The organism is Burkholderia sp. AU33803 (assembly GCF_002223095.1).
Classification (GTDB): Bacteria; Pseudomonadota; Gammaproteobacteria; order Burkholderiales; family Burkholderiaceae; genus Burkholderia.
Genome location: NZ_NKFJ01000009.1, coordinates 113115 through 228457, shown reverse-complemented (window position 1 = coordinate 228457; position 115343 = coordinate 113115). Strand labels below are relative to the sequence as shown.

General features: G+C 67.5%; 100 protein-coding genes (1 of these 100 only partly in view). 29 read left to right on the top strand and 71 right to left on the bottom strand.

The window, feature by feature from the left end:
* Positions 1-57: 57 nt before the first annotated feature.
* The 13 genes from CFB41_RS35630 to CFB41_RS35570 form a co-directional block, all read right to left on the bottom strand.
* Positions 58-1245 (bottom strand): M20 aminoacylase family protein, encoded by a 1188-nt coding sequence (locus CFB41_RS35630; protein WP_089460135.1) that lies wholly within the window; start codon positions 1243-1245, stop codon positions 58-60.
* Between the two features lie 75 nt (positions 1246-1320).
* The gene (locus tag CFB41_RS35625; RefSeq protein ID WP_089459926.1) at positions 1321-2778 is read right to left on the bottom strand and encodes an aldehyde dehydrogenase family protein; all 1458 of its coding nucleotides are present in this window, start codon (positions 2776-2778) and stop codon (positions 1321-1323) included.
* Entirely contained in the window at positions 2775-4052 is a 1278-nt protein-coding gene (locus CFB41_RS35620) for an FAD-binding oxidoreductase (protein WP_089459925.1), read from the bottom strand. Before CFB41_RS35620 ends, CFB41_RS35625 begins: the two co-directional genes overlap by 4 nt.
* 133 nt (positions 4053-4185) lie before the next feature.
* Positions 4186-5511 (bottom strand): FAD-binding oxidoreductase, encoded by a 1326-nt coding sequence (locus CFB41_RS35615; protein ID WP_089459924.1) that lies wholly within the window; start codon positions 5509-5511, stop codon positions 4186-4188.
* A gap of 2 nt (positions 5512-5513) precedes the next feature.
* Positions 5514-6248: a cupin domain-containing protein gene (locus CFB41_RS35610; RefSeq protein ID WP_089459923.1), complete on the bottom strand. Its 735-nt coding sequence runs from the start codon at positions 6246-6248 to the stop codon at positions 5514-5516.
* Between the two features lie 120 nt (positions 6249-6368).
* On the bottom strand, positions 6369-6809 hold the full coding sequence (locus tag CFB41_RS35605; protein ID WP_089459922.1) for a helix-turn-helix domain-containing protein: 441 nt from the start codon (positions 6807-6809) through the stop codon (positions 6369-6371).
* Positions 6810-6833: 24 nt separating this feature from the next.
* On the bottom strand, positions 6834-8111 hold the full coding sequence (locus tag CFB41_RS35600) for an FAD-binding oxidoreductase (RefSeq protein ID WP_089459921.1): 1278 nt from the start codon (positions 8109-8111) through the stop codon (positions 6834-6836).
* A gap of 199 nt (positions 8112-8310) precedes the next feature.
* On the bottom strand, positions 8311-10197 hold the full coding sequence (locus CFB41_RS35595) for an ABC transporter ATP-binding protein (RefSeq protein ID WP_089459920.1): 1887 nt from the start codon (positions 10195-10197) through the stop codon (positions 8311-8313).
* Positions 10197-11156, bottom strand: a complete 960-nt coding sequence (locus tag CFB41_RS35590; RefSeq protein ID WP_089459919.1) for an ABC transporter permease — start codon at positions 11154-11156, stop codon at positions 10197-10199. Before CFB41_RS35590 ends, CFB41_RS35595 begins: the two co-directional genes overlap by 1 nt.
* A 30-nt stretch (positions 11157-11186) precedes the next feature.
* Positions 11187-12140, bottom strand: coding sequence for an ABC transporter permease (locus CFB41_RS35585; RefSeq protein ID WP_089459918.1), 954 nt, complete (start codon positions 12138-12140; stop codon positions 11187-11189).
* 79 nt (positions 12141-12219) lie between these two features.
* Positions 12220-13803 (bottom strand): ABC transporter substrate-binding protein, encoded by a 1584-nt coding sequence (locus CFB41_RS35580; protein WP_089459917.1) that lies wholly within the window; start codon positions 13801-13803, stop codon positions 12220-12222.
* Positions 13804-14666: 863 nt separating this feature from the next.
* A complete protein-coding gene (locus CFB41_RS35575; RefSeq protein WP_089459916.1) occupies positions 14667-16205 on the bottom strand; it encodes a methyl-accepting chemotaxis protein in 1539 nt (512 codons plus the stop codon).
* Between the two features lie 197 nt (positions 16206-16402).
* Positions 16403-17071 carry a haloacid dehalogenase type II gene (locus CFB41_RS35570; RefSeq protein WP_089459915.1) on the bottom strand — a complete coding sequence of 223 codons (669 nt, stop codon included), beginning with the start codon at positions 17069-17071 and terminating at the stop codon, positions 16403-16405.
* A 467-nt stretch (positions 17072-17538) separates the two neighbouring features.
* Between CFB41_RS35570 and CFB41_RS35565 the strand changes: the two genes are divergently transcribed.
* From CFB41_RS35565 to CFB41_RS35530, 8 genes are all read left to right on the top strand, one after another.
* Positions 17539-18399: a GNAT family N-acetyltransferase gene (locus tag CFB41_RS35565; RefSeq protein ID WP_089459914.1), complete on the top strand. Its 861-nt coding sequence runs from the start codon at positions 17539-17541 to the stop codon at positions 18397-18399.
* Positions 18400-18411: 12 nt separating this feature from the next.
* Positions 18412-19338 carry a glyoxylate/hydroxypyruvate reductase A gene (locus CFB41_RS35560; RefSeq protein ID WP_089459913.1) on the top strand — a complete coding sequence of 309 codons (927 nt, stop codon included), beginning with the start codon at positions 18412-18414 and terminating at the stop codon, positions 19336-19338.
* Between the two features lie 160 nt (positions 19339-19498).
* Positions 19499-20899, top strand: a complete 1401-nt coding sequence (locus tag CFB41_RS35555; RefSeq protein ID WP_089459912.1) for an aspartate aminotransferase family protein — start codon at positions 19499-19501, stop codon at positions 20897-20899.
* 91 nt (positions 20900-20990) lie between these two features.
* Positions 20991-21482 carry an Lrp/AsnC family transcriptional regulator gene (locus CFB41_RS35550; RefSeq protein ID WP_006749694.1) on the top strand — a complete coding sequence of 164 codons (492 nt, stop codon included), beginning with the start codon at positions 20991-20993 and terminating at the stop codon, positions 21480-21482.
* Between the two features lie 109 nt (positions 21483-21591).
* Entirely contained in the window at positions 21592-23064 is a 1473-nt protein-coding gene (locus CFB41_RS35545) for an NAD-dependent succinate-semialdehyde dehydrogenase (protein ID WP_089443901.1), read from the top strand.
* A gap of 132 nt (positions 23065-23196) precedes the next feature.
* A complete protein-coding gene (locus tag CFB41_RS35540; RefSeq protein WP_089459911.1) occupies positions 23197-23793 on the top strand; it encodes a TetR/AcrR family transcriptional regulator in 597 nt (198 codons plus the stop codon).
* A 50-nt stretch (positions 23794-23843) separates the two neighbouring features.
* Positions 23844-25325 (top strand): MFS transporter, encoded by a 1482-nt coding sequence (locus CFB41_RS35535; RefSeq protein WP_089459910.1) that lies wholly within the window; start codon positions 23844-23846, stop codon positions 25323-25325.
* 60 nt (positions 25326-25385) lie between these two features.
* Positions 25386-25694 (top strand): EthD family reductase, encoded by a 309-nt coding sequence (locus CFB41_RS35530; RefSeq protein WP_089459909.1) that lies wholly within the window; start codon positions 25386-25388, stop codon positions 25692-25694.
* A 231-nt stretch (positions 25695-25925) separates the two neighbouring features.
* Here CFB41_RS35530 and CFB41_RS35525 read toward each other — a convergent pair whose 3' ends face one another.
* Positions 25926-27401, bottom strand: coding sequence for an HD domain-containing phosphohydrolase (locus tag CFB41_RS35525; RefSeq protein ID WP_089460134.1), 1476 nt, complete (start codon positions 27399-27401; stop codon positions 25926-25928).
* Positions 27402-27689: 288 nt separating this feature from the next.
* Between CFB41_RS35525 and CFB41_RS35520 the strand changes: the two genes are divergently transcribed.
* Positions 27690-28265: a DUF308 domain-containing protein gene (locus CFB41_RS35520; protein WP_089460133.1), complete on the top strand. Its 576-nt coding sequence runs from the start codon at positions 27690-27692 to the stop codon at positions 28263-28265.
* Between the two features lie 249 nt (positions 28266-28514).
* Here CFB41_RS35520 and CFB41_RS35515 read toward each other — a convergent pair whose 3' ends face one another.
* The 7 genes from CFB41_RS35515 to CFB41_RS35495 all read right to left on the bottom strand — a co-directional run bounded on the left by CFB41_RS35515 (position 28515) and on the right by CFB41_RS35495 (position 34406).
* Positions 28515-28865 (bottom strand): VOC family protein, encoded by a 351-nt coding sequence (locus CFB41_RS35515; RefSeq protein WP_089443899.1) that lies wholly within the window; start codon positions 28863-28865, stop codon positions 28515-28517.
* A gap of 406 nt (positions 28866-29271) precedes the next feature.
* Positions 29272-29565, bottom strand: a complete 294-nt coding sequence (locus CFB41_RS35510; protein WP_089460132.1) for a toxin-antitoxin system YwqK family antitoxin — start codon at positions 29563-29565, stop codon at positions 29272-29274.
* A 768-nt stretch (positions 29566-30333) separates the two neighbouring features.
* Positions 30334-30930 carry a hypothetical protein gene (locus CFB41_RS37980; RefSeq protein WP_144030000.1) on the bottom strand — a complete coding sequence of 199 codons (597 nt, stop codon included), beginning with the start codon at positions 30928-30930 and terminating at the stop codon, positions 30334-30336.
* 229 nt (positions 30931-31159) lie between these two features.
* Positions 31160-31576 carry a hypothetical protein gene (locus CFB41_RS37975; RefSeq protein ID WP_144029999.1) on the bottom strand — a complete coding sequence of 139 codons (417 nt, stop codon included), beginning with the start codon at positions 31574-31576 and terminating at the stop codon, positions 31160-31162.
* Positions 31577-31724: 148 nt separating this feature from the next.
* Entirely contained in the window at positions 31725-32234 is a 510-nt protein-coding gene (locus tag CFB41_RS35505; RefSeq protein ID WP_081058712.1) for a DUF2199 domain-containing protein, read from the bottom strand.
* 222 nt (positions 32235-32456) lie between these two features.
* Positions 32457-33260: a hypothetical protein gene (locus CFB41_RS35500; protein WP_089459908.1), complete on the bottom strand. Its 804-nt coding sequence runs from the start codon at positions 33258-33260 to the stop codon at positions 32457-32459.
* A gap of 174 nt (positions 33261-33434) precedes the next feature.
* Positions 33435-34406 carry a LysR family transcriptional regulator gene (locus CFB41_RS35495; RefSeq protein WP_089459907.1) on the bottom strand — a complete coding sequence of 324 codons (972 nt, stop codon included), beginning with the start codon at positions 34404-34406 and terminating at the stop codon, positions 33435-33437.
* 483 nt (positions 34407-34889) lie between these two features.
* On the opposite strand from CFB41_RS35495, the gene CFB41_RS37970 reads away from it, so the two are divergent.
* Positions 34890-35180: a hypothetical protein gene (locus CFB41_RS37970; RefSeq protein WP_144029998.1), complete on the top strand. Its 291-nt coding sequence runs from the start codon at positions 34890-34892 to the stop codon at positions 35178-35180.
* Positions 35181-35368: 188 nt separating this feature from the next.
* Here CFB41_RS37970 and CFB41_RS35490 read toward each other — a convergent pair whose 3' ends face one another.
* From CFB41_RS35490 to CFB41_RS35480, 3 genes are all read right to left on the bottom strand, one after another.
* The gene (locus CFB41_RS35490; RefSeq protein ID WP_256941413.1) at positions 35369-36469 is read right to left on the bottom strand and encodes a pilus assembly protein TadG-related protein; all 1101 of its coding nucleotides are present in this window, start codon (positions 36467-36469) and stop codon (positions 35369-35371) included.
* 118 nt (positions 36470-36587) lie between these two features.
* A complete protein-coding gene (locus CFB41_RS35485) occupies positions 36588-37010 on the bottom strand; it encodes a TadE/TadG family type IV pilus assembly protein (RefSeq protein ID WP_089459905.1) in 423 nt (140 codons plus the stop codon).
* A 493-nt stretch (positions 37011-37503) separates the two neighbouring features.
* Positions 37504-38154, bottom strand: a complete 651-nt coding sequence (locus CFB41_RS35480) for a GntR family transcriptional regulator (RefSeq protein ID WP_256941384.1) — start codon at positions 38152-38154, stop codon at positions 37504-37506.
* 53 nt (positions 38155-38207) lie between these two features.
* Here CFB41_RS35480 and CFB41_RS35475 point away from each other — a divergent pair, with 53 nt between their 5' ends.
* On the top strand, positions 38208-39374 hold the full coding sequence (locus CFB41_RS35475) for a pyridoxal phosphate-dependent aminotransferase (protein WP_089459903.1): 1167 nt from the start codon (positions 38208-38210) through the stop codon (positions 39372-39374).
* A 189-nt stretch (positions 39375-39563) separates the two neighbouring features.
* On the opposite strand, the gene CFB41_RS35470 is transcribed toward CFB41_RS35475, so the two are convergent.
* Positions 39564-40910 (bottom strand): MFS transporter, encoded by a 1347-nt coding sequence (locus CFB41_RS35470; protein WP_089459902.1) that lies wholly within the window; start codon positions 40908-40910, stop codon positions 39564-39566.
* A gap of 297 nt (positions 40911-41207) precedes the next feature.
* On the opposite strand from CFB41_RS35470, the gene CFB41_RS35465 reads away from it, so the two are divergent.
* The 5 genes from CFB41_RS35465 (at position 41208) to dctA (ending at position 48056) form a co-directional block, all read left to right on the top strand.
* A complete protein-coding gene (locus tag CFB41_RS35465; protein WP_179250312.1) occupies positions 41208-42245 on the top strand; it encodes a LacI family DNA-binding transcriptional regulator in 1038 nt (345 codons plus the stop codon).
* A gap of 344 nt (positions 42246-42589) precedes the next feature.
* Entirely contained in the window at positions 42590-44371 is a 1782-nt protein-coding gene (locus CFB41_RS35460) for an IlvD/Edd family dehydratase (protein WP_089459900.1), read from the top strand.
* A gap of 32 nt (positions 44372-44403) precedes the next feature.
* Complete coding sequence (locus CFB41_RS35455) at positions 44404-45585, top strand: fumarylacetoacetate hydrolase family protein (RefSeq protein WP_089459899.1); 1182 nt, start codon at positions 44404-44406, stop codon at positions 45583-45585.
* A 172-nt stretch (positions 45586-45757) separates the two neighbouring features.
* Entirely contained in the window at positions 45758-46681 is a 924-nt protein-coding gene (locus tag CFB41_RS35450; RefSeq protein WP_089443889.1) for a LysR family transcriptional regulator, read from the top strand.
* A gap of 34 nt (positions 46682-46715) precedes the next feature.
* Complete coding sequence (gene dctA, locus CFB41_RS35445) at positions 46716-48056, top strand: C4-dicarboxylate transporter DctA (protein WP_089460131.1); 1341 nt, start codon at positions 46716-46718, stop codon at positions 48054-48056.
* Positions 48057-48080: 24 nt separating this feature from the next.
* On the opposite strand, the gene CFB41_RS35440 is transcribed toward dctA, so the two are convergent.
* Both CFB41_RS35440 and CFB41_RS35435 read right to left on the bottom strand, forming a co-directional pair.
* The gene (locus CFB41_RS35440; protein WP_089460130.1) at positions 48081-48863 is read right to left on the bottom strand and encodes a substrate-binding domain-containing protein; all 783 of its coding nucleotides are present in this window, start codon (positions 48861-48863) and stop codon (positions 48081-48083) included.
* Positions 48864-48930: 67 nt separating this feature from the next.
* Positions 48931-50226, bottom strand: coding sequence for an MFS transporter (locus CFB41_RS35435; protein ID WP_089443888.1), 1296 nt, complete (start codon positions 50224-50226; stop codon positions 48931-48933).
* A gap of 359 nt (positions 50227-50585) precedes the next feature.
* Between CFB41_RS35435 and CFB41_RS35430 the strand changes: the two genes are divergently transcribed.
* From CFB41_RS35430 to CFB41_RS35420, 3 genes are all read left to right on the top strand, one after another.
* A complete protein-coding gene (locus CFB41_RS35430) occupies positions 50586-52106 on the top strand; it encodes a diguanylate cyclase (RefSeq protein ID WP_089459898.1) in 1521 nt (506 codons plus the stop codon).
* A gap of 147 nt (positions 52107-52253) precedes the next feature.
* Positions 52254-53840, top strand: coding sequence for a methyl-accepting chemotaxis protein (locus tag CFB41_RS35425; protein ID WP_089459897.1), 1587 nt, complete (start codon positions 52254-52256; stop codon positions 53838-53840).
* A gap of 185 nt (positions 53841-54025) precedes the next feature.
* Positions 54026-55987, top strand: coding sequence for a phosphatase PAP2 family protein (locus CFB41_RS35420; RefSeq protein ID WP_089459896.1), 1962 nt, complete (start codon positions 54026-54028; stop codon positions 55985-55987).
* A gap of 208 nt (positions 55988-56195) precedes the next feature.
* On the opposite strand, the gene CFB41_RS35415 is transcribed toward CFB41_RS35420, so the two are convergent.
* From CFB41_RS35415 to CFB41_RS35375, 9 genes are read right to left on the bottom strand one after another with little or no spacing between them, the layout of a single operon-like run.
* Entirely contained in the window at positions 56196-56477 is a 282-nt protein-coding gene (locus CFB41_RS35415; RefSeq protein WP_089459895.1) for a hypothetical protein, read from the bottom strand.
* Positions 56478-56532: 55 nt separating this feature from the next.
* Positions 56533-58056 carry a UxaA family hydrolase gene (locus CFB41_RS35410; protein WP_089459894.1) on the bottom strand — a complete coding sequence of 508 codons (1524 nt, stop codon included), beginning with the start codon at positions 58054-58056 and terminating at the stop codon, positions 56533-56535.
* On the bottom strand, positions 58053-59234 hold the full coding sequence (locus tag CFB41_RS35405; RefSeq protein ID WP_089460129.1) for a D-mannonate oxidoreductase: 1182 nt from the start codon (positions 59232-59234) through the stop codon (positions 58053-58055). Before CFB41_RS35405 ends, CFB41_RS35410 begins: the two co-directional genes overlap by 4 nt.
* Positions 59235-59268: 34 nt before the next feature.
* Positions 59269-60279, bottom strand: a complete 1011-nt coding sequence (locus tag CFB41_RS35400) for a zinc-binding alcohol dehydrogenase family protein (protein ID WP_089459893.1) — start codon at positions 60277-60279, stop codon at positions 59269-59271.
* Between the two features lie 22 nt (positions 60280-60301).
* Positions 60302-61177 (bottom strand): amidohydrolase, encoded by an 876-nt coding sequence (locus CFB41_RS35395; RefSeq protein WP_089459892.1) that lies wholly within the window; start codon positions 61175-61177, stop codon positions 60302-60304.
* Positions 61174-62190: an aldo/keto reductase gene (locus CFB41_RS35390; RefSeq protein ID WP_089459891.1), complete on the bottom strand. Its 1017-nt coding sequence runs from the start codon at positions 62188-62190 to the stop codon at positions 61174-61176. The genes CFB41_RS35395 and CFB41_RS35390 overlap by 4 nt, the downstream gene beginning before the upstream one ends.
* 36 nt (positions 62191-62226) lie before the next feature.
* Complete coding sequence (locus tag CFB41_RS35385; RefSeq protein WP_089459890.1) at positions 62227-63174, bottom strand: ABC transporter substrate-binding protein; 948 nt, start codon at positions 63172-63174, stop codon at positions 62227-62229.
* 42 nt (positions 63175-63216) lie between these two features.
* Entirely contained in the window at positions 63217-64248 is a 1032-nt protein-coding gene (locus CFB41_RS35380; protein ID WP_011549867.1) for an ABC transporter permease, read from the bottom strand.
* Positions 64241-65785 carry a sugar ABC transporter ATP-binding protein gene (locus tag CFB41_RS35375; protein WP_089459889.1) on the bottom strand — a complete coding sequence of 515 codons (1545 nt, stop codon included), beginning with the start codon at positions 65783-65785 and terminating at the stop codon, positions 64241-64243. Before CFB41_RS35375 ends, CFB41_RS35380 begins: the two co-directional genes overlap by 8 nt.
* A 233-nt stretch (positions 65786-66018) precedes the next feature.
* Between CFB41_RS35375 and CFB41_RS35370 the strand changes: the two genes are divergently transcribed.
* A complete protein-coding gene (locus tag CFB41_RS35370; RefSeq protein WP_089443879.1) occupies positions 66019-66720 on the top strand; it encodes a FadR/GntR family transcriptional regulator in 702 nt (233 codons plus the stop codon).
* A gap of 436 nt (positions 66721-67156) precedes the next feature.
* Positions 67157-69262 (top strand): TonB-dependent siderophore receptor, encoded by a 2106-nt coding sequence (locus tag CFB41_RS35365; RefSeq protein ID WP_089459888.1) that lies wholly within the window; start codon positions 67157-67159, stop codon positions 69260-69262.
* 36 nt (positions 69263-69298) lie between these two features.
* Here the strand turns inward: CFB41_RS35365 and CFB41_RS35360 are convergent, their stop codons facing one another.
* The 6 genes from CFB41_RS35360 to CFB41_RS35335 form a co-directional block, all read right to left on the bottom strand.
* Positions 69299-70552: an arsenic transporter gene (locus CFB41_RS35360; RefSeq protein WP_089459887.1), complete on the bottom strand. Its 1254-nt coding sequence runs from the start codon at positions 70550-70552 to the stop codon at positions 69299-69301.
* Between the two features lie 37 nt (positions 70553-70589).
* The gene (locus tag CFB41_RS35355; RefSeq protein ID WP_089459886.1) at positions 70590-71867 is read right to left on the bottom strand and encodes an MFS transporter; all 1278 of its coding nucleotides are present in this window, start codon (positions 71865-71867) and stop codon (positions 70590-70592) included.
* Positions 71868-71888: 21 nt separating this feature from the next.
* On the bottom strand, positions 71889-72437 hold the full coding sequence (locus tag CFB41_RS35350) for a hypothetical protein (protein ID WP_089459885.1): 549 nt from the start codon (positions 72435-72437) through the stop codon (positions 71889-71891).
* A 40-nt stretch (positions 72438-72477) separates the two neighbouring features.
* Positions 72478-73050 carry a hypothetical protein gene (locus tag CFB41_RS35345; RefSeq protein ID WP_256941381.1) on the bottom strand — a complete coding sequence of 191 codons (573 nt, stop codon included), beginning with the start codon at positions 73048-73050 and terminating at the stop codon, positions 72478-72480.
* 665 nt (positions 73051-73715) lie between these two features.
* Entirely contained in the window at positions 73716-75092 is a 1377-nt protein-coding gene (locus CFB41_RS35340; RefSeq protein WP_089459884.1) for a sigma-54 dependent transcriptional regulator, read from the bottom strand.
* Complete coding sequence (locus CFB41_RS35335; protein ID WP_089459883.1) at positions 75074-76564, bottom strand: PAS domain-containing sensor histidine kinase; 1491 nt, start codon at positions 76562-76564, stop codon at positions 75074-75076. Before CFB41_RS35335 ends, CFB41_RS35340 begins: the two co-directional genes overlap by 19 nt.
* Positions 76565-76755: 191 nt before the next feature.
* On the opposite strand from CFB41_RS35335, the gene CFB41_RS38855 reads away from it, so the two are divergent.
* Positions 76756-77064, top strand: coding sequence for an alginate lyase family protein (locus CFB41_RS38855; RefSeq protein ID WP_256941380.1), 309 nt, complete (start codon positions 76756-76758; stop codon positions 77062-77064).
* Here CFB41_RS38855 and CFB41_RS35325 read toward each other — a convergent pair.
* The 15 genes from CFB41_RS35325 to xylA form a co-directional block, all read right to left on the bottom strand.
* On the bottom strand, positions 77052-78173 hold the full coding sequence (locus CFB41_RS35325) for a porin (RefSeq protein WP_089459882.1): 1122 nt from the start codon (positions 78171-78173) through the stop codon (positions 77052-77054). The two genes, CFB41_RS38855 and CFB41_RS35325, sit on opposite strands and share 13 nt — an antisense overlap.
* A 124-nt stretch (positions 78174-78297) precedes the next feature.
* Positions 78298-79272 (bottom strand): agmatinase, encoded by a 975-nt coding sequence (gene speB, locus CFB41_RS35320; protein ID WP_089459881.1) that lies wholly within the window; start codon positions 79270-79272, stop codon positions 78298-78300.
* 45 nt (positions 79273-79317) lie between these two features.
* The gene (locus tag CFB41_RS35315) at positions 79318-80907 is read right to left on the bottom strand and encodes a gamma-glutamyltransferase family protein (protein ID WP_089460127.1); all 1590 of its coding nucleotides are present in this window, start codon (positions 80905-80907) and stop codon (positions 79318-79320) included.
* A gap of 14 nt (positions 80908-80921) precedes the next feature.
* The gene (locus tag CFB41_RS35310) at positions 80922-82292 is read right to left on the bottom strand and encodes an aspartate aminotransferase family protein (RefSeq protein WP_039371201.1); all 1371 of its coding nucleotides are present in this window, start codon (positions 82290-82292) and stop codon (positions 80922-80924) included.
* A 79-nt stretch (positions 82293-82371) separates the two neighbouring features.
* The gene (locus tag CFB41_RS35305; RefSeq protein WP_089459880.1) at positions 82372-83136 is read right to left on the bottom strand and encodes an ABC transporter ATP-binding protein; all 765 of its coding nucleotides are present in this window, start codon (positions 83134-83136) and stop codon (positions 82372-82374) included.
* Positions 83133-83873 (bottom strand): ABC transporter permease, encoded by a 741-nt coding sequence (locus tag CFB41_RS35300; RefSeq protein WP_089459879.1) that lies wholly within the window; start codon positions 83871-83873, stop codon positions 83133-83135. Before CFB41_RS35300 ends, CFB41_RS35305 begins: the two co-directional genes overlap by 4 nt.
* Positions 83870-84568, bottom strand: a complete 699-nt coding sequence (locus CFB41_RS35295; protein ID WP_089459878.1) for an ABC transporter permease — start codon at positions 84566-84568, stop codon at positions 83870-83872. Before CFB41_RS35295 ends, CFB41_RS35300 begins: the two co-directional genes overlap by 4 nt.
* Positions 84569-84653: 85 nt before the next feature.
* The gene (locus CFB41_RS35290) at positions 84654-85439 is read right to left on the bottom strand and encodes an ABC transporter substrate-binding protein (RefSeq protein WP_046546481.1); all 786 of its coding nucleotides are present in this window, start codon (positions 85437-85439) and stop codon (positions 84654-84656) included.
* Positions 85440-85580: 141 nt separating this feature from the next.
* Entirely contained in the window at positions 85581-86258 is a 678-nt protein-coding gene (locus CFB41_RS35285) for a GntR family transcriptional regulator (protein WP_089459877.1), read from the bottom strand.
* A 352-nt stretch (positions 86259-86610) separates the two neighbouring features.
* Entirely contained in the window at positions 86611-86928 is a 318-nt protein-coding gene (locus tag CFB41_RS35280) for a hypothetical protein (RefSeq protein ID WP_089459876.1), read from the bottom strand.
* A gap of 37 nt (positions 86929-86965) precedes the next feature.
* A complete protein-coding gene (locus CFB41_RS35275) occupies positions 86966-88177 on the bottom strand; it encodes a sugar ABC transporter permease (RefSeq protein ID WP_089459875.1) in 1212 nt (403 codons plus the stop codon).
* Positions 88174-89733 carry a D-xylose ABC transporter ATP-binding protein gene (gene xylG, locus CFB41_RS35270; protein WP_089459874.1) on the bottom strand — a complete coding sequence of 520 codons (1560 nt, stop codon included), beginning with the start codon at positions 89731-89733 and terminating at the stop codon, positions 88174-88176. The genes CFB41_RS35275 and xylG overlap by 4 nt, the downstream gene beginning before the upstream one ends.
* A gap of 61 nt (positions 89734-89794) precedes the next feature.
* Complete coding sequence (gene xylF, locus CFB41_RS35265; RefSeq protein ID WP_089443869.1) at positions 89795-90823, bottom strand: D-xylose ABC transporter substrate-binding protein; 1029 nt, start codon at positions 90821-90823, stop codon at positions 89795-89797.
* Between the two features lie 125 nt (positions 90824-90948).
* Complete coding sequence (gene xylB, locus CFB41_RS35260) at positions 90949-92427, bottom strand: xylulokinase (RefSeq protein WP_089459873.1); 1479 nt, start codon at positions 92425-92427, stop codon at positions 90949-90951.
* Positions 92428-92431: 4 nt separating this feature from the next.
* The gene (xylA, locus tag CFB41_RS35255; RefSeq protein ID WP_089459872.1) at positions 92432-93754 is read right to left on the bottom strand and encodes a xylose isomerase; all 1323 of its coding nucleotides are present in this window, start codon (positions 93752-93754) and stop codon (positions 92432-92434) included.
* A gap of 266 nt (positions 93755-94020) precedes the next feature.
* On the opposite strand from xylA, the gene CFB41_RS35245 reads away from it, so the two are divergent.
* From CFB41_RS35245 to CFB41_RS35235, 3 genes are all read left to right on the top strand, one after another.
* On the top strand, positions 94021-95220 hold the full coding sequence (locus CFB41_RS35245) for a DNA-binding transcriptional regulator (RefSeq protein WP_089459871.1): 1200 nt from the start codon (positions 94021-94023) through the stop codon (positions 95218-95220).
* 28 nt (positions 95221-95248) lie between these two features.
* Positions 95249-96337 carry an aldose epimerase family protein gene (locus tag CFB41_RS35240; RefSeq protein ID WP_089459870.1) on the top strand — a complete coding sequence of 363 codons (1089 nt, stop codon included), beginning with the start codon at positions 95249-95251 and terminating at the stop codon, positions 96335-96337.
* Positions 96338-96549: 212 nt separating this feature from the next.
* Positions 96550-98565 carry a glycoside hydrolase family 3 N-terminal domain-containing protein gene (locus CFB41_RS35235; protein WP_089459869.1) on the top strand — a complete coding sequence of 672 codons (2016 nt, stop codon included), beginning with the start codon at positions 96550-96552 and terminating at the stop codon, positions 98563-98565.
* A gap of 137 nt (positions 98566-98702) precedes the next feature.
* Here the strand turns inward: CFB41_RS35235 and CFB41_RS35230 are convergent, their stop codons facing one another.
* The 3 genes from CFB41_RS35230 to CFB41_RS35220 form a co-directional block, all read right to left on the bottom strand.
* On the bottom strand, positions 98703-99305 hold the full coding sequence (locus CFB41_RS35230) for a TetR/AcrR family transcriptional regulator (protein ID WP_089459868.1): 603 nt from the start codon (positions 99303-99305) through the stop codon (positions 98703-98705).
* A 224-nt stretch (positions 99306-99529) separates the two neighbouring features.
* Positions 99530-100390: a hypothetical protein gene (locus CFB41_RS35225; RefSeq protein WP_089460126.1), complete on the bottom strand. Its 861-nt coding sequence runs from the start codon at positions 100388-100390 to the stop codon at positions 99530-99532.
* Positions 100391-100476: 86 nt separating this feature from the next.
* Complete coding sequence (locus CFB41_RS35220; RefSeq protein WP_144029997.1) at positions 100477-100848, bottom strand: hypothetical protein; 372 nt, start codon at positions 100846-100848, stop codon at positions 100477-100479.
* Between the two features lie 286 nt (positions 100849-101134).
* On the opposite strand from CFB41_RS35220, the gene CFB41_RS35215 reads away from it, so the two are divergent.
* The 3 genes from CFB41_RS35215 to CFB41_RS35205 all read left to right on the top strand — a co-directional run bounded on the left by CFB41_RS35215 (position 101135) and on the right by CFB41_RS35205 (position 103722).
* Positions 101135-101884, top strand: coding sequence for a hypothetical protein (locus CFB41_RS35215; protein WP_089459866.1), 750 nt, complete (start codon positions 101135-101137; stop codon positions 101882-101884).
* A 97-nt stretch (positions 101885-101981) separates the two neighbouring features.
* Positions 101982-102887, top strand: a complete 906-nt coding sequence (locus CFB41_RS35210) for a lysozyme inhibitor LprI family protein (protein ID WP_089459865.1) — start codon at positions 101982-101984, stop codon at positions 102885-102887.
* Between the two features lie 178 nt (positions 102888-103065).
* Positions 103066-103722 (top strand): hypothetical protein, encoded by a 657-nt coding sequence (locus CFB41_RS35205; protein WP_089459864.1) that lies wholly within the window; start codon positions 103066-103068, stop codon positions 103720-103722.
* Positions 103723-103879: 157 nt separating this feature from the next.
* On the opposite strand, the gene CFB41_RS35200 is transcribed toward CFB41_RS35205, so the two are convergent.
* Positions 103880-104455 carry a YbhB/YbcL family Raf kinase inhibitor-like protein gene (locus tag CFB41_RS35200; protein WP_089459863.1) on the bottom strand — a complete coding sequence of 192 codons (576 nt, stop codon included), beginning with the start codon at positions 104453-104455 and terminating at the stop codon, positions 103880-103882.
* Between the two features lie 378 nt (positions 104456-104833).
* Between CFB41_RS35200 and CFB41_RS35195 the strand changes: the two genes are divergently transcribed.
* Positions 104834-106084, top strand: coding sequence for a phosphatidylserine decarboxylase family protein (locus CFB41_RS35195; RefSeq protein ID WP_089459862.1), 1251 nt, complete (start codon positions 104834-104836; stop codon positions 106082-106084).
* A 135-nt stretch (positions 106085-106219) separates the two neighbouring features.
* Here CFB41_RS35195 and CFB41_RS35190 read toward each other — a convergent pair whose 3' ends face one another.
* From CFB41_RS35190 to CFB41_RS35145, 10 genes are all read right to left on the bottom strand, one after another.
* Positions 106220-106768, bottom strand: coding sequence for a type 1 glutamine amidotransferase domain-containing protein (locus tag CFB41_RS35190; RefSeq protein ID WP_089444024.1), 549 nt, complete (start codon positions 106766-106768; stop codon positions 106220-106222).
* A 115-nt stretch (positions 106769-106883) separates the two neighbouring features.
* Entirely contained in the window at positions 106884-109658 is a 2775-nt protein-coding gene (gene ligD / locus CFB41_RS35185) for a DNA ligase D (protein WP_089459861.1), read from the bottom strand.
* Positions 109659-109682: 24 nt separating this feature from the next.
* Positions 109683-110696, bottom strand: a complete 1014-nt coding sequence (locus tag CFB41_RS35180) for a Ku protein (RefSeq protein ID WP_089459860.1) — start codon at positions 110694-110696, stop codon at positions 109683-109685.
* Between the two features lie 39 nt (positions 110697-110735).
* Positions 110736-111239 (bottom strand): DUF421 domain-containing protein, encoded by a 504-nt coding sequence (locus CFB41_RS35175; RefSeq protein ID WP_089459859.1) that lies wholly within the window; start codon positions 111237-111239, stop codon positions 110736-110738.
* 12 nt (positions 111240-111251) lie between these two features.
* Positions 111252-113357 (bottom strand): catalase HPII, encoded by a 2106-nt coding sequence (gene katE, locus CFB41_RS35170; RefSeq protein ID WP_089459858.1) that lies wholly within the window; start codon positions 113355-113357, stop codon positions 111252-111254.
* Positions 113358-113490: 133 nt separating this feature from the next.
* Positions 113491-113877 (bottom strand): DUF3022 domain-containing protein, encoded by a 387-nt coding sequence (locus CFB41_RS35165; protein ID WP_089459857.1) that lies wholly within the window; start codon positions 113875-113877, stop codon positions 113491-113493.
* A complete protein-coding gene (locus tag CFB41_RS35160) occupies positions 113874-114035 on the bottom strand; it encodes a DUF1328 family protein (RefSeq protein WP_006767422.1) in 162 nt (53 codons plus the stop codon). The genes CFB41_RS35165 and CFB41_RS35160 overlap by 4 nt, the downstream gene beginning before the upstream one ends.
* Positions 114036-114081: 46 nt before the next feature.
* Complete coding sequence (locus CFB41_RS35155; RefSeq protein WP_089460125.1) at positions 114082-114270, bottom strand: DUF3008 family protein; 189 nt, start codon at positions 114268-114270, stop codon at positions 114082-114084.
* 405 nt (positions 114271-114675) lie between these two features.
* A complete protein-coding gene (locus CFB41_RS35150) occupies positions 114676-115185 on the bottom strand; it encodes a DUF892 family protein (RefSeq protein ID WP_089460124.1) in 510 nt (169 codons plus the stop codon).
* A 112-nt stretch (positions 115186-115297) separates the two neighbouring features.
* Positions 115298-115343, bottom strand: the end of a protein-coding gene (locus CFB41_RS35145; protein ID WP_089443851.1) for a hypothetical protein. Its footprint extends 212 nt past the window's final position; 46 of the gene's 258 nt are visible here — the last part of the coding sequence; its start codon lies beyond the right edge, outside the window; the stop codon is at positions 115298-115300.

Genomic DNA, 115343 nt, shown 5'->3' with positions numbered 1-115343 from the left:
GTCTTTATAAAAGTGTCGTCGCGCACGGCGGCCCGACTTCAATGCCGGCTGCGCGCATCATCGCGATCGCGCGAAGTAGTGCTGCGCCAACGCGATCCAATAGCGGACGCCAGCCGGAATGATCTCGTCGTTGAAGTCGTATTTCGGGTGGTGCAGCGCCGGTGCGCTCGCGCCGTCCTGCGCATTGCCGATCAGCACGTAAGCGCCCGGCCGCTCCTCCAGCATGAAACCGAAATCCTCGGACGTCATGTTCGGCGGCACGTCGCGGGCCAAGCGCGCGTCGCCGAACGTGTCGCGAATCACCGCTTCGCACAGCGCCGTCTCGGCCGGCGTGTTGACCGTCGCCGGGTAGTACTGGAAAAACTCCACGTCGACCTGCGCGCCATAGGCACTCGCCAGCGCCTCGCACGCGAGCCGCACGTCGTGCTGCAGCTTCTGCTGCAAGGCCGACGACAGCGTGCGGATCGTGCCGCGCAGCTCGGCGGTGTCGGGAATCACGTTGTCCGTCGTGCCCGCATGGAACATGCAGACGGAGATGACCGCGGGATCCACCGGATCCTTGTGCCGCGCGGCGATGGTCTGACATTGCAGCACCATCGAGCAGGCGAGCGGCACCGGATCGATGCCCAGGTGCGGCTGCGCCGCGTGCGCGCCCTTGCCCGTCACCGTGATCCTGAAGCGCGAGCCGGCGGCCATGATCGGGCCCGTGCGCAACCCGAAATGCCCGGCCGGCAACCCGGGCCAGTTGTGCATGCCGAATACCGCCTCCGTCGGGAACTGCTCGAACAGCCCGTCGTCGATCATCCTGCGTGCGCCCGCGCCGCCCTCTTCGCCCGGCTGGAACACGAAATGGACGGTGCCGGGCAACTGCGGCAGCTCCTTCAGCACGCGTGCGGCGCCGAGCAGCATCACGGTATGGCCGTCATGGCCGCACGCATGCATGATCCCGTGCGTACACGACGCATGCGCAAAATCATTGGCTTCGTGGATCGGCAGTGCGTCCAGATCGGCGCGCAGCACGATCCCGCGCGCCGGATCGGCGCCTGGCAGGCTCGCGACGACGCCCGTGCCGCCCAGCCCGCGCGACACCGCATAGCCGAGCGCTTCGAGCTCGCTCGCGACGACGTCGGCCGTCCGGTGTTCTTCGAATCGCAATTCGGGATGCGCATGCAGGTCGCGGCGCAGCTTCGCCCAGTGCGCGTGATGCGCTTGCAGCAACGGGTCGGGAATGACGGGGTGATCCAGTTCCAATTTCGGCACCTTCGGAAAGTAGCGGGCTTCCAACTGTACCGCCGGCGCGAACCGCGCGCGGCGGCCGGGTCAGTCGTAAAAGCCGACGATCGACTTGATCTCCATATACTCCTCCATCCCTTCGATCCCGTACTCGCGGCCGTTGCCCGACTGCTTGTAGCCGCCGAACGGCGCCTGAGGGTCCCATGCCGGGTAGTTCAGATGCACCTGCCCCGCCCGGATACGCGCGGCCACTGCGCGGGCCTGCGCCTTGTCGGTGCCCTGCACGTGCGCACCGAGCCCGTAGACCGTGTCGTTCGCGATCGCGACCGCTTCGTCGACGGTGTCGTACGGAAGGATCGCGAGCACCGGGCCGAAGATCTCCTGCTGCGCGATCGTCATGTCGGTGCGCACGTCGGAGAAAATCGTCGGCCGCGCATAAAAGCCGCGCTCGAGCCCCGCGGGCCGGCCGGGGCCGCCGGCGATCAGCTTCGCGCGTTCGTCGATGCCCGCGTCGATCATCTGCGCGACCCGCCCGAACTGCGCGCGGTTGGCGAGCGGCCCGTGCGTCGTGGCCTCGGCGAACGGATCGCCGACGACCAGCGTGCGCGCCGCCGCAGCAGCCAGCTCCTCGACCGCGCCGAGCAAGGCGCGCGGCACGATCATGCGGGTCGGCGCACTGCACGACTGCCCCATGTTGCGGAACGCGGCGGCCACGCCCGGCGCGATCGCGCGCGACAGGTCCGCATCCGGCAACACGATATTCGGCGATTTGCCGCCCAGTTCCTGCGCGACCCGCTTGACGGTCGGCGCCGCCGCCTGCGCGACCAGCACGCCGGCGCGCGTCGATCCGGTGATCGACACCATGTCGACGTCTGGGTGCGACGACAGCGCGGCGCCCACCGTCTCGCCGCTGCCGCTCACGAGGTTGAATACGCCGGCGGGCACGCCCGCATCGGCGATCACTTCAGCGAACAGCAGCGCGCTGAGCGGCGACAGCTCGCTCGGCTTCAGCACGACCGTGCAGCCGGCCGCGAGCGCGGGCCCGACCTTCGCGGTGATCTGGTAGATCGGCCAGTTCCACGGCGTGATCAGCGCGCAGACGCCGATCGGCTCGCGCACGACCGCGGTCGTGCCGCGTTGCCTGACGAACGCGTAGTTCGCCAGGTTGTCGCGTGCGACGCGGATATGTTCGGCCGCGAGCGGCACGTGCGCACCGCGGGCATAGCCGATCGGCGCGCCCATTTCCATCGCGAGCGCCGTGGCGAACAGTTCGGCACGCTCCAGCATCAGCGCATGCACGCGGTCGAGCAACGCGGCGCGTTCCTGCGGTGAAGTCGCGGACCAGCGCTCGAACGCGCGGCGCGCGGCCTGCACCGCGCGGTCGGCGTCGCGCGCGCTGCCGAGCGGGATCTCGCCCAGCGTGTCTTCGGTGGACGGGCTGACGACCGCGAACCGGTCACTGCCGTCGGGCAACACCCAGTCGCCGTCGATGAAGAAGCGATCGAGCCTGCCGGCTTGCATCAGGTGAACAACAGGGGAATTCATTGCAGAGTGTCCTTCAGTCGATACCAGGCGCCGACGAACGGCAGGAACCACGGTTTGCCGAAATGCCCGGGAATGGCCGGCCAGTCGAAGCCTCGCCACGGGTTGAGCTCCGCGCGCCCGTCCATGATCTCGGCCATCAGCGTGCCCATCAGCGTGGCCATGTGCGTACCGTGGCCGCTATAGCCCATCGAGTAGTAAACGCCGTCGCGCTCGCCCGCGCGCGGCAGCCGGTTGGCCGTCATGTCGACCATCCCGCCCCAGCAATAGTCGATCCGCACGCTGGCCAGCTCGGGAAACACGGCGGCCAGTTGATGCCGCAGGATCGCGCCGCTCTTTTCGTCCGAACGCGGGTTCGACGTGGCGAACCGCGCGCGCCCGCCGAACAGCAGCCGATTATCGGGCGTCGTGCGGAAGAAGTTGACGAAGTTCTTCGTGTCGGTGGCCATCCGGCGCGTCGGCAGCAAGCGGTCGAGCCACTCGCGCGGCAACGGCTCGGTGACGATGATGAATGCACCCACCGGCACGACCCTGCGGCGAATCCAGCCGAACGGCCCGACGTGCGAAATGCCGCTCGCGAGCAGCACCTGGCGCGCACGGATCTCGCCGCGCGGTGTTTGCACCGCGTACGTGCCGCCCGCTTGCCGCTTCAGTCCGAGCACCGGCGCCTGCTCGACGATGTGCGCGCCGCGCGCCTGGGCCGCGCGCGCCAGGCCGCGCACATATCGGCCGACATGCATCCCCGCGCTCTTGCCGAACAGCAACCCGCCGTGATAACGATCCGAGCCGATCTCGTCGCGCAGCTCGGCCTTCGTCACGAGGCGCGTGTCGGGGTCCACGCTCGCCGCGAGCAATGCGTGACTGCGCGCGAGCTTGTCGTAGTGCTCGGGTTTCGCCGCGAGCTTCAGCTTGCCGGTGCGGGCGAAATTGCAATCGATCGACTCTTCGTTGACGAGCCGCTCGACCGTGTCGACGCCCGCGTCGAACGCGAGATACAGGCGGTTCGCCAGTTCCGTGCCGAGACGTTGCGACAGCGACGCATAATCCTGCGCGAAGCCGTTGTTGCACATGCCACCGTTGCGCCCCGACGCCGCCTGGCCGACGGTGCCCGCCTCGCAGACGACCACGCGCGCACCTTTCTTGGCCAGCGCCAGCGCGGCGGCCGAACCGGTGATCCCGCCGCCCACCACCACCACGTCGCAACTGCCGTCGGGCAACTCCGGCGAGTGGCTCACGAATGGCTCCGACGTATCGAGCCAGTACGAACTGAAACGCATCAGGCACTCCCAAGCTGTCGCATCGCACTGCCGGGCCGGCGAACGTTCACCGCACCGATCCGGCCGCTCGCGGGCGGCCCGGCGCGATGTGCGTCGGATACGGGCGGACTCTCATCCATGTGACGGCGTTGCATCAGAAATCGGCGACCTTGCCCCACGCGGACTCGCTGAACCGGCCGGGCCGGTACGGCGCCGGGTCCACGAACGGTTGCGCACCGGACGCGAGATCGGCGATCAGGTGCCCGGCGCCCGGGCCGATGCCGAAGCCATGCCCCGAAAACCCCGCCGCGAGGATCAGCCCCGGCACGCCCGGCACTTCGCCGATGCCCGGCACGCCGTCCGGCGTGCTGTCGACGAACCCGGCCCACGCGTGCGTGATCTTCGCGTCGCGCAGTTCGGGCAACAGTTCGGCCGCGCGGCGATACGTTTCGGTGACGGTCGGCATGTCGGGCTTCGGATCGAGAATGCGCACGGCCTCCATCGGCGTCGGCGCGTCGAGGCGCCAGTGCTTCAGCGTTTCATGGCCGCCGCGCACGCCTTCGAGGCCGCCCGGCAGCAGGTTGCGCCAGCGCTTCGCGAACATCGGCACGAATTGCGGCGCGAAGCGCAGGAACTGCGGCGTCAGGTCCACGCGCGCGCGGCCGCTGATCGCGAGTGCATAGCGGCCATCGCTGCGGCGCGTGATGGACACGCCGGACGTGTACATCGCATCGGGCAGCGGCGTGTCGACGGGCGACACGCTCAGGATCGACTGACGGATCGACGCCTGCGGAAACCGGATGCCGAGCTGGCGGCAGAATGACGACGCCCAGGCGCCGCCGGCCATCACGACCGTTCGGGTCTTGATGACGCCGGCCTCGGTGACGACGCCCGCGACGCGGCCGCCTTCGAGTTCGATGCCGCGCGCCGCGCAGTGCTGGTGGACGCTGCCGCCCAGCTTCATCAGTGCGGCGGCCACGGCCGGCGCGGCCTTGCCCGGATCGGCCGTGCCGTCGGTCGGCGAGAATACGCCGCCCTTCCACTGCCGCCCGGTTGCCCGTCCGCGCTCGGCGGCCTGCTTGCTGTCGAGCATGTAGGTGGTCACGCCTGCCGTCTTCGCGAATTCGCCCCAGCTCGCCCAGCGGGACAATTCGGCTTCGTCATTGCTGAGATACAGCAGCCCGCAGCGATGAAAGCCGGTGTCTTCGCCGGATTCGGCCGCGAATCGTTCCCACAGATCGATGCTCTTGCTCGCCATCGGTAACTCGCGCGCATCGCGGTTCTGCTGGCGGCACCAGCCCCAGTTGCGGCTCGACTGTTCGGCGCCGATGCGCCCCTTCTCGACGAGCGCGACCGATAGGCCGCGGCGGGCCAGGTAGTAGGCGGTGAAGACGCCGATGATGCCGCCGCCGATCACGACGACGTCGGCCGCGGCCGGCGGCGTGGACAAGGTTTCGATATGGCGCAGCGGAGGGGACATGCTCAGTCTCGTTCGGTGGAAGGTTTGACGTTCTGCATCACGTAGAACTTCGCCACGCGCTCGCTGCTTTCCCACCCGATCGACGCGCCGCGCGGCACGAACAGCGCATCGCCGGTGCCGAGCGACTGCACGCTGCCGTCGGGCGCCGCGAACCGCACGCCGCCGTCCAGCAGGAACATGAACTCGTTCGCGCGATGCGGCCGGACGATCCGGTGATACGGCGTCGAATCCCACGTGCCCGCGCAGTAGCCGGCGCCGTCGTCGGTGAACACGTTGTCGCTGCGGCATTGCGGCGCGGGGCCGAGCAGCGCCTCGGCCGGCAGCGTGGCGGACGGCTTGAAGTCGGCGTCGGCGCGCAGCGCGAAGACGCCGCGTTTCGTCGGTTGCGCGCACGCTGCCGCGCAGAACGTCAGGAGTACCGGCGATTGCGCGGCGATGCGCAGTTCGGTGCCGCCGCCGATGACGGCGCCTTGTCCCGGGCCGACCACCAGCGGCGCGGCCCCGACCGCTTCGAGCGTCAGCTCGCCCTGGATGACGGCCAGGGTTTCGATGTGCGGAAAGCTCGCCACGTCCAGTTCGCCGTCGAAAACGATCCGCCCAGCGGCCATCGCGTCGGGGCCTTCCCACGCAATCTCGCGATGCGACGCGAACGGATCGCTCGCGCCGAACGCCTGCTTGCGGAATGCGGTGGAAGACGGTGCGCCGTCGGCCCGGTGCAACACGAAAACTGCGGTCATTTCTGCTCCTGTGCAGTGCGTGACGGATTCGTTCGAAAGCGGTCACGCGATATCGGAAATCGTCGTTTGCCGGCGCTTTAGCCGGACATCCTCAGCGGGGCGTGTCGTCCATGCGTGCGCCTACGCCGCGTGACACGACGCTTCGCGGTGTGCGGCGCGCGGGCGCGTCGATGGCGTTCGCACCGGCGCGCCGCCCGTGCGGGCGACCACGTAATCGCGCGGCGTGATTCCGAGTACGCGCCGGAAATGCCGGCACAGATGGCTCTGGTCGAAAAAGCCGACGTCGGTCGCGACTACCGACGGCGCGAGACCGGCGCGCAACAGGTCCTGCGCCCGCCGTATCCGCACGAGACACAGATAGCGGTGCGGCGACAGGCCGGTTTCGCTGCGAAAACGCGCGGTGAAACGCGACACGCTCAGCCCGGCCACCGCCGCGAGCGTGTCCAGGTTCAGCGGCTGCGCGAACGATGCATCGATCGTGCGCAGCACGTCGCCGATCGCGGGTGACACGGGCTGCGCGCCACGCGGCGAGCCCACCGAGCCAATGAATTGCACTGTCATATCGAATTCTCCCGGGCGCTCGCTTCAGTGCAGGAAATCCTGCATCCGGTAATACGCGCCGACGACCGGCAGGAACCACGCGTGCCCGAAATGGCCCGGGATCGCCGGCCAGTCGAGCTCGCGCCACGGGTTGGACGCGGCCGCGCCATACAGCACGTCGGCCATCACGCGGCCCATGTGTACCGACATCTGCACGCCGTGGCCGCTGTAGCCCATCGAGTAATAGAGCCCGTCATGCTGGCCCGCGCGCGGCAGCCGGTCGGCGGTGATGTCGACCAGCCCGCCCCAGCAGTAGTCGAGCCGCACGTTCGCCAGTTCCGGGAAATAGCCGGCCATGCCCGCACGCAGGACGTCGCCGCTTTTTGCATCGGAGCGCGGGCTCGACATCGCGAAGCGCGCGCGGCCGCCGAACAGCAACCGGTTGTCGGGCGTCACGCGAAAGTAGTTGCCGATCTGGCGCGACGTCACGTATGCGCGGCGATGCGGGAACAGCCGGTTCAACTGCGCATCCGGCAGCGGCTCGGTCACGACGATGAAGCTCCCGACCGGCGCGATGCGCCGCCGGAACCACGCGAACGGCCCGTGCTGCGAGGCGCCGGTCGCGACCAGCACGCGATCGGCGACGATCGTCCCGCGGGCGGAGGTGATCCGGTGCCGCTCGCCGTCCAGCCGGTCGAGCTGCGTGACGGCCGCGTGCTCGTACACGCGTGCGCCCGCACGCACGGCCGCCTGCGCGAGCCCGACGCCGAACTTGCCCATGTGCATCTGTGCGCCGTTGCGCTGCAGGAGTCCGCCGTAAAAGCCGTCGGACGCGATTTCATCGCGGATGCGCGACGGCTCGATCAGTTCGATGTCCGGATCGACGTCGCGCCGCAACGCGTTGAAGGTCTTTTCGAGCCCCGCGAAATGCTGCGGCTTCGCGGCGAGCTTGAGCTTGCCCGCGCGCCGGAAATCGCAGTCGATCGCCTGTTCGGTGACGATCGTCTCGACGCTCTTCACCGCGCTTGCATAAGCGCGATAGAACGCTTTCGCCTGCTCGACGCCGATGCGCGCGGCCAGCGACGCATAGTCCTGCGCGACACCGGTATTGCACTGGCCGCCGTTGCGGCCCGATGCTTCGCCGGCGACCTGCGCGGCTTCGAGCACGACCACCGACACGCCGCGCTGCGCGAGCGCGAGTGCCGCCGACAAGCCGGTGAAACCGCCGCCGATCACGACCACGTCCGCACGCCCTTCGACCGGCCCTTCGCTGCCGGCGCGAAACGCGGGACGGGTATCCAGCCAGTACGATTCCAGTTTCATCGAATTTTCTCGAGCATTCCGGCGACGACGATCGGCGACCGTCCAATGAGAATCATTTAATCACCATCAAAAAGCGCAGTTGCCGCGTATTCGCGCGCGCCACACGCGTCATTTGCCGTTTTGCGCGCCTGCCGCAGCACACTATGCGCAACGTCGATCGCCGGCGCGGGCAGGCACGATGCACGAACGATGGCGCGCATCACAGCCGTACCGGCTGCACCGTCGCGCCGCCGGCCGGCACCGGCTCCGCCTGGAACCGCGCGAGATCTTCCTCGCTGCGATGGCACAGCACCTGCGCGCCGTTCCCGAGCGTGCGCAGCGACGGAGCCGTGCGGTTGCACACGCCGTCCACGCGCATCGCGCAGCGCGACAGGAACGGACACAGCTCGGCCTCGTGCTCGCGCGCGCCGATCGGCACCAGCGGCCGGTGGCAACGCTCGGCCGCATCGTCGAGCCAGCCCGCACGCAGCTCCGGCGCGGACGACACCAGCAGATGCGAATACGGGTGATAAGGCGGCGCGCACAGCGCGTCGCGGCTGCCGGTTTCGACGCGACGGCCCGCGTACAGCACGACGATGTCGTCGCTGATCGCGCGCACCTTCGCGATGTCGTGCGTGATGAACACGTACGACACGCCGAGCTTCGCCTGCAGGTCGCGCAGCAGGTCCATGATCGCCGCGCCCACCACCGTATCGAGCGCCGACGTGACTTCGTCGCACAGGATCAGGTCGGGCTCGGCCGCGAGCGCGCGCGCGAGGTTCACGCGCTGCTTCTGCCCGCCGGACAATTCTCCGGTGCGCCGCCCGGCCACCGCTTGCGGCAGCCGCACGAGTTCGAGCAGCTCCGCGACGCGCTGCCGCGCCCGCGCACCGCGGATCCCGTGATAGAACGCGAGCGGCCGCGCCAGCGTGCGCTCGACGGTATGCACGGGGTTGAGCGCGGTATCGGCGTTCTGGAACACGATCTGCACGCGGCGGTGCTGCTCCTTCGAGCGCTTGCCGATATCGAGCGCGAGCGGCTCGCCGTCGAGCAGGATCTGCCCGGCCGTCGCCGGCACGAGGCCCGCGATCACTTTCGCGAGCGTGGTCTTGCCCGAACCCGACTCACCGATCACGCCGACCGTCTGCCCGCGCCCGATGCGCAGGTCGACTTCGTGCAGGATCAGCTTCGCGGGCCAGCCCTTCGCGGTCCGGCCGCCGTAGCCGGCGACCGCGCCGCGCACCTCGAGCAGCGGCGCCGGCGCGACGCTCGCCGCTTTCGCGTCGCGTTCGGCATCGTTCGGCGTGACCGCCGCGATCAGGCTCTGCGTGTACGGGTGCGCCGGCGCATGCAGGATCTGTTCGGTCGCACCGGTTTCGCGGATCACGCCGTCGCTCAGCACGACGATGCGATCGGCCATCTGTGCGACCACGGCCAGATCGTGCGACACGTACACCGCGCTCATCCCGCAGCGCCGGATCACGCTCTTGAACGCCTGCAGCACGTCGATCTGCGTGGTCACGTCGAGCGCGGTAGTCGGCTCGTCGAGGATCACCAGTTCCGGATCGGTGATCAGCGCCATCGCGGCCATCAGCCGCTGCAACTGCCCGCCCGACACCTGGTGCGGATAGCGCTTGCCGATCGTCTCCGGCTCGGGCAGCGCGAGCGCGCGGAACAGCTCGACCGCCTTCGCCTGCGCATCGCGCCTGGTCATCGTCTTGTGGATCAGCGCGCTCTCGATCACCTGGTCGAGAATCGTGCGCGACGGATTGAACGCGGCGGCCGCGCTCTGCGCGATGTACGCGACCTTGCGGCCGCGCAGCGCGGTCAGCGCCTGCGCGCTCAGCGTGCACACGTCCGTGCCGCCGAGCTTCACCGAGCCGCCGGCGATCCGGCAGCCGGCGCGCGCGTGGCCCATCAGCGACAGCGCGATCGTCGTCTTGCCGGAGCCCGATTCGCCGATCAGCGCGAGCACCTCGCCGCGCCCGATGTCGAAGTCGACGTCGTGGACGATCGTCGTTTCCGCGCCGCCCGGACGGCCGCCGACCACGCGCAGCCCGCGCACCTCGACGAGCGGCGTCGATTCCGGAGTCGATTCATCCCGCATCAGTGTTCTCCCGCGGCGGCAGCCGCGCCCTTGCGGCGGCCGCGATGCGGCAAACCGTCGATCATCAGGTTGACGCCCACCGTCAGGATCGCGATCGCGACCGCGGGCATGATCGCGACGGCCGAGCCGTCGCCGAGGCTCGCGATGTTCTCGCGCACGAGCGAGCCGAGATCCGCATACGGCGGCTGCACGCCGAGCCCGAGAAAGCTCAGGCCGCTCAGCAGCAGCACGACGAACGTGAAGCGCAGCCCGGTGTCCGCCAGCATCGGATGGATCATGTTGGGCAGCATCTCGACGCACGCGATGTACAGCGCGCTTTCCCCGCGCGCCTTCGCCACCTGCACGAATTCGAGCGTGCTGATGTTGATGGCCAGCGCACGCGCGATCCGGTACGAGCCCGGCATGTAGCTGACCGCGGCGGTGAGCACCAGCAGCGGCAGCGACGAGCCGAACGCGGCGACGAACATCAGCGCGAACATCTTCGACGGAATCGACGTGAGCGCGTCGAGCAGCCGGCTCATCGTCTCGTCCACCGCGCGGCCGGACACGGTCGCGAGCAGCCCGAGCGTCGTGCCGGTCACCGCGGCGAGCAGCACCGCGGCGAGCGCGAGCAGCACCGTCAACCGCGTGCCGTACAGGATCCGGCTCAACATGTCGCGGCCGAGGAAGTCGGAGCCGAACGGCAGCTTCGCGCTGAACGACGCGAACACGTCCGGCGTGACGATCGTGCCGACGTCGTGCGGCGCGAGCAGCGGCGCGAACACGGCGATGAACAGCATCAGCGCAACCATCGCGAAGCCGACGCGGCCGCCGGTCGTCAGTGGCACGCGGGCGCGGCGGCGCTTGCGCGGATGCTCGGGAGCGGGCGCGGCGGGCGGCGTCGGCGCGCCCCACGGCGGATGCGGATCGCCGGGCGGCGGCAGCGCGCTGCTGCGTTGAACGGGTTCGGTCGGGTGCATGGGCGGCATCTCGGAAGGTGGACGGAGCGCTCAGGTGCGCAGTCGCGGGTTCGACACGATCGAGCAGAGGTCGGCGAACAGCACGAGCGTCAGGTACGCAACGCAGAAGATCAGCGTGCACGCCTGGACCAGCGGGAAATCGCGGTTGCTGACGGCGTCGACCATCAGGCTCGCCAGGCCCGGATAGTTGAAGATCGTCTCGACGACGATCACGCCGCCGAGCAGGTACGACAGGCTCAGCGCGATCGCATTGGCGATCGGGCCGATCGCGTTCGGCAGCGCGTGGCGCAGTACGACGCGAGCGGGGCTCGCGCCCTTGAGCACGGCCATCTCGACATACGACGCGCTCAGTTGCTCGATCACCGCGGCGCGCGTCATGCGCGCCATCTGCGCGATCACGACCGCGCACAGCGTCAGCACCGGCATCGCATACGCGCGCAGGAAGTCGTGCAGGCTTTCGATCGGGCCGCTGTACGACAACGCGGAAAGCCAGCGCAGCTTCACCGCGAACACGAGCACGGCGACCGTCGCGATCAGGAACTCCGGCGTCGCGACGAGCGACAGCGTGCCGAGGCTGATCACGCGGTCGACCACCGACTCGCGCTTGACCGCCGCGAGGATGCCGAGCAGCAGCGCGATCGGCACCGACACGGCGGTCGTGATCGCCGCGAGCGCGAGCGACTTCGGCAGGCGCCCGCCGATCAGCTCCGACACCGGCATGTCGCCGGACAGCGACCGGCCGAAATCGCCGTGCAACAGGCCGGTGAGCCAGTGCACGTAACGCACGTGCGCCGGCATGTCGAGCCCGAACTGCTGGCGCAGTGCGGCGACCGTCTCCGGCGTCGCCGACTGGCCGAGCGCGGCCTGCGCGGCGTCGCCCGGCAGCAGGTTCGTGATCGTGAAGATGATCGCGGACACGATCAGCAGCGTCAGCGCGGTGACCGCGATGCGCCGGCCGATCAGCCCGATGAGAATTCGGTTCATGGTGCGGCACTCCAGAAAAAACCGCGCGTGGCCGGCACGGTGGCCCGCACCGGCCGCGCGACGGCGGCCAGCCACAACGTCATGCGTTCCACCACACGTTCTCGGCGAACGTGAAGCCCATCATCGGCCCGGTGGGGATCGAGCCGAGGCCCGCGAGCCGCTTGTCGTAGCCGTCGAGGAAGCTGATGAACGCCGGAATGCCGACCCGCCCCTGCTGCGCGACGATCACCTGCATGTCGCCGTACATCTGCTTGCGCTTCGCGTCGTCGGTTTCCGAGCGCGCGGCGAGCAGCAGCTGGTCGAACTTCGCGTTCTTCCAGCCCGACTCGTTCCACGGCGCATCCGACTTGAAGAACTGCGTGAACAGCACGTCGGCGCTCGAGCGCGGGTTGATGTTGCCGAAGGTGAGCGGGTGCTTCATCCAGTGGTTCGACCAGTAGCCGTCGGGCGACGCGCGGTTGACCTGCAGGTTCAGCCCGATCTTCTGGCCGGCCTGCTGCAGCAGCACCGCCATTTCGATCGACCCGTTCGCGTCGGACGTCGCATAGATCGGCGGCAGCACGGCGCCGAGCGCACCGGCCTTCTGCAGCAGGAACTTCGCCTTGTCCGGATCGTGCGCCCGCTGCGGCAGCGACGCGTTGAAGTAGCGGTGCCCCGGCGGAATCGGCTGGTCGTTGCCGATCACCGAGTAGCCGCGGAACACCGCGGTGCGGAGCTGCTCGCGATCGAACAGGTACTTCATCCCTTCGACGAAATCGGGACTCGAGACGATCGGGTTGTCGCTGCGCATGATCAGGTCGGTATAGAGGCCCGACTTGGTTTCCTTCAGCGCGTAGCCGGCCGTCGACGAGACCCGCTGCGTCGAGCGCGGATCGATCGCGTTGATCAGGTGCACGTCGCCCGACAGCAGCGCGTTCAGGCGCGCGGCGCTGTCGCTGATGCCGATCAACTCGATCTCGTCGAGATACGGCTTGCCCGGCTTGAAGTAGCTGTCGTTGCGCACGCCAATGGTCGACACGCCCGGCTTGAACGACTTCAGCTTGTACGGGCCGCAGCCGATGCCGGTCGAGAAGTCGGTCGTGCCGTCCTTGACGATCACGAGCTGCGGCGTCGCGAGGATCACCGGCAGATCGGCGTTCGCGCTGGCGAGCGTCAACGTGACTTCGTCGGGGCCGCTCGCCTTCGCATCCGTGAACTGTTCGGCAAGCGTCTTGACCTTCGACGCGGTGGCCGGGTTCTTGTGGCGCATCAGCGAGAACACCACGTCGGCCGGGCCGACCGGCTTGCCGTCGTGGAACGTGACGCCCTTGCGCAGCTTGATGATCCAGGTCTTCGCATCGGTGGTCTGCAGCGATTCGGCGAGGTTCATCTGCGGCGTGAGGCTCGCGTCGAGCTGCGTGAGGCCGCTGTAGAACATGAAGAAGCGTGTGTAGTCCGCGCCCGTCGAGCCCTTGGCCGGGTCGAGCGTATCGGCCGTCGAGCCGGCTTCGTTCGCGACCCGGATCTTGCCGCCGCGCTTCGGCGCGGGCGCGGCGAACGCAGCGCCGGGGGTCATCAGCAGTCCGCCGGCGCCGGCGGCCATCATGCCGCCCGCCGCCATGACCTTCATCATGTCGCGGCGCGTGAAGCCGCCCTTGCCGCCATTGTCGATATCGTCGCTCATCCGAACTGCTCCTGACTGTGGAAAGTGGGGTCTTGGGTCCAGCGTGTTCTCGAATCCCGCCGCGCCCGCGTGCTGGTGGCGGTCGCAACGTCGTCATGCAATTCATTTAAGCATCGCCAAAATGCGGTTTGTCGCGATTCGGGCGGCCCGCACGATACGAATCGACCGTTTTGGGTGGCCTGCGCAGCATGATTTGCTGCGTGCGCATCCGCGTGGCCGTGTGCCCGGCGGCGTGTCGCGGCGGCTGCCCAACCCGTGTCGATGCAGGAAATCGTAAGGCCGCAGCCGCCGCAGATTGCGCCGACAAAATTGCCCGTTCGGCATCCGGCGCGCGTTTGGCTCACGCAAACCGCATGTTTGTATCGAACGCGTGCGCGCCTGGCGACGACGGCTGAAACGAGCGGTACGTCACGGCGAATCGCCGCACGCACGGGCGTCGGTAGCGCGGATCGCGACGGTACGTCGCGCAGGAAAGTTCAGAAGAATGCCGCTCGATCGGAACGGCTTTGGGGGAGGACGGAGGGTGACGGGACTGCCCGGAAACCGGGGCCGTGCAGCCGTCAGGAACCGCGCCGCCAGGCGGCGACGCGTCCATCACCGGCATGTCGGCGCGCACGCCGGGCGTGTGCCGGCGCGGCGCACCGCAGGCAGTCAGACGGTCAGGCAGTCAGGCAGTCAGGCGGTCAGGCAGCCAGGCAGCCAGGCGGTCAGACGGTCAGACGGTCAGACGGTCAGACGGTCAGGCAGTCAGGCGGTCAGGCGGTCAGGCAGCCAGCGGTCAGGCGGTCAGGCGGTCAGGCAGCCAGGCGGTCAGGCGGTCAGACAGGACGATGCGCCGGCCGCGGGTGGACGGCGCGCAGCCGTCACGCAGCGAGCCGGAATACCGATACGGCGGCCCGCAGGCGCGCCGCCTGCTCGTCCAGCGACGACGCGGCCGCAGCCGCCTGCTCGACGAGCGCGGCGTTCTGCTGCGTGACTTCGTCCATTTGCGCGACCGCCAGCCCGATCTGTTCGATGCCGGTGCTCTGCTCGGCCGATGCCGCCGAAATCTCGCCCATGATGTCGGCCACCCGGTCGATCGACCGGACGATCTCCGTCATGCGCTCGCCCGCCGTCTCGACGAGCCGGCTGCCGCTGCCGGCCCGCTCGACCGACGCGTCGATCAATCCCTTGATGTCCTTCGCGGCCGCGGCGCTGCGTTGCGCGAGCGAGCGCACTTCCGACGCGACGACGGCGAACCCGCGCCCCTCCTCGCCGGCCCGTGCGGCTTCCACCGCGGCATTGAGCGCGAGAATGTTGGTCTGGAACGCGATGCTTTCGATGACGACGGTGATGTCGGCGATCCGCACCGATCCGTCCGAAATCTGCCGCATCGTCTCGACGACCGCCTGCACGGCGGCGCCGCCGAGTTCGGTCGCCTCCTTCGCCTGGCCCACGAGCGCATTCGCCTGGCGTGCGTTGTCCGCGTTCTGTTTGACCGTGGACGTCATCTGCTCCATGCTCGCGGCCGTTTCCTGCAGCGACGCGGCCTGCTGCTCCGTGCGCTGCGACAGGTCGAGGTTGCCTTGCGCGATCTCGCCGGTGCCGGTGGCAATCGAGTGCGTCGTGGTCTGGATTTCGGCGATGGTGTCGGTCAGCCGCGCCTTCATGTCGCCGAGCGCGACGAGCAGGCTGCCGGGCGCGGCGTGCGCCGTATCGAACTGCACGTCCAGTTCGCCGGCGGCGATGCGGGCGGCGATCTGCGTCGCATGCGCGGGCTCGCCGCCCAGCGTGCGCCTGACGCTGCGCAGCACGCCCCATGCGATGGCCGCGAGCGCCGCGGCGATGACGAGCGTGATCGCGCCCAGCACCGTCGCGAGCCGGGCAAACGCCGCGTTGATGTCGTCGTAGAAAAATCCCGTGCCGATCCACCAGTCCCAGTCGGGAATCGCGACCACGCCCTGCAGCTTCGGCTCCAGGTCCGCGTCGGGGCTGCGCTTGATCAGCACGTCGACGAGCGCGAAATGCGACTGCGCCATGCCCGCGCGGTACGCCTCGCTGTCGGTGAGGCCGCTGGTCGTGCGGTTGCCTTTCGCGCGCGTGCCGATGAACTTCGCGTTCGGGTGGACGAGGTTGACGCCGTCGGACGTCGTGACCCAGAAGTAGCTCTTCGAATTCGCGTTGAGCGCCGCCAGCGCGGCCTTGGCCTGCTGCTGCGCCTGCTCCTGCGTGAGCGTGCCGCTCGTCTGCATCGCGCGATACGAATCGACCAGATGCTCGGCCTTGGTCAGCAGCATGACGATCTCTTCGCGGCGGCTGTCGATCAGCGCGTCGCGCAGCGTGTGCAGCGACAACGCGGCGAGCAGGACGACGCCGAGCAACGCCGCGGCGACGAGCATCAGCAGTTTGGTGGACAACTTCATGCGGGGCCTCGAAAAATTAACCGTTCGGTACATATATCGGCCCGGGCGGCCCCGCCTTGAACGACTCGATATCGGTAATTACCCTCGTTTCGTGCGCTGATCGAACGCGCGACGGGTGGCGATGGACGCCGGCGGCATCACGGCCGTGTTCCGTCCCACCCCGTCGCGGCGATCGGCAATCCGCCGGCGCAGGCGCCTTACAAACCGAGCTGCGTCGCGAGCTGGCCGATGTCCGACACTTCGTAATAGTTGTAGAACGGCGTGCCCGGCTCGTGGCCGCGGTTCACGAACGCCTTGTGCCTGATCCCGAGATCCTCGGCCGTCATCAGGTCGTAGCGCAGGCTCGACGACACGTGAAGCACGTCCTCCGGCTTGCAGCCGAGCTTGTCGAACATGTATTCGAAGCCCTGCATGCGCGGCTTGTACGACTGCGCCTGCTGCGCGGTGAACACCGCATGGAACGGCGCGCCGAGCTTGTCGACGTTGCTCATGATCTGCTCGTCCATCGCATTCGACAGGATCACCAGCTTGTACTTCGACGCCAGCCGCGACAGCCCGGCCGGCACGTCCGGGTGCGGGCCCCAGGTCGGCACCGCGTGATAGAACAGCTCGGCCTCGGCTTCGTCGAACGTCACGCCGAGCCGCGCGCAGGTACGACGGACCGAGTTGACGACCACGTCGCGATACGGCTTCCATGCGCCCAGCACCTCGTCGAGCCGATAGGCGGCGAATGCGCGCACGAAGGCCTCCATCGTCGCCGGCGACAGCCGGTCCGCGTAGATTTCGCGCGCCGTCTCGGCCATCCGGAAATGGGTCAGCGTGCCGTAGCAGTCGAAGGTGATGTACTTCGGTTCAAACTGGATCATGGTCGGGTCCTGTCGGTGTGAAGCCCCGGCACGGCCGGGGATGGGCTGGGTTCAACGAAATTGAATCAGGGCAAAAAGTCGTTCGCGCATCGTTCGGCGCCGCTCAAAACGCACAATCGCCGCAAGTTGCCCGGCGCATGCAGCACGATCTGCGGTGCGATCGGGCGCGGCGCGGCAGGGCCGGCCGGTGGGCGCCGCGCTGCCGCAGCGGGCTCGCCTGTCAGCGCGGCCCGCCGGCAGGCGGCAGCGCCGCCGTGCATTCATCGTAGTGCTGTTCGCACAGCACGAGTGGCGGGATTGACCGGCCGCGCCGGCACGATCCGCGCGTTCGTCCGCGTCGATCGAACGGGTTTGCGTCGATCTCGCGGGCGGGCCCGTCCCCGCCCGAAAACAGGCGAATCGTCCTATCCGCGCCGCACCCGCGCTGGCAGAGTGAATGTGTCATTTCCACCCATCCGGAGTCCGGCGTGTCCGACCTCAACCCTTCCCGCACGCTCACCTATCGCCCGTTCGCCGACACCGACCTGCCCGCCGCCCATCGGCTGTCGGAGGCGGTCAAGTGGCCGCACCGGCTCGACGACTGGCGCTTCGTGCTCCAGCTCGGCGGCGGCATCGTGGCCGAAGACGAGACCGGCGTCGTGGGGACCGCGCTGGGCTGGCGCCTCGGCGAATCGCACGCGGCGCTCGGCATGCTGATCGTGTCACCCGAGCGCGCGGGCGGCGGCATCGAGCGCGAGCTCCTCGCCCGCGCGCTCGACGACTTCGGCACCCGCACCGTCTTTCTGCATGCGATGCCGGGACGCGAGCCGCTGTACGCGGCGTTCGGCTTCGAGGCGATCGATACGATCAACCAGCATCAGGGCGCGGCGTTCCGGCCGCCGCTGATCTCGCTGCCGCCCGGCGAGCGCCTGCGCCCGCTCGGCACCAACGACGGGCCGCGCCTCGCCGCGCTCGCGTCGCGCGCGGCCGGCTACGAACGCGGCGCGGTGATCGACGCACTGCTCGACGTCGCGAACGGCATCGCGCTCGATCGCGACGGCGAGCTGCTCGGCTTCGCGCTGTTCCGCCGCTTCGGCCCGGGCCACGTGATCGGGCCGGTGATCGCGCCGGATGCGCTGCGCGCGCAGGCGCTGATCAGCCACTGGCTCGCGCTGAACGAAGGGATGTTCGTGCGGGTCGACCTGCCGAGCGACAGCGGGCTGTCCGACTGGCTGGACGGGCTCGGGCTGCCGCGCGTCGATACCGTCGTCACGATGGCGCGCGGCACGACGCCCGCGCGCGACCCGGGGCTGCGCGCGTTCGCGATCGTGAGCCAGGCGCTTGGCTGAACGGGACACACGATGAGCTTTCTCTACAAGGCCGACCCGGTGCGCGGTGCGCAATGGGCGGCACGCTTCGCGCAACAGGCGCCCGATCTGCCGTTCCGGATCTGGCCGGACCTCGGCGACGCCGCGGCCGTCCGCTATCTCGCCGCGTGGCTGCCGCCGGACGATCCGGTCGCGCTGTTGCCGAATCTCGAAGTCGTGTTCTCGGTCGGCGCCGGCATCGACCAGTTCGACCTGTCGCGCGTGCCGTCGCACATCCCCGTCGTGCGGATGATCGAGCCGGGCATCGTCGAAGGGATGGTCGAATACGTGACGCAGGCCGTGCTGACGATCCATCGCGACCTGTTCGACTACGCGGCGCAGCAGCGCCAGCAGGTGTGGCACGAGAAACCGGTGCGCGCGGCGGCATCGCGGCGCATCGGCGTGCTCGGCCTCGGCACGCTCGGCCAGGCCGTGCTCGACACGCTGCGGCGCTTCGGTTTCCCGTGCGCCGGCTGGAGCCGCACGCCGCGCTCGCTCGACGGCATCGAGTGCTACGCGGGCGACGCGGCGCTCGACGCGTTCCTGGCGCGCACCGACATCCTGATCTGCCTGCTGCCGCTGACCGACAGCACGCGCGGGCTGCTCGGCGCACGCGTGTTCGATGCGCTGCCCGCCGGCGCTTCGCTCGTGCAGGTCGGGCGCGGCCCGCAGCTCGATGAAGCCGCGCTGCTCGCGGCGCTCGCGAGCGGCCGCGTCGACAGCGCGATCCTCGACGTGACGGACCCCGAACCATTGCCGGCCGGCCATCCGTTCTGGGCCCATCCGCGCATCCGCATCACGCCGCACATCGCGAGCGCGACCCGGCCCGACACCGCGGTCGATGCGGTGCTCGCGAACCTCGCGCGCCATCGCGCGGGCCAGCCGATGATCGGCGTCGTCGATCGGGCGCGCGGCTACTGACGTCGATGTCCGGCCGCATGGGGCGCGCAGCAGAAAATGCCGAAGCGCGCCGTGCAAACGCCGCGCGCATACGTTTCGGGTAGCAAATTGAAGACGCATCCGGATTTCTCGCCCGTTAGCATGAACTCACCGCTGACACCTGACGAGAGTCCCGCCTGCCATGAACCAAGCCGCGCTGATCGAAGCTGATCGTCAACACCTGATCCACCCCGTCGTCAACTACCGTGCGCACGAAGCGCGCGGCGTCACCGTGCTCGAATCCGCGGACGGCGTATTCCTGCGCGATGCCGCCGGCCATACGCTGCTCGACGCGTTCTCGGGCCTGTGGTGCGTGAACGTCGGCTACGGCCGCGACAGCATCGTGAAAGCTGCCGCCGACCAGCTGGCGAAGCTGCCGTACGCAACCGGCTATTTCCATTTCGGCTCGCAGCCGGCGATCGAACTCGCCGAACGCCTCGCCGCGCTCGCGCCGCCGTCGCTGAATCGTGTGTACTTCACGCTCGGTGGCTCGGACGCGGTCGATTCCGCGATCCGCTTCATCACGCACTATTTCAACGCGACCGGCCGCCCGTCGAAAAAGCACATGATCGCGCTGGAGCGCGGCTATCACGGTTCGTCGTCGATCGGCGCCGGCCTCACCGCGCTGCCGGCGTTCCATCGCCATTTCGACCTGCCGCGTGCCGATCAGCACCACATTCCGTCGCCCTACCCGTATCGCCATCCGCTCGGCAGCGATCCGCAGGCGCTGATCGCCGCGTCGGTCGCCGCGCTCGAAGCGAAGGTCGCCGAACTCGGCGCGGACAACGTCGCCGCGTTCTTCTGCGAGCCGGTGCAAGGCTCGGGCGGCGTGATCGTGCCGCCGGCCGGCTGGCTGAAGGCGATGCGCGACGCGTGCCGGCGCCTGGGCATCCTGTTCGTCGCCGACGAGGTGATCACCGGCTTCGGCCGCACGGGCCCGCTGTTCGCATGCGAGGCCGAACAGGTCGATCCTGACCTGATGACCGTCGCGAAGGGGCTGACCGCCGGCTATGCGCCGATGGGCGCGGTACTGATGTCCGACGAGATCTACGAAGGGATCGCGGGCAGCCGCGCCGATTCGCCGGTGGTCGGCCACGGCCATACGTATTCCGCGCATCCGGTGAGCGCGGCGATCGGCCTCGAGGTGCTGAAGCTTTATCACGAAGGCGGGCTGCTCGCGAACGGCCAGGCGATGGCGCCCCGCTTTGCCGCGGGCCTCGACGCGCTGCGCGCGCATCCGCTCGTCGGCGACGCACGCTCGGTCGGCCTGCTCGGCGCGCTCGAACTGGTGACCGACAAGGCGCACAAGACGCGCTTCGATCCGGCACTGAACGTGCCCGACAAGATCGCGGCGGCCGCCTATGCGAACGGCATCGTCTTCCGCGCGTTCGGCGACGGCGTGCTCGGCTTCGCGCCGGCGCTGAGCTTCACCGCGGGCGAATTCGACCTGCTGTTCGAGCGCGTGCGCAAGACGCTCGACGACGTGCTGGCCGATGCGGGCGTGCAGCGCGCGCTCGATGCCGCGCACGCGCAGCCGGCCTGACGGGCCAAGGGAAAGCCGGGCTTGTGGCGGATATCTTTCGACTCTAAAGTAACCGGACATTCCATTTTTCCGACTCCCGACTCACGTGAACATGACGGACAGCAAGCTGGATCGCATCGACCTGCGCATCCTCTCCCAGTTGCAGAAGCGCGGCCGCATGACCAACGTCGAACTGGCCGATGCGGTCGGGCTGTCGCCCAGTCCCTGCCTGATCCGCGTGAAGCGGCTCGAGAAGGCCGGCTACATCGGCGGGTACGGCGCGCATATCCAGCTCGAGAAGCTCGGCGACGTGCAGGTCGTGTTCACCGAAGTCACGCTGGCCGACCATCGACGCGAGGATTTCGACCGCTTCGTCGCGGCGATCCGCAACGTCGACGAGATCGTCGAATGCCACCTCGCGAGCGGCGGCTACGACTATCTGCTGAAGTTCATCACGCGCAGCGTGAGCCATTACCAGACGATCGTCGAAGGGCTGCTCGAGCAGAACATCGGCATCGAGAAGTATTTCAGTTACGTGATCATCAAATCGCCGTTCGTCAAACGGCACTACCCGCTCGAATCGCTGTTCGGCGAACGTCACTGACGCACCGCGCGCGGCCCCCGCGAATACGGCAGCGTCGCTGTCCGTACGGGACAGTCGCGCGCGTGCCGCGCCGCCGTCGTCGCCGAACCGCTTCATCCAAGGACCTGCCATGCCGCTTTCGCTGACCCGCACCGAACTCCTGCGCTCCGCCAACCTGATCGACGGCACGTGGCGCGACGCGCTCGACGGCAGCCGCTTCCCCGTGACCGATCCGGCACGGCTCGACACCGTTGCCCATGCACCCGACAGCGGCGCCGCCGACGCACGTGCGGCCACCGATGCGGCGGTACGCGCCCTGCCCGCCTGGCGCGCGACGCCCGCGCGCGACCGCGCGGCGACACTGCGAGCCTGGCACGCGGCGATCGTCGCGAACACCGACGATCTCGCGAAGCTGATGTCGCGCGAACAGGGCAAGCCGCTCGCGGAAGCGCGCGGCGAAGTCGCGTACGGCGCGTCGTACGTACTGTGGTTCGCCGAGGAAGCGACGCGCACGTACGGCGACATCATTCCGCAGCAGCAGCGCGGCAAGCGGCTGAGTGCGGTGAAGGAGCCGATCGGCGTCGTCGCGGCGATCACGCCGTGGAACTTCCCGCTCGCGATGATCGCGCGCAAGATCGCGCCGGCGCTCGCGGCCGGCTGCACGGTCGTCGCGAAGCCCGCGGAGGACACGCCGCTCACCGCGCTCGCGCTCGCGTTCCTCGCGCAGGAAGCCGGCGTGCCGGCGGGCGTGCTGAACCTGATCACGGCGTCGCGCGAGCGCGGCATCGACGCGGCCGCCGACTGGCTCGCCGACAGCCGCGTGCGCAAGATTACGTTCACCGGCTCGACGGCCGTCGGCAAGCTGCTCGCACGCGATTCGGCCGCGACACTGAAGAAGCTGTCGCTCGAGTTGGGCGGCAATGCGCCGTTCATCGTGTTCGACGATGCCGAGCTCGACGCCGCGGTCGACGGGCTGATGGCCGCGAAGTTCCGCAATGGCGGGCAGACGTGCGTATCGCCGAACCGCATCTACGTGCAGGCCGGCGTGTACGACGCGTTCGCCGCGAAGCTCGCGGCGCGCGTCGCCGCGCTGAAGGTCGCGCCGGCGACCGACCCGGCCGCGCAGATCGGCCCGATGATCAACGCGCGCGCGGTGGACAAGATCGCGCGGCACGTGGGCGATGCCGTCGAGCGCGGCGCGCGCGTGCTGACGGGCGGCAAGCGCCTCACCGAGCTGGGGCCGAACTTCTACGCGCCGACGGTGCTCGCCGACGCGAGCGCCGACATGCAGCTCACGTGCGAGGAAACGTTCGGCCCGGTGGCGCCGCTGTTCCGGTTCGACACCGAGGACGACGCCGTCGACGCGGCGAACGACACGCCGTTCGGCCTCGCCGCGTATTTCTACACGCAGGACGTGCGGCGCATCGCGCGCGTGTCGGCGCGGCTCGAAACCGGCATCGTCGGGATCAACGAAGGCGCGCTCGCGAGCGAGGCCGCGCCGTTCGGCGGCGTGAAGGAATCGGGCTACGGCCGCGAAGGCTCGCGCTACGGGCTCGACGACTACCTGTCGATCAAGTATCTGTGCCAGGGCGGGCTGGATTGATTGGGCGGGCGCGAGCCGCCCGCGAGGGCGGCATCGCACTGCCCGGCCTGAAAGCATGCGTTGACATAGGAACCGATCGGTTCTTATAATGCGATCCATTCCTGGACACCGCATCAATTGCGAAACCGATCAATGGCCAATTCCGCCGGCGTGGGCCGCCCCCGCGAATTCGAACTGGAAGATGCCGCGCGCGACGCGATGGCCGTCTTCTGGGATCACGGGTACGAAGGCGCGTCCCTGCCCGACCTGATGGCCGGCACGGGCTTGTCGCGCGGCAGCCTGTACAAGGCCTTCGGCGACAAGAAAGCGCTGCTGCTGGCGGCGCTCGACCTGTATATGGCCGACGGGCTCAAGGCAACCGCGGACATCCTGTCGCAACCCGGCACCGTTAAAGCGGCCATCCGGGACTCGCTGCTGCGTTATGCGCGCCTGTCCGTCGGCGACGCCGGCCGGCGCGGCTGTCTCGCGGTCGCGATGACCACGGAACTGGCCGCCCGCGACGCGGATGTCGCGGAGCGTACCGGGCGCATGTTCCGCCGCTTGCAGCAGCTCTATGCCGGCGCGATCGTGCGCGGCCAGGCAAGCGGCGAGATCGCCGAGCAGGACGAGCAGGTGCTGGCGCGTTTGCTCGTCTGCCAGGTCGAGGGCATGCGCGTGGTGGGCAAGACCGGCGTGCCCGAGGCCGACATGCTCGCGCTGGTCGACCGCACGATGCGCCTGCTCGATTGAAATTTTTTTACCCACTTTGGAACCGATTGGTTCCGTATGGAGAACCGTTCATGTCACGGAATGATCCCGGATCGCCCGACCCGCGTCGGTGGGCCATGTTCGCGGTGCTGCTCGTCGGCGCGTTCCTGCCACCGCTGGATTTCTTCATCGTCAATGTCGCCCTGCCGTCGATTCGCGCGGAGCTGGGCGCGACGTCGTCCGCCGAGCAACTGGTGATTTCGTCGTATGCCGGCCTGTACGCGGTCACGCTGATCACCGGCGGGCGACTGGGCGACCTGTACGGTCGCGGCCGCGTGTTTTTCCTCGGGTTGATCGGTTTTGCCATCGCCTCGACGCTGTGCGGCCTCGCAGGCTCGCCGGGGATGCTCATCGCCGGGCGAGCATTGCAAGGTGTGACGGCCGCGATCATGGCGCCGCAGGCGCTCGCGTCGATCCAGGCGATCTTCCCGGAATCGGAAAAGCCGCTCGCGCTCAGCCTGTATGGCGCGGTCTTCGGCTTGGCGGCCGTGATCGGGCAGGCGCTGGGCGGGATCCTGATCTCGCTGAACCTGTTGAACCTCGGCTGGCGGACGATCTTCCTCGTCAACCTGCCGCTGGCGATGCTGGTCGTCGTGTTCGGCATCCCGCTGCTGAAGGAAACGCGTGCGCAGCATGCGCGCAAGCTCGACCTCGGCGGCACCGCGCTGTCGATGCTGACGCTCGGCGCGTTGATCGTGCCGCTGATCGAAGGGCGCGAGGCGGGCTGGCCCGTGTGGGCCTGGGCCTCGCTGATCGCGGCGCCGGCACTCGCGTGGGGCTTCTGGCGTTACGAGAGCCGGCTGGGCCGCCGCGGCGGCGCACCGCTGCTCGATCCGGCCGCGCTGCGCGCACCGGGGCTCGGCCGCGCGTTGCTGATCGCGCTGTTGCTGTACGCGATCGGCGCGTTCTTCCTGCTGTTCTCGGTGTATCTGCAGAATGCGTTGCACGTCGACGCGTTGAGCGCGGGCCTCGTGTTCCTGCCGTTCGGCGTGGGGTTTCTGCTTGGCCCGCTGTCGACGCCCTTGTGCACGCGTGCAATCGGCGCTTATGTGAATCCGCTCGGCATGGGCCTCGAGATCGTGGGGCTCGTCGGACTCGCCTGCCTGATCGACACGACGCCGATCGGGATGCCGCTCGCGTCCGTGCCGCTCGCCGCCGCGCTCTTCGTGATCGGGTTCGGACAAGGTCTCGCGCTGCCGACGCTGATGCGCATGGTGACGGGGCGCGTCGCACCGGCGGCGGCGGGGATGATCGCCGGTATCGCCAGCTCGACGCTGCAGGTCAGCACGTCGCTCAGCGTCGCGATCATCGGCGGGATTTTCTATACGGTTCTGGGCGCGCGCCAGGATCCGGCGGCCATTGCGCACGCATTTATCGTCGCACTCCTGTCGATCTCGGTGTTCCTCGCCGTCGGCGCCGCGCTGGGCATCTCGCTCGCGCGTGCACCGGCCGCGCCGTCGTCGGTGCGCTCCGCCGGGCAGCCGGCCTTCGGCCCCGCGCGCAAACGACCGTGATCGCCCGAGATCGCCCGTATCGACATTCAACGTTGCATCCGTCCAACCCGGAGGTTTCTCATGGTTTTCGTCGTTTCCTATCGTCGCGTGATGGGTGCGCGATTCGATGCCCGCTACTACGTCGAGCAGCACATTCCTCTGGTGGAAAAGTCGTGGAAACCGTACGGGCTCGAATACGTCGATGCGTTCTTCCCCGCACGGCAGGACAGCGAGGTGGTCGTCGTGGCCATGTGCCGCTTCACGGATCGGGCAGCGCTCGACGCCGCGTTCGCGTCCGCGGAAACGGCCGACATCATGGCCGATATCGACGCGTTCACCGATATCGCGCCCGATCGCTACATCACGGATGTGTTCTCGGGCGTCGAATGAATGCCGCCGGTCGCGGGCGACCGACGAACGACTGGGCGACCTGAATGGCGTAACGCGATTTTTGATTCACGACGTACACGGCAGGACCGGCGAACCTTGAATCATGCCGGCCGGGTCGTGCGTCGACGCATCCACGGATGCGTATGCGTATGCGCATCGCGCGTCATGCGTCATGCGTCATGCGTCATGCGTCATGCGTCATGCGTCATGCTTCGTGCGTCACGGATCGCGTCAAAGCAACCCCATCGCCGATGCCTTGAGCGTCGCCGCGGCGCGCGTCGAGCATTCGAGCTTGCGAAACGCCTTCTCGACATGGGTGCGCACCGTGCTCGGACTCATCGAGAGCGCCTGCGCGACCTGCTTGTTGCTCGCCCCTCGGGAGATGGCCCGCAGGACGTCGATTTCCCGTGGCGACAGGCGCGGGCCGTCGTGCGACGCGCGAGCGGCCATGCGCCGGGCCGCAGGCGCGCCACCCGTGACGAGCGCCGCGACCACGTCGCCGCATAGCCGGCCGCGCGCCGCTTCTTCCTGCAATTGGGCGGCGGCGTCCGCATCATCGAGCGCCGCCCGCCACGGGCGCGCCGAGCGCAGCGCGACCCACGCCAGCGATGCCGCGAGTACGCGCGCTTCCAGCGTCAGCGCCGCATCGCGCACGCCCCGGAAATAACCGGAACCGTCCTGCCGCTCGTACGCATACGACGCAAGCACCGCGGCTTCACCGAGCGCGCCCGTCTGCCGGCCGGCGCGCTCCGTCCAGTACGGCACGAGCCGCACCTTTTCCCATGCGCTTGCAGGCAGCCGCGTCGGCAGGTTCCACACGTCGTTCGGCACCGCGGCCCTGCCGATGCCATGAATCAGCCCGGCGCGGTACACGCGTTCGCGCGCGGCCGCATCCGGCGACAGGCGCTCGTAACACGCGGCCGCCGTCACGGCGACCGAACGCGAGAACCCGGTCATCCACGGGAGTTTCAGATCGATGACGTCCGCGATCAATTCGGCGGAGGTCGCGCCTTGCATATCGGGCGTGGCCAATGCGGCGTCGAGACCGTCGGGCGGCAGGTGATCGAGCGCCGCGAGCCAGCGTGCGGCGTCGTGCGCAGCCGCGTCGACGAGCGCGCTCGGATATCGCGCGCCCGCGCGTTGCCCGATCCATTCGATGGCCTGCTCGATGCCGTACGTGCGGCTGAATACGTCGAGATCGCCCGCGAGCGTGACGATCGACACCGCGGCCGGCACCTGTTCCCGCGCGAGCCGTGCGGGAAGCCCGTTGCCGTCCCAGCTTTCGAAGATGTGCCGCAGCGCGGTTTCCGTGGCGTGGGAGAGGCCGAGTATTCGCGCGACTTCGCCCGACACTTCGCAATGGATTTGCGCGAGCGGGATCATCGCGGCGCCGGCGCGGCCGACCGCTTCGGCGAGGCCGGGCCGGTTCTCGAGCATGGCGGCGCGAATCGCGACATCGTCGCCGAACGCCTGAGCGAAACCCGCGGCGTTCGCGGTACAGCCCGACCAGCGCAACAGCGCGACTTCGCGGGCCGTGTCGCACACCGACGCGTCGAATCCCGCCGCGTGCGCGAGCTGTGCCGCCAGCCAGCCGGTGCGCAGCGAATGATCGGTCGGCTGCCCCATGCTGAGATCGCCGATGAAGGCCAGCGCGCGGACGGCGTCGAATATGCGCAACGGGGTGTGACGGGCTTCGGCGTCGGGCATCGGATGAGGCGCGGGCATTCACGGGAACGGGAAAACGATCATACGCGACGACGTCGCGCCGTGCATGCGCGTGCGGATCGGCCGTGCGCCGCACCCGGCCCGAGGCGAGGTCGGCCGCTGCCCGGTGCGCGCGGCCGGCGCGCGTTCGCCATCGGACATCCGACCGATGGCGGGCGACCGCGACGATCGCGATACTCGGTGCACTGGAGATCCGGTCGGCACGACCTCCGCACGGCGGACACGCTGCACGCCGGCCGGAACGACGATCCGATTTACGAAGGAATGCAAATGGCTGACCACTCCCCCGAATTCCGTGCCCCCGCCGACGCACAATGGCTGAAACGGTACTACTTTTCCCGGGCGATATTCTCGCTGCTCTGGGTCGCGCTGGCATTTTCCGTCGGCCGGCAGAGCGCGGCCGGCGCGGCGATCCTGCTGATCGTTTATCCGGCTTGGGATGCGGTCGCGAATTTCGTCGACCTCGCCCGCAGCGGCGGAGCGGCGACGAACCGGACCCAGGCGGTCAACGTCGCGATCAGCGCGGCCACGACGCTGGCGGTTTTTCCGGCTTTGAATGCCGACACGCATGCGGTGCTCACGGTGTTCGGCATCTGGGCGATTCTTTCCGGCTTGCTGCAGCTCGGCACGGCGCTGCGTCGCTGGAAACAGGTCGGCGCGCAGTGGGCGATGGTTCTGAGCGGCGCGCAATCCGCGCTCGCCGGCGTGCTGTTCATCGCGCAAAGTCACGCGTCCATGCCGCCCGCCATCGCGAAGATCGCGGGCTACGCGGCGGTAGGCGCCGCCTATTTCCTGATATCGGCACTGTGGCTGCAGTTGCGGCGGGCACGACGCAGCGCGTCGTGAGCCGTCGATCGAGATGAAGATGTCACGCCACGGGGTGCCGTCGCCGTCGCCGTGGTTGCGGTCAAGGGCACATGTCGTGCAACGCATGGGCTCATGCAGAGGATCGCAGTGGTGGAAACAGGGGGTGTTTGGCGGTCGCGAACGAGTCTGAACGACCCGGAAGCGACACTCGTCGCGGCACTTTCAACGGCCCTTCGTCGCCGGCAAGCGGTCGTTCGTACGGCATCCGACGAACTGCAAAGCTGTTGGTTAGTTGCGGCACATGCAAAGCTCGAACTCGTGTCCGTCCGGGCTGCTCAATACGATGCTTTTCATGGACTCGATCTTCAATCCGTCCATCACGACGGAGGCTCCGTTTTCTGTTGCCCGCTTCACGAATTCGTGAAGCGCATTCTCTTCGAACTCAAATACAGGCACGGAGCTGCTACCTTTTATCTCATCTCCAAAATCGTTTAACAAAAGGCCCAGTCTGTTTGTGCCGATCATGAATTCAGTCCACTTGTCGGACTGCTTAAGCGGTTCATATCCGAGAAGTCGCTCCCAGAAAGAAGTGGACTTCCTCATATCACTCACCTTCAAATACACGGTACGAAGCTTCATGACGTATCCCCGAAACGGATTCCAACTGAATGTATCAGACGCCAAAATAATTGGCTTACAGCAGCGGCGGCCAGACTCATGCAGTGCTTGACTGCTTGGGCATGATGCAACAGGCATGACCGTCCATACGTGGGCGTACGATTGTTACGTCGGAACGTCGCTTCCTGGCCGGCAGCCGCCGGTCGTGATCTCCAGCAGCTGGCCGAACGGCGAACTTCGAGCGGTCACGTGCGGGCCGCTGGTAAACTCACGCAGCCAAAGCAACTCTTCCCGGTCACATGAGCACGCCAGCAGCAGCACCAGCCCCCGTAACTCCAATGATGCAGCAGTACCTGCGGCTTATCTGACAAAGGTTAGCTTAGAAAGTTACGCTGAAACCGACGCTCGCCGCAGTCGAGATCGTCCGTCACTTTATCTCGCGTCGCCCTTCAGCATCCCAATACGTCCAGTTCTCTGCTTCGGTTCCGTGATCGTAGTCCCCAAGGGCGGCAAGTTGTCCGTTTGGATGGAAATCCTTCCAGACTCCGTGCTCAACGCCGTGTTCGTAGATTCCTTCAGACGCGATAGTGCCGTCCTCTCTGTATTCAACGAAGAGGCCGTGCCGAATCCATCGCCGCCCGTCAGCGGCCAAGTATCTGCTATAGCGGTATCTAAGTGCACCGCTTGGATACAAAATTTCCGCTATGTTCAATTCCGCCATTGCACCCTCCGCTTTGTACCTCTTCGTCAGCCAGCACATCATTCAAGACTGCGCCGTAATCGCGACATCATTATGTTGCCCATGTGAGACGAGCATTGCGAGAGCGCCTTTGCCAGCTCCTGCTCATAAGGAATGTCGAGACTCTCGACCCCATGAACAACGCTCCACAGTACTCCCGCCCCATCACTATCGGGGAATCGTTCAAAAAGACGGAATAGAACACTCAACGAATTTTCCGACACCCCGATGCTCCAGAGATCTTCCAAAAGACGCTCGAGCGGTAACCAGTCCCCACCAGCCGGACTAAATTGGGCGATTTGAGAAAGAACCTCTTGCTCTGACCGAAACGGGCGAGGCTGACTGTCGACGCACATGATGGGTGGTAGGTAAGCTCGCAAGGGCTTCCGAGTTGACTTGGCTGCAGAATTGTTGCTGCTCCAGACTTGGTTGTCCAACATGTAGTGCGAGCCGCATGTCGTGATCGGCGACAACTGGCCGAACGGCGAACTTCGCGCCGGCATACTAGGGCCACTAGTAAACTCGGGCAGCCAAAGCAACTTTTCCCGGTCACATGAGCATGCAACCCACCGCAGCACCTGCACCCGTCACTCCAATGATGCAGCAGTACCTGCGCCTAATCTGACAAGGCTCTGCGTACAAACCTACGCCAAGACCTACGCTCGCCCTTTTGAGGATCGTCCGCTAACGACCCGGAGCGGTCATCGGCCCCGCTCCGAAGCAGTCATCCAATGCGGCCGCAATACGTGGTCAGACAACACGGCGAGCACGTGGCTTCCAGATGTTCGTACGTGGCACGTATTTCTCATACCCCGTTCCGTCATCGACGCCGATGACCTGATGGCCGAAACATTCAACCATCGCAACAAGACTGCCGGTGCCGCCATATGGATAACCATGCGGGTTGAACTCCAACACATGCCGTGTTGCTCGCAGTCGGATTGCAATGAGGTCGTAGTCTCCATTCCAGAATGCGTCTAACATGGACGCAAAATCCCATCCAGGCGTCGGCATCTCAGGAGAATGTCGTTTCGGCAGTGGAGTGGAAAACCAATATTCGTTCCACTCAGCCATTTCTTCCGCGGTCAGGCTCGGAAAGTAGGCGCGTTCAGCCTCGGTCAGATAAGCTGATAGTTGCGACTCGTCGGCAGGCTCATCGCTATCCTTTGCAGCCTTCACGAGGTCAAAGAATTCCGTCAGTCGCTGTAAGGCCTTCTCGCCATTCGATTCAAATTCAACGTAGCAGTAAGCCGGATCGCCTGGAGTGGCGGCCACCTCTATGACCTTGTCTAAGGACGAGGCGGGGAGTGCAGCCGAAGCCGTTACACGCTTTTTGAAAGGCCACATATATGATTCGAATCAGTATTTGTAGTTGGTGCATCAGGGCGCTTGGACTACCTATTGTCCGCGATTTATGTGGCTGAGTCGAATGTCTCAACCTGGCCGACCAGCGACCGTCTCCGCTGTCGCTCTGGGTAGGTACATTTGCGCCCGGGGACGGCAGGCGCCGACCCGAAGTGGCCCGTCAGATTTCTCCGAAACGGCCATTTCGAGCCGTTCAAGTCTTACGCATCCTTCACTGACTTTGCTCGATCATCACCTCGCACGTAGCACGTAACGACGGAAACGCTCTCATTACCCTACGCAGATGTTCAATGCGGCTTGAACGCTCGATAAATGGATAAGCATCCTGATGCAGGGCGACCCAAACTTTACCGAAATCCGAGCATTCACTTACCCACCGTGTCAGGGTGCACATGATGCGCTGACCATTGTCGTTAGTTCGCCACGCCCACAGATTTAACAGGTCAGCAACATCCTGCAGGCAATAATTCTCCGGCAGGTCGGCCCAAAGCAATTCCGCCAAATCGCTGTTCTCTCCATAGATACTAAGCAGCTGGCGAAGATTCTCTTCGTCACCTCCAAAGTCTACGGCCCGTAGTGCTGCAACCTCGTCTAAGGTTGCGCGAACAAGTGCAATCCGGTCTGCCATTTGGATCATGTATGTAGCAACGCTGCAAGCTTAAATTGTCGACGATTACGGAACTAGCAACGATTGACCGAAACTGGCCGGATGACGTCCATTTCATGATCCGGAAACCGCGCAATGCTGCTGCCAAAAGGTCCTCCTGACCGATTGTTTAGGCGTTGTCTCCATGAACCATAAGGGCATAAATTTCTGCCACACGTTCGACTGAAATTCCATTTCTTTGCTCAATCGCCAAAGAATGGTCGGTTGGCTCAAGTTCGATGTAGGGACGAATTCCATCGTCACGCAAGTGAACCCGAGTTTTAAGATTCATGGTGTCGGGATATGGTTTTAGCCAAGCATTAAGCCATCCAAAGAATGGCCCGACATGAGAACGTTTGCGTTCTTCATAGCATTTCACCCATTCAACGTAGCTGGCCCGGCTAAGAGACACCCAGACTCCCCAGGAGAACGGCTCAGTTTCACCGTGAACGGGGATTTCGATGCAGCCGAGAACGAAGAAATATTCTTCGTCGATTACACAGTCGTCGCTGCCCAGATCACAACGCACCTCTCTCTCGGCGATCGGTACTTCGTAGTAGCTTAACGGTGCAGGAGCACCAAAGCTCGGCATGCCTTCGTGAGTTTGTCCGCACGTAGCGCATTGAAAGGCGAAGGACATAGTAGGTACCAGTGAAGGCGGTGACCGAATTGTCGACGATCTAAGTGACCATGTCGACTGACCGTTCATGGCCGCATAACGCCACTACCGCATTGCACCGTACGGAAAAACAGGAAAACCCGGTGATCCGACGATAGTTGCAGGCAATAACCGCCCGACGAGGCAACCGACTACCGCTCATCACTCAGCCACCGCCGACGATCTGCTCAAAGTCAACTTCGGTCAGGGCTTCTCATTCCCTTGCCTGGAGCCGATGGCCGCAGCAATGCGGCTTTGCGCCGCGACGAGTTGGTCATCCGTAGTCGCTACCAGCCACAGACGTGCCTGCTCCTCGATTTGGCGGTTGTGATCCTTCAACGGACCCATCGCGGCAGCGGCCTTCCACACGACCGGGGCGATTCGGCTTTTCCTGCCTGACGGCGCGCCTACCAGCAGGCAGTAAGGTCCCAGCGGGAGCGATACAAACGGAAGTGCCGGACTGGCACGCACGCGCCAGTCGATGAAGGGCGTGTCGCCGATAAGCAGCGGCATGGGCAAGCCGTGGAGCACACTGAAATCGTACAGCGCCAGTTGCTCCCGCATGCCGGCGTAGATACGCCGGATGTCGTCGACAACCGCCGCGCGTATCTCGTCATCGAACATGGGTTCCTGCGCGTAGCGGGCAAACGCCTTTCGAGCCTCCCATTGATATGCGCTGAACAGGCCAATCTCCACGCAGTCCTGCACTGCGCGCTGGACATCCGCTACGGAACCGGCTTCCTCCGGCGTACCCAACTGCGCGGCCCGCAAAAACCGGGCAAGTCCAGCCTCATGGATCGCAGGACCCTCCGCAGATGCATCGTCTTCAACGCCCTTGCCAAGGGGCACATAGATATATTTCTCGGCCGCGAAATGCGACTTCTTGCCCTCGTCAAACCTGATTTCGCCATCTACGCAGTCGAGATAGCGAGTCCCGATTCGACCATGCTCCCAAACCCAGTTTTTCAGGAGCGGACGTAGTGGATGCAGTCTGTCGTGATCGGTCATGGAAGCCTCCAGGTTGCCCAGTATAGTTCCAGGTTGTCGATTGTTCGTGGAGGACATGGCGATCAATCGATCCACTACCGCCGTTGGAGCAAGGTTCAGAGCCAAGCTGACCTTCGAACGTCCAACTGCATGCACCGGCGAAGGTCCTCAGACAGTAGCACTGACGGGCTGTCACTACGCGCTTTGGTAACGGACTGCGCAAGCGGGCGCCCCGGGCTGCCCTTGACTCTCTTGACGCGGCGTCAGGAGCCGTTCAAGCAGATCGGCGCTGTCCAGTTGCGCAATCCACCAGTTCAAGGCGTTCCCCACCTTGTCCTCGCGCCAAGCGAGGTAGCCATTCGTGAACTCGCGCGCACCCACGATGCGACGCGCGACCAGCCTGCCTTCGTGTATCGGTTCTTTCGCTACGAGATCGGGCAGCATCCCGACAGCGATACCTTCGCACAGTGCTTGCAGTTTAGCTGCGAGCGTCGGCACGATGATCAGAGGCTGTCCGTCACGGGTGGCCACAGATTGCGGTTGCAGTTCGCGAGAAGTGTCACTGATGACGACACCCCGATATCTTGCGATCGTTTCGCTCTCCAACGGCTCGGGCATGCGGGCGAGTGGATGATCCGGTGCCACGACAAAAACGTGCCGGAGGGTTCCGATTGGCCGGGCCGCAATATTGGCGGCATGCGGCGGCTCGCCGAACGCCCCTATCGCGAGATCGGCACGCCGCGTAACCAGGGCATCCCACACGCCCCCAAGCACCTCGGTGGAAAGACTGAGCTGGGTATTCATCTCCAGGTCGTAGAAGGCATGGACATACGGCCATAAGGACTGGATCGGCAAGATTGCATCGACGCACAGTCGAAGCTCCGATTCCCAACTGTCTCGAATACCTTTTGCTTTGACCTCCAGGCGTCGAGCCGCGTCTAAAAGTCGACGCCCGTCTTCCACAACAGCACGACCCGCTTCCGTGAGTCTCGCCCGTCTGCCGCTGCGATCGAACAGCTCGACATCCATGTCGCTTTCCAGCTTTTGCACGAGGTAAGTGAGTGTCGACGGAACTCTATGCAACAACTCGGCCGCATCGGCGAATGTACCGGTCCGGTCAATTGCATCCAAAACTTCGAGAACTTCAAATGACAGCTTGGTCGCCATACAGCATCCTTGGATACTTCCATCGTTCACAGGCTTCACCGCGTCGGCCGAGCGGCTTTGCCGCAGCAACGCTTCCACACGGTGCCCAACCTTTCGGGACTCGCTCGGATGCTGATCAGATGGACAAAGGCGATGTCGTCCCTGAACCGGATGCGTCTCGCGGATGCTCTCGTTGACGAAGCCTCCAGCCACTCAATGGTCATTGCGGCAAGAGTCTAAGGTACACGCTGCCGTTTGTCTGCTCGTGGCGTGACGCACAGTTAGCCAGGCGCATGACAGGTCGCCGCCACCGCATGCGTAATAATCGAAAGCAACCGGCTCACCCGATGGCCCTGACCTGGAGACGCAGCAGAGACCGATTGTCGCCATTTCTTAACAGATGATTAAGAACGGCTACAAACGGCAAAAATATACTGCTCATGTTTCATGAATCGACGCCGATAAAAGGAACGCAGTACACACCTTTTCTATCGGGAGAGTCAGATGTCCATCCAGGCAATCAGTCAAAGTACTGCGCAGGCACCGGGTCCGTCGGTTGCATCGACTTCGGGGTCGGCGTCGACGGCTCCGGCCGCGAGCGCAACCGCTTCTTCGGCCGCTGGATCAAGCACCAGCACGTCCACGTCGTCGTATACGGTCAACATCAGCAGCGCCGCGCGCGCGATGTTGGCGGAAGCAACGGAGACCTCGGTTCAAACCGCGCAGGAAGCAGGAAAAGGTGACAGGCAGGCGCAGCGTCTGCTCGCAAAGGAGGCGGCAGCCAAGGCGGCGTAAGCGCGCCCGGCAGTTTCGGTGATTGAACCGCCGCCGCGCGGGCCTGGCGGCGGCACTCGGTCAAGCTTCATGCATACCCTGCATACAGGCACTGGATGGGGTATGCGGCAATCATCGTTTGTCGTTGCGGATCGAACGGCCGCTCACCGGTGCCCGGGCCGATCGACATGCCTGCGATCTCCTTTCGCTCATTCGACCAGGCGCGCAGGCGAGTACGCGCCGTAGTTGGCCCCGATGCCACCCGCCCCTGATGCCTGGCATTTGTCCGGATTGTTGCTCATCTCCATCTGGATGTATTTCGCACTCCCGCCACTCGCGCCGTCAATGTGCACACATGCAAATGCCAGAATCCGCTCGTAGGACGACGTCGTGAGATCCTGAACAATCGGGATCAGCACATATTCACAGGCCTTCGTGCCGGCCGCACTACACGCGTTGACGGACGAATACAGTGTCGTCTTCGTGCCGGGCTGGATATACGTGCACGTGTTGTCAGCGGTCGAGCAAACGCCGCTCGGCGATCCGACCGCTGCCGGATCCGGATTGCCGCTGGCTATCAGGTTCCGCACCGTCGGCACATCATTGGCGGTGGTATCGAACGTCGTCCACTGACTCGCCTCGCAAGGCCCGGCATGGTAGGACGAGGTCACGTAAAAGGTGTACGGCTGACCGGCGACCTGATTGGGTTGACCAGGGCCAGGCGGCGTCGTGGAGGTTGCGACCTTGGGTTTTTCGTTCGTCGAATCCCAATACTGGTCGTACATGCATTTCGTCATCGCAACCGGGAAGAGCGCGCCGGCGCCGACATTTCCGGGGTCCGAAATAACCGCGACAGCCACCGCGCTCTCGGGTACAGACTGAAAACCTAAGACCTTCGCCAGAAAGGAAGGAACGCCGCCACCGTTTTTCGTTCCCGAACGCGTGACGACGACTTGCACGGCCGGCTCGCCGACGGCCGGCGACGCCGGCTTGGTGGTTTGAAGACCCTTGACGCTTCCCGTCACGTCCCAATAGCCGTACGTCACATCGGTCGCGTATCCGACCAGCGTCATATTTGACGACTTGTTCAACGAAACGCTCTGTACCGTCTGCGCCTGCGCCGTGGCCCAATCGGGGGCCGTCGACTTCGTGTTGCCGCATTGCGCTCGCGGATAGATACATGGCGCACCGGCCAACGCTGCAGCGTCGGCGGCATTCTGAAGCTCATTGCGCACGACAAAAAGATAGCCGACGTCGATCGCCAGGGCGCCAAAACCGAGCAGTATCGTCAGCAAGAAAGCGACCGTAATCGCTACCGCACCTCGCTGATCCCGGCGGCGCTTCGAAGCGAGGCCAGCGTACTTCGAATGTCTGCACGTGCGCGATGACCGCCCACCTCGGAAACGAGTGTGATCCATGGCCGGCTCCTCACTCGTTGTTCATGACGGTGGTCGCTGTCAAGGTCAGCAGCTTGGTCAATGGCCCGATCCACGACCCGAGAGCCAGGCCGGTGAATTTATACGTGACCGTCACCGTGAGCGGTGTGCCGAAACTCCCGCCCTGCCCCGACGGAACGGCAACGGTAGGCGTTGACGCGCTACCCAGGCTGATCAAGTGAGTCTGGCAGTAATTGAGCGCGACATTCTGAATATCCGTCGTGGAAGCTTTGGGGGATTTCAGAACGATCCCGGCTCGCGCACCTTCGCGGCTCGCGTTGGTTATGACGGCCTGATCGAACATAACGAGACCGAATTCGATAATGCCGAACAGGATCAACAACAACAAAGGGAGCACCAATGCGAATTCAACAACCGCAACGCCCCGCTGCTGCTTCCAGTGTCGTCGATTCATGATTCTTGTTCCCCGTATAAGAAACTGACGCGATGTTCGACGCGCTCTCATTGCTTCTTCCCGCATGCATTCCCCCGCATACGGTCAGCGAACAAGCAAATTGCGCACCACCGGTCGCACACGGTTGACGCGCGGGGACAGCGTCTTGCGACGCCGATGAAGGAAGGCGTGAGAGGGGGGAAATGTTTCAGACTTGAACCGTGAAGCGTCGACGCTCAGTCGACGGCGCAGCGCACCTGCAAGCGGATGCACACGGAATGGGGGAAGATCGGCGCGAATGATTCAGTTGTGCAACACCAACGCAGCTTATGGGCCTGCAACGCGTCTCTGCCACCGGCCGGACAGGAGGCCAAGAGTCAGGTTGGCTCGGCCGCCGTCTCGCCTGCGGCGATAGCGTTGCAGCATCGATCGCGCAGCCTCGGCATTCGTCGGATGCAGCCATTCCCAAACCCGGCCTTCGCGACCAGTCGACGACGCCAGCTTGCCCCCGTACCTACCGACTACCCAACGCCTGAGCCAGCGCATCCCCCGCAGCCAGGATGTGCGCGGACAACGCCGCACACGCCGCGTCCACATCGCCGTCGCGTATCGCCCGGACGATGTTCCGATGCTCGTCGTTCGAGCGATCCTGCCAGTCGAGTTGCTGCCACGTCGCGTAAAGATGCCGCGAACTGGCCCGATGCATGTCGCCGATTGCGTCGAGGAGCCGCGGCATCCCGCACCGCGCGGTCAATGCGCGATGAAACCTGAGGTTCAGCGTGCCGAGCACGGCGATACCGCGCGCCGCCGACTCCTGATCGAGGATCGCATCGAGTTCCTCCAGCGCACGGGCGTCGAGAGCGGGGATCGCCTCGCGCAGCGCCAGCGCCTCGAAAGCAGCGCGCATCTTGGCCAATTCAAGCACGTCCGCCGGCTCGAGCGGCGCCGCCCGCACGCCCCTTCGCGGTTCCACCACGGCCAACCCTTGCGCTTCCAGCCGCCGGAACGCCTCGCGTACCGGCACGTGGCTCGCGCCGAACTCGGCCGCGATGTGGTCCTGACGCAGCCACTCGCCCGGCGTGATGACGCCCGAGATGATGCGGTCCGCCAACGCGGCAGCGATCCGATCGGCCAGCGAGCGATCTTCCTTGACTTCAAAGTTCATGCCGACCACCATGCATATATTATCTATTAAATTGTAACAAAATCGGAGGCTCGATGCGCCACCACCGTCCCGTGCGTCTGCAGCACATTGCCGGCATCGGCGTCGATCGCATGGGTTCGATCGCCGATCATGCCGACGTCGACCTGTTGCGGCTCGAAAATCTCGATACCGACATCCCGCCCACTGCAGAGGCGCTCGCCTTCACCCGGGAGGCCATCGAGCGAGACTCGGCCAACTCCTATTTGCCGTTCGTCGGTCAGGATCGGCTGCGCGCGAGCGCTGCCGCCCACGTGTCGGCGCTTTCGGGGCAGCGCTTCACGGCCGACCAGGTGGTGGTGTCGGCGGGCGGGCTCTCCGGCATTCTGAACACGCTGCTTGCCACCGTCGAGACCGGCGACGAAGTGATCGTCACCGATCCGACGTACGCGGGCCTGCTGAACCGCGTCCGCCTGGCGGGCGGCGTGCCGCGGCAGGTCCCGTTCGCCTTCACGCCGGGCGGCGAATGGAAACTGGACCAGGCCGCGCTGCGGGCGGCAATCGGCCCGAAAACGCGGGCCATGCTGCTGATGTCTCCGTCGATGCCTTCGGGCGGGGTATTCGATGCGTCCGACTGGCAACTGATCGCGGGCCTGTGTGTGCAGCACGATCTGCTGCTGATCCTCGACAGTGCGATGGAGCGGCTGCTGTTCGATGGACGCACGGTCATCCATCCCGCCGGCCTGCCCGGCATGGCAGAGCGCACGGTGACGGTCGGCGCGGCGTCGAAGGAGCTGCGCATGATTGGTTGGCGGGTCGGCTGGATCGTCGCGCCGGAATGGCTGATTCCCGATCTGGTGGCCGTGTCGCTCGCCAATGTCGTGGTGCCGGTCGGCATTGCCCAGGAGGCTGCGGCGGTTGCGCTCGAACATTCCGCGGCCGATCTGCCCGGCTACGTGAGCGAACTCGAAAGGCGGCGTGACACGATCGCCGCCGAACTGTCCGGACTCCCGTTCGGCATGCCGGCGGGCGGCTGGTCGATGCTGCTGCGTGTCTCCGACTTCGGCCTGACCGGATCGCAGATGTCGGAGCGGTTGCTGCGCCGCGGCGTATGTGCGACGGCGATGACCGGGTGGGGCGTCGCACACGGCGAGCAGTATGTCCGTTTCGTGTTCTCGAACGAACCGGTCGAACGGTTGCGCACGCTCGGAAACAAGGTGCGCGTCGCACTGGAGGACGCATGACGGCCGCCTACGAGACAGCCCCGAGTCGTCCGCCAAGTTTCCGTGGCTCGAGGCATCCGGCATGCCGCCTGTGAGGGTCGAGCGAACTCACACGAGGTCCCGCTTTTGCCGAAAGTCCCGCTTGTTACGATCCACGTGCCGTGAGACATCCGACGCCGGGCAGCGCGATGCCCGGCCCGGCCGAACGCCCTACCGCCCTGCCGGCGGCTGCAGGATGTCGCGTGGAATCGTCGCGATCAGCACGCAGCTGACCAGCAGGCACGCGCCCAGCGCATAGGTGCCGTTGTTGATGTCGCCGGTCATCTGCTTGGCGATGCCGGTGATCATCGAGCCCGTGAACCCGGACAGGTTGCCCACCGCGTTGATCAGCGCAATGCCGGCCGCCGCCGCGGTGCCGGACAGGATCTGCCCCGGAAAGGTCCAGTAGATCGGCATCAGCGCGAGGATGCCGCACGTCGCGATGGTCAGGAATACGATCGACAGCGCGACGTTGTGCGCCAACGCCGCGCTCGCGATCAGGCCGACCCCGCCGATCAGCGCGGGAATCGCCGCGTGCAGGCGGCGCTCGCCGGTCTTGCGCGAGTGCGACGCGTTCCACACCATCGCGAAGATGGCCGTCAGGTACGGAATGGCGGTCAGGACACCGATATGCAGCGGGCTCTGCACGCCCGACGCGCGAATGATCGACGGCAGCCAGAACGCCAACCCGTAGAAGCCGGTGTTGAACGTGAGCAGGATGACGGTGAGCAGCCAGACGCGCGGGCTGCGCAGCGCGGCGCCGATGCTGTGCGACTTGTGCGCGGCTTCGGTTTCGAGGTTGCGCGTCAGCCGCGCCTTTTCGTCGCCGGACAGCCACTTCGCCGACTGCGGGCCGTCGCCGAGGCACGCCAGCACGACGAACGCCACCACGATCGACGGCAGCCCTTCGAGCAGCAGCATCCATTGCCAGCCGCTCATGCCCGACAGGCCGTGCGTGTGCTCCATCAGCCAGCCGGACACCACGCTGCCGAGCGTCAGGCTCAGCGGGATCGCGACCAGGAAGCCCGACATGGCCACGCTCTGGCGGCGCGCCGGGAACCAGTAGTTCAGGTACAGGATGACGCCCGGAAAGAAGCCGGCTTCGCACAGGCCCAGCAGGAAGCGCAACGCGTAGAACATCGTGGACGTCTGCACGTGGAAGAACTGCGCGAGCGGCACGATGAACGCCATCGACGACGACACGATGCCCCACGTGATCATGATCCGCGCGATCCAGAAGCGCGCGCCGTAGCGGTGCAGCAACAGGTTGCTGGGCATCTCGAACAGGAAATAGCCCCAGAAGAAAATGCTGGCGCCGAGCGCATAGACGCCGTCGCTCAAGCTCAGGTCGTCGAGCATCTGCAGCTTCGCAAAGCCCACGTTCACGCGATCCAGGTAGGCCACGACGTAACAGAGCAGCAGTAGCGGCAGGATGCGCCGCATCACCTTGCGATACAGGGCGTCGTCGGATGAATCGGCCGCGGCCGGGGCGGCAGCGGCCTGCGTAATGGATGGCATCGGTCTGTCTCCTGATTGTGTAGGTCTTCTTCGTACCGGCGGTTCTTCGACACATCGATGTTACCGATAACATTCCGTGGCAAAAAAAACGCCGACGAGGCAGCGGGGAGCAATCGACGCACTGATACCGGTAACGAATCGGAAGGTAGCACGCGGCGACAGGCGCGTACAAGCGCCGGCGAACGCGTGGTTTCCCTAGTGCGCGCATCGCTGCGACGGGGCGGCGCGGCACGCATGACCGCGGATGCGGCACCGGTATGATGTAGCCTTTCCAGCTTTCGTCCGATCGCGATTCCGATGCCCAGTCCCACCGCCGTCCGGCCTGCCGGGCCGCCCCGCATGTCCGACGTAGCGCGCCTCGCCGGCGTATCGAAGATGACGGTGTCGCGCGTGCTCGCCGGCCATAGCGTGGCCGCCGAGACGCGCGCGCGGGTCTGCGCGGCGATCGACCAGCTCGGCTACGTGGCCGATGCGGCCGCCGGCGCGCTGTCGTCGGGGCGCTCGGAATTCGTCGCGGTGCTGGTGCCGTCGCTGTCGAGTTCGAACTTCTCCGACACCGTGCGCGGCCTGACCGACGCGCTCGAACCCGAAGGCCTCCAGCTGCTGCTCGGCGACACCGACTACGATCTCGAACGCGAGGAACGGCTCGTGCGCTCGATGTTGCGGCACCAGCCGCGCTGCATCGCGCTGACAGGTGCGCAGCACACCGATGCGACACGCAAGGTGCTGGAACGCTCGGCTATTCCCGTGGTCGAGATGTGGGACCTGCCCACGCGTCCGATCGACACCGCCGTCGGCTTTTCGAACGTGCGCGCCGCCCGGGCGATGGTGCGGCATCTGGCCGAGCGCGGTTACCGGCGCATCGGTTTTCTGGGCGGCGCGAGCGAGCTGGATCGGCGTGGCCTCGACCGGCTCAAGGGATACCAGGCGGAGATCAAGGCGCTGCGGTTGGGCGAGCCGCGCGTCGTGCGGCTCGGCGAATCGCCGATCACCATGAGCCACGGCGGGCCCGCGATGGCGGCGCTGCTCGCGCAGTGGCCGGACACCGATGCCGTGATGTGCGTCAGCGACATGTCGGCATTCGGCGCGATCATGGAATGCCACCGGCGCGGCCTGTCCGTGCCCGAGGACGTCGCGGTGGCCGGCTTCGGGAACTTCGAAGTGGCCGCATGCTGCCACCCTGCCATCACGACCGTATCGGTCGACGCATACGGCATCGGGCGACGCACGGGCGAAGCGTTGCTGGCCGCGCTGCAGGCGCGCGACAGCGGCGAGCCGGTCGAATCGCAAAGCATCCGTATCGACTACACGATCGTCGCGCGCGAAAGCGCGTGACGGGCCGGCGACCGGGCCGGTCGCGCCCGGCGAGAACCGGCGAGCACCGACGTGCGCTCGAGGCGCGCGCGAACGACGCGATTGCGTACCGCCCCCCTGCCCTTACGCCGCCCCGCCATCGCATGAACGAAAGGCCTCGTTGACGGCCGATGCGCGTCGATACGGTTGCCGTTCGACTGGATGGGAACCGGTGCATCGCGCACGGCGCTTTCTCCGTCCCCTGCGCCACCCGCACCCAAAAATTCCCTTCCGCCACGCAAAAACCCCGTGCTAACATCCACTCGATGTTACCGGTACCAATCCGGTACGCAACAATGAACGAGGCCCTTCGGAGACAGCCCGCCATGTCACAGCCCCCGCGCCGCCTGCGCAGCCAGGAATGGTTCGACGATCCCGCGCATGCCGACATGACCGCGCTCTATGTCGAGCGCTTCATGAACTACGGATTGACGCGCGAGGAGTTGCAATCGGGCCGCCCCGTGATCGGCATTGCGCAGACGGGCAGCGACCTCGCGCCGTGCAACCGCCACCACATCGAACTGGCCGAGCGCACGAAGGCGGGCATCCGCGACGCGGGCGGCATTCCGATGGAATTCCCCGTGCATCCGCTGGCCGAGCAAAGCCGCCGCCCGACCGCCGCGCTCGACCGCAACCTGGCCTACCTCGGGCTGGTGGAAGTGCTGCACGGCTTCCCGCTGGACGGCGTGGTGCTGACCACCGGCTGCGACAAGACCACCCCCGCGTGCCTGATGGCGGCCGCGACCGTCGACCTGCCGGCGATCGTGCTGTCGGGCGGGCCGATGCTCGACGGCTGGCACGACGGCAAGCGCGTCGGCTCGGGCACGGTGATCTGGCATGCGCGCAACCTGCTCGCCGCCGGCGAGATCGACTACGAAGGCTTCATGCAGCTGACCACGGCTTCGTCGCCGTCGATCGGCCATTGCAACACCATGGGCACCGCGCTGTCGATGAACAGCGTGGCCGAGGCGCTCGGCATGTCGTTGCCGGGCTGCGCGAGCATCCCCGCCGCGTACCGCGAGCGCGGCCAGATGGCGTACGCCACCGGCAAGCGCGCGGTCGAGCTCGTGCGCGAAGACGTGCGCCCGTCGACGATCATGACGCGCGCGGCGTTCGAGAATGCGATCGTCGTCGCGTCCGCGCTCGGCGCGTCGACCAACTGCCCGCCGCACCTGATCGCGATCGCGCGCCACATGGGCGTCGAACTGGGCCTGGACGACTGGCAGCGCCTCGGTGAATCGGTGCCGCTGCTGGTCAACTGCATGCCCGCTGGCGAGTACCTCGGGGAGAGCTTCCACCGCGCCGGCGGCGTGCCTGCGGTGCTGCGCCAGCTCGATGCGGCCGGCCTGCTGCGACGCGACTGCGCGACCGTGTCCGGCCGCGCGATCGGCGAGATCGCCGACACCGCGCCCGACGCCGACCGCGACGTGATCCGCACGCCCGACGCGCCGCTCAAGCATGGCGCGGGCTTCATGGTGCTGTCGGGCAACTTCTTCGACAGCGCGATCATGAAGATGTCGGTGGTCGGGGAAGCGTTCCGCCGCACCTATCTGGCCGAGCCGGGCGCGGAGAACACGTTCGAGGCCCGCGCGATCGTGTTCGAAGGCCCCGAGGACTACCACGCGCGCATCAACGATCCCGCGCTGAACATCGACGAGCGCTGCATCCTCGTGATTCGCGGCTGCGGCACGGTCGGCTACCCGGGCAGCGCGGAAGTCGTCAACATGGCGCCGCCGGCCGAGCTCGTGAAGCGCGGCGTGAGCTCGCTGCCCTGCCTGGGCGACGGTCGCCAGAGCGGCACGTCGGCCAGCCCGTCGATCCTGAACGTGTCGCCCGAGGCGGCGGTCGGCGGCGGCCTCGCGCTGCTGCGCACGAACGACCGCATTCGCGTGGACCTGAATCGCCGCAGCGTCGACGTGCTCGTGGACGAGGATGAACTCGCGCGCCGTCGCGAGACGGCGAGCTGCACGGTGCCGCAGGCGCAAACGCCGTGGCAGGCACTCTATCGCCAGTTCGTCGGCCAGCTGTCCACCGGCGGCTGCCTCGAACCGGCCACGCTGTACCTGAAGGTGATCGAACGACGCGGCAACCCGCGCCATTCGCACTGACCCTCCTGCCCACGACCCTTGCCGAGCTGACCATGCGTACTCTTTCCGTTTCCGACTGCCTGCCGCACGACCTGGCGCAAGCGCTGCTGATCGGCCGTGTGTGGCGGCACGACGGCGCCCATGCGGGCCCGAGCGTCGTTGCCGTGCGCAACGGCGAAGTGATCGACATCACGCGCACCGTCGCGACCACCGCGGACCTGTTCGACCGCCCCGACGCCGCCGCCCTCGCGCGCACGGCGCCCGGCGAATCGCTCGGCCGCGTCGAGCCGCTGCTGCAGGCGGCGCTCGACGGCACGCGCGCCGCGACCCATCTGCTCGCACCGTGCGACGTGCAGGCCATCAAGGCCTGCGGCGTGACCTTCGCCGTCAGCCTGATCGAGCGCGTGATCGAGGAACAGGCCGGCGGCGACCCGGTGAAAGCAGCGGACGTGCGCGCGACCATCACCGCCACCATCGGCACCGATCTGTCGAAGATCGTGCCGGGCTCGGACGCGGCGATGCGGCTGAAGGCGGAACTCGAGCACCGCGGCGCGTGGTCGCAATACATGGAAGTCGGCATCGGCCCCGATGCCGAGGTGTTCTCGAAGGCGCAGCCGATGTCGGCGGTGGGCTTCGGCGCGGACGTGGGCCTGCTGCCGGTATCGGTCTGGAACAACCCCGAACCGGAGATCGTGCTCGCGGTTGCCAGCGACGGCAGGCCGGTGGGCGCGACGCTCGGCAACGACGTGAACCTGCGCGACATCGAAGGCCGCTCGGCGCTGCTGCTCGGCAAATGCAAGGACAACAACGGCTCGTGCGCGATCGGCCCGTTCGTGCGGTTGTTCGATGACGGTTTCACGCTGGACGACGTACGGCAGGCCAGCGTGTCGCTGCGCGTCGAAGGCGCGGACGACGGCTTCGTCCTCGACGGCATCAGCCACATGCGCGAGATCAGCCGCGACCCGCTCGACCTCGTCGCGCAGACCTGCGGCGCGCATCACCAGTACCCGGACGGCTTCATGCTGTTCCTCGGCACGATGTTTTCGCCGATCCAGGACCGCGACGCGCCCGGCGGCGGATTCACGCATCACCTGGGCGACCGCGTCACCCTCTCCACGCCTACACTCGGCGCACTCGTCAACACCGTGCGGCTGTGCACCGAGATCGCGCCGTGGACCTTCGGCGTGCGCGCGCTGTATGCGAATCTGGCCGCACGCGGCCTGCTTGCATCGTAACGCCCGGGGCCGTGACGCCCCCATCGACCTCGACGCGCGGCGGATCCACGGCCAGGCCGCCCCCTCACGCACACGGTTGCGATCGAGGGTGGCGCGGATGCGTGCCGCGCCGATGCGGCCGCCCGGCGAAATCATGCAAAATACGCCCCATCTGAGATGCGGAGACGCGCCCGTGGGGATCAACTTCGACTTGAACGACTTGCAGGCGTTTCGCGCGGTCGTGGAAACGGGCAGCTTCCGAAAGGCCGCGGAGTCGGTCAGCATTTCCCAGCCCGCGTTGAGTCGCCGGATCGACAAGCTCGAGGAAGCGCTCGGCGTGCGCCTGTTCGAGCGCACCACGCGTCGCGTCGCGCTCACCACGGTCGGCCGCGTGTTCGCGCAGAGCGCCGAACAGCTGCTCGACGATCTCGACGCGGCGCTGCTCGGCATTCGCGACGTGTCGTCGAGCCGCCTCGGCCATGTGACCATCGCGTGCGTGCCGTCGGTCGCCTACTACTTTCTGCCGGCCATCATCGCGCGCTATCATCGGCGCTTTCCGCGCATCCGGGTCAAGCTGCTGGACGCGAGCGCGAACGAGGTGCTGGGCGCCGTCATCAGCGGCGAAGCCGATTTCGGCGTGAGTTTCATGGGCAGCCAGGAAGCCGACATCGAGTTCAAGATGCTGCTCCAGGAACGCTTCGTCGCTGCGTGCCGCCGCGACCATCCGCTCGCGCGCAAGAAGCGCGTGACCTGGAACGAACTGTACGAGCACGATTACGTGTCGGTGGACAAGACTTCCGGCAACCGCCTGTTGCTCGACCAGGCGCTGGCCGCCGTGGCGCCGCGCGGGCCGAGCGTGTGCGAAGCGCGCCACGTGACGACCCTGCTCGGCTTGATCGAGGCCGGGCTCGGCGTCGCCGCGGTGCCCTCGATGGCGATGCCCGGGCACGACCATCCGATTCTCACGAGCGTGCCGCTCGTCGAGCCGGTCGTCAAACGCCGGGTGGGCATCGTCAAGCGGCGCGGACGGCCGCTCACGCCGGCTGCCGAAGCGTTTCACCGGATGATCGTCGACGCGAAGCGCGACGGCATCGCAAGCAGCGATGCCTCGGCGTGACGACGACACAAGCGACACGAAGGAAGACCGTTCCGTGAGGTTGGCCACGCTGCTCAAATCGCTCTACGTGCAGGTCCTGCTCGCGATGCTGCTCGGCGTGACCGTCGGTCACGTGTGGCCTGACGCAGGCGCGAGGCTCAAGCCGCTCAGCGACGCGTTCGTCGGGCTCGTGCGGATGACCATCGCGCCGATCGTCTTTTGCACGATCGTCTCGGGCATCACGTCACTGGCGAACGGGAAGGCGATCGGCCGCACGATCGTTCGCGCGCTGGCGCTCTTCTATCTGCTGACCGCCGTCGCGCTCGCCGTCGGGCTCGTCATCGCGTTCGTGCTGCGCCCCGGCGCCGGCCTGCACATCGACGTTCACCACCTCGACGCGAGCATCCTCGCGCAGTACGCGAAGGAGGCGCAGCCGCGCGGGCTCGTGGCATTCGGGCTGAGCGTGATCCCCGAGACGATGCTCGGCGCGTTCCAGCAAGGCGAGGTGTTGCCGGTGCTGCTGCTGTCGCTGCTGTTCGGCTTCTCGCTGAATGCGCACCGGCGGGCCGGCCAGCCCGTGCTTGCGCTGATCGACGGGGTCGCCCAGGTGGTCTTTCGCGTGCTCGCGATGATCATGCGGCTCGCCCCGCTCGGCGCGTTCGGCGCGATGGCCTTCACGGTGGGCCGCTTCGGGATCGGTTCGGTCGGCTCGCTCGCGAAGCTGGTGGTGTCCTTCTATGCGGCCTGCGCGCTGTTCGTCGCGCTCGTACTCGCGCCGCTCGCGCGGCTGCACGGCTTCGCGCTGTGGCGGCTGTTGCGCTACCTGCGCGAAGAGTTGCTCATCGTCCTCGCGACGTCGTCGTCGGAGCCGGTGCTGCCGCGCCTGATCGTCAAGCTGGAATCGCTCGGATGCGACAAGGGTGTCGTGGGTCTCGTGCTGCCGGCCGGCTATTCGTTCAACCTGGACGGCACCGCGATCTATCTGACGCTCGCCGCGTTGTTCATCGCGCAGGCGTGCGACGTGCCCCTTTCCGCGTCGCAGATCGCCGTGATGCTCGCCGTGATGCTGCTCACGTCCAAGGGCGCGGCCGGTGTTTCCGGAAGCGGGCTGGTGGCGCTGGTCGCCACGCTCGCCGTCATGCGCGACCTGCCCGTCGCCGGGGTCGCACTGCTGGTCGGCATCGATCGTTTCATGTCCGAGGCGCGAGCGCTGACGAGCGTGATCAGCAACGCGTGCGCGGTGATCTTCGTGTCGATGTGGGAACGCGCATGCGATCGCACGCGTCTTGCGCAGCGGCTCGCTGCCGGAGGGCCGGCCTCCCCGAACGGGGTCGATGCGGGCCGTGCCGCCGCAGAAGCCAATGTCGACGGTGACGGTGACGGGAAGGCGGTCTGACGCCAACCTTCCCGTCGATCATGCTCAATGAGCGGGGACGGAATCCAGCCCGGTCGATTTCACGTCGGCCTGAACATCAGGCGACGCGAGATAGTCGAGCAGTGCCTTCGCTTCCGCCGGATGCTGCGCGCCGACGGGGATGCCGGCCGCGAAGCGCGTGACCGACTGCAGCGATTCGGGGATCTTGCCGACGAAGGTCGCCCCCTTGACCGGCAGCAGCTCGCTCACCTGCTGGAAGCCGATCTCGTAGTCGCCGTTCGCGACGACCGATGCCACCGGAATGCGCGGAATCATCTTCGCCTTCGACTTCACCTGATCCTCGATGCCGAGTTTTTTGAACAGCTCGCGCTCGATGTAGACGCCGCTCGCGCTGTCCGAATACGCGATCGACTTCGCGTGCAGCAGCGCCTGCTTGAGACCTTCGGCGGAACCGACGTCGGGTTTCGCCGAGCCGTCGCGCACGACCACGCCGATGCGCGAGTCGGCCAGCTCGACGCGCGAGCCGGGGATCACCTTGCCCTGCTTGATCAGGTCGTCCAGCGCATAGCCGACCATGATGACGGCGTCGGCGGGCTCGCCGCGCGCGAGCCGGTTCGGAATCGCCTCGGGCGACTTGCCCATCGACGGGCCGAGCGCGGTATCGAGCGTGTTACCCGTCGTGGCGGCAAACCGGGGGCCGAGCAGCTTGTAGGCGGCGGTGAAGCCGCCCGAGCTCATCACGTGCAGTTCGGCGGCCTGCACGTTGGCGGCCATTGCCGTGGCCAGGACGAGCGCGGCCGCGCAAAATTTCGGAAGCAGGTTTCTCATGATCATGGTCGTGGTCGTGGTCGTGCGGATTCGTCTGGGTTGGCAAGCATTCCGGATGGCCCGGGCCTCAATGCGCGGGCGTCAGCGTCGCCGTGTGGCGACGATAGAGCGCGAACGTCGCCAGCAGCGCGCACACCGCGGCGAAGCTCATCCAGTAGCCCGGTGCGGCCTTGTCGCCGGTCGCGTGAATGAGCGCGGTCGAAATGGCCGGCGTGAAGCCGCCGAACACGGCGGTCGCGAGGCTGTACGCGAGCGAGAAGCCCGCGACGCGCACCTGCACCGGCATCACTTCCGTGAGCGCGACGACCATCGCCCCGTTATAGATCCCGTACATGAACGAGAGCCACAGGAGGACGAGCAGCATGTTGACGAACGACGGCGCGTGCGCGAGCAACGACAGCGCCGGGTAGGCGGTCACGACGGTGAGCACCGTCATGCCGACCAGCAGCGGCCGGCGGCCGATCCGGTCGGACAGCGCGCCGCCGATCGGCAGCCACACGAAGTTCGACACGCCGACGCAGAGCGTCACGAGCAGGCTGTCGGCGGTGCTCAGGTGCAGCACCGTCTTGCCGAAGGTGGGCGCGTAGACCGTGATCAGATAGAAGCTCGTGGTGGTCATCGCGACCAGCATCATGCCGGCCACCACGACGCCCCAGTTCTGCACCAGCGTCCCGAACACTTCCTTCATGCCCGGGCGATGCTTGCGCGCCTTGAACTCCTGGGTTTCCTCGAGGTTACGGCGCAGCATGAAGATGAACGGCACGATCATGCAGCCGACGAAGAACGGCACGCGCCATCCCCATGCGGCGATGGCCGACGCGCTCAACCATTGATTGAGCGCAAAGCCGAGGCCCGCCGCGACGACGATCGCGACCTGCTGGCTGGCGGATTGCCAGCTCGTGAAGAAGCCCTTGCGGCCGGGCGTCGCCAGTTCGGCGAGATACACCGAGACGCCGCCCAGTTCCGCGCCGGCGGAGAAGCCCTGCAGCAGCCGCCCGAGCAGCACGAGCGCGGGCGCCAGCAGGCCGATCGTCGCGTAGCCCGGCACGAACGCGATCAGGACGGTGCCGCTCGCCATGATGGACAGCGTGACGATCAGGCCCTTGCGGCGGCCGACATCGTCGATGTACGCGCCCAGCACGATGGCGCCCAGCGGCCGCATCAGGAAGCCGGCGCCGAACACGGCGAAGGTCATCATCAGCGACGCGAACTCGCTTTGCGCGGGAAAGAAGACGTTGGCGATCTGCGTGGCGTAGAAGCCGAACAGGAAGAAGTCGAACTGCTCGAGAAAATTCCCGGCGGTGACGCGGAAAACCGCAGCGGCCTTCGAACGGGCGTTCGGAAGGCTGGACGAGGGGTGCATCGGGTGTCTCCTGAAAATCCGGAAATAGGCGGGAGGGGTGGATCGATTGTCGTTTTCCGGCATGTTCGCTCGTCGCCGCGCAAACGATAAGTGCAATTTTTGGAAGGATTGATGTCGATGGGTTATCAATCGACGTGCCGGCGGCGCGTGTCGCCGCCCCTCGTTCCGCGCGCGGCGAACGCTCGATGCATCGCTTTGCGGGACCGGCCACGCGGGCTCGCACACGTTTGCGCTCCCGTGCGCGCCTGCCCGCGCCTATCGGCGGCCCTGCCGGCCTCGATTTTCTGTTAACCGTGCCGTTAACCCGGATTTGACCCGCGCCGGAACCGTCGCAACCGGCTTCCCCTACGAGCACGAGCATGCCCGCAACCACCTCGATCGAGAAAATCGCCGACTGGGCCGGACGCAACCATCTTGTCGTCGGCGCATTGGGCACGTTGATGTCGCTGGCGGCGCTCGGGATCAGCGCGGCGACCCTGTGGGTCGGGCGCAGCGAAGTGATCGAGCACGCGCACGAGACGTCGCGCAACGTCGCCGCCGTACTGGTGAGCCAGATCGCGCGCACCGTCGAGACGTCGAACAACGCGCTGGTCGCGCTCGCGTCCGATCTCGGCAAGCCCGCGGTGCGGCGCATGGATGCCGGGCTGCGGCACGACCTGCTGTTCGAGCGCACCGCCGCGCAATACGTGACCGGCATGGGCGTGACCGACCGGCACGGCCAGTTGATCGACGGCTGCTGCGGCACGACCCATCGTTGGGATTTCAGCGATCGCGACTACTTCAAGGTCCATCGCGATGCCGACAACGTCGGCCTCTACGTGTCCGAGGCGTATCGCGCACGCTCGCGCGACGGCAAGGAATCGATCGCGCTGTCGCGGCGCATCGAACGGCCGGACCATACGTTCAACGGCATCGCGGTGGTCGCCATCGACATCGCCTATTTCGAGCAGCTCCTGTCCGGGCTCGATGTCGGGCCGAACGGGGTCAGCGCGATCCTGCGCGCGGACGGTGCGATCCTCGCGAGAAATCCGTCGTTGAACGACAACCAGATGAACCACCTGCGTCGCTCGAAAGCGTTCGAGCGGATGGTGCACAGCGAATCGGGCTTCTACCCCGCTCGTTCGATCATCGACGGCACCAAGCGGCTGTATACGTACCAGCGGGTGCCGGGCACGCCGCTGATCGCCGTCGTCGCGCCGGCCGAGCGCGACGTGCTGGCGAGCATCACGCGCCTGTCGTGGACGGTCGGCGTGTCCGCCACCGTGATCAGCGCATTCTTCTGCGCGGTGGTCTGGCTGCTCGCGTTTGCGCTGCGGGACAACCTGCGCAAGCAGACGCTGCTCACGGATCTCACGCGGACCGATCCGCTGACGGGCTTATGCAACCGCCGCGCGCTCGATATCGCGCTCGCCGACGAATGGGAACGGCTGCAGCGCGGCAGCAACGGCAGCCTGTCGATCCTGTTCATCGATGCCGACCACTTCAAGCAGTACAACGACCGGCACGGGCATGCGGAAGGCGACACGGCGCTACGCTTTCTCGCCGAATGCATCCGCACCCACACGCGACGGCGCGGCGATCTGGCCGCGCGCTACGGCGGCGAGGAGTTCGTCGCGGTGCTGCCGGATACCGACGAAAGCGGGGCCGCTCAGGTCGCGGAGGCGATTCGCCGCGAAGTCGAACGCAACCGGCTCGACGGCTTCGCGGAAACCGTGCCGGCGTTCACCGTCAGCATCGGCTGCGCGACCGGCCATCGCGCGCGCCCTCCGTCAGTGCACGCGCTGTCGCATCAGGCGGACATGGCGCTTTATCGTGCGAAGCGCGAAGGCCGCAACCGGGTGTGTTGCGCGGAAACGGAGCAACACGCGCGCGTGGCTTGACCTGACCGGCCACGGATCGTGGCCTGCATCTTTTTCTCGGCAGCGGCCCCTACGCAAACGATTGCGTCTGACAACAGTCCTAAATTGTTCATGTACCAATCCGATAATAAGGAACGCTACTTGATATCAATGAAACTGGACCCCCACATGAATAATCGACGATTAACGGTTCGCACGAAGCTGACCCTGGCGTTCAGTCTCCTGACGTGCATGGTGCTGCTCGTCTCCATTCTCGGCATCGTATCGCTCGGCAATGCGAACGCGGCATTCGACCATTACGTCAACGGCACCAACGCCCGTGCCATCCTGGCGGACAAGGTTCGCGTCGCGGTCGACCGGCGTGCGATCGCCGCCCGCAACCAGGTGCTGGCGACCGCGCCGCGCGATGCGGACATCGAGAAGGACGCGGCGCTGCAGGCCGACCACGACGTCGGCGCGCTGCTGGGCGAACTGACGAATGCAGTGCGCGAGGGGAGCGGCGCGACCGACCAGGCCCGCGAACTGGTCCGGCAAATCGGCGCGGTCGAGGCGCAGTACGGCCCCGTGGCGCGCGCCATCGTCGACGCGGCGGCGAACAACCGCCGCGATCAGGCGATCACGATGATCAACGAACAGTGTCGGCCGCTGCTGGCCAAGCTTGTCAGCGCCACCGACGCCTATGCGACGTTCGCCCGCGTGCAAGGCGAGCAACTGGTGACGGAATCGGCCGACCGCTATGCATCACAACGACTGATGCTGATCGTCATGTGTATCACGGCGGCCGCCGCCGCCGCGATCCTGGGCGTCTTCATCACCCGCGGCCTGCTGCGCGCGCTGGGCACGGAGCCTGCCGTGCTCAGCGAGATCGCCGGCCATATCGCCGCCGGCGACCTCGGCGCCGAATCCACGACCGGCGCCGCGCCGGCCGGCAGCGTCCTGGCGTCGATGCGCGACATGCAGGCGAACCTGATCCGCCTGATCTCGGAGGTCCGAACCGCATCCGGTAACGTCGCGACGGGCGCCGGCGAAATCGCGTCCGGCAACCAGGACCTGTCGTCCCGCACGGAACAGCAGGCCGCCTCGTTGCAGGAGACCGCGTCGAGCATGGAGCAACTGACGTCCACCGTGCGCCTGAACGCGGACAATGCGCAGCAGGCGAGCGGGCTGGCCAACAACGCATCGGAAGTCGCCCAGCGCGGCAGCACGGCAGTCGGTCTGATGGTCGACACGATGACGGACATCAGCGCCGGCTCCGCCAAGATCGCCGAGATCACCGCGATCATCGAAGGGATCGCCTTCCAGACCAACATCCTCGCGCTCAACGCGGCCGTGGAGGCCGCCCGCGCCGGCGAGCAGGGCCGCGGCTTTGCCGTGGTGGCCAGCGAAGTCCGCAGTCTCGCGCAGCGCTCGTCGAGCGCCGCGAAGGAAATTCGCGAGCTGATCTCGGAATCGGTCCGGAAAGTCCAGGACGGCTCGCATATCGCGAACAACGCGGGCGAGACGATGACCCAGGTCACGCATGCGATTGCGCGCGTGACCGACATCATGGGCGAGATCGCGGCCGCGTCGAACGAGCAGAGCCGCGGCATCGAGCAAGTGAATCTGGCCATTACGCAAATGGATGAAGTCACCCAGCAGAACGCGGCGCTCGTCGAACAGGCCGCCGCCGCATCGAAGTCGCTCGAGGAACAGGGTGGCCGGCTTGCCGAGGCGGTATCGCTGTTCCGGCTCGACACGCGGGCGGCGGGCGCCTAGCCTTCCGCCGTGCGCGTGCCCGTGATGGACGCATCGAATCCCGCGCCCGACATGCTCAGCACCCGAAATTAACCAGATAGTGGGAATTCACGCGCATTGCATCCGATGCGAAACAAATCCGTAACGGCCGCGTAACGATCGCTCACCACAATCCTCCATCTTCGACCATCAGGATGGAGTCTTGCATGTTTGCGTCACGAAGCCGTTTCCCGCTGCACGTCGCAGCCTTGTCGAGTGCGATCGTGCTGGCTGCGTGCGGCGGCGGCGATGATGTCACGTCGACCAGCACCCTGGCGGCGGCCGTTCCCGCGCCGCCCGCCGACCCCGGCTTCGTCGACAGCGCGCCGATCCCGAGCGCGCCCGCGTTCGTCGACAACGTCGCGACCAACCAGCGCGGCGATGCACGCTATGCGACGCTGTCGACCAACGCCGCGGTGCGCGTGTTGAGCCGCTTCCTCGATCTCTGGCAGCCGGCGACGATGCTGGTCGATGCGGGCGTGAGCGCGCCGGCAAACGGCGCGTTTCCGGCCATCTCGCCGTCGACCTGCTCCGGGTTGCCGAACAGCGGCGTGTCGTGCGGCACGATCCTGAACGATGCGGTGCTGTCGGCCAACGTGCAGTACGTGGTCAACGCGACAACCGCCCGCACGTCGCAGCAGGCGGATGCCGCGTATTACGACGACCGGCGCGGCAAGGGTTACAGCGTGACCGACGGCATGGGCCCGCTCACCGCCGCGTGGCGCACCGCGGCCCAGCAGACGACCAGCATCACCAGCGTGCCCGCCGATGCGACGACCGTGCTGTACAACGACTCGGGCAACAACGTCGGCGTCGGCAGCAGCAGCGGCAACGCCAGCTTCGGGAAGGTCGTCGACCTGCTCAACGAAATGGGCAACAACGCGTCGACCGAACCGTCGAAGCGCTTCTTCAAATATGCGCGCCCGTACCGCTGGAGCACGAGCGTGATCGTCGCGCCGACGCTCGTGCCGGCCGAAAGCACGACGCCCGCGACCGACGGCGGTTTCATCAGCGGCCACACGGCCGAGGCTGTGCGCGACGCGACGACGATGGCGTGGCTCGTGCCGGAACGCTTCCAGGAAATGGTCAGCCGCGGCCTCGAACTGGGCGAGAACCGGATCCTCGCCGGCATGCATTCGCCGCTCGACGTGATCGGCGGCCGCATGCTCGCGCTGGCCGTCAGCGCGGCGAACCTGACCGCGTACGCCAATGACGCGCAGGCCGCGTACACGCAAGCCCATCAGACGCTGCAACAACTGACGGGGACCAGCGCCACGACCTTCTCCGCCTTTGCCCACTCCGGCACGACGGCCACCGACCGGTTCGCCGACTACACGACGAACAAGGCCGCGTTCCTGCGCCGCATGACGTTCGGCTTCGGCGCGCTCGAATCGACGGACGCGCCGCCGGTCGTGCCGAAGGGCGCGGAGATCCTGCTGCAGACGCGCTTCCCGTACCTGAGCGCCGACCAGCGGCGCGTCGTGCTGAAGACCACCGAAGTGCCGTCCGGCTATCCGGTCATGGACGATGCGGAAGGCTGGGGGCGCCTGAACCTGTTCGCGGCCGCCGACGGCTACGGCACGTTCAACGGCAACGTGGTCGTGTCGATGGATGCGTCGCAGGGCGGGCTCAATGCGGCCGACCTGTGGCGCAACGACGTCGCGGGCGCCGGCAAGCTGACGCTGCAAGGCAGCGGCACGCTGACGCTGGCGGGCAACAACCGCTACACGGGCGGCACGCAGGTGAGCGGCGGCACGCTCGCGGCCGCGTCGACGACGGCGTTCGGCAACGGCGACGTGTACGTCGGCTCGGGCGGCGGCGTGAAGATCGCGGCAAATGCACCGGTGACGATCGCGACCCGCTATACGCAGCTCGACAACACGACGCTCGAACTCGACATCGACGGCAACGGCGGCGGACGCCTGCGCGTGGGCGGCCCGCTCACCGTCACGGGCGGCACGCTGCACGTGAAATTCGTGAACGGCTACACGCCGAAGGCCGGCGACACCATCGCGCTGATCGACGGCGCGGCGACCGCCGCGAAGTTCTCGACGGTGACGGTCGACGGGTTCAAGGCCACGCCGGTTTATACCGCAACGGGCGTGTCGGTCACGCTGTCGGCGGCGTAGCCGGCAGCGAAGATCGATCCCGCAACGGCGCCGCCCAAGGGCGGCTTCGGCTTCGGCTTCGGCTTCGGCTTCGGCTTCGGCTTCGGCGTGGGCGTGGGCTTGGGCTTGGGCTTGGGCTTGGGCTTGGGCTTGGGCTTGGGCTTGGGCTTGGGCTTGGGCTTGGGCTTGGGCTTGGGCTTGGGGCTTGGACTTGGGCCCGAGCCTGGCCTCACGCGAAGCGCGCAGGCGCCGCCGTGCCGGCTTCGCACGACGGGCAAGACCGCGTACCGAAGCGCCGCTGCAGCTCGATGATCGTCGGCAGGTTGAAGTCGTGGACATCCGGCGTGGCGCCGCCCTGTCGCCGGTTCACCTCCACACACAGTTCCAGCGCACGCGCCCGCGTCTCGGCAAGCAAGCGCAGCGCCTCGCCGAGCAAGCCCTTCTCCAGTTCCGACAGCTGATCGCCGCGGCCGGCTTCGCCGGTCGCCGGCTTGCGCATGATGGTTTCCATCGCAACGTCTCCTTCCCAGTCCGATTGCGCGGGCGGCCGTACACCGCGTCGCGCGTCACATGACCGCGCCGCGCAGCCAGGGCACGAATTCGCGGTCGCCGATACCGTTCTCCTCGCTGCGCGACAGCCGCCCGGATGCGACGTCGAGCATCAGCCGGAACAGCCGCTCGCCCGCTTCGCCGACCGAGAGCGCGCCGGCGACGATCCCGCCGCTGTCGAAATCCATATCCGATTGCATTCGCTCGAACAGGCCGGTCGTCGTCGCGATCTTGATCGTCGGCACCGGCTTCGAGCCGAACACCGAACCGCGGCCCGTCGTGAAGCACACGAGATTCGCGCCGCCGGCGATCTGCCCGGTGGCCGACACCGGGTCGTAACCGGGCGTATCCATGAACACGAGCCCGGCTTGCCGTACCGGCTCCGCATAGTCGTAGACTGCGCGCAGCGGCGAGCGGCCGCCCTTCGACACCGCGCCGAGCGACTTCTCGAGAATCGTCGTGATGCCGCCGGCGAGGTTGCCGGGCGACGGGTTGTTGTTCATTTCGCCGCCGTTGTCGGCGACGTAGCGCGCCCACCACTGCAACCGGCCGAGCAGACGCTCGGCCACGTCGCGCGACGCCGCCCGCGCAATCAGCAGATGCTCGGCACCGTAGATCTCGGGGGTCTCGGAAAGAATCGCGGTGCCCCCGTTGCGGACCAGCAGATCGACGGCCGCGCCGAGCGCCGGGTTCGCGGTGATGCCCGAGTAGCCGTCGGACCCGCCGCATTGCAGGCCGACCGTCAGCCGCGAGGCCGGCACGGCGCTGCGACGCGCGCCGTCGGCCGCCTCCACCAGTTCGCGCACGATCGACACGCCTTTGGCCACGGTGTCGCGCACGCCGCCTTCGTCCTGGATCACCAGCGTGCGCACGGTGCCGGGCGCCGCCGCGTCGAGCCGTTGCGCGAGCGCGCCGACCTGGTTGACCTCGCAGCCGAGGCCGACGAGCAGCACGCCGGCGAAATTCGGGTTGCGCGCATAGCCGACGAGCGTGCGCCGCAGCAGCTCGATGCCGTCCCCGGTCGCCGACATGCCGCAGCCGCTCTGATGGGTGATCGCGACGACACCGTCGACGTGGCCGAACGCATCGAGCGCGCCGTGCCGGTACGCATCGGCGATCGCATGACACACGCTCGCCGAACAGTTGACGCTGGCGATCACGCCGACGTAGTTGCGGGTCCCCACGCTGCCGTCGGGCCGCACGAAGCCGTCGAAGGTATCGCGGCGATCCGTCTCGACCTCATGCGCGTCGTCGGCAGGGCCGCCGTCGTGCGTATGCTCCTCCGGCATCCCGACGTTGTGCACGTGCACGTGCTCGCCCGCGGCGATGGCGCGCAGCGCGACGCCGATCGGCTGCCCGCATTTGACGATCGCGCCGCCGCGCGCGATCGGCGCGGTGGCGACCTTGTGGCCGGCCGGTATCGCGTCCGCCGGTTGCAGCGGTGCGCCGCGCACGTCGATCGGCACGTCGGGCGCCAGCGCATCGAGCGCGACGGCGACGTTGTCGTTGCCGTGAAGGATCACGATTGCCGGTTGCTTCACGATGCCTCTCTCCCTGTCATTGCGATGCCGGCCGCCGGAGCGCCGGCCGCCGGTTCATGGCGGGCGACGAGTTGCCGCAACCGCGGTTGTTCGGCCGGCAACGCGAGCGAATCCGCGAGCGCGAGCAGCGGCGCGATCCGCCGCGCGACTTTCTCGCGATGGTTGACCGCGATATCGGCGATGCGATGCGCGAGAAACGGATTGAGCAAGCGCTCGCGCACGCTGTCGACGTAGCGTTCGGCCGTTTCGCGCAAACCGAGCGCCACGAATACCGGCGCGACTTCATCGCGCCACACGGCCTCGAGCCCGTCGCGCAGCCGCGCATCGTTCATCGCGTCCAGCACCGTTTGCGCTGCATCGCGCCCGGCCGCGAGCCACTGCTCCGCGAGCCAGCTGTGCCCGAGATTGAGGAAGAACAGCTTCAGGCGCTCGTGGCTGCGCAAATCGTCGGTGACGACGATCTGCGCGTGCCGGCACGGCAGCGCCATGCCCGCACGCCGTTCGATCGCCCAAAGCGCGTAGGGCTCCGCGATCGCGCCGACCGGATGCAGCGGCTCGGACACGATGCGGTCGACGAGCGAGTTGACCCATGTGCAACGGTTGCCCAGATAGTCGGCGAACGCGTCGGGCAGCCGCCACTGGCGCGCGAGGCCCAGCACGATGTCGCGCAGCGTGTCGCCGTTGTTCGTCACCAGTTCGCACGGCAGGATCGACACGCCGTCATCGGGCCGCACCTGCCAGCGCGCATGCAGCAGCGCGAGCAGCTTCGCCGGAAAGCCGTGCGGTGCGTGTTCCGGGTGATCCAGCAGGTCCGCGGCGTCGCGTGGGTCAGCGCGATAGCCTGCGTCGCCGGTGTTCGACACGATGACGCGCACCGTGTCGATCGCGGCGCCGCGTATGTCCGCCCAGTCGCGCTCGGCGGCCCACGCGCGCTGCACGGCGCGGCATTCGACGACTTCGTCCACCACGCCGCCGCGCTCGCGCCCGCGAATCCGCACCGGATAGCGGCCGGTGGCGCGCAACGCGTCGATGCGGGCGCGGCTCGCCGGATTGCCGGTCGTCTGCACGATGCCGATGCCGCCGATCGCCTCCTCCGCGTCCAGCGCCTGGGAGACGAACAGGTCGACGTGCGCAAGCAGGAAGCGGCTCGTGCCGAACTGCAGGATCGGCGGCGTCACCATGTCGTGCGCTCCGCGTGCCGGATTCGACGGATCAGCATTCGACGAGCGCCTTCACGACGGTCTGCCCGGCATCCAGCAGACGCGGCAACGCGTCCGGCACCTCGTCGAGCCGCATCCGGTGCGTGTTCAGCGCGCGGTCGGGGATGCGCCCCGCGCGCATCGCGTCGAGCACCGTCGCGAAATCCTCGGCCGTTGCATTGCGGCTCGCGAGCAGCGTGGTTTCCCGCTTGTGGAATTCGGGATCCGAAAACGCGACGTGTCCGCGCACGATCGAGATCAACGTGTATTTGCCGCCGTGCGCGACGAATTCGAACCCGCGATTCATCGCATCGAGGTTGCCCGTCGCATCGAACACCGCATCGAAATACTCGCCGTTCGTCAACGACGCGAGACGCTCTGCGTCCCCTTCCCCCACCTCCACCGCCGCATCGACCGCCAGATGCTGGCGGCAAAACGCCAGCCGGTCGGCCCGCGTGTCGAGGCACGTGACGTCGGCGCCGCGCAGCTTCGCGAAGATCATCGCGGCCATGCCGATCGGCCCGGCGCCGACGACCAGCGCGCGCTGCCCGGCACGGATGTCCGCGCGGCGCACCGCATGCGCGCCGATCGCGAGAAATTCCAGCATCGCCGCCTGGTCGAGCGAAATGCCGTCGGCCTTGTGCACGAACCGCGCGGGCACGCTCAGGTATTCGGCGAGCGCGCCGTCGCGATGCACGCCGAGCACCTTGATGTTCACGCAGCAGTTCGTGTTGCCGTGCCGGCAGGCGACGCAGTGTCCGCACGACAGATACGGCATCACGTACACCGCGTCGCCGGCGCCGAGCCCCGACTCCGGTTCCGCCTCGACGACGACCGCCGACAGCTCGTGGCCCATCACGCGCGGATAGTCGAGGTACGGCTGGTTGCCGGTGTAGATGTGCAGGTCGGTGCCGCAGATGCCGACCCGTTGCACGCGCAACAGCACTTCGCCGCTGCCGCGCACGGGCAGCTCGCGCTGCTGCACGCGCAGCACGCCGGGGGATTCGCAAATCACGCTGAGCATGTCGGTTTCCTTTCGTTCGGGTTCATTCGTCGTGGCGTGCGGTGTCGATCCGGTAGAAGCGGCGCGCGTTGCCGCCGAACAGGCCGTCGAGCGCCGCGGCGCCGAGCGACTGCGCGACATCGTCCTCGCATGCGGCCAGCCATTCGTCGTAGCCGCCACACGCCGACGCCAGCCGCAGCACCGGCCAGTCGCTGCCCCACATCAAGCGCGTCGGCCCGAACAGGTCGGCCAGCGCCTGGACATACGGCCGCGTGCGCGCGCGCACCGCATCCGGGCCGGCCGACGGCCCGGCCTCCGTCCAGAGGCCGGACAGCTTGCAATGCAGGTTCGGCAGGTGCGCGAGTCGACGCATCGACGTGAGCCACGGCTGCATCTCGCCGCGCTCGATGAACGGCTTCGCGCCGTGATCGATCACGATCGGCAAATCCGGGTGGCGTCGCGCGAACGCATGCAGCGCATCGAGATGGCGCGGCATCACCAGCGCATCGAACCGCAGCCCGTGCTCGAGCATCGCGGCGACCGCGCGATCCAGCCGCGGATCGTCGATCCACGCGTCGTCGGGCAGATCCTGCAGCATCGGTCGCAAGCCGCGCGCCTTCGGCGCGGACGCAAACGCCGCGATCCGCGCGGGTGCGTCGTCGGCCTTCAGGTCGACCCAGCCGACCACCGCGCCGACGCTCGGCGTTTCGGCCGCGAGATCGAGCAGAAAGCGCGTGTCGGCTTCGCTCGGCAGCGACTGCACGAGGACGGTGGTATCGATGCGCGCGGCGTCGAGCAGCGGCGCCAGATCGGCGGGGCCGAAATCCAGGTGGATCGCAGCGAGTTCGGCCGGCGGCCAGCAACCGGCCCGCGCGCCGATGCGCCAGTAATGCTGATGGGCGTCGATCCGTGCGGTCATGCGCGTGCTCCCGGCACCGGCGCATGCGCGTCGATCAGCCCTTCGTCGCGCAGCGCCTCCCACAGCTCGGCGGGCGCGGGGCGCTCGAACCAGGCGATGTTCTGCGCCAGCTGAGCCACGCTGCGCGCGCCGACCACGCACGACACGACGGCCGGATGGCCGAACGGAAACTGCAACGCCGCGGCGGGAAGCGGCACGTCGAAGCGGTTGCACAGCGCGCCGAGCCGCGTCGCCTTGTCGATCACGGCGGCGCTCGCGTCCGCATAGTTGAACTTGCCGTTGCCGGCGAGCAGGCCGGAATTGAACACGCCGCCGATCACGATCGCCGTCCCGTCACGGGCGCACGCGTCGAGCAGCGGCTCGAGCGCCGTCTGTTCGAGCAGCGTATAGCGGCCGGCCAGCAGCACCGCATCGAGCGCCGCTTCGTTCAGCGCGTCGGCCGCGACTTCCCATTCGTTCACGCCGAGACCGAACGCGCCGATCTCGCCGCCCGAGCGCAGCGCATCCAGCGCGCGAAACCCGCCGCCGCGCGTCAACTGGTCCCAGTAGTGCGCGTGACGCTCGCCGTGCGTCATCGCACCGATGTCGTGCACGTACAGCATGTCGATCCGCGCGAGCCCGAGCCGTTGCCGGCTGTCGTCGTGCGAGCGCATGATCCCGTCGTAGCTGTAGTCGTAGACGGGCCGGAACGGCAGCGGCTCGGCCCAGCCGTCGTCGCCCGGCCGCACGCTCGCGTCGGCCCGCATCAGCCGCCCGACCTTCGTGCTGAGCGTGAAGGCGCGGCGCTCGCGCGGGGCGAGGCCCGCCCCCACGCGCCGCTCGGACAGCGTGTAGCCGTAATACGGCGCGGTGTCGAAATAGCGCAGGCCGGCGGCCCACGCGGCGTCGACGAGCGCAGCGGCATCGGCGGCCGACATCGGCCGATAAAGGCCGCCGAGCTGCGAGCAGCCGAGGCCGAGTGCGGACACCGTCAGCCCGCTGCGCGGCAAGGTGCGCGTATCGTGTGCGTTCATGAGTGGTGACTCGATGCGTGAGAGCGGCACGGGCGATCAGTACAGGACGTTCTTCGCCGCCTGCGAATCGAGGTTCTGCTTGTCGACCATCACGACGCCGGTGTCGATCAGCTTCGGCGCGGGCTTGCGCTCGATCACGTCGAGCGCCGTGCGCACGCCCTGGTTCCCCATCTGCCACGAGCCCTGCACGGCGATCGCCTGCACGGTGCCGTCGCGCACGAAGCCCTGCAGGTCCTCGTTGCCGTCGAACCCGATCGCCACCACCTTGCCCGCCTTGCCCGACTGCTTCAGCGCACGGCCCATCCCGACCGCGGTCGGCTCGTTCGCGCCGAAGATGCCCTTCAGGTCCGGGTTCGCCGACAGCACGTCGGTCGTCTGGTTCAGCGCGGTCGCCATTTGCGACTGCGAGTAGTACGGGCCGACGACCTGCAGCTTCGAATGGCTCTCGATGTACTTGCGGAACCCGCCGACGCGGCTGACCTCGGACCCCGCGCCCGGCACGTACGACATGATCGCGATCTTGCCGGACTGCCCGACGCGGTCGATCAGCGCCTTCGCGCACAGCGCGCCCGCCTTCTCGTTGTCGGTCGACAGGAACGCCTGGTAGTACGGCTTGCCGGCATCCGCGATCGCCGAATCGATCAGCACGACCGGAATGTGCGCTTCCCACGCCTTCTTGATCGCGGGCACCAGCGCATCGGGATCGGACGGCGCGAGCACGATGCCCGCCACGTGACGCGTGACCGCGTTGTCGACCATGTTGACCTGCCCGCTGATGTCGGACTCGGCCGCCGGGCCCTGGAACGTCATCGTGTAGCCCTTGGCGCCGTCGAGCGCCGCCTTCGCGCCTTTCTGCACGTTCTGCCAGTAGTTCGAGTTGACCGTCTTGACGATCACCGCGATCTCGCCGCCCGCCGCAACCGCGCCGCCGCTGCATACCGCGAACACGCACGCCGATGCCGCCAGCAGGATGGATTTGTTCATGTCTCGCTCCGCTTCTCGTTGGTTGGGACTGCTTGCTGCCGGTCAGGGCCGGCGATTGCGCAACTGGTCGATCCACACCGTGCCGAGGATCACGACGCCGATGATGATCTGCTGGATGAAGCTCGATACGCCGTTCATGTTCAGGCCGTTGCGCAGCACGCCGATCACGAACGCGCCGATCGCCGTGCCCGAGATCGTGCCGACGCCGCCCATCAGCGACGTGCCGCCGATCACCGAGCTGGCGATCGCGTCGAGTTCGTACATCACGCCTTCGTTCGGCTGCCCGGTGACGAGCCGCGACATCAGCACGCAGCCGGTCACGCCGGCGAGCGCGCCCGAGAGCACGTAGGTGAACAGCTTCACGCCCTGCACGTTCACGCCCGACAGCCGGGCCGCTTCCGCGTTCGACCCGACCGCGTAGATGTGGCGGCCCAGTGACGTTCTCGACAGCAGCACGGACACCACGACGAACAGCACGACCATGATCACGACCGGATACGGAATGCCGGGAAAGGTCGTGTCGGGAAAGCCGTCCGCGCCGATGCGCGAGATCCGCAGCAGCGCGCCGTTGCCGAGCGCGCCGAACGCATCGCCGAGATCCGATACCGGCCGCGCGCCGGTGATCTGCAGCGCGATGCCGCGCGCGACGAGCATCATGCCGAGCGTCGCGATGAACGGCGGCAGGCCCATCTGCGTCACGCAGATGCCGTTGACGAGCCCGCACAGCGCGCCGACCAGGATGCCGGCCGCCATCGCGGCGGGCACCGGCACGCCGGCCTTGACCAGCAGCGCCGCGCAGACGCCGGCCAGCGCGAGCACCGAGCCGACCGACAGGTCGATGCCGCCCGTGATGATCACGCAGGTGGCGGCGACGCCCAGGTAGGCGATCGACGTGACCTGCAGGCCGACCGTCATCAGGTTGTCGACCGAGAAGAACGCGGCGCTCGATATCGAGAACGCGAACACGAGCACGACGAGGCTGCCCAGCGCCGCGAACTTCTGGATCAGGTCGCGCCGCCGCTGTCGCGCCGCCCGTTCGTCGGCCTGGCTTCGATCGGATGTCATTTCAAGCATGGGAACGCCCCGACGCAAAGTGCATGATCTCCTCCTGACTGGTGTGCTTCGTGTCGAGCAATGCGGTCATTCGACCTTCGTGAAAAACGGCGATCCGGTCGGTCATGCCGAGCAGCTCCGGCAATTCCGAACTGATCAGCACCACGCCGACGCCGTCGGCGGCGAGCCGGTCCATCAGCCCGTAGATCGCGAATTTCGCGCCGACGTCGATGCCGCGCGTCGGCTCGTCGAAGAACAGGATTTTCGAGCCGCGATACAGCCACTTGCCGATGACGACCTTCTGCTGGTTGCCGCCGGACAGGTTGCGCACGCGCTGGTGCACGGACGGCGTGCGAATCGCGAGGTCCTGCACGTAGCGGCGCGCGACGGCGAGTTCGTCGTCGAAGCGCAGGAATCCGAAGCGTGACGCGATGCCGCGCACGTTCGCGAGCGTGAGGTTCGCCGCGACGGGCATCGGCAGCGCGAGCCCCTCCTTCTTGCGGTCCTCCGACATATACGCGATGCCGTGCCGGATCGCCTCGCGCGGCGAGCGGATCGTCACGGGCCGCCCGTGCAGCGCGATCGTGCCGCCGTCGACGCGATCGGCGCCGAAGATCGCGCGGGCGATCTCGGTGCGCCCGGCGCCCATCAAGCCCGCGAAACCGAGGATCTCGCCGCGCCGCAGCGCGAACGACACCGGCCCGAACACGCCGTCGCGGCGCAGCTCGCGCACGTCGAGCAGCACCTCGTCGGTCGGCACCGATTGCCGTGACGGATAGGCGTCGTCGAGCGTGCGGCCGACCATGCGCGCGACGATGTCGTCGAGGCTCACGTCGGCGAACGCGTCCGTCGAGATGTGGCGCCCGTCGCGCAGCACCGTCACGCGATCGACGATCTGCGCCATTTCGTCGAGCCGGTGCGAGATATACAGAATCGCCACGCCGTCGGCGCGCAGCTCCTCGATGAGGCGAAAGAGCTGCACCGTTTCCGCTTCCGTCAGCGACGACGTGGGCTCGTCCATGATCAGCACGCGCGCGTCGTGCGACAGCGCCTTCGCGATCTCGACCATCTGCTGCTGCGCGATCGACAGCACGCCGACCTTCGTCGTCGGGGCCACGTTCAGCCCGATGCGGGCGATGCAGCGCGCCGCATCCGCGTTCATGCGTTTCGTATCGACGAACGGGCCGCGCCGCGGCTCGCGCGCGAGGAACAGGTTCTCCGCCACGCTCAGGTGCGGGACGAGATTGAGTTCCTGGTGAATGATCGAGATGCCCGCCGCCTGCGCTTCGGAAGCCGAACGAAATTGCACCGGCGCGCCGCGATAGTGAACGACGCCGTCGTCGGGCAGGTACTGGCCGCTGATGATCTTCATCAGCGTCGATTTGCCCGCGCCGTTTTCGCCGCACACCGCGTGCACCTCGCCGCGGCGCAGGTCGAGGCGAATCCCGTCGAGCGCGAGGACGCCCGGAAAGCGCTTGCGAATCCCGTCCAGGCGCAGGATCTCCCGGTCCGCTGCGTCGTGCGCGGCCTGACCGGGCAGATTGCGAGGCATTGCCATTGCGTCTCCTTGGGGTGGATCGACCTCGGCACTCGCTGGTCAGTCCAATTCGGATGAATTACAGCAACCAAACCTGTTTTGGTCAAGCCAATTTAACTATTCCAATCTGATCTTACCAACCGTGAAAACCCGGACATCGGGATGAACCCGCCGCCACACGGGGCGATGCGGCAGGCGTGATAGACTCCGCGACACGCGCTTGCGCCCCAAGCGCATTGATCCCACTCCATCGGATGAAATCGACAGAACCCAAGCGGCTTTACCAATCCGTCGCGGCCCAGATCGTCGCGTTGATTCGCCAGGGCGAATTCGCGATCGGCGAGCGGCTGCCGCCGGAGCGCGAGCTGGCGCTGACGCTCGGCGTCTCGCGCCCGTCGCTTCGCGAGGCGCTGATCGCGCTGGAAATCGGCGGCCAGATCGAGATCCGGATGGGCTCCGGCGTGTACGTGCGCGACACGGCGGCCGACGCGGTCGGCCCGATCGCCACGCTCGGCGACAGTCCGTCGGAATTGATGCAGGCGCGCGCGGCCGTCGAAGGCAGCGTCGCCGCGCTGGCCGCGGCCCGAATGACGGCCGCGATGCTCGAGCGGCTGCGCCGCACGGTGCAGCGCATGAAGCGGCTGGCGGAGGCCGGCAAATCCCCCGTCGAAGCCGACCGGCAATTCCACATGCTGATCGCGGAAGCGGCCGGCAACTCGGTGCTCACCCGCTTCGTCGGCGAGCTGTTCGACAGCCGCCACGACCCGATCGCCACCGCGATGCGCGGCCACGCGGAAAATCCGCAGACCTGGACCGCCGCGGTGCGCGAGCACGAGGACGTGCTGCTCGCGTTGCAGGCCGGCGACCCGATCGCGGCCCAGACGGCGATCCGCGCGCACCTTCGCGCGTCCGAAGCGCGGTGGATCGAGGGTGGGCTGAAAGCCGATCCGGATTGACCCACGTACGGGCACCGGCACGCTCGTCGTCGCACCACGACGCACGGCGCCACGGAATGAACGGTGCCGATCTCCATGAAATCCGCTGATGCGTGATCCGAGCCCGCGCGGCAACCCGCGCGGGCGTGACGTCGCTCGACGTCGGCCTGCCTGATCGAACCACGCACGACGCGACGACCCGGACAGTGCCGGTCGCCGCTTTCCGCTGGACGAAGAACCGCCGCGCCCTGGCGTCGCGAAAAACGCGATTCCACGCGTTCCGCGACCGCCGCCGCACCGCCCGTCGTCATGTACCCGCCCATCTCAAAATTACGATTGCAAATGCCTCTCATTTGCATTAAATTGCCGCGCAAATGTACTGTTTGGAACACAGATGCCGGCGCAATGCCGCCCGCCGTGCCCGAACGCGAACGACACAACAAGGAAAAGGACGGGTATGAGCAGGAGGAACTGGGCGGCCGCACCGCTGGCCATCGTCGTCGGCACGGCCGGCATGGGCGCCGCCGACGCGCAGGAGACGGCGCTGCCGACCATCGAGGTGTCCGCGCAACGCGCGACGGCGCCGTTCCGCACGCGCGAATCGACGAGCGCGACGCGCAGCGAGGCGGACGTGATGGAGATTCCGTTCGCGGTCAGCAGCGTCGATACGAAGCTGATCCAGACGGTGGCCGCCACGCGCGGCGACGATCTGTACGACTGGGTCGCGGGCGTGTCGCGCCAGAACAACTTCGGCGGCCTGTGGGACAACTACGCGGTGCGCGGCTTCGCCGGCGACGGCGGCACGTCCGGCACCGACTACCTGGTCAACGGCTTTTCGTGGAATCGCGGGATGAGCGTGCCGCGCGACACCGTCAGCCTCGAGCGCATGGAAGTGCTCAAGGGGCCGGCGTCCGCGCTGTATGGCCGCGGCGACCCGGGCGGGATCATCAGCTATACGACGAAGCAGCCGCAATTCGCCCGCGCGAACACCATCGGCGTATCGGCCGGCAGCTACGGCGCGTTGCGTCAAACGCTCGATTCGACCGGCCCCGTCACGAAAACGCTCGCGTACCGCTTCGTCGCGATGAACGAGAACAACGGCAGCTTTCGCGACACGGTGTCGAGCAAGCGCTACCTGTTCTCGCCGTCGTTCACGTGGGACATCGGCGCGGACACGACGCTCCACTACGAATTCGAGAGCGCGCGCCAGCGTGCGCCGCTCGATCGCGGCGTGCTGGCGGTCAACGGCCAACTGGGCGTGATTCCCGCGTCGCGCTTTCTCGGCGAGCCGCGCGACGGCGACTACGACGTGCGCAACACGGGCCATCAGTTCACGCTCGAGCATCGCATCGATTCCAGTTGGTCGATCAATGCCGGCGTCGCGCAACGCAACACCGACCTGTCGGGGCGCTCGTCCGAGGCATTCTCGTTGCAGCCGGACGGCCGCACGCTGTGGCGCCGCTACCGGCAGGTCGCGTTTCACTCGAGCGACCTGCAAGGCCGGCTCGAAACCACCGGCGCGTTCCGCACCGGCGGCATCGGCCACACGCTCGTGATGGGCGTCGACGCATATCGCTTCAACTACGACCAGTTCGTCGCGCGCTCGACGCCGAGCGCCACCGCGCCGTATGCGATCGACATCTTCGATCCGGTCTACGGCCAGCCCGCGCCCGCGCTGCGTACCGCGACCAACCTGCTCGAACGCGATGACGGCCAGGGCGTCTACGCGCAGGACACGCTCGCGTTCGGGCCGCACTGGAAGATCCTGGCCGGGTTGCGCTGGGATCGCTTCCACCAGTCGATCGACAACCGCCTGAACGGCGTGACGACGAGCCAGTTGCAGACCGCGGTGAGCCCGCGTCTCGGCGTCGTGTATGAAATGAGCCCCGCGTGGTCGTTCTATGCGAACACCGCGTATTCGTTCCGGCCGAACAACGGCGCGGACGTCGGCGGCAACGCGTTCGATCCCGAGAAAGGCCACGGCTACGAAGCCGGCGCGAAATGGGCGGGCGCGCGCTCGCTCACGACCGTCTCGGCGTTCTACGTGACCAAGCGCAACGTGCTCACCGCCGATCCGGCGAATGCCGGCTTCTCGCGCGCGGCAGGCGAAGTACGCAGCCGCGGCGTCGAATTCGAATGGAGCGGCGACCTGGGCCACGGCTTGCGCGGCCTCGTCAACCTCGCGTACGTCGATGCCGAAGTCACGCGCGATACGGTGCTGACGCCCGGCGCGCGGCTCGTCGACATACCGCGGCTGAGCGGCAGCGCGCTGCTGATGTACGAGACGACCCTGCCGTTCGCGGACAAGGCCGGCGCCGGCGCCGGCGTGATCTATGTCGGCCGCCGCGCCGGCAACACGGCCAACACGCAGGACGGCTTCGAGCTGCCGGCCTACGCGACCGTCCAGCTCAACGGCTACGTGCAGGTCAACAAGCACCTGCGCGCGTCGGTCGTGCTGAACAACCTGTTCAACCGCACCACCTACGTCAGCTCGTACAACAGCCTGTGGGTCACGCCGGGCGCGCCGCGCAGCCTGTTCGCGTCGCTCGCGTACTCGTTCTAGCGCGGCCGGGGCGGCTGACGCGACGCGCATCGCGCGTCAGCCGCCGACCACGAACCGCGCGCCCAGCGCGAGCAGCAACGCAGGCGGCATCACGCACGCGCCGACCGCGAGGAATGCGCGGAAACCGACCTGCAGCCCTTCGCGCCGGATCGCCGCCAGCCACAGAATCGTCGCGAGCGAACCGGTGATCGACAGGTTCGGGCCAAGATCCACGCCGATCAGAATCGCATCGACCACCGTCTGCGGGCTGTGCGCCGCGTGGATCGTCGAACTCGCGATCAGCCCGGCGGGCAGGTTGTTGACCGCGTTCGACACCAGCGCGATCGCGACGCCGGCCACGGCCGCCGCGACGTGCTCGCCGCTTTGCATCAGCAGGTGCAGCAGGCCCGCCAGCGCGCGCACCGCGCCGGTCCGGTCGAGCGTCTCGACGACGACGAACAGCCCCGCGACGAGCGGCAACACGCTCCATGAAACCGCGCGCACGATCGGCACGCACGCCGCGCGATCCCGCATCGCCACGCACGCGACCGTGACGACGCCCGCCAGCGCGGTCGGCAACCCGAGCGGGCGATCGGCGACCGACACCGCCATCAGCGCGACGGCCGTTGCGGCGATGCCCGCCAGCGCGATGCGGCCGCCGCCGGTCAGCGGCTGCACCGGCAGCCCGGACTCGCAACGGCCGGACAGCGCACGCCGCTGCACGATCCGCAGCATCACGAACGTGCAGACGATCGACGCGACGGACGGCGCCGCGAAATGCGCGAGCCAGACGCCGAGCGCCGGCATGTGTGCACCGTACAGCACCAGGTTCGCCGGATTCGAAATCGGCAGCACGAAACTCGCGGCATTGGCGACGAGCGCGCAGCTGTACAGCAGCGGCATCGGATCGGCCTTCGCGCGGCGCGCGGCGGCAAGCACCGCGGGCGTCAGCACGACGGCGGTCGCATCGTTCGACAGGAACACCGTGGTGACGACGCCGACCCCGTAGATCAACGCGAACAACCGCCGCGGCGAGCCCTGCGCGAGATTGACGACGTGCGTCGCGACCCAGTCGAACAGCCCCTCGCGACGGGCCGCCTCGGACAGCAGCATCATGCCCGTCAGGAACAGGTACACGTCGCCGCCTTTCGCGACGGCGTCAAGCGCCTGGGCAGCCGGCAACAGGTTCAACACGACCAGCAGCAGCGCGCCGCTCACGGCCCAGATGGCCTCGGGCCAGCCGAACGGACGCGTGATCACGCCCGCGGTGGCGAGCGCGGAAATCAGCCAGGCAAGCGAAACAGGATTCATGGGCAAGTGGATCGAGGCATGGAAATCGACATCGCCTTCACGACGATGTCGCCGATAGATCGGCGGGCTTGCCGCACACGCGGCCCAGCGCGCGCGCATGACCGAGCCACAGCGCGAGCGAGCCCGTCGACACGGCGCCCAGCACGACGAACGCGGCCGGATAGCCGAAGTGCTGCGCGAGCACGCCGCCCAGCACGGGACTGAGCGCCGCGCCGATGCCCTGCGCGGTCGCGACGGCGCCCTGCCCGGCATTCACGCGGCCGGAGCCATGCAGCAGGTGAACGACGAGCGCGGGCACGACCACGCTTTGCAGGCCGGCGCCGATGCCGTCGAGCACCTGCACCGGCCACACGCCCGCTTCGCTCAGCCACGCCGCGGCGACCAGCCCGCGCACCGGCAGCACGAGGTACGAGAACAGCAGCACCCGCCAGTAACCGTGCGCGCGAATCAGCCGGGGCGCGAGCCACGCCGCCGCGATCATCACGCACTGCGCGATGACGATCGTCTGGGCGGTGAACGCGCTCGCGTTGCTGCGATGCGTGACGACGACGCCCATCCCGTAGAGCGGCAGCATCGCCGCGTTGCCGAGATGAAACAGCGCGAGCGACGCGCCGAGCAGCACCAGCGGCCGGTTGTCGGCGAGCGTGCGCAGGCCGCCGACGCGCGACGGCGGTGCCGGTGCCGACGCCGCATCCGACGCATGCGGATGCGCAGCATCCGTTCCCGGTGCGGCACCGGCGGGATCGAGACCCCGTGCGGACGCATGATCGATCGCGTGCCCGGGAATCGCCAGCGCGCTCACGATGGCGAGGAGCGTGAACACGCCGACCAGCGCGAACACCGCGTCGAATCCGACATGCCAGCCGAGCCACCCGGCGAGCGCCGCACCGGCGACGTTGCCGGCGTGGTTCGCCATCTGGTTGCGCCCGAACTGCCGGTCGAAACCCTGCCGGCGCACGATGCCGAGCGTCACGCCCGCGGCGGCCGGCGCCAGCACCGCGCCGCTGACCGCCGCCACGACCTGCGACGCCGCCACCGCCGGATAGCCGTGGACGAACCTCATCGCCAGCGACGCCAGCGCCGTCACCGCAGTCGCCACGACGATCAGCGCCCGCTTCGCGCGCACCGTATCGACGAGCGCGCCGGCCAACGGCGTCGCGGCCATCGCGGCGAGCCCGGCCAGCGTCATGACCGAGCCGATCGCATCGGCGCCCCAGCCGCGCGACAGCAGGATGACGCCGATGAACGGGCCGATGCCGGCCTGCACGTCGGCGAGGAAGAAGTTGAGCGCTTCGAGCGCGCGCGCCGCTCTCATGGCCGTCTCAGCGTCGCACGATCATTCGGCATCCGCATCGACGAGCTCGGCGATCTCGCTCACGTCGAGCGTCGTGCCGTGCGGCGTGACGACGCCGTGCCCCCACGCCTGCACATGGACACCGGGACGCAGATACTCGTGCAGCGCTTCAGCCGCATGCGGCGGCACCCGCAACGCGACGCCGCTCGTCAGCAACGCGCCGTTCACCTCGCCTTTCGGGCCGTGCAGCGCAAACGCGACTTCGCCGCTCGATTCCAGCGGTTGTCGAGCGGGGTGCGTCGGCTTCGCCGGCGCAGCATGCGCGGGCCCGTCGTCGACGATGTCGACGCCGTCGCGGCCGGTCAGTTGCACGGCCGCGATCATCTCGGCGCGACGCGGCTTGACGCCCCGCACGCGGATGCGGTCGCCGACCGCGACACGGCGAACCAGTTCGCGGCCCAGATGCGGCGGCACGTGAACCTGCAGGTCGCCGTTCAGGATCAGGCCGTCGATGTCTCCGTGCGGATTGAGCAGGAACTGCGTGACGCGGCCGCGCGTTTCGGGCAGGCAGGCGGGATCGATCCAATGCATGGCAGGACTCCTTTCGATGGGTTTCGGAATGGCGTCGCGCTCAGCGCGCGACATCGTCATAGAGATTCACGACATGGCCCGGCGCGCCGAACGCCGTCGCCTGCAGCGCTTCGCCGTACGCGTTGCGCGTGCCGTAGCCGACCGCGGCCACACGCTCGCCGGGGACGAGCAGCGCGCCGAATTGCTGCGCGGCCGGAACGGTCAGCTTGACGATCGCCCCGCTGTCGAGCATCACGCCGTCCGGCTCGCCGCGCGGCGCGCGCGTCACGCGGCGCACGACGCCGGACACGCTCAGGCGGGCGAGGTTGACGCCGCGCAGCATGGGCGGCACCGGCGCGACGGGCGCGGGCGGCTGATCCGACAGCGACGCGCCGGTGCCGTCGTTGCGGACGACGCGGGCACGGATTTCATCGTCGACGCGTCGTTCGCCGGCGACCGTCACGCGGTCGCCCGTCTTCACGAGCGCCGTCAGCTGCGAACCGAGATGCGGCGGCAGGCGGACGAGCGTGCCGTCGGTCAGCACGAAGCCGTCGACGGCGCCTTCCGGATTGATCGTCAGGCGCGACAGCGTGCCGGACACCAGCGCATGCCGTGCGGTGTCGTTTCCGGGCACGGCAGGCACCGGCGCGCGAGGCCGAGGAGGAGCAGGCGGCGGCATGGCGCCGGCCGGATCTTCCGCGCGCGGTGCGGGCGGCACTTGCGCCACGCTGACCGTTGCGACGGCAACGAGCGCGGCCGCGCAGAGCATGCGAGACGAGCGGCGCACGGCGGCACGGCGCCGCGGCCGCGATCGAACGACAGGCAGGTACGACTTCATGACGGGCTCCGGCGACGGGTTGCGATGCATCGATATCCGCAATACCCGTGCCAACCCGCGACGCCCCGCGTGGCCGTGCGCCGAACGACGACGCGCGCGAAACCTGTCGGATTTCCCGACACGTCGCGTCGCCGGATGTCGGCATTCCCGACAGTCGAAACGGCGAGACTAGCCTAGGGCGTGTTCACGCTAATAACGGGCTTGCGAACGCGCCTTTCCGCCCGCAGTGCAAGGAGTAAGGAGCGCCGTTTGGCCGTGCCAAACAAGCGACGCACGACGCCGCAATGTGGGCGGAAAGGCACGTTCCCCTGTTTGAAAAATACATGCGTGGGGCTGGCCCCCAGAAGGGCCGATCGCCGCGTCATGCTCCTCGCGAATACGTCGAGTATTCGCTTCGTCGCAATCCTCGCGCTCAGCCCTTCTGGGGGCCAGCGCAAGCCCGTTATTAGCGTGAACACGCCCTAGTCGCCGCGCTCGATCCCGAGATTCGCCATGCGCGCATAGAGCGACTGGCGGCCGATGCCGAGCTGCCTCGCGGCTTCCGCGCGGTTGCCGTTCGCGCGCTCGAGCGCGCGCAGGATCGCCGCGCGCTCGACCGTCGCCAGCGCATCGGGCAGCGGCATGTCGAGCAGGTGCGCCGGCACCGCATCGGCGTGCGGCTCGCGCGCCGGCCCGGCGGCCAGGCCGAGATCGGCCGCGCCAATGGCCGGCCCGGGCGCGAGCGCGGCCGCCCGCTCCATCACGTTGCGCAGTTCCCGCACATTGCCCGGCCAGCGGTGATCGAGCAGCGCGCGCTGCGCGTCGTTCGTCAGATGCAGCGCGCGCGTGCCCGCCGCGCTGCCGAGGAAATGCGCGGCGAGCGGAAGGATGTCGGCCACACGCTCCGCGAGCGGCGGCAGGTGCAAAGGAATGACGTTCAGCCGATAGAAGAGGTCTTCGCGGAACGTGCCGTCCGCGACGGCCGCGGCGAGGTCGCGGTGCGTCGCGGCCACGACGCGAATGTCGATCGCCGTGGCGCGATCCGCGCCGAGCGGCATCACCTGGCGCTCCTGCAGCGCGCGCAGCAGCTTCGCCTGCATCGCGGCGGGCATGTCGCCGATCTCGTCGAGAAAGAGCGTGCCGCCGTCGGCCTCCACGAGCCGCCCCGCGCGATCGGCATGCGCGCCCGTGAACGCACCGCGACGATGCCCGAACAACTCGCTTTCGAGCAGGTCGGCCGGAATGGCCGCGCAGTTCACGGCGACGAACGGCCCCGCATGCCGGGCCGACGCCGCATGCAGCACGCGGGCGGCCACCTCCTTGCCCGTGCCCGTCTCGCCGGTCAGGAGCACGGTCGCGTCGCTCATCGCGGCGCGGCCGATCTGCTTCTGCACGTCGCGCATCGCGGCGCTCACGCCCAGCAGTCGCGGTCGGTCCGCCGACGGTTCGCCCGCGAAATCGCTGTCGCCCGGCGCGCGCGCGGGCGGCTGATTCGCCGACACGATGCGTTCGAGCAGTTGCGCGATGTCGCGACGCCCGATCGGCTTCGTCAGGTGATCGAACGCGCCGAGCCGCATCGCTTCGATCGTGTTGTCGCTGGTCGCATGGGCCGTCAGCATGACGACCGGAATCGCGGCCAGCGCGGAATCGTCGCGCAGTTGCGCGAGCACGGCCAATCCGTCCAGATCCGGCAGGCGGAAATCCAGAAAGATGCATTCGACGCCATCGCCGTCGCGCAGCGCGCTGAGCGCGGCGCGGCCGGAGGCGGCCTCGACGGCCCGATGACCGAGATCGGCGAGCGTTTCGGCGAGGCTGTCGCGAAAGGCCGCGTCGTCGTCGACTATGAGGATGTTTGCCATGGAATTTCAATCACGAATGCGGCGCCCCCGTCGAGGCGCGCGTGCCCGCCGTGCGCCGCCGCCACTTCGCGCACGACGGCCAGACCAAGGCCCGTGCCCTCCGCGCGGCCCGTCACGAACGGCTCGAAAATCCGCTCGCGCTGCGCGGCCGGCACGCCGGGGCCGCTGTCCGACACGGTGAGGCACAGCCAGTCGCGCCCGGCGAAGGTGCGCCGCTCGGCGGCGAGCGTGACCGCGCCGCCGTCGCCCGCGTGGTGCAGCGCGTTGAGCAGCAGGTTGTCGAGCGCCCGCCGCATCTGGTCGGGGTCGAAAGCAGGACGATCCGACGGCCATGCCAGCCGTTCGCCCTGCCCCGCGAGCGACAGCGTCAGGTCGATCGCTTGCCGCTGCGCCAGCTCGCGGTGCGCGTCGACGACCTGCGCGAGCCACGCGTCGACGTCGACCCGGGTCGCTTGCGGGCGCACCGGCTGCGTCAGCGCGAGCAGGCTCGACAATTGCGCATCGATGCGCTCGATCTGCGCGAGGATCACGCGCAGCGCGTCCTGCTGCCGCCGGCCATCGCCGGCCAGCGCGTTTTCCGCCTTCAGCCGCATTGCCCCCATCGGATTGCGAATCTCGTGCGCGACCTGCGCGGCCAGCTTGCCCAGCATGCCGAAGCGTTCGGCCTGCGCGAGGCGCGTGCGCAATTCGTCGGCCTGCTGTTGCAGCCGGTCCGCGCGCCGCGCCCGCTCGTTGAACGCGTCGATGACGCGGTCGAGATCGGGCTCGCCGACGTACGGCAGATGATGCTCGCGACCGTCGGGGCCCAGCCCGCTCTCGATCCGCGCGAGATTGCGCTTCCATCGGCGCAGCGCCACGGCCAGCGCCGCCGCGATCGCCAGAATCACGGCGAGGACGGCCGCGAGGCCCGTGGCCAGCAACTCGCCGTGCCGGCCCAGCGGCGGGCGCGCACGCGTCAGCATCCACACGTACAGCCCCGATCCGCCGCGTACCGGGCAGGCCGCCGCGATCACGGCATCCTGCGCGCCTTCGACGACGTTCGCCGTCGCGGCACGCGTCGCGGCCGCGGCGCGCAGCGTGCGGAGGATCAGCGGGGTTTCCGCTTCCGGTACGTCGTGTTTGACGCCGCTGCCCTGGTAGGTGGGAAAGGAATACGCGAGAAAGCCGTTCGCCGCAGGCGCGGCGCCGGGCATCCAGAACCCGCCTTCCATGTCGGGGGCGCGGGAAAGCACGATGTCGAGGATCGCGTGCATCAGCTCCGGGGCGGGCCCGGCGCCCGGCGACGCGGAAGACGCGCTGTAACGCGACGCGACCGCTTCGCAGGCCGACGCGCCGGCGGCCTTCGCGCTGGCGACCTGCTGACTCTCGGCGGAACTCGCGGTGATCCAGACGACCGCGACCAGCGTCGCGCACAGCGCCGCGACGAGTGCCCAGAGCATGACGAGTTGGGTGGAAAACGACGGACGCTTCATCGGATCGGGCTGGCGGCTGAGGACGACAGCATAGCGTATCGCCTGTCGTGCGAAGCCGCCACGATCGCCATGCAGCGTACGGGTGTCCTGCCGGGCGGGCGGCTCCGGCTCCCCCGGAAAGCCGGGCGAAAGCCTCGGGCGCTGGACGGCCTTGGTCCAGCGTCCTGCCCGGCGCTTCCCGTCGAGCCCCCATGCGCGCCCGTTCCATTCGCACCTTGTTCGCCGTCGGTACACTCGTCGGCACCGTCACCGATAATGCAAGCCTGATCGATTCCGGCTTGCCGCGGGTGCGCGAAGGCATTCGCGACATCCGCCCGGACGGTTCGCTCGAGCGCGAGGTCAAGCGCGGCGATCGCGCACTGCATGACCACACGTTCGCGCTGCCGCCGCGCGTGTTCGCGGCCGAACTCGTTCAGCGAAGGCCGGCTCGGGGCCGACGTGACGGCGGCGTGGGGCGTGCCGCTGCCATGATGCGCGGCGCATTCGATCAGAAGCGGTGACGAATGCCGACGATCGCAAGCTCCTGGGTCGCCTTGCCGCCATCGACGTAGGCGTCCGCAATCACCGCCTGCGCGGGGCCCGCGCCGTTGCTGCCCGATGCGTGCCCGTAGCTCATCGTCGCGTAGAGATCGGTGCGCTTGCTGAGCGCGTAGTCGGCCGCGAGCGTGACCTGCTGGTAGGTGGCCGACGAATCGCCGTGCGATTTCAGGTAGTTGTACCCTGTCTCGAACAGCAGCACGGGCGAAGCCTGCCACGCGACGAACACCGAGCCGTTGTTGTAGCGCTCGGCCGTCCCGAACGTCGAATTGCCGTCGCGCAGGTATTCGGCATAACTGTAGTGGCCGCCCACCGTGAATGCGCCGAGCACGTAGCTCACGCCGGCGCGCGCGATATTCACCGCACTCGCCGTCGCGTAAGCATTGTTGACCGGCGACAGGAAGATCGTATCGGCGCTGCTTGCCCCGCGCGTCGACAGCGCCGCGTTACCGTTGTCCAGATGCGCGTAACCGGCCGCGACGGTCAATGGCCCGGCCGTGTACGACATCGCCGCGTTGTACGCCTGCCCCGAACCGACCGAGCCGGCCACGCCGCCGAACCCGTACATCGCGGCCACCTGCAGGCCGCCCCACGACGGGCTCACCCATTTGACCGCATTGCTGTTGCGGACCGAACCGTCGGCATTGTCGATGTCGCCGGGCGCCGTGAAGTACTCGAGGAAATTATTGCCCTGCACCGGCAACACCAGATCCTGCAACGTATCCTGCTGACGGCCGGCCGTCACCGTGCCGAATCCGCCCCCCAGCCCGACGAATGCCTTGCGTCCGAACAGCAGGCCGCCGCTCATCTTGCCGCTGTTCACGTTGAAGCCGTTCTGCAGGTTGAACAGCGCGCTCAGGCCGCCGCCGAGATCCTCCGTGCCTTTCAGCCCCCACTGGCTGACCGACATCTGCCCCGACTGCAGCTTGACCTGGTTGCTTGCGCCGCCGGTGTTGTGCGTGTACTGAATCGATTCGTCGATGACGCCGTAAAGCGTGACCGAGCTTTGCGCGAATGCGGTGCCGCACATGCCGGCCGCGCATGCGAGGGTGGTCGATGCGATCCATTTCATTGCCGTGCTCTCCTGTCGTTGCGTGATTGATCCATCCGATTGACGTGCTTCAGACGTCATTCGTCATTTAATTTGGATAACGAATTGATGAAGACGATACGAAGCGCCCGCGCGTCCCGCGGTTCTACCTATGCCGTGCCGCGCGAGCGCGGTGCCTGAACAGGCAGATCAGCTCGCTCGCCACGTGCGCGGCGACGAGCGCGGTCATGTCCGCATGATCGTAGGCGGGTGCGACCTCGACCACGTCCGCGCCGACCAGGTCGACCGACGTGATCCCGCGGATGATCGACAGCGCCTGCGCGCTCGACAGGCCGCCCGGCACGGGCGTGCCGGTGCCGGGCGCGAACGCCGGATCGAGCCCGTCGACGTCGAAGGTGAAATAAGTCGGCCGCGCGCCGACGATCTCGACGATGCGCGCGATGGTCGCGTTCACGCCGTGCTCATGCACCCAGGCCGCATCGAGCACCGACACGCCCATGAAATCGTCGTTCCACGTCCGGATGCCGACCTGCACCGAGTGGGCGGGATCGATCAGCCCGTCCTTGATCGCCATGTAGAACATCGACCCGTGATTGAGGCTGTCCGGCCGATCGTCGGGCCAGGTATCGCAGTGCGCATCGAAATGGATCAGCGACAGCGGCCGGCCGTACTTTTCCGCATGGGCCACGAGCAGCGGATAACTGATGTAGTGATCGCCGCCGAGCGTCAGCATCCGGGCACCGGCATCGAGAATCGTGCGCGCATGCGTGACGATCGTCTCCCTGACGGTCGACGGATTGTGCACGTCGAGCCAGCAGTCGCCGTAGTCGATCACTGCATAGTCGTCGAACGGATTGATCCCCCACGGATACGGCAGCAGCACGCCGAGCTGACTGCTCGCCGCACGGATCGCGCGCGGGCCGAGCCGCGCGCCCGGACGGTTGGTCGTCGCGATATCGAGCGGCACACCGGTCACCGCGAGATCGACGCCGGCCAGTTCCTTCGTATACAGGCGCCGCATGAACGACACCACGCCGGCATAGGTGTTCTCCTTCGACGAACCATAGGGCGATTCGCGGCGGATCGCGCCGTCTCCACGTAGGACAGATTGCTTCTGCATGATGCGTCACCCCTTTTTCGTGTGCCGATAACGCGCACGCCGGTGTCAGATGCCCAGCGCGCAGCCGTCCTTGCGATGGTCGGACGCGCCGATCAGCGTGCCGGCCTCCCAGTCGATCCGGATCGCCTGCGCGCCGCCGATCGCCCAGCTCGGCGCGACGAGGTTGAAGCCGCGACGCGCGAGCGCTTCGCGCGCCGCCGCGGGCATCGTGCATTCGACTTCGACCTGATCGGTGCCCGGCCGCGGAAAGATGCGCGGCAGGTCGATCGCCGTTTGCAGGTCCAGGCCGTAGTCGAGCACCTTCGACAGGAAGTGCGCATGCCCCATCGCCTGATAGTGGCCGCCCATCACGCCGAACGTGATCTGCACCTTGCCGTCGCGGGTCACCATGCCGGGAATGATCGTGTGCATCGGCCTCGCGTGCGGTGCGATCGCGTTCGGGTGGCCTGCTTCGAGCGTGAAGCTCTGGCCGCGGTTGTGCAGCATCACGCCCGTTTGCGCGGACATGATGCCGCTGCCGAACGGATGAAACAGCGAGTTGATGAAGCTCGCGCAGTTGCGATCCTTGTCGACCACGCAGATGTAGACCGTGTCCTTGTGCTCCACCGGCGCCGCGACCGGCGCGCCGATCGCGTGCAGCGCCGCGATGCGCGTACGCAGCGATTCGACGGAGGCCTCCGACAACAGCGTATCGACGTCCATCGGCCGCCGGCGCGGATCCGCCAACAACACGTCGCGCAGCGCATACGCGACGCGCGCGGCATCGATCTCGCGGTGCAGGCGCTCGGCGCCGAGCGGATCGTCGTTCGCATCGAAGCCTTCGAGCAGCTTCAGCATCAGCAGCGCGATGACGCCCTGCCCGTTCGGCGGACACTCGTGCACGTCGTAGCCGCGAAAGCGCGCGGTGATCGGCGTCACGTATTCGCCACGGAACGCCGCGAAGTCGTCCATCGTATGGAGGCCGCCCATGCTGCGCAGGCGCGCCACGATGTCCTCCGCGACCCCGCCTTCGTAGAACACGCGCGGGCCCGCTTGCGCGATCGCCTCGAGGGTGCGCGCAAGCAGCGGCTGCCGATGCACGCTGCCTGCCCGTGGTGCGTGGCCGGCAACCAGCATCTGCGCGCGGCTCGTGGCGTCCAGCGACAGCAGTTGCGCCTGATGCGCCCAGTCCGCCGCCGCGCGCGGCGCGACCGCATAGCCGTCGCGCGCGAACCGGATCGCCGGCGCAAGCAATGCGGAAAGCGGCAGCGAGCCGTGGTCGCGCGCGAGCGTTGCCCATGCGTCGACCGCGCCGGGCACCGTGACCGCGTGCGGCGAGTGGCGCTCGATCGACGTGACGCCGAGCGCGCTCAGCCGCTCGACGCTGGCGGCGGCCGGCGCCCAGCCCGACCCGTTGAAGCCGACGATGTCGTCGCCGCCGCCGCGCGAATAGAGCGCGAAGCAGTCGCCGCCGATGCCGGTCGAGCCGGGCTCGACGACGCATTGCACCGCGCACGCGGCAATCGCGGCGTCCATCGCGTTGCCGCCCGCTTCCAGGATCCGGACGGCAGCCAGCGTCGACGCGGGATGCGACGTCGCGGCCATCGCGCCGGTCGACATCACGAGCGAGCGGCCCGGTTGTTCGAAATTCCTCATGGTGCGCTCCCGATTCAGCGTGCGGCCAGCGACCGGCGCCACGCGAGCGTGTCGTCGAGCGCCCGTTTCGACGCATCGAACAACTGGTCGATTTCGTCGTGCGTGATGATCAACGGCGGGCAGAAATTGAACGCGTCACCGAGCGCGCGCGTGATCACGCCGTACGCCAGCGCCCGCTCGCCGGCATGGGCGGCCACGCCTTCGGACGGCGGGAACGGCGTTTTCGTCGCCTTGTCGGCGACCAGTTCGACCGCCGCGAGCAACCCGGCCCCGCGCGCCTCGCCCACGAGCGGATGTTCGGCGAGATCGGCCACGCGCTGCTGGAAGTGCGGGATCACGCTGCGCACGTGGTCGAGCACGCCGTCTTCGTCGTAGATGCGCAGCGTCTCGAGCGCGACGGCCGCGCAAACCGGATGGCCGCTGTACGTGAAGCCGTGGCCGAAGGTGCCGATCTTTTCGCTTTCGGCTACGAGAGCGCGATAGATCGCATCGTTGACCATCAGCGCCGAGATCGGCAGGTAGCCGGCCGACAACTGCTTGGCGACGACGATCATGTCGGGCTGCATGCCGAAGGTTTCCGAGCCGAACATGTTGCCGGTCCGTCCGAACCCGCAGATGACCTCGTCGGCCACGAGCAGGATGTCGTACCGCTTCAGCACGCGCTGGATCTTCTCCATATAGGTGGCCGGCGGGACGATCACGCCACCCGACGCCATGATCGGCTCGGCAAAGAACGCGGCGATCGTGTCGGGCCCTTCACGCAGGATCAGTTGCTCGAGCGACTCGGCGCAGCGCGTCGCGAACTGCTCCTCCGATTCGCCCGGCAGCGCATGACGATAGTAGTGCGGGCAGTCCGTATGCAGGATGCGATCGATCGGCAGGTCGAAGTCGCGATGGTTGTTCGGCAGGCCGGTCAGGCTCGCGGACGCGATCGTCACGCCGTGGTACGCCCTCGTGCGTGCGATGATCTTTTTCTTCAGCGGCCGCCCGAGCGCGTTGTTGTAATACCAGATCAGCTTCATCGCCGTGTCGTTGGCTTCGGAACCCGAGTTCGCGAAGAACACTTTCGACATCGGCACGGGCGCCATCGCGATCAGTTTCTCGGCCAGCAGGATCGACGGTTCGGACGACTTATGACCGAACGCGTGATAAAACGGCAGCTTGCGCATTTGCCGGTCCGCCGCGTCGGCGAGCCGCGATTCGCTGAACCCCAGCGACGCGCAGAACAGGCCGCTCAGCGCTTCGATATAACGGTTGCCTTCCGTGTCGTACACGTAGACGCCCTCGCCGCGCTCGATCACCATCGGCCCGACATCGCGATGGCGGCTCAGGTTCGTGTACGGATGAAGGACGTGATCGATGTCGTTCTGCTTCAGAGTGTGCATGAGTACCTTCCTGGTTTCGTCTCTTCCATGGTCGTGTCTTGCGTGTACGGCACCGGCCCGAACCGGCCGCCGGTCACCGCTACTTGAGCCCGCCGGACAGGAACTTCTGCAACCGTCCGCTTTTCGGCGTCTTCAACAGGTCGCGCGGATGGCCTTCCTCCTCCACGATGCCCTCGTGCAGGAACATCACGTGGTTCGACACTTCGCGCGCGAAGCCCATCTCGTGCGTGACGACGATCATCGTGCGGCCTTCGCGCGCGAGATCGCGCATCACCTTGAGCACGTCGCCGACCAGTTCCGGATCGAGCGCCGACGTCGGTTCGTCGAACAACAGCGCGTCGGGCTCCATCGCGAGCGCGCGGGCGATCGCGACACGCTGCTGCTGGCCGCCGGACAGGTGCGCCGGATACGCATCGGCGAAACGCGTCATGCCCACCTGCTCGAGATAGCGCTCCGCCCGCTCGCGCGCCTCCGCGCGGCCGAGCTTCAGTACGTGCAGCGGCGCCTCGACGACGTTCTGCAGCACCGTCATGTGCGCCCACAGATTGAAATGCTGGAACACCATCGCGAGCCGCGTGCGCATCCGGCGCAACTGGACGGGATCCGAGATCCTGATCCGGCCGCGGCGGTCGACCGACGTCCTCACCTCGCCGCCGCCGAGCGAGACGCGGCCCGACGAAGGCGATTCCAGAAAATTGATGCATCGAAGCAGCGTGCTCTTGCCCGATCCCGACGACCCGATCACGCTGATCACGTCGCCCGGGTGGGCGGCCAGCGAGACGCCTTTCAGCACCTCGTTGTCGCCGTAGCGCTTGTGAAGATTTTCGACGGACAGTGCATTCATGTGGCGTGGCTCCGCGATGGGGCGAGCGTGGAAAGCGGCAGCGGCCGCAAGTGAACGAGCAGGCGGCGCTCGGTTGCGCGGATCAGCAGCGCGACGAGCCCGGTCAACGCGAAATAGACGGTGCCGACGGAAATGAACGCCTCGAACGGTGCGTAGTAGTTCGCGTAGAAGTCTCGCGCCGCGCCCGTCAGGTCGATCAGCGTGATCGCGCTGACGAGCGACGTACCGTGCAGCATCAGGATGACTTCGTTGCTGTAGGCAGGCAGGAAGCGGCGCAGCGCCGACGGCAACACGATGCGGCGCCAGGCGGTCGCACGCGACATCCCGTATGCCTGCGCCGCTTCGATTTCGCCGTACGCGGTCGCGCGGATCGCACCGGCCAGGATCTCGACGGTGTACGCACAGGTGTTCGCCGTCAGCGCGATCATCGCGCAGCCGAACGGGTCGCGCAGCAGCAACAGCAGCGGATTGCCGCGCTGCCACGCGTCCTGCACCCACTGGAACTGGCCGAAGCCGTAATAGACGATCATCAGTTGCGCGAGCAGAGGCGTGCCGCGCATGAACCACGTATAGGCCGCCACCGGCCCGTGCACGAAACGGTTCGGCGACACGCGCAACACTGCCAGCGGAATCGCGAGCAGCAACCCGAGGGCGAGCGAACCCACGGTCAGCTGCACCGTGACCCACAGCCCGCCGGCGTACGCGCCCAGCAGCGAGATCCATTGTTCATGGCTCATCCGTGCAGCCTCCCCTCGCGCATGCCGCGGTTCAGCCGGACGCGGGCGCGCGCCATGCACGCCGTCGATCCCGACGTCACCAGCAGATACACCGCGCAGGCGGCAAGATAGAACGTCATCGGCGCCTGGGTCGTGCGGCCGGCCTGGTCCGAGATGAACATCACGTCGTGCAGGCCGATCAACGACGCGATCGCCGTGGTCTTGAGCAGCACCAGCCAGTTGTTCAAGGCGGCGGGCAACGCGAGCCGCGCCATCTGCGGCAACAGGATGCGGCGAAACGCGAGCCAGCCCGAGAATCCGTATGCGCGCGCCGCCTCCATCTGGCCGCGCGGCACACCGAGGATCGCGCCACGGAACGTCTCCGTGTAGTACGCGCCGAATATGAAACCGATCGTCAGCACCGCGGTGGCGAACGCGTCGACGTCGGGCGCATGCAGGCCGAACACGGCCGACAGCCGGTTCAGCACGATCTGGCCGCCGTAGAACACCAGCAGCATCATCACGAACTCCGGCACGCCGCGAATCAGCGTGGTGTACGCGGTGGCGGCCGACACCAGCACGCGCGAGCCCGACAGCTTGGCCATCGCGCCCGCCATGCCGATGCACACGGCGAGCGCGGCGGACAGCACGGCGAGCACGATCGTCATCTGGGCGCCGCGCAACAGGGCCGGCAGGTATTGCTGCAACTCGGACATGACGCTCCTTTCCCGCGCGCTGGCGGTTCGTTCCGGCCGCACCGGCGCATACCCGCACGCCGGCGCGATGCCGATCGGCGGACGATCAGTAGATGTCGAAATCGAAGTACTTCTTCTCGATGGACTGATACACGCCGTTCGCGCGAATGGCCGTGATCGCCTGGTTCAGTTGCTGCCGGAGATCGTCGTCGGTCTTGCGCACCGGAATGCCGTAACCCTCGCCCAGCAGCGTCTTCTGCTCGGGCGTCGTCCCGACGATCGGCGTGCCGACGAACTTGAAGTTGGCGCCTTCCGGTTTCGTCAGGAACGCGGAATAGGCGGCGGTCGCGTCCTGCAACGCGGCATCGATGCGGCCCGAGCGCAGATCGAGATAGACCTCGTCCTGGGTCGGGTAGCGCACCAGCTGCACGCCGTTCTGCACCCAGTACGCGCTCGCGTACTTGTCGGCCAGCGTGCCGCGCTGGACGCCGACGCGCTTGCCCTTGAGTTCCGCCGGCGTCGCGTCCTTGATCGGGCTGTTTTTCGCGACGACCAGCCGGCGCGGCGTGTTGTAGTACTTGTCGGTGAATGCGACCTTCTGCTTGCGCTCGGCGGTGATCGCGACCGACGCGACGATCGCGTCGACCTTGTCGGCCATCAGCGCGGGCAGCAAGCCGTCCCAGCCGATCTGCACCAGCGTGCAGTTCGCGTGCATCTGCGCGCACAGCGCATGGATGACGTCGATGTCGAAGCCCACCGGCGTGCCGTCGGGCTGCATCGACGAAAACGGCGGGTACGCGCCCTCATAGCCGATCCGGATGTCCTTCCACTCTTTCGCGTGGGCCTGCGCGGCCGCCAGCAGGACGGCGACGAGCAGCAGGAATCTCATCATGGGTCGCTTCATATCGACACTCCGTAACGTGTTTCGTGGGAAATGACTGCGTAATCGTGTTGCAGGTGTTTTGTCCGACAATTCGTTCGGATCACTGATCGATAGGCGCGAGGCGACAGCCATCGCCTCGTGCTGTTTCCGTCAGTGCCCGCCCGTCATCCAGTCGCGCACGGCCGGGACGGTCGCTTCGATGTGCTCGCGCACCGCGGCCTCGAGCGCGGCAGGATCGCCGCCCCGGATCGCGTCGACGAGCCCCATGTGGTCGTCGCGCGACGTCTTCGGCTTGTAGGCCCGCTCGAGCCACAGACGCATGTGCGGTTCCACCACCGTGTGCAGCCCGGCAATCTGCGTGATCAGGCGCTGGCGCCCGCACAGCTGACACAGATACTCGTGAAAGCTGCGATGCGCGGTCACCCACTGCTGGCCGTCCGGTTCGGCGCGCTCCATCACGTCGATCAGGCGCGTCAGTTCGTCGAGATGCCGTGGCGTGATGTTCGGCAGCGCCATGCGCGCCGCCAGCCCTTCGAGTACGCCGCGCATGCCGAACACCACCTCCATCTCGTCGACGTCGAGCCCCCGCACGATCGCGCCGCGATTCGGACGGATCGCGACCAGCCCTTCGCTGGCGAGCCGACGGAACGCTTCCCTCACCGGCATGCGGCTCGTATTGATCTCGGCGGCGATGTCCTCGGGAATCAGGCGATCGCCGGCCTTGTAGGTCCCCATCCGGATACGGTAAAGCACGTGTGCGTAGGCCTCTTCCTCGGCCGTGGCGGGAAATTGCGAATGCAGCGGCGGTGTACGTGCGTCCATGTTCATGCAATGACCTCCTTCGCGGAACGTCGGCATCGTCGCGAAGTGCCCGCACACCGATGGCGCGTGGCAGGCTCGCGAACGTCCGTTCGATCTCGAATGAAAGGCTTGTGTAATAGTGGATATTTGTATCTACGGCTGCACTATACGACGCCAGAAATAATGTCGAATATGGGTTAACCCTTGGTATCGGCGAGGCACCGACGCGCCGTCACCCGCCAACAAAAACGCCCGACGCCGGGAATCCGACGTCGGGCGTATCAACCCATTGCAGCGTGCGCCTCGATTCGCCGCGTTGAGCACACGGCATGTGCGGCGCTTTTCGCGCCTGCGGCCGGCGCAGCGGCCGCGTCGCCAGTCAGCGCGCGTCCGCGGGCATGGCAGCGCGCTTCGCCACCCCGTCCCGCTCGATCCGCTCGACGATGCGAGCGAGCCGAATGATGTCGGTCAGCGCGAAATCGGCCGCATCGGGCCGCGGCCGGCCGCACTGGTCGGCCATGCGCATCGCGAACGCGAGCGCTTCGGCACGCTCGCGCAGCAGCGCGCGCAATGCATCCGCGATCACCTGCCGGTCGCGCGGGTCAGCCAGGCGCAGCACGGAACCGTCGTCCGGCATCGCGAACGGCCCGGCCGCCAGCACGGCCACATCGGGCACGCGCATCGTGTTTCGTTCCACGGTCTTCCTCTTTGTCGACTCGCGACCGACCGGCGCCTTACCGTCGGTTGGACCGCGACACCACGTCGATCCACACCGCCAGCACCAGCACGGCGCCCTTGACGATCATCTGCCAGTACGCGTCGACGTCCAGCATCGACATGCCGTTGTCGAGGCTCGCCATCACGAGCGCGCCGATCAGCGCGCCGTAGACGGTGCCCGACCCGCCGCGCATCGACGTGCCGCCGATGAAGCACGCGGCGATCGCATCGAGTTCGCCCATCGTGCCCGCGGACGGCGACCCGGCCGCCAGCCGCGCCGTGTTCACCAGCCCGGCAAACGCACACATCAGCCCCATCAGCGCGAAGATCGCGAGCTTCACGCGGTCGGTATCGACGCCCGACAGCCGCGTCGCCTCCAGGTTGGAACCGACGGCGTAGATGCGCCGGCCGAACACGGTCTGCGTCGCGATCCACGAGAACACGCCGAGCAGCACGAGCAGCAGCAGCACGGGCACCGGGATACCGCCGTAACGGTCGAGCGTCGCGACGAACGCGAACAGCACGGCGCCCGCGCCGACGATCTTCGCGACGTCCTGCCACCGCGGCGCGACCGCGAGCCGGTAGCGCCGCCGCGTCGCGCGCTGCCGCACCACCAGCAGCAACACGAGCGCGAACAGCAGGATCGCGAGGCCGTCCCCCGCGAGGCGCGGCAGATAGCCCTGCCCGATGAACACGAAGCCGTCCGACACCGGCGCGATCGTCGAGCCGCCGGTCACGCCGAGCAGGATCCCGCGAAACGCGAGCATCCCGCCCAGCCCGACGATGAACGACGGCACGCGCCGATAGGTCGACCACCAGCCGTTGAACAGCCCGATCAGCACGCCGAGCGCGAGCACGGCCGGGATCGTCGCCGCGACCGGCCAGTGACGGTTGACGTCGAGGATCGCGGCGACGCCGCCGAGCAGCCCGAGCAGCGAGCCGACCGACAGGTCGATCTCGCCCGCGATGATGACGAACACCATCCCGCACGCGAGCATGCCGGTGATCGACATCTGCCGCAGCAGGTTCGAGACGTTGCGCGGTGTGACGAACGCGCCGTCCGTCAGCACCGAGAAGAACGTCCAGATCACGACGACCGCCAGCAGCAGCGCGAGCAGCTTGTAGCGCGCGAAGATCTGGCGAAGCGGCAGCCGCGCCGGGCGGCCGGCGGAACGCTGCGCGTCGGCATCCGGCGTCGCCGGGGTCGAGGAAGAAAGTTCGGAATTCATGTCGCGCTCATTGCAGTGGGTTCGGTGGACAGCCGCGCGGGCTTCAGCGCGGCGCCGAGTATCTGTTCCTGCGTGAGGCCGTCGTTGACGAAATCGCCGCGCAGCTCGCCTTCGCCGATCACCAGCACGCGATCGGCCAGCCCGAGCACCTCGGGCAGCTCCGACGACACGACGATCAGCGCGACGCCGCGCTTCGCCAGCGCGAAGATCAGCCGGTAGATCTCCACCTTCGCGCCCACGTCGACGCCGCGCGTCGGCTCGTCGAGGATCAGCACCTGCGGCTCGGCCAGCAGCATCTTGGCGAGCACCGCTTTCTGCTGGTTGCCGCCCGACAGGCTCGCGATCGGCAGGAACGGATGCGCGGCGCGCACCGACAGCCGCTGCATCTCGGTGCGGATCGCATCGAGTTCGGCGGCCGCGTCGATCCGCCCGCGCGCCGCGAAGCGCCGCAACACCGCCAGCGTGATGTTGTGGCCCACGCCGAGCTGCGGCACGATGCCGTGGCGCTTGCGGTCCTCGGGCACCATCGCGATCCCGGCACGGATCGCGTCGGCCGGCGAGCGGATCGACAACACCCGGCCGTTCATCAGCACGGTCGCCGTGCACGCGCCCGGATACGCGCCGAAGATCGCCTGCATCAGCTCGGTGCGGCCCGCGCCCACGAGCCCGGCGACGCCGAGGATCTCGCCGCGCCGCACGCTGAACGACACGTCGTCGACCCGCTTGCGGCGCGCGTTCGTCACGTCGCGACAGGTCACGTTGCGCGCTTCCAGCACGACCTCGCCGATCGCGTGCGGCTCGCGCGGATACAGGTCGCGGATCTCGCGGCCGACCATCATCGCGATGATGCGGTCGGTGGTGAGCGCGTGCATCGGCTCGGTCGCGACATGACGGCCGTCGCGGATCACGGTGACCGTATCGCAAACGGCCGCGACCTCGTCGAGCTTGTGCGAGATGTACACGCACGCGACGCCGCGCCGCTTCAGGTCGCGCACGATGTCGAGCAGGATGCGCGTTTCGGCGGCGCTCAGCGACGACGACGGTTCGTCGAGAATCAGCAGCTTCGCGTCCTTGTTCAATGCCTTCGCGATCTCGATCAGCTGCTGGTGGCCGCCGCCGTAGTTCATCACCGGCTGCGCGACGTTGATCGAGTCGATCCGCAATTCGCGCAGCAGTTCCTCGGCGCGCCGGACCATCGCGGCGAAGTGCATGCGCCCGCCCGGCAGCGTGATCTCGTTGCCGAGGAAGATGTTCTCGGCCACCGACAGTTCGGGCACGAGCATCAGCTCCTGGTGGATGATCACGATGCCCGCCCGCTCCGTGTCGCGCACGCCGGATGCGGCGAGCGGCGCGCCTTCCCAGCGGATGTCGCCGTCCCACGTGCCATGCGGATAGACACCCGACAGCACTTTCATCAGCGTCGACTTGCCCGCGCCGTTCTCGCCGCACAGCCCGACGCATTCGCCGGGCCGCACGGTGAGGTCGATGCCGTCGAGCGCTTTCACGCCGTCGAAGGTCTTGACGATGCCGCGCATCGTCAGCAAGGGTTCCGTCATTCGTTCATTGCCTCGCAGGATGCGCGCGGGCGCGCCGGTAAGCCGCCCGCGCGTCGCGCCGTTACTGGCTCGCCAGCTGCGCCTGGGTATAGAAGCCGTCCTTCACGACGACGTCGACGTTGCGCTTGGTCAGCAGCGTCGGCTGCAGCAGCACGGTGTCGACCTTCTTCCTGCCGTTGTCGTATTGCGCGTTGAACGCGGGCTTCGTGCCCTTCGCGAGATCCACGGCCAGCTTGGCCGCTTCGCTCGCGATCAGCTTGAGCGGCTTGTAGACGGTCATCGTCTGCGTGCCGGCGATCACGCGCTTGACCGCCGCGAGATCCGCGTCCTGCCCGGATACCGGCACCTTGCCGGCCAGATGCTGCGCCGCGAGCGCCTGGATCGCGCCGCCGGCCGTGCCGTCGTTCGACGCGACGATCGCATCGATCTTGTTGTTGTTCGCGGTCAGCGCATCCTCGGTGATCCGCAGCGCGGTCGACGCGCTCCATTCGGGCACCCACTGCTGGCCGACCACCTTGATGTCGCCGCGATCGATCGCGGGCTTCAGCACCTTCAGTTGTCCTTCGCGCAGCATCTTCGCGTTGTTGTCGGTCGGTGCGCCACCGAGCAGGAAGTAGTTGCCCTTCGGCTTCGCGTCGTAGACGCCTTGCGCCTGCAGCTCGCCGACCTTCTCGTTGTCGAACGAGATGTACGCATCGACGTCCGCGTCGAGGATCAGCCGGTCGTACGACACGACCTTGATGCCGGCCTTCTTCGCTTCGGCGACGACGTTGCCGAGCGTCTTCGAGTTGAACGGCACGATCACGATCACGTCGACGCCGCGCGAGATCAGGTTCTCGATCTGCGAAATCTGCCGCTCCTCGCTCGCGTCGGCCGACTGCACCGACACCTTCGCGCCGAGCTTCGTCGCGGCCGCGACGAAATAGTCGCGATCGCGCGACCAGCGCTCGACGCGCAGGTCGTCGATGCAGAAGCCGATTTCAGGTTTGTCCTTGCTCGCATGCGCGAGCGGTGCGCCCAGCGCGAACAGCGCCAGCGCAGCGGCGCCGGCAAGCGAACTCAATACGGTACGACGCGTCACGGTTTTCATGTCTCCAGACTCCTTGTTATGGAACCACCTCACGAACCGCGGGAGGTCGCCGGAATGCGCCGCCCGCATCGAGTCACTGCAAAGCACGGCATCGTGCGACGCGCATCGCATCAGCGATCCGCCCGTCAAGCGCCCGTCGCAAACACCGGTTCGAGCGCACGGTAAAGCGCGCGAAACGTCGGCCGCCGCACGTCGCGATACCACGCGTGGCGCGCCATGTCCGGCTCGCGCACCGCGACGACCGGCGGCTGCGGGCACACGTCGTCGAGCCGCGCATCCGGTTCGAGCGCGAGATGCGCGAGGCGCGCGGCGCCCAGCGCCGGCCCCACTTCGCCGCCCGCGCGCAAGGTCAGCGCACGGCCGCTCAGGTCGGCAAGCATCTGCGTCCAGTACGCGCTGCGCGAGCCGCCGCCGATCACCGTGATGCTGTCGGGTGCGAGCCCGGCCGCATGCAACGCATCGATGCCGTCGAGCAGCGCGAAACCGACGCCTTCGAGCGTCGCGTTCGCGAGATCCGCACGCTGCGTGTCGGGCGTGAGCCCATAAAACACGCCCTTCGCATTCACGTCGTTGTGCGGCGTACGCTCGCCGCTCAGGTAAGGCAGGAACCACGGGCGGCTCGCGCGCGCATGCGTCTCGGCGTCGTCGAGCAGCGCCGCGACGCCGTCGTAGCCGGCCAGTTGCGCGGTGAAGTCGACGCAGCCTGCCGCGTTCAGCATCACGGACATCAGATGCCACGTCTGCGGCAGCGCGTGACAGAAGCTGTGCACCGCCGATTCGGGATTCGCGCGGAACCCGTCGGACACCGCGAAATAGACGCCCGACGTGCCCAGCGACAGCAGCGCATCGCCGGGCCGCACGATGCCGACGCCTACCGCGCCGGCCGCGTTGTCGCCGCCGCCGGCCACCACCGGGATCTCGCGCAGGCCGAGCGCCCGTGCGACGGCCGGCAGCAGCGTGCCGGTGACGCGATTGCCTTCGAACACGGCCGGCATCTGCGCGCGCGACAGCCCGCAGGCAGCCAGCAGCGTGTCGTCGTAGTCGCGCTTCGCGACGTCGAGCCACAGCGTGCCGGCGGCATCCGACGGGTCGGTCGCGAATGCGCCGGTCAGCCGGTAGCGCAGGTAGTCCTTCGGCAGCAGCACGTGGGCGATGCGTGCGAACACGTCAGGTTCGTGACGGCGCACCCACAGCAGCTTCGGCGCGGTGAAGCCCGGCATCGCGATGTTGCCGGCCACCGCGCGCAGCGTGGGCGCGAGTTGTTCGAGTTCCGCGCACTCGGCGTCCGCGCGACCGTCGTTCCACAGGATCGCGGGGCGCAACACCTCACCGTGCGCATCGAGCAGCGTCGCGCCGTGCATCTGGCCGGTCAGGCCGAGTGCGTCGATGTCGCGCGGCTCGATACCCGCCGTGCGTGCATCCGAGACGAGTGCGGCCAGCACGCCGCCCGCGGCATCCCACCAGTCGCGCGGGGCCTGCTCGGACCAGCGCGGTTGCGGCCGGCTCACCACGAGCGGGCGGCTCGCACTCGCGCGCACCGCACCGTCGCGGTCGAGCAGCACCGCCTTCACGCCCGACGTGCCGAGATCGAGTCCGATGTACATGGCGTCAGCGCAGCCCGTAGATCGCCTGGTTCACGATGTTCTCGCAGCGCTCCTGCGCGCCGCTCACGTGCTGCGGGTTCACGCCGCGCGCAAGCGCATCGGCCGCGAGCGACTCCAGCGTATAGTCGCCCGCCAGGATCTTGCGGCCGAACGCGTCGTCCCACTGCGCATAGCGTTGCCGGCGCAGCGCGTCGAGGCGGTCGTTCTCGACCAGCACCGCCGCGCGTTCGAGCGCGAGCGCGAGCACGTCGATCGCGCCGACGTGGCCATGGAACAGGTCTTCCGGATCGATGCTCTGGCGGCGCACCTTCGCGTCGAAGTTCATCCCGCCGGTCGTGAAGCCGCCGTGACGCAGGATTTCGTAGAACGCGAGCGTCAGCTCCTCGACGCTGTTCGGGAACTGGTCGGTGTCCCAGCCGTTCTGCGGATCGCCGCGGTTCGCATCGACGCTGCCGAACACGCCGAGCGCGAACGCATTCGCGATCTCGTGATGAAACGAGTGGCCGGCGAGCGTCGCGTGGTTCGCCTCGATGTTCACGCGGATTTCGTTCTGCAATCCGTACTGCACAAGGAAGCCATGCACGGTCGCGACGTCGTAGTCGTACTGGTGCTTGGTCGGCTCCTGCGGCTTCGGCTCGATCAGCAGCGCACCCTTGAAGCCGATCCGGTGCTTGTGCTCGACGACCATCGACAGGAAGCGGGCAAACTGGTCGCGCTCGCGCTTCAGGTCCGTATTGAGCAGCGTCTCGTACCCTTCCCGCCCGCCCCACAGCACGTAGTTCTCGCCGCCGAGCCGGTGCGTCGCGTCGAGCGCATGGCACACCTGGGTCGCGGCCCACGCGAACACGTCGGGGTTAGGGTTCGTCGCGGCGCCGGCCGCGAAGCGCGGGTGCGAGAACAGGTTCGCGGTGCCCCACAGGAGCCGCACGCCGCTCGCCTGCTGCCGCTCGCCGAGATAGTCGACCATCCGCGCGAAATTCGCCGCATATTCCCGCAGGCTGTCGCCTTCCGGCGCGACGTCGGTGTCATGGAACGTATAGAAAGGCGTGCCGAGCTTCGTGAAGAATTCGAATGCCGCATCGGCCTTCAGCCGCGCCCGCTCGAGCGCGTCGCCCGGCTGCTGCCACGGCCGCTGGAACGCGCCCTGCCCGAAGATGTCGTGGCCCGGCCACACGAACGTGTGCCAATAGCAGACGGCGATCCGCAAATGCTCGGCGAGCGTCTTGCCCAGCACGCGCCGCTCGGGGTCGTAATGGTGGTACGCGAGCGGATTGTCCGACTGCGGGCCTTCGTAGCGAATCGCGGGAATGTGTTCGAAATACGACATGGCGTCTCCGTGCTGGGTCTTGTTGCAGCGCAACGTGCGTCGGGGTGGCGCACGCGGCCGAATTCGGTAGGCTGGATCGTGCCCGCGCCCCTGCCGGGCGGCAATTGCGAAATTGCGCAGCACGCTTAATGTTTCTTGCCAGCCGCTGCGCGCGGCGCGCGTTCCGCCCTACAATCGCCAAACACCAGACACCGCGCGCCGCCGACCCGGGCGCGCCCCGGAGACAACGGCACCGCGCCCCTCGACGCAGGTGCCCCGAGATCGAGATGACACGCGTCCCTTCCGCCCAGACACCGCATCGCATCGCGCTGCTGTTCAACGCGAACAAGGTCTACGACCGCGAGATCATCAGCGGCATCGGCCAGTACCTGCACACGACGCGCGTCGTGTGGGACCTGTTCCTCGAAGACGACTTCCGCTGCCGGCTCACCGGCATCGAGCGCTTCGACGGCGACGGCATCATCGCGGACTTCGACGACCCGGCCGTCGCCGACGCACTCGCGGGCTCGCCGCTGCCGGTCGTCGCGGTCGGCTCGTCGTACGAGGATCCGGCCCAGTATCCCGACGATGTCCCATATATTGCGACGGACAACCCGAAGCTCGTGTCGCTCGCCTATACGCACCTGATCGGCGCAGGGCTCGCGCACTTCGCGATGTACAGCCTGCCGATCGCGCAGGAGAACCGGTGGGCGCAGCAGCGCGAGCTCGCGTTCGACCGGCTCGCGCGCGCGGACGGGCTCGATGCGCCGATCTACCGCGGGCTGTCGACGAGCGCATCGGGCTGGAATCACGCGATCGAACAGCTGATCGACTGGCTGCATGCGCTGCCGAAGCCCGTCGGCGTGATCGCCGTGACCGATGCGCGTGCGCGGCACCTGCTGCAGGCCTGCCTGATCGCCGGCATCGCGGTGCCGGAACAGGTGGCGATCATCGGCATCGACAACGATCCGCTCACGCGCACGCTGACGCGCATTCCGCTGTCGTCGGTAATCCAGGGCACCGAGGAAATGGGCCGCACCGCCGCGCACCTGCTGCACCGGATGCTGCGCGGCGCGCGTTTTCCCGGGCAGCGCATTCTCGTGCCGCCGGTCGGCATCAACGTGCTCGAGTCGACCCGCCACCAGCCGCTGGCGAGCCCGCACGTGATGCGCGCGCGGCATTTCATTCGCCAGTACGCGTGCCAGGGGATCAAGACCGAACAGGTTGCCGACTATGTCGGCGTGTCGCGTTCGCTGCTCGAGGAGCACTTCCGGCGCGAACTGCAGCGCACCGTCCACCAGGAAATCCTGCGCCACAAGCTCGAAGCCGCGCAGGCGCTGCTCGCCGGCCGGCAGGCGTCGAGCGCAGAAGTCGCGATCCGTTGCGGGTTCACGTCGCTTCAATACATGTACGCGGTGTTCCGGCGCGAACTCGGCTGCACCCCGCGCGAATATCAGGAACGCGCGGCCGCCTCAGCCTCCTGCTGACGGCCGCCGCCCATCTGAGCTCTCCCCCATGCACATCGATACCGATTCTTCCTCCCTGACGCACGGCGCGGCGCGCGTGCATGCCGAACCGTGGGGCACGCTGCCCGACGGCGAGCCCGTTCGACGCTACACGCTGCGCAACGCGCACGGGATGCGCGTGGGCATCAGCGACCTCGGCGCGACCGTCGTGTCGTGGCTCGCGCCCGATCGCACGGGGCGCTTCGCCGATATCGTGCTCGCGCACGACACGCCGGCCGAGTACCTCGAATCCGGCGCCTACCTCGGCGCGACGGTCGGCCGCTGGGCGAACCGGATCGCCGGTGCGCGCTTCGAACTCGACGGCATCGGCTACCCGCTCGACCGCAACGAGAACGGCAACCTGCTGCACGGCGGCGCGAATGGCTTTCATCGCGCGCGCTGGGACGTGATCGACGACTGCGGCGGGCTCACGCTTCGACTCGACTCGCCGGAAGGCGACGGGGGCTTTCCCGGCAACGTGACCGTGCAGGTTCGCTACACGCTCGACGACGACGGCACCCTGACGATCGACTATACGGGGCGCACCGATGCGCCGACGCCGCTGAACCTGACGAATCACAGCTACTTCAACCTGAGCGGGCGCGCGGGCAGCGACGTGCGCGGCCATCTGCTGCAGATCGACGCCGACGCGTTCCTCGAAGTGGACGAGGCGCTGATCCCGACCGGCACGGCCGCCGTGACGGGTACCGCGTTCGATTTCCGGCACAGCGCGCCGATCGGCGCGCGCCTCGACTGGCCGAACGCGCAACTGGCTCGCGCGCGCGGCTTCGATCATTGCTTCGTGCTGGGCGACGGCGCGCACGAGGGCCGGCCCGTCGCCCGCGTCTATGACCCGGAAAGCGGCCGCGAGCTGATCGTGTCGACCGATCAGCGCGGCCTGCAACTCTATACGGGCAACTATCTCGATGGCCTGCGCGTAAGCGGCGGCACACGTTGCACGCCACACGCGGCGCTGTGCCTGGAGGCGGGCGGCTTTCCGAACCAGGTGAACATGGCCGGTTTGAGCGGCGACGTGATCCTTTATCCGGACGCGGTCTATCGACAGACCACGCGATATCGGGTGGCCGTTCACGCATAGCGGGCGCGGGCGGACGAGCGACGAGCCGGCTCCCGAAGCCGATAGACCGCATTGAAAATCCGCCCGATCGCATCGCCTGACACATCGCGCCCCGGCGGGGCAAAAACTGCACCCGGCGGCAAAACGTCTCCTGAAACAGCTCGGTAAAGTGGCCTGCGGCCATGCGTCAGGCATCACGGCCGCGCCAAAAAAATCCGACTCAGGAGACAAGCATGCAACGCATCACGAGATCAGCCATTCACCGCTCGGCATGGGCCGCGTCGGGCACCGCGCTCGCCCTGGGGCTGTTTGCCTGCGGCGGCGTCGATTCCTCTTCCACGCCGGTCACGCAGCAGGACTTCGGCTACACGACGTTGAACCTGATCACCAAGGACGGTCTCAAGTTCAAGGACATGGACAAGAGCGGCCAGCTCGAACCGTACGAAGACTGGCGGCTGAGCGCAGAAGTGCGCGCACGCGACCTGGTCGGCCGCCTCACGCTGGCCGAGAAAGCCGGCCTGATGATGCACGGCACCGCGCCGGTGCTGAACGACACGACCGGTGCGGGCACCGGCTCCGCTTACGACCTGGCCGCGCTCAAGACGCTCATCAATCAGCGGGGCGTCAATACCTACATCACGCGCATGAGTGCCGATGCGCACACCATGGCCGTCCAGGCCAACCAGATCCAGACGCTGGCCGAGCAGTCGCGGCTCGGCATCCCGGTGACGATCAGCTCCGACCCGCGCAATCATTTCCAGTACACGCTCGGCGCCAGCGCAGGCAGCAGCGGTTTCTCGCAATGGCCGGAAACGCTCGGCTTCGCCGCGATCGGCGATGCGGCACTCACGCGAAACTTCGGCGATATCGCGCGCCAGGAGTATCGCGCCGTCGGCATCACCGAAGCGCTTTCGCCTCAAGCCGATCTCGCGACCGAGCCGCGCTGGGCCCGCATCAACGGCACGTTCGGCGAAGACGCCGATCTCGCCCGCGCGCAGGTCCAGGCCTATATCGAAGGCTTCCAGGGCGGCAGCAACGGCATCCAGGCGAATAGCGTCATCGCCGTCGTCAAGCACTGGGCCGGATACGGCGCGCAGAAACTCGGCTTCGACAGCCACAATTACTACGGCCGCTATGCGACCTATCCGGGCAACAATTTCGCCTATCACCTGAAGCCGTTCGAAGGCGCCTTCGCCGCCAACGTCGGCTCGGTCATGCCGACCTATTCCGAACCGGACATGACGGTGACGGTCGACGGCATCACGCTGGAGCCGGTCGGCGGCGCTTACGACAAGGCGTTGTTGACCGACCTGCTGCGCGGGAAATACGGCTTCAACGGCGTGATCGTGTCCGACTGGCTGATCGCCGACGACTGCGACGCGAACTGCATCAACGGCGTGTCGTCGGGGGCGCCGTCGTTCGTCGGACTGGGCATGCCCTGGGGGATGGAGGGCGCGACCCGCGTTCAGCGTTTCACGCGGGCGGTCAACGCCGGCATCGACCAGTTCGGCGGAGACGACGATCCGAGCGACCTCATCGACGCGGTCAACCGCGGGCAGTTGTCGGAAGCGCGCGTGTCGGAGTCGGCCTATCGCGTCCTGCTGCAGAAATTCCAGCAGGGCCTGTTCGACCATCCGTATGTCGATGCGGACGCGGCCGGCAAGATCGTCGGAAATGCCGGCTTCCAGGCCCAGGCACTCGATGCGCAGCGCCGCTCGATGGTGCTGCTGCAGAACAACGGCAAGCTGCTGCCGATGACGGCGTCGGGCAAGAAGGTCTGGCTGTACGGTATCGATCCCGCCGTCGCACGGCAATACGGTTATCAGGTCGTCGATACGCCGCAAGCCGCGGACGTGGCGATTCTCCGCGTGAGCACGCCCTATCAGACGCTGCACCCGAACTACATGTTCGGCTCGATGCAGCATGAAGGCAGTCTCGCGTTCGTCGACGGCAGTGCGGATTACGAAGCCATCAAGCAGGCCGCGCTCGCGCCGAAGTCGATCGTCTCGGTGTACATGGATCGTCCCGCGATCCTGACCAACGTGCAGGACAAGGCCACCGCGATCCTCGCCAATTTCGGCGTGACCGATGCCGCGCTGTTCGACGTGCTGACCGGCAAAGGTCAACCGCAAGGGAAGCTGCCATTCGAGCTGCCGTCGTCGATGGCGGAAGTCGCGGCGCAGTTGGAAGACGTGCCGCACGATACCGCGCATCCGTTGTATCCGTTCGGATTCGGTCTGTCGTATTGATGCGTTGTCGATGCCGGCCCGCCGATCGGGGCCGGCGTCGGCCAGGGCCGCCGATTCGCGCGTTGCCGCTCACTGGCGGCGACGCGAGCGTGCGCTACGGCCGACGTTGCGCGAGGGCTGAACAAGGGCCTCGACGATCAAGCACGACGGCTACGGGCTTTACGCAGGCTTTCCGCTGCGACCCTGGACTCGTTCAGCAACATCTCCGCCGCCTGCCAGGCCCTTGCGGCAGCCTGCGCATCGCCGATCGCACGCGCATCCGCGGTCGCGCCGCTCAGTAACATCACGTACACGCCTGCCAGCTGACGCGCCCGGCGACGCGGAACGATCTCGGCGAGCAGTTGCTCCATGAGGGCCAGCAAGTCGTCCCGATAGCGCACCGCCACGTCCGTCACCTTCGGGCAGGTCGCGCCGAACTCGGCCAGCGCACGCTCGAACAGGCAGCCCGCGAACGCCGGGCTGCTGAACCACGTGCCGTACCAGTCGAAAATCCCCTTCAGGCGCGCAGCGGCGTGCGGCATGGGGTCGAGCTTCGCGGCGATGCTCTCCATGATGAAGGTGTAGCGCTGCTCCAGCACGGCCTTGATCAGATCGTCCTTGCCGGCGAAGTGATGGTAGAGCGTCATGCGGGCAACGTCCGCTTCGGCGATGATCCGGTCGATGCCGACCGGATGAAAGCCATGGAGGGAAAACAGCTCACCTGCCTTGTCGACCACCTGCTGGCGTTTGCTCGCGCGCATTCATGCATCTCCTGACTACAGGGCGGCATCTTAGCACCGCCGCCAGCACCGCTCCTTTCAGCCTGTCGGGCACGTGTGCACGCTGCCGGATGCCGGTTGACCAGGACGCGCAACCGATACGCCGCCCGCGAACAGCGTCACGCAGGCCGACACATGTACGGGGTTTGAAGCAGACGGCCCCACGTCGGAAACGGATGCCGTCATGACCGCTGCGCGCAGCGGTTTCAGCAAGGCACCCGGCCGCCGCCCATCATGCACCAGCGCTGCGTCTCCTGCGGCGGGGGCGCATACGGCAGTCCGGTCCTCGGATCGATGTGGTCATACTGCCCCATGGGGTGTCGAGCCCGCCACGCAGCCTGCTCCGCATACTGTTGCTCGATCGCGGCGTGCTCTCGTGCCAGATCCGCCTTCTGCGCGTCGTCCACTTTCTTCGTCATCGTCACGAGCCGCGCGAACTTCGGATCGCGAACATCCTGCAGCGGTGGAAACGGCGGCAAAGGCGGCATGATCAGCACCGGGCCGTTGTATTTCGGTATCGGCAATTTCGACGGCCGGCCAAAGTTCGCCGCCATATCCATCTCCCACAACGCAGCGCTCATGCCGAGTACATGTTCGTAGTCGCGATTGACGACCGCCAGCGTGACCGGCCCCGACGGGGCCGCCAATGGCTGCAGCGAAGGTGGAAGCGTCTGTCGAGCGTCGGGATAGATGATGCGGGCATACACGATCGCAGCGGCGGCGTACTGCTGGAGGACTGCCTCGTACGCATCCAGTATCTGCGCTCGACCATAGCCGCCCGGATTTTCGAACATCGGCTTGTATGCCAACACCTTCTGGCTATACAACGCATTCGCATTCCGCTGTTCTGCGACAGCCTGTTGTTGAGGATCCGCCGGCGCGGACGCCGACAGCGGCGCACACCCGGAAAACATGCTGGCGGCGAGCAATAGCCCGGCCGTCGCGCCAACAGCCGACGCGCATCGACGCGACCGGTCGGCGGTCGCCCGGTTGACCCGGGCGAACAAAGCAGTGGCTTTCTTGAGGGTTCTTGTCTGCATGGCGGGGCGTCCGGAAGGCGTGGTCATCTTGAGCTGGGTCCTGATCGCGACTGCGAACGCGACGCGTCGCAGTCGAAAGGAAAGCGGCACGAAGCCGTTACTGGGGCGGAACCTCAACCTGGCGCACATCGCACGACGATGCCCCGATCGACGAACGACGCCAGCAACCCCGTGTACGTAGGACATGCGCCGGTCGCATGCTGTGCAAGCACATCGTCGATTTCGGCCGAGTCGTTGCGCACGCATTCGTACTGCCGCGCCGTGGATCGATGCAGCGGTGCGAACGCGCCGCACAAATGCACGTACGCAACGACTTCCTCGAACATTCGCGTATTGATCTCGAGGGCGACCATCATTTCCGAGCTATATCCGCATTCCGAATCCACCTTTGCTGCATAGGCCCGCATGTCATAGGCGGGCAGCCAGGGTGGCTCCAATCCGTTCAGGCTACGGGCGATCTCATCGATACTGGCTGTCCGTGTCATCGTGAAATTCCTGCCCAAGCCACACTCGGCGCCCCTGCACCGCTTGGCATCCGGTTCACACCGTGACGACGCTAGAAGAACGATATGATGAATGTATACTAGTCGATCTACTTTGACTAGAATTGCGATCAGTCAAGCCGAGGCAATCGGCGCACGCACAACGATCGCCGTGTTTCTACTTCTCGATATATTTTCCGATCCTAATATTTGGGAAATGAACACGTTTCATACAAGTGCTATTCGGCGGTTGATACACGACCGTAATGCCGGCGACAGGCAAATACATGTGCGCCGTACCGTGAAGTGGTGTGCGCTGTCCGCCGGCGTCCTGCTGCTCGGCCTAAGCGCGTGCAAGCGCGCCATGCCGCCCGCCAACCCGACGGCGGACCCCGCATCCGCGGTGTCGTTGCCGGCCGTCCATGTGCCGGAAACGACCCCTGCATCGCCGCTGCAAACGCTGCTGGGCGTATTCGGCGCGGCGAAGCCGGCAACCTGGCCGGCGTTCGACAACCTGCCCGGCGTGCACTGGAGCGACGCGAAGCCGCTCGGCAATCCGGACAGCCATTCCTCCGAGACCACGCACTACCGTAGCGGCAGCACGCTGCTCACCGGCTTCGGCGACGTGGATGTGCCGGACGGCAAGGTCGGCGAGGACGCCGGCGTCAAAACGGACAACGAAGGCCACGTCGGCGTCGTCCTCAACGGCAACGCGACCGCGGTCCTGTCGATCGCGCTGCGCAAGTTCTACCCGAGCGACGACACGCAGGACATCCTGCTGCGCCAGCTCGGCCGCCGCGCCACGGTCAAGCGCATCGCCGGCCGATGCGCGCTCGACTACGGCACCACCGCGCCGAACACACAAAACAACGTGTTCTTCCGGGTCACCATCGCCAACGCCGCCGTGCCGGTGTTTGCGGAAACCTACGTCGATGAAGAGGGCGGCAATCAGGGCCCGGGGGCGACGAACTTCGTGTTCTACCGCACCCGGCCGGACCAACGTATCGCGAGCATGAGGTGCAAGGGTGCCGACGCGTGAGCAAGCGTGCTTCAGCGCAAGGGCATTCGCACGAGCCGCGCATGCCGGTCAGGACTATTCGCTCGGCGTGCGGTGAGCGCACGCCCGGACCATCGCCATGTCCGCCCAAAACCTGAAGCGCGGCTTCACCCAGGCTTCGAACAACCGAATCGGCACGGAAACCAGCATGAAACGCACCCTCCAGCACGCCGCCTGCGTCGCCCTGCTCTTCACCGCGGCTTCCGCACATGCAATCGACTGCCAAAAGGCCAGCAGCCGCGTCGAGCACACGATCTGTGCCGATGAAAAACTCAAGGCCGCCGATGCGGAAATGGGCAGAGCCTATACGGCCGTCATGCAACAGGCGGGCAACGATAGCGAATTGCGCGCGATGCTGGTCCGCAGTCAGAAACGCTGGCTCGCGGCGCGTGACAAGCGTTTCGCGGATCCGGTCGATTTTCCCGGCGCACCGAATGCCAAGGCCCTGCGCGCGAGCCTGCTGCAGGCGATCCGCCAGCGCACCGAGACCTTGAGTGAACGCGGCAAGGCCGCGCCGCGCCTGCTTGAAACGGCCCTTGCGCAGCGCACCTTTCTGACGCAATTCACGGGTGGCCCGTTCGCCGGATTCGAGACCCGATGCGACTTCCTGCCCCATGACGGTCAACTGAGCTACGGATGCTTCAGCGAACGCCGCTATCAAAACCAGGACAGGATCTGCACCCTGCAGGACGATTGGGCGAGCGGTGGTTACTACGAGACGCGCCTGGTCGGCAACGTCGTCCAGGGCAGGCTCGAAACCGTTGCGGCGTGCGGCGACGGCTCAGAAGGCGGCAGCCCGTGTCCGGATCCGGATGCGGACGAGCCGCGCAAGGCGGCCGCCGGCTGGAATCTCCATCCCGGCCGCCCGGCCTTGACGCCAACGGCCCTACCCAAGCTGGATGCCGAAGCCGAACTGGGCACGGAAGACACCGGCTGGCTACGCGCCTGCCTGACCGACAGCCGCTACCCTCGCGCGGCACGCTGAGAACCGCGTGCGTCGGGCGCACCAGCGATGTTCATTCCCACGCCGGCATGAAGACATGCACGATTCTGCCGGTGCGAAGCCTCCTCGCACATGAACCGAACCAGTCCGCTCGCGTTGTCCATCGGGAGTGCGAATCGCTTTCCTTACCGACCATCATCACCCGCCACAAGGATTCAGCATGACGCCGACCCGATGCAGTATCCCCGAATGTTCAGCCCGGCTCACCGACAGCAGGTTCGTCACGCGGGGGATCGTCGTGGCGGCATTGAGTGTCTGCCTCCCGTTTGGCAGCGTGTACGGACAGCCTGCGGACGCGGTCACGCCGGACCCCGCGGGCGAATCGCCTATCGAATCCCCGGCGCCAGCCAACCTGAGCACGACGCAAGCGCTGCAACGCATGCTGGCGCTGATTCAGGCAAGCGGCCAGGTTACCGACATCACGCCCGACACGGTACACCGCATCTTCGGCGTGCAGACCATCGCGATTGGCAACGGTCAGTTCGGCTATGGTCAACGCTTGCCGGGCAACTGGGCGTTCAGTATCCAGCGCGTGACGGTCGGAGATACCGGTCCGCGCGTGGATCTGATATTTGATCCGATTCCCGGGACGCAGGCTTCTCCGCTGACGACGTGTGAACCCACCTTCGCTCAATTCACGGCGGCACTGGAGTCGATGGGGTTCAGTCGCCGCACCCATTACGGCGAACATGGCCGGCGGAGCTTCGATGCGTTCGAGCGGCCACGCATGGATATCAGGGTCTACCCAGTCAGGGCGTTCTCCGACAACGGCGAGCCGCTGGGCCCGGCCTGCGTGAAGGCGGTACTGGTGCGATAGGGCAAACCGCATGCCGTGCGCCGGCCGGATCACCCGAAAAACCATCGCAGTTCATTGATCCTGGAATCGCGGCGGTGCGCTCGGCCAATACCTGTCAGGCTTTCCGCTGCGGCCCCTCAAACGAAACATCGTCCCGCGAGCGAACCGGCGCTCACGGTCAATTCGATGATCGGTGGTAAGTCGCGATATATCGTGCCTGTCCAAGGATGTTTCCGTGCATCTGATAGGCAACGACCGCCGGACTCGACGTCGGTTTCACGTCGACACGCGGAATGGACAACGCGGATACCGTCACGATATATCGATGAGATTCGCCCTGCGGCGGACATGGCCCACCGTACCGGGATTCGCCAAAATCCGTCAGCGTTTCGAGCGCGCCCACCGGCATGAGCCGCACATCGCCTGATGCCCCTTTCCGAATCGACGTTTCCGAAGGCGGGATATCGACGACCACCCAATGCGTCCAGCCGAGCCCCCCGGTCGGGGCATCGGGATCGTACATTGTGACGACGATGCTTCTGGTACCAGCCGGAACGTGTGCCCACGAGATGCGAGGCGAGACGTTGCCGCCACGACATCCAAATCCGTTGTACACCTGAGTATTCGTGAACTGACCGTCATGATCGAGATCGTCAACCGTGACAGTCAGCGGTTCAGCCAAAGCAACTGCGGGCACGGCTGCGCAAAGTACCGTGGAGAAAAGACTCGATCGCAGAAAAATACCCCATCTCATGGCGAGATCCTGAGAGAAGTTCGGTGTGATGTTTCGCCCAACCGGATTGACACGCGATATGCCGTGCATGCTCCGGTCGTCGACGCGGATTCAAGGCTCGCGCTTCAACCATGAGTCGCAACCATGACGTGCTCACCCTGGTGCTTGTGCGACAGCCTGCGCGACACATCCTAGGATCATCGTGAATTCGGCAGAAGGTCGGCGGACAACATCATCATGTTGCGTGAAACAGAACAATCCGCGACCGTATGCCGGAGCGGCTCGTCGCGCTTGCGGCATGCTATGGGCGCGCACTCGATCCGCAAGATCGATCCCCCGACCGGGCAGGCAGATTGCTCCTTGCATCGATTCCCGATCATCGCCCCCCCGGAGACAACGATGCCGAACGACCTCAACCCGCCGCCGCCCCAGCGCCATCGTCTCGGCGAATGGATGGCCCGCGAGGAAGCGCACATGGCCGCGTTCCGCGAAAAATTCGCGGCAGATGCCCGCGCGCATGCCGGCGACCGGCTGCGCACGCCGGCCGTGCAGGAACTCGCGCGGCTGTTCGACGACCACGCGGTGCTGCGCATGACCCTCGTCCGCGCGATCGAGGAGGCGGTCGAATCGGGCCGCCGGCTCGGCTATACGTCGATCGACGGGTTGATGACCGTCCTGGATCACCTGATGACCTACACGCCGCCGTTCAGCGACGCGAGCCTGATCGTGTGCCCGATCAACGCCTTTCTCGACTGGCCGATGTGCATGCCGTCGGGCCATGCGCTGTTTCGCGACGCCGCCGTCAACGCGCATCTGCAGAACGTGCTGAACGTATGGTGCGGCTTCCTGGGCGGCCCGCATTCGCGCGCGCATCTCGACACGTCGGCGCCCGACGGCTGGTTCTGCGACGCGGCGAGCAAGCGCATCGGGCTATCGCAGTTCCAGTATCGCGACGACCAGCCGCACGGCGGCTTCACGTCATGGAACGACTTCTTCACGCGGCGCTTTCGCGACGGCGCGCGCCCGGTCGCGGCGCCCGACGATCCGCACGTGATCGTCAGCGCGTGCGAGGCCGCGCCGTACCACATCGAATCGAACGTGAAGCTGCGCGACCGGTTCTGGATCAAGGCGCAGCCGTATTCGCTGCGCGACATCTTCACGCCGGCCCGGCTGTCGCTCGCCGAGCGCTTCGTCGGCGGCGACCTGTACCAGGCGTATCTCAGCGCGTACAACTACCATCGCTGGCACGCGCCGGTGCGCGGGGTCGTCACGCATGCGTACCGGGTCCATGGCACCTACTACTCGATCGTCGAGGCGGAAGGCGCCGACCCGGCCGGGCTGAACGACTCCCAGGGATACATCACGGCGGTCGCGACGCGCGCCGTGGTCGCGATCGCCTGCGACGATCCCGGCATCGGCACCGTGGCCGCCGTGTTCGTCGGCATGGGCGACGTGTCGTCCTGCGTGATCGACGTCGTGCCGGGCCAGCGCGTCGACAAGGGCGACGAGATCGGATACTTCCAGTTCGGCGGATCGACCTGTTGCCTGCTGTTCGAAGCCGGTGTGATCGACCGGTTCCTGTATGCGCCGCCGTTCGAGCACGGCGCCGCCGTCGTGAACGTCAACTCGGCGGTCGCGATCGCACGGTGAGTCGCACGTGCGTCGGGCTCGCAGGCTCGACGCACGCCGGCTGTCGGTGCAATGTTTTCAACGGTTTGTAATGGCGCGGAACGCGGGCGGTGCGTCGGTCAGCGTGACACGACGCATGGCGCGGCCGCTACGGGTTCACGCCGCCCGAGGCGCGAGGGAATCGATCAGCGCGCCGTTGAAGGCCGGCAGGTCGTCCGGCTTGCGGCTGGTGATGAACGGGCCGTCGCGTACGACCTCCTGGTCGACCCACTTGCCGCCCGCATGACGGATGTCGTCCTGCAGGCTCGGCCAGCTCGTCATCGTGCGGCCTTCCACGAGGCCGGCGGACACGAGCAGCCAGCCGCCATGGCAGATCGCCGCGATCGGCTTGCCGGCCCCGACGGCCGCCGTCACGAACTCGCGCGCGGCCGGCACCATCCGGATCGCGTCGCCGTTCACGACGCCGCCGGGCAGCACGACCGCGTCGTAATCGCCCTCGCGCGCGTCGTCGAACGTGCGGTCAACCTTCACGCGCGCGCCCTTGTCGACGTGCCTGAAGCCCTGGATTTCGCCCGGCTTCTGCGAAATCACGTCGACCTGTGCGCCTTCGGCCGCAAGCGCACGCTGCGGTTCGACGAGTTCGGCTTCCTCGAAGCCGTCGACCGCGAGAATCGCCACCTTGCAATGAACCAGTCTTCCGCTCATGAAGCCCTCCTTCAGTGACGCGGCACACGTCGTGCCGCGCCAGTGTCGCAGCAAGCGGCGTGCCGTTTCCTCCCATGGGACGCACCCGCCGTCTGCCGCGTCGGCGTTGACGCATTCACGTATCGGCGCCCAGCCGCGCGCGCATCGCCGCGGTGATGCGCTGCCGCGTGTGCGCATAGCCTTCCCACGGATCGCGTTTCAACGCATCGAGGCGTTCGGGCAGCGTGTCGATCGTCCATTGCGCCCCGCCCGTCGTGTCGGGCACCTCGTCCCAGTCGAGCGGCACCGATACGCCCATGCCGGGCCGCGCGCGCACCGAATACGCGGCGATCGTGCTCGCGCCGCGGCCGTTGCGCAGGTAGTCGACGAAGATCTTGCCGCGCCGGTGGCGCGGCCCCATCGTCGCCGTGAAACGGTCGGGCAGCGCGCCCGCAACGTGCTGCGCCACCGCGCGCGAGAAATCCTTCACGTCGTCCCAGCCCGCATGCCGCGTGAGCGGCACGACGACGTGCAGCCCCTTGCCGCCGCTCGTTTTGCAGAACGAGACGAGCCCCAACTCGTCGAGCAGCCCGCGCACGAGCTGCGCGGCGTCGATCATCGCGCGCCACGGCAGCGCCGGATCGGGATCGAGGTCGAACACGATGCGGTCCGGCCGCTCGATGTTCGACGCGTGCGCGTTCCACGTGTGCAGCTCGACCGTGCCCATCTGCGCGGCGCCGAGCAGCGCATCGACGCTGTCGATCGACAGCAGCGGCCCGTGGCCGGGATCGAGCCCTTCGTGCTGCGTGACGTACGGGATCTCGCGGCGCTCGGCATGCTTCTGGAAGAACAGTTCGCCGGCGATGTCGCCCGGGGCGCGCACGAGCGACACGGGCCGGCCCCTCAGGTCCGGCAGCAGCCATGGCGCGACCCATTGCCAGTAGTGCGCGAGGTCGATCTTGCGCGTGCCGCTGTGCGGATCGAGCACCCGCTCGGGATGCGTGATGCGCACGCGGCCGACCTGATCGGCGGCGGCCGCGCGCGGCGTGTCGCCGGCAGATGCGGACGCTCGCGCGCCGCGCGTGCGGCCGTGCGCCGGATCGGGTTGCGGTGCACGCGAGGATGCGTTGCGCGCCGCGCGGGATTCGTTCATCGTCGCCTCCGTGTTGGTTGGCCGCGGCACTTCGCGGACGATCTGCCGCGCCGGCTTGTCTTCGCGCAGCGCGATGAACGCCGCCTGCCGCACGATGCCGTCGCTCGTCCATTCCGCGAATTCGCATTCGGCGACGAGCGTCGGCTCGACCCAGTGGACGCGCGTGCGGGACCGTTCGCGCGGCGGCGGATCGAACGGCGTCGTGCCGCGTTCATGCCGGCGCAGCGTCGCCGCGAGCCGGTCGAGCAGACGCGTGTCGAAGCCGGTGCCGACCCGGCCGACATAGCGCAACGGCGGTTTGCCGCGTGGTGGCTTGCCGCCCGCGGCCGGTTCGTACACGCCGAGCAGCAGCGCGCCGAAGCCGTGCCGGCTGCCCGACGGCTCGGTATAGCCGCCGATCACGAACTCCTGGCGACGCCGGCATTTCAGCTTGATCCACGCGGACGAGCGGCCACCGCGATAGCGTGAATCCGCGCGCTTGCCGATCAGCCCTTCGAGCCCCGTGCCGCACGCGCTCGCGATCAGCGACGCGACGTCGTCGCCGAGATCGGGCGAGTAGCGCAGCCGCGCGGGATCGCTGCCAGCGAGCAACGGTTCGAGCAGCGCGCGTCGCGCGGTGAGCGGCGCATCGCGCAGGTCGTATCCGTCGAGAAACGGCAGGTCGAACACGAACAGCGTCACCGCGTCCGAACGGCCCGCACCGAGCGCGTTCTGCAGCGCCTGGAAATCGGGCAGCCCGTGCTCGCCCAGGACGACGGCCTCGCCGTCGAGCCACGCGTTGTCGACCTCGAGCGCCGCGAGCGCGTCGCGCTGCATGCGCAGCTTCGCGGTCCAGTCGCGGCCTTCGCGCGTCATCAGCGTGACGTGCCGACGCGCACCGCGGCCCGCGATCCGGGCCAGGATCCGGTAGCCGTCGAATTTCACTTCGTAGCGCCAGTCGTCGTGCGCGGGCGGGGCATCGACGAGCGTCGCGAGTTGCGGCGTCACGCGCTCGGGCAATGCCGCGCGCACCGCGCCTTCCACCTGCGACGGATCGATCGCCGTCGTGCGCGCCCCGCCGTCATGCGGCGGATCGGCAGGCGCCTTGCGCGCCGCCTGTGTCCGGCCGTCATGCACGCTGCCCGGCTGCTGCGCGACGACATCGAAGCTGGCCGCATCGCGCGCGTCGTCGTCGCGCTCCTTGATCAGCAGCCATTGCTCCTGGCGCCCCTGCTGCCGCCCGCTGCGCACCAGCGCCCAGCCGCCGTGCAGCTTCGTGCCGTCGAGCCGGAACGTCAGCTTGCCCGCGCGGTAGCCGTCGCGTGCCCGGGCAACGCCGCCATCGGGCGTCCAGGTGCCCTCGTCCCACACGGTGACCGAGCCCGCGCCGTAATGGCCGGCCGGGATCTCGCCTTCGAACGACGCATATTCGAGCGGATGATCCTCGACGTGCACGGCCAGCCGTTTCACCGACGGGTCGACGCTCGGCCCTTTCGGCACCGCCCATGACTTCAGCGTGCCGTCGAGTTCGAGACGGAAATCGTAGTGCAGCCGCCGGGCGTGATGCTCCTGGATCACGAAGCGCAGCGGCCGGGCCGTGCGCGCGGACGGTCGCGTTTTATGTGCGTCGTGCGCGTCGTGCGCCTTGTGCGGCCCATGCGCCTTCTGCACGCTCGCGTCCGCATCCGCGCGCACGCGCCGCCGTCCATGCGCCCCCTCGGGTTCCGGCGTCGCATCGAAGCGGCGCTTGCGGCGATAGGGTTCGAGCTTGCCGGCCATCGCGTCACCCTCCTTCCCGCATCGTCACGCGGCGTGCTTGCGGCGCACGGCGGTCTTCTTCACCGCGTGCGTGCCGGTCGCGCCGTGCTTCGCGGCCGCGCGCTTCGCCGCTGCATTCGCCGGCTTCTTCGCCGCGCCCTTCGCGGATGTCTTCGCTGCCGGCTTGCGCCGCGCGCCCGTCGACGGCGACGGCGAAGACGCACGGTCTTCCTCGTCGTCGTCCGCGCGCGCGGCACGCGCACCGCCGCCGCCCTTCAGGCTGCGCTTGAGCAGCTCGGTGAGATCGACCACGTTGCTCGCCGTGCGCGCCGTCTGCGCGGGGCGGTCCTCGATTTCCTCGATGCGGCCCGCGCGCACCTTGCGCTCGACCAGCTCGAGGATGTCGTCGCGGAACGTGTCGTGATACTCGTCGGGCGTCCAGGAGCCCGACATGTCGTCGATCAGCTTCTTCGCCATCGCGAGTTCCCGCGCACTGACGCCCGCACGCTTCGCGTCGTCGGCCGGCACCGACAGTTCGTCGAGCGGCCGCAGTTCCTCCTGCCAGCGCAGCGTATCGAGCGCGAGCAGCGGCCCGACCGGAATGAGCGCGCCGAGATGCTGGCGGTCGCGCATCACGACGTGCGCGATGCCGATCTTGCCGCTGTCCTTCAGCGCGTCGCGCAGCAGCGCATAGACCTTCTCGCCCTTGCGGTCCGGCACGAGGTAGTACGGCGTGTCGAGATACAGGAACGACACGGCGCCCGCATCGACGAACGTGACGATGTCGACGGTCTGCGTCGACTCGGGGTTCGCCGCGCGGATCTCGTCGTCGGTCAGCACGACATAGCGCTCCTTCTCGTACTCGTAGCCGCGCACGATGTCCTCGCGCGTGACTTCCTTGCCGGTGCGCTTGTTGACCTGCCGATAGCCGACCGGGTCCATCGAGCGCTTGTCGAGCAGCCGGAACGACGGCTTCACGGTGCGCGTGGCCGGGAACAGCTGCACGGGCACGTGAACGAGCCCGAAGCTGATCGCGCCTTTCCAGATCATGCGTGCCATCGATGTCCTCCTTGCGGCGTCCGTCGCCGCACGCAACCGTCAGGGCTTTCGGGAACGGCTGCGCCGCACGATGCTGACGTGGCCGTTGCGCTCCAGGATCGCCGCGTCGACGTCCGACAGGTCGTCCGCGCCGAGCGCCTGACGCACGCTCTCATGGACGTCCGTCGTCGTGATCAGCGCCGCGCGCATCTGCGCGTCGTCGAAGCGGCCGTTGCGATACACCTCGCGCTCCGCGCCGACCAGCAGCCGTTCGAGCCGGCGCGAGCGCAAGCAGGCCAGGCCGATCACGCGATGCAGCAGCGCGATCGCGAGCGACGCGGCCACCGTCGCGACGAACGGCGACGCACCGACCACCGCGCGGCTGAGGATCGCGCCGAGCAGGATGCCGACCACGTAGTCGAACGGCGAACGCTGGCCGAACGCGCGCCGCCCGGCGATGCGGATCAGCACCAGCGCGATCGCGAACACGACGATCGAGCGCAGCACCATCTGCCCGGGGCCGAGCATCCGGCCCTGTCCGAACAGTGCGACGACGACGTCCATGATCGCGTGGCGCTAGGCCGGCAACTCGGCGGCCTGCTGCTCGCGTGCCCACACGCGATGGCGGCCGAGGTGGTCGGACAGGTCGTTCAGGACTGCGTCGAGATCGACGGCCTGCCCGACGCACACGCCTTCGGCCGGGTCCGGCAGGTGCGCGGCGCTCAGCAATTGCCGCCCCGACCCGACGGCCGCGATCGGCTTCAGGTGCTTGAACGCTTCGCGCACGAAATGCCGCGCGTCGGCGCTGTGCGCGAGGTCGCGGCCGTCGCCGTCGCCGCCGCACACGAACACCGCGTCGAACATCACCGACGGCATGCCGGCCAGCGTCGCCTGCGGCACGATGCTGCCGATCGGCGCCAGCGTCGGCGCGACGATCGTCGGCACCGCGTGCGCGGCCTGCAGCGCATCGCGCACCTGCTGGACGAGCGCCTCGCTCGTGCCGGCGGTCGCGATCAGCGCGATCTTGCGCGACCGGATGCCCGGCTTCGAGCGGCCGATCAGGCTCAGCGCGGGCGAACGCTGCGCGACCGCCGGCGTCGCGCCCCCGTGCGGCGCGGGCAGCCCGAGCCGCTCGGCCACCTGCGCGGCCAGCCCCGCGTCGAAGCGGGCGATGATGTCGTTGACCACCCGCTCGCGAATGTGCGGCTGCGTCACCTTGCCGAGTTCGAAGCAGTACGCGTCGCGGATATGCCGCTGCTCGATCTCGGTCATGCTCTGGTAGAACAGCGCGGGCTGCGAGAAATGATCGGCGAACGTCTCGCTGCGCACGCGCACCTTGGCGCCTTCGAGCGGCTCGTGCACGGTCTCGAAGCCGCCGCCGGCCGGCGCGGGCGGCGTCTCGCGCGGCCAGCCGCCGCTCGTCGAATTCGGTTCGTACGACGCCTGCCCGACATTGATCGTCTGCCGGTGCATCGCATCGCGCTGGTTGTTCGCGAACGGGCACACCGGCCGGTTGATCGGGATCTCGTGGAAGTTCGGGCCGCCGAGCCGGCTCAATTGCGTGTCGGTGTACGAGAACAGGCGCCCCTGCAGCAGCGGATCGTTCGTGAAGTCGATGCCGGGCACCACGTGCCCCGGATGAAACGCGACCTGCTCGGTTTCCGCGAAGAAGTTGTCGGGATTGCGGTTCAACGTCATCCGGCCGATCGGCCGCACCGGCACGAGTTCTTCCGGCACCAGCTTGGTCGGGTCGAGCAGGTCGAAGTCGAACGTGTCGGCATCGGCCGGATCGATCATCTGCACGCCGAGTTCGAACTCCGGATAGTCGCCGCGCTCGATCGCCATCCACAGGTCGCGCCGGTTGAAGTCCGGGTCATGGCCGGCAATGCGCTGCGCCTCGTCCCACAGCAGCGAATACGCGCCGCTCACGGGCCGCCAGTGGAACTTCACGAAACGCTCGGCGCCGGCCGCGTTCACGAAGCGGAACGTGTGCACGCCGAAGCCGTCCATCGCACGGTAGCTCGCGGGCAGCGCGCGGTCGGACATCAGCCACAGCACCGTGTGGGTGGTTTCCGGCACCAGCGACACGAAATCCCAGAACGTGTCGTGCGCGGACGCGCCGGTCGGCATCTCGTTCGGCGCCTCGGGCTTCACCGCATGCACGAAGTCGGGAAACTTGATCGCATCCTGGATGAAGAACACCGGCATGTTGTTGCCGACGAGGTCGTAGTTGCCCTCTTCGGTATAGAACTTCACCGCGAAGCCCCGCACGTCGCGCACGGTGTCGGCCGAGCCGCGCGGCCCCTGGACCGTCGAGAACCGCACGTACACCGGCGTTTCGGCGGCCGGGTCCTGCAGGAACGCGGCCTTCGTGTAGTCGGCCATCGGCTCGTACACGCGGAACACGCCGTGCGCGGCCGAGCCGCGCGCGTGCACCACCCGCTCCGGAATGCGCTCGTGATCGAAATGCGTGATCTTCTCGCGCATGATGAAGTCTTCGAGCAGCGACGGGCCGCGCGGGCCGCCGCGCAACGTGTTCTGGTTGTCGGCGATCCGCACGCCCTGGTTGGTGCGCAGTGCCTCGTGGTCGGGCCGCGAACGGTGCTCGTCGAGCTGGCGCGATTTCGCGCTGTCCTGCGGCTGGGCGGGCGGCGTCTTGCCGGTTGAGGGGGAATGGGTCATCGAACAGGTCCTCGTGGCATTCGGAAGGGGATCCGCCACGCGCGCACCGCGTTGCCGCGGCGCGCACGGGCGGACAGCAGGAAAACCGGCGCGGCCGGGCGCAACCGCACCCACCGGCCGGCGGTGGCTTCATTCAGGGTGCGCGCAAGGCCGCGTCGAGTTCGGCGCGCGTCACGTCGAGCGCGACGTCGCACTCGATCGCCGCGTCCTCGACGCGCGGCTTGCGCGCGTCCACCGCACGCCGCGCGCTGTCGCACATATGGGTGCGCACGCGCAGCCGGTCGGCCGCGTCGAGCGACGCATAGCGGGCGATCACGTCGGGATCGAACCGCAGGTCGACCGCGCACCGCCAGTCGCGCGCGCTTGCGTCGGCCGGCACACGCACCCACGACACCTGGATCGTCAGCCGCCCGGACGCATCGTCCGCGTGCACGACGACGGTCGATTCCGATGGAAAACCGTTCGCGAGCGCATGCTCGAGTTCCGCGATGCGCTGCGACCGGTCGGGCGTGACGCTCATCGTCGGACGACGCCCAGCAGCAGCGTGACCAGGAAGATCACCACGAAGATGTAGAACAGGATCTTGGCGATCTCCGCCGCGCCGGCTGCGATGCCGCCGAAGCCGAACACGGCCGCGATGATCGCGATGATGAAGAAGATGATGGCGTATCGAAGCATGGAACCCTCCTGGATGACAGCGGTCACCGGTACGTATCGGCGTCGATCAGGCGTCGTGCTTGTGTTTCGGTTTGCCGTGGATCGGCGTGGAAGCCATTTTCTCGAGCTCCTTTTCGCTCATCGATTTGGCCATCGACTTCGACGGGGCCTTGAGGTCCTTCATTTTCGTCTCGCCGCGCTTGGCCGACAGGGCGGCCCCGGCGGCGCGTTGCTGCGCCTGCGATTTGGCTGGCATGGTCGTGCTCCTCTCGTGGGTGCGCGCCTCGCGGCAAGCGGTGGCGCGCACGGGGTTGAACGGGGTGGCATGCGGTCGAATCGCCCGGCCGTCACGCCGCATCGCGGCACGGCGGGCCGGCTCGCGAAATCGTCATCGCCTGGCGATCCTTCGTCACGGTGCCCTGCGCAAGAACGATGCCTCGGCCGCGTGGCCGCGGCGAATCCGCCTCGAAAGCCGCCCGGCGGGTCGACTTGCGGTTCACCGTCTGCCTGCCTCATGCATTGAACGTGCCAGCTCGTTGAAGCGCGTCCGTGGCGGGTTCGCCCTGCGTGTCGCCGCAAACGGGAACGGATTATTTACAAGCCGGCGGCAAGTTTTGGACATGCATTCCGTAAGCCGCGAAGCATGCAGGATCGTCAACCGTCAGCGCTTCGCATCGATGCGATCGACGGCCGACCGGTCGAGAAACGCGGTCGTCAGTGCCGGCAGGTGGCGCAGCAGCCACGCGGCCAGGCTGCGCTCCTGTTGCAGGATCCGTTCGCAGCACGCGTGGATCTCCGCTTCGCCGGCCGCCTGCGCGGCCGCGGCGAGCGCGGTGTATGCGGCGATCTCGACGTGCGCGAACGCATAACCGGCCAACGCCCCCTTCACCACTTCGTCGACGGCCAGCATGCCGCTCGCGATCCGGCCGTACGCGGCAATGCGCGCGGCCAGGTCCTTGATCGCGGACGGCGTCGTCCCGAGCCGCATCAGGCACGCTTCGACGAGCGCCTGATGGCCGATCGTGTCGTCGAGATGCCGGCGCACGCGATCCTGCAATTGCGGATAGTGATCGAGCCGTTTCAGTTGCGCGGCGAGCAGCATCTCGGCCTGCCGCTCCATCGCATACGCATCGCGCAGCCAGTCTTCCAGGTGTTCGCGCGGATTCGCCATCGCTTTCCTCCGGCCGCATCGCGGCGCGGCGTGCCGTGCGCCGCCGTCGACGGCGCGTTGCTCGGCGCGCGCGATTCCGCGCACGGACCGTGGGTGATGTCCCGGCGCCGGGTCAGTACTGCATCAGCGGCGGCGTGCCCGGCAGCGGCCGGTCGCCC

Bases quoted from the DNA above. Each gene is read 5' to 3' on its own strand.
- CFB41_RS35485 (WP_089459905.1), bottom strand. From the start codon at position 37,010: ATGAATCGACGACACTGGAAGCAGCAGCGGGGCGTTGCGGTTGTTGAA.
- CFB41_RS35495 (WP_089459907.1), bottom strand. From the start codon at position 34,406: ATGGCGACCAAGCTGTCATTTGAAGTTCTCGAAGTTTTGGATGCAATT.
- xylG (WP_089459874.1), bottom strand. From the start codon at position 89,733: ATGACGGAACCCTTGCTGACGATGCGCGGCATCGTCAAGACCTTCGAC.
- CFB41_RS35560 (WP_089459913.1), top strand. From the start codon at position 18,412: ATGAGCTTTCTCTACAAGGCCGACCCGGTGCGCGGTGCGCAATGGGCG.
- CFB41_RS35555 (WP_089459912.1), top strand. From the start codon at position 19,499: ATGAACCAAGCCGCGCTGATCGAAGCTGATCGTCAACACCTGATCCAC.
- CFB41_RS35615 (WP_089459924.1), bottom strand. From the start codon at position 5,511: ATGTCCCCTCCGCTGCGCCATATCGAAACCTTGTCCACGCCGCCGGCC.
- CFB41_RS35460 (WP_089459900.1), top strand. From the start codon at position 42,590: ATGTCACAGCCCCCGCGCCGCCTGCGCAGCCAGGAATGGTTCGACGAT.
- CFB41_RS35180 (WP_089459860.1), bottom strand. From the start codon at position 110,696: ATGGCACGCATGATCTGGAAAGGCGCGATCAGCTTCGGGCTCGTTCAC.
- CFB41_RS35275 (WP_089459875.1), bottom strand. From the start codon at position 88,177: ATGAATTCCGAACTTTCTTCCTCGACCCCGGCGACGCCGGATGCCGAC.
- CFB41_RS35305 (WP_089459880.1), bottom strand. From the start codon at position 83,136: ATGAATGCACTGTCCGTCGAAAATCTTCACAAGCGCTACGGCGACAAC.
- CFB41_RS35220 (WP_144029997.1), bottom strand. From the start codon at position 100,848: ATGACACGGACAGCCAGTATCGATGAGATCGCCCGTAGCCTGAACGGA.
- CFB41_RS35225 (WP_089460126.1), bottom strand. From the start codon at position 100,390: ATGACCACGCCTTCCGGACGCCCCGCCATGCAGACAAGAACCCTCAAG.
- CFB41_RS35195 (WP_089459862.1), top strand. From the start codon at position 104,834: ATGCCGAACGACCTCAACCCGCCGCCGCCCCAGCGCCATCGTCTCGGC.
- CFB41_RS35525 (WP_089460134.1), bottom strand. From the start codon at position 27,401: ATGCCCGACGCCGAAGCCCGTCACACCCCGTTGCGCATATTCGACGCC.
- CFB41_RS35365 (WP_089459888.1), top strand. From the start codon at position 67,157: ATGAGCAGGAGGAACTGGGCGGCCGCACCGCTGGCCATCGTCGTCGGC.
- CFB41_RS35370 (WP_089443879.1), top strand. From the start codon at position 66,019: ATGAAATCGACAGAACCCAAGCGGCTTTACCAATCCGTCGCGGCCCAG.
- CFB41_RS35545 (WP_089443901.1), top strand. From the start codon at position 21,592: ATGCCGCTTTCGCTGACCCGCACCGAACTCCTGCGCTCCGCCAACCTG.
- CFB41_RS35530 (WP_089459909.1), top strand. From the start codon at position 25,386: ATGGTTTTCGTCGTTTCCTATCGTCGCGTGATGGGTGCGCGATTCGAT.
- CFB41_RS35230 (WP_089459868.1), bottom strand. From the start codon at position 99,305: ATGCGCGCGAGCAAACGCCAGCAGGTGGTCGACAAGGCAGGTGAGCTG.
- CFB41_RS35585 (WP_089459918.1), bottom strand. From the start codon at position 12,140: ATGAACCGAATTCTCATCGGGCTGATCGGCCGGCGCATCGCGGTCACC.
- CFB41_RS35435 (WP_089443888.1), bottom strand. From the start codon at position 50,226: ATGCACCCCTCGTCCAGCCTTCCGAACGCCCGTTCGAAGGCCGCTGCG.
- CFB41_RS35415 (WP_089459895.1), bottom strand. From the start codon at position 56,477: ATGGAAACCATCATGCGCAAGCCGGCGACCGGCGAAGCCGGCCGCGGC.
- CFB41_RS35325 (WP_089459882.1), bottom strand. From the start codon at position 78,173: ATGAAATGGATCGCATCGACCACCCTCGCATGCGCGGCCGGCATGTGC.
- CFB41_RS35295 (WP_089459878.1), bottom strand. From the start codon at position 84,568: ATGTCCGAGTTGCAGCAATACCTGCCGGCCCTGTTGCGCGGCGCCCAG.
- CFB41_RS35395 (WP_089459892.1), bottom strand. From the start codon at position 61,177: ATGACCGCACGGATCGACGCCCATCAGCATTACTGGCGCATCGGCGCG.
- CFB41_RS35595 (WP_089459920.1), bottom strand. From the start codon at position 10,197: ATGCGGGATGAATCGACTCCGGAATCGACGCCGCTCGTCGAGGTGCGC.
- ligD (WP_089459861.1), bottom strand. From the start codon at position 109,658: ATGGCCGGCAAGCTCGAACCCTATCGCCGCAAGCGCCGCTTCGATGCG.
- CFB41_RS35375 (WP_089459889.1), bottom strand. From the start codon at position 65,785: ATGGCAATGCCTCGCAATCTGCCCGGTCAGGCCGCGCACGACGCAGCG.
- CFB41_RS35465 (WP_179250312.1), top strand. From the start codon at position 41,208: ATGCCCAGTCCCACCGCCGTCCGGCCTGCCGGGCCGCCCCGCATGTCC.
- CFB41_RS37970 (WP_144029998.1), top strand. From the start codon at position 34,890: ATGTCCATCCAGGCAATCAGTCAAAGTACTGCGCAGGCACCGGGTCCG.
- CFB41_RS35455 (WP_089459899.1), top strand. From the start codon at position 44,404: ATGCGTACTCTTTCCGTTTCCGACTGCCTGCCGCACGACCTGGCGCAA.
- CFB41_RS38855 (WP_256941380.1), top strand. From the start codon at position 76,756: ATGCGCGCCCGTTCCATTCGCACCTTGTTCGCCGTCGGTACACTCGTC.
- CFB41_RS35580 (WP_089459917.1), bottom strand. From the start codon at position 13,803: ATGAGCGACGATATCGACAATGGCGGCAAGGGCGGCTTCACGCGCCGC.
- CFB41_RS35570 (WP_089459915.1), bottom strand. From the start codon at position 17,071: ATGATCCAGTTTGAACCGAAGTACATCACCTTCGACTGCTACGGCACG.
- CFB41_RS35350 (WP_089459885.1), bottom strand. From the start codon at position 72,437: ATGCATTGGATCGATCCCGCCTGCCTGCCCGAAACGCGCGGCCGCGTC.
- CFB41_RS35360 (WP_089459887.1), bottom strand. From the start codon at position 70,552: ATGAATCCTGTTTCGCTTGCCTGGCTGATTTCCGCGCTCGCCACCGCG.
- CFB41_RS35550 (WP_006749694.1), top strand. From the start codon at position 20,991: ATGACGGACAGCAAGCTGGATCGCATCGACCTGCGCATCCTCTCCCAG.
- CFB41_RS35160 (WP_006767422.1), bottom strand. From the start codon at position 114,035: ATGCTTCGATACGCCATCATCTTCTTCATCATCGCGATCATCGCGGCC.
- CFB41_RS35475 (WP_089459903.1), top strand. From the start codon at position 38,208: ATGCGCCACCACCGTCCCGTGCGTCTGCAGCACATTGCCGGCATCGGC.
- CFB41_RS35390 (WP_089459891.1), bottom strand. From the start codon at position 62,190: ATGAACGCACACGATACGCGCACCTTGCCGCGCAGCGGGCTGACGGTG.
- CFB41_RS35385 (WP_089459890.1), bottom strand. From the start codon at position 63,174: ATGAACAAATCCATCCTGCTGGCGGCATCGGCGTGCGTGTTCGCGGTA.
- CFB41_RS35600 (WP_089459921.1), bottom strand. From the start codon at position 8,111: ATGAAACTGGAATCGTACTGGCTGGATACCCGTCCCGCGTTTCGCGCC.
- CFB41_RS35470 (WP_089459902.1), bottom strand. From the start codon at position 40,910: ATGCCATCCATTACGCAGGCCGCTGCCGCCCCGGCCGCGGCCGATTCA.
- CFB41_RS35440 (WP_089460130.1), bottom strand. From the start codon at position 48,863: ATGAGAAACCTGCTTCCGAAATTTTGCGCGGCCGCGCTCGTCCTGGCC.
- CFB41_RS35515 (WP_089443899.1), bottom strand. From the start codon at position 28,865: ATGAAGCTTCGTACCGTGTATTTGAAGGTGAGTGATATGAGGAAGTCC.
- CFB41_RS35235 (WP_089459869.1), top strand. From the start codon at position 96,550: ATGCAACGCATCACGAGATCAGCCATTCACCGCTCGGCATGGGCCGCG.
- CFB41_RS35535 (WP_089459910.1), top strand. From the start codon at position 23,844: ATGTCACGGAATGATCCCGGATCGCCCGACCCGCGTCGGTGGGCCATG.
- CFB41_RS37980 (WP_144030000.1), bottom strand. From the start codon at position 30,930: ATGTGGCCTTTCAAAAAGCGTGTAACGGCTTCGGCTGCACTCCCCGCC.
- CFB41_RS35540 (WP_089459911.1), top strand. From the start codon at position 23,197: ATGGCCAATTCCGCCGGCGTGGGCCGCCCCCGCGAATTCGAACTGGAA.
- CFB41_RS35520 (WP_089460133.1), top strand. From the start codon at position 27,690: ATGGCTGACCACTCCCCCGAATTCCGTGCCCCCGCCGACGCACAATGG.
- CFB41_RS35165 (WP_089459857.1), bottom strand. From the start codon at position 113,877: ATGAGCGTCACGCCCGACCGGTCGCAGCGCATCGCGGAACTCGAGCAT.
- CFB41_RS35315 (WP_089460127.1), bottom strand. From the start codon at position 80,907: ATGAGGAATTTCGAACAACCGGGCCGCTCGCTCGTGATGTCGACCGGC.
- CFB41_RS35190 (WP_089444024.1), bottom strand. From the start codon at position 106,768: ATGAGCGGAAGACTGGTTCATTGCAAGGTGGCGATTCTCGCGGTCGAC.
- CFB41_RS35420 (WP_089459896.1), top strand. From the start codon at position 54,026: ATGTTTGCGTCACGAAGCCGTTTCCCGCTGCACGTCGCAGCCTTGTCG.
- CFB41_RS35240 (WP_089459870.1), top strand. From the start codon at position 95,249: ATGCACATCGATACCGATTCTTCCTCCCTGACGCACGGCGCGGCGCGC.
- CFB41_RS35425 (WP_089459897.1), top strand. From the start codon at position 52,254: ATGAATAATCGACGATTAACGGTTCGCACGAAGCTGACCCTGGCGTTC.
- CFB41_RS35380 (WP_011549867.1), bottom strand. From the start codon at position 64,248: ATGCTTGAAATGACATCCGATCGAAGCCAGGCCGACGAACGGGCGGCG.
- CFB41_RS35355 (WP_089459886.1), bottom strand. From the start codon at position 71,867: ATGAGAGCGGCGCGCGCGCTCGAAGCGCTCAACTTCTTCCTCGCCGAC.
- CFB41_RS35285 (WP_089459877.1), bottom strand. From the start codon at position 86,258: ATGAACATGGACGCACGTACACCGCCGCTGCATTCGCAATTTCCCGCC.
- CFB41_RS35310 (WP_039371201.1), bottom strand. From the start codon at position 82,292: ATGCACACTCTGAAGCAGAACGACATCGATCACGTCCTTCATCCGTAC.
- CFB41_RS35610 (WP_089459923.1), bottom strand. From the start codon at position 6,248: ATGACCGCAGTTTTCGTGTTGCACCGGGCCGACGGCGCACCGTCTTCC.
- CFB41_RS35245 (WP_089459871.1), top strand. From the start codon at position 94,021: ATGACACGCGTCCCTTCCGCCCAGACACCGCATCGCATCGCGCTGCTG.
- CFB41_RS35175 (WP_089459859.1), bottom strand. From the start codon at position 111,239: ATGGACGTCGTCGTCGCACTGTTCGGACAGGGCCGGATGCTCGGCCCC.
- CFB41_RS35150 (WP_089460124.1), bottom strand. From the start codon at position 115,185: ATGGCGAATCCGCGCGAACACCTGGAAGACTGGCTGCGCGATGCGTAT.
- CFB41_RS35510 (WP_089460132.1), bottom strand. From the start codon at position 29,565: ATGGCGGAATTGAACATAGCGGAAATTTTGTATCCAAGCGGTGCACTT.
- CFB41_RS35500 (WP_089459908.1), bottom strand. From the start codon at position 33,260: ATGACCGATCACGACAGACTGCATCCACTACGTCCGCTCCTGAAAAAC.
- CFB41_RS37975 (WP_144029999.1), bottom strand. From the start codon at position 31,576: ATGGCAGACCGGATTGCACTTGTTCGCGCAACCTTAGACGAGGTTGCA.
- CFB41_RS35335 (WP_089459883.1), bottom strand. From the start codon at position 76,564: ATGAAGCGTCCGTCGTTTTCCACCCAACTCGTCATGCTCTGGGCACTC.
- xylB (WP_089459873.1), bottom strand. From the start codon at position 92,427: ATGTACATCGGACTCGATCTCGGCACGTCGGGCGTGAAGGCGGTGCTG.
- CFB41_RS35605 (WP_089459922.1), bottom strand. From the start codon at position 6,809: ATGACAGTGCAATTCATTGGCTCGGTGGGCTCGCCGCGTGGCGCGCAG.
- CFB41_RS35200 (WP_089459863.1), bottom strand. From the start codon at position 104,455: ATGAGATGGGGTATTTTTCTGCGATCGAGTCTTTTCTCCACGGTACTT.
- CFB41_RS35480 (WP_256941384.1), bottom strand. From the start codon at position 38,154: ATGAACTTTGAAGTCAAGGAAGATCGCTCGCTGGCCGATCGGATCGCT.
- CFB41_RS35505 (WP_081058712.1), bottom strand. From the start codon at position 32,234: ATGTCCTTCGCCTTTCAATGCGCTACGTGCGGACAAACTCACGAAGGC.
- CFB41_RS35620 (WP_089459925.1), bottom strand. From the start codon at position 4,052: ATGCGTTTCAGTTCGTACTGGCTCGATACGTCGGAGCCATTCGTGAGC.
- CFB41_RS35210 (WP_089459865.1), top strand. From the start codon at position 101,982: ATGTCCGCCCAAAACCTGAAGCGCGGCTTCACCCAGGCTTCGAACAAC.
- speB (WP_089459881.1), bottom strand. From the start codon at position 79,272: ATGCAGAAGCAATCTGTCCTACGTGGAGACGGCGCGATCCGCCGCGAA.
- katE (WP_089459858.1), bottom strand. From the start codon at position 113,357: ATGACCCATTCCCCCTCAACCGGCAAGACGCCGCCCGCCCAGCCGCAG.
- CFB41_RS35155 (WP_089460125.1), bottom strand. From the start codon at position 114,270: ATGCCAGCCAAATCGCAGGCGCAGCAACGCGCCGCCGGGGCCGCCCTG.
- CFB41_RS35625 (WP_089459926.1), bottom strand. From the start codon at position 2,778: ATGAATTCCCCTGTTGTTCACCTGATGCAAGCCGGCAGGCTCGATCGC.
- CFB41_RS35590 (WP_089459919.1), bottom strand. From the start codon at position 11,156: ATGCACCCGACCGAACCCGTTCAACGCAGCAGCGCGCTGCCGCCGCCC.
- CFB41_RS35340 (WP_089459884.1), bottom strand. From the start codon at position 75,092: ATGGCAAACATCCTCATAGTCGACGACGACGCGGCCTTTCGCGACAGC.
- xylF (WP_089443869.1), bottom strand. From the start codon at position 90,823: ATGAAAACCGTGACGCGTCGTACCGTATTGAGTTCGCTTGCCGGCGCC.
- CFB41_RS35400 (WP_089459893.1), bottom strand. From the start codon at position 60,279: ATGCTCAGCGTGATTTGCGAATCCCCCGGCGTGCTGCGCGTGCAGCAG.
- CFB41_RS35290 (WP_046546481.1), bottom strand. From the start codon at position 85,439: ATGATGAGATTCCTGCTGCTCGTCGCCGTCCTGCTGGCGGCCGCGCAG.
- CFB41_RS35430 (WP_089459898.1), top strand. From the start codon at position 50,586: ATGCCCGCAACCACCTCGATCGAGAAAATCGCCGACTGGGCCGGACGC.
- CFB41_RS35575 (WP_089459916.1), bottom strand. From the start codon at position 16,205: ATGAAGTTGTCCACCAAACTGCTGATGCTCGTCGCCGCGGCGTTGCTC.
- CFB41_RS35205 (WP_089459864.1), top strand. From the start codon at position 103,066: ATGACGCCGACCCGATGCAGTATCCCCGAATGTTCAGCCCGGCTCACC.
- CFB41_RS35300 (WP_089459879.1), bottom strand. From the start codon at position 83,873: ATGAGCCATGAACAATGGATCTCGCTGCTGGGCGCGTACGCCGGCGGG.
- xylA (WP_089459872.1), bottom strand. From the start codon at position 93,754: ATGTCGTATTTCGAACACATTCCCGCGATTCGCTACGAAGGCCCGCAG.